The sequence below is a fragment of the Bradyrhizobium sp. USDA 3315 genome (assembly GCF_054056795.1).
Genome location: NZ_JBSRYP010000001.1, coordinates 3,917,088 through 4,032,430, shown reverse-complemented (window position 1 = coordinate 4,032,430; position 115,343 = coordinate 3,917,088). Strand labels below are relative to the sequence as shown.

Annotated in this window: 95 protein-coding genes and 1 pseudogene (2 of these 96 cut by a window edge); 41 read left to right on the top strand and 55 right to left on the bottom strand. The window is 64.6% G+C overall.

Features of this window, described 5'->3' with window-relative positions:
* From ACVIYL_RS18525 to ACVIYL_RS18495, 7 genes are all read right to left on the bottom strand, one after another.
* Positions 1-2,222, bottom strand: the 5' portion of a protein-coding gene (locus ACVIYL_RS18525) for a xanthine dehydrogenase family protein molybdopterin-binding subunit (RefSeq protein ID WP_456779399.1). 106 nt of this gene lie to the left of the window's left edge; the window shows 2,222 of its 2,328 coding nt (coding positions 1-2,222); the start codon lies at positions 2,220-2,222; the stop codon falls past the left edge of the window.
* Positions 2,223-2,381: 159 nt separating this feature from the next.
* Positions 2,382-3,470, bottom strand: a complete 1,089-nt coding sequence (locus tag ACVIYL_RS18520; RefSeq protein WP_456779398.1) for a S1C family serine protease — start codon at positions 3,468-3,470, stop codon at positions 2,382-2,384.
* A gap of 98 nt (positions 3,471-3,568) precedes the next feature.
* The gene (locus ACVIYL_RS18515) at positions 3,569-4,444 is read right to left on the bottom strand and encodes a dihydrodipicolinate synthase family protein (RefSeq protein ID WP_168855765.1); all 876 of its coding nucleotides are present in this window, start codon (positions 4,442-4,444) and stop codon (positions 3,569-3,571) included.
* Positions 4,437-5,393: an NAD-dependent epimerase/dehydratase family protein gene (locus tag ACVIYL_RS18510; RefSeq protein WP_456779397.1), complete on the bottom strand. Its 957-nt coding sequence runs from the start codon at positions 5,391-5,393 to the stop codon at positions 4,437-4,439. The genes ACVIYL_RS18515 and ACVIYL_RS18510 overlap by 8 nt, the downstream gene beginning before the upstream one ends.
* 23 nt (positions 5,394-5,416) lie before the next feature.
* Positions 5,417-7,057, bottom strand: coding sequence for a phosphoglucomutase (alpha-D-glucose-1,6-bisphosphate-dependent) (gene pgm / locus ACVIYL_RS18505; RefSeq protein ID WP_456779396.1), 1,641 nt, complete (start codon positions 7,055-7,057; stop codon positions 5,417-5,419).
* Positions 7,058-7,288: 231 nt separating this feature from the next.
* The gene (locus ACVIYL_RS18500; protein WP_456779395.1) at positions 7,289-8,941 is read right to left on the bottom strand and encodes an acetolactate synthase large subunit; all 1,653 of its coding nucleotides are present in this window, start codon (positions 8,939-8,941) and stop codon (positions 7,289-7,291) included.
* Positions 8,942-9,019: 78 nt separating this feature from the next.
* The gene (locus tag ACVIYL_RS18495) at positions 9,020-11,686 is read right to left on the bottom strand and encodes a M1 family metallopeptidase (RefSeq protein WP_456779394.1); all 2,667 of its coding nucleotides are present in this window, start codon (positions 11,684-11,686) and stop codon (positions 9,020-9,022) included.
* Positions 11,687-11,935: 249 nt separating this feature from the next.
* On the opposite strand from ACVIYL_RS18495, the gene ACVIYL_RS18490 reads away from it, so the two are divergent.
* The gene (locus ACVIYL_RS18490) at positions 11,936-13,390 is read left to right on the top strand and encodes a GH1 family beta-glucosidase (RefSeq protein ID WP_456779393.1); all 1,455 of its coding nucleotides are present in this window, start codon (positions 11,936-11,938) and stop codon (positions 13,388-13,390) included.
* Here the strand turns inward: ACVIYL_RS18490 and ACVIYL_RS18485 are convergent, their stop codons facing one another.
* On the bottom strand, positions 13,391-14,458 hold the full coding sequence (locus ACVIYL_RS18485; RefSeq protein WP_456779392.1) for a maleylacetate reductase: 1,068 nt from the start codon (positions 14,456-14,458) through the stop codon (positions 13,391-13,393).
* 20 nt (positions 14,459-14,478) lie between these two features.
* Positions 14,479-15,459, bottom strand: a complete 981-nt coding sequence (locus tag ACVIYL_RS18480) for a helix-turn-helix domain-containing protein (RefSeq protein ID WP_456779391.1) — start codon at positions 15,457-15,459, stop codon at positions 14,479-14,481.
* Positions 15,460-15,600: 141 nt separating this feature from the next.
* Between ACVIYL_RS18480 and ACVIYL_RS18475 the strand changes: the two genes are divergently transcribed.
* Together ACVIYL_RS18475 and ACVIYL_RS18470 are read left to right on the top strand one after the other, a co-directional pair.
* Positions 15,601-16,326, top strand: a complete 726-nt coding sequence (locus ACVIYL_RS18475) for an alpha/beta fold hydrolase (RefSeq protein WP_438078026.1) — start codon at positions 15,601-15,603, stop codon at positions 16,324-16,326.
* Positions 16,327-16,456: 130 nt separating this feature from the next.
* A complete protein-coding gene (locus tag ACVIYL_RS18470) occupies positions 16,457-17,620 on the top strand; it encodes an IS4 family transposase (protein WP_057015126.1) in 1,164 nt (387 codons plus the stop codon).
* Positions 17,621-17,814: 194 nt separating this feature from the next.
* On the opposite strand, the gene ACVIYL_RS18465 is transcribed toward ACVIYL_RS18470, so the two are convergent.
* Together ACVIYL_RS18465 and ACVIYL_RS18460 are read right to left on the bottom strand one after the other, a co-directional pair.
* The gene (locus tag ACVIYL_RS18465; RefSeq protein ID WP_456779390.1) at positions 17,815-19,308 is read right to left on the bottom strand and encodes a flavin-containing monooxygenase; all 1,494 of its coding nucleotides are present in this window, start codon (positions 19,306-19,308) and stop codon (positions 17,815-17,817) included.
* Between the two features lie 121 nt (positions 19,309-19,429).
* Positions 19,430-19,879, bottom strand: a complete 450-nt coding sequence (locus tag ACVIYL_RS18460; protein ID WP_057019245.1) for a cupin domain-containing protein — start codon at positions 19,877-19,879, stop codon at positions 19,430-19,432.
* A gap of 263 nt (positions 19,880-20,142) precedes the next feature.
* Between ACVIYL_RS18460 and ACVIYL_RS18455 the strand changes: the two genes are divergently transcribed.
* The 4 genes from ACVIYL_RS18455 to ACVIYL_RS18440 all read left to right on the top strand — a co-directional run bounded on the left by ACVIYL_RS18455 (position 20,143) and on the right by ACVIYL_RS18440 (position 23,112).
* Entirely contained in the window at positions 20,143-21,171 is a 1,029-nt protein-coding gene (locus ACVIYL_RS18455; RefSeq protein ID WP_456779389.1) for an AraC family transcriptional regulator, read from the top strand.
* Positions 21,172-21,268: 97 nt separating this feature from the next.
* Positions 21,269-22,135 carry a S1C family serine protease gene (locus ACVIYL_RS18450; RefSeq protein WP_253625652.1) on the top strand — a complete coding sequence of 289 codons (867 nt, stop codon included), beginning with the start codon at positions 21,269-21,271 and terminating at the stop codon, positions 22,133-22,135.
* Positions 22,132-22,506, top strand: a complete 375-nt coding sequence (locus tag ACVIYL_RS18445) for a response regulator transcription factor (protein WP_028342536.1) — start codon at positions 22,132-22,134, stop codon at positions 22,504-22,506. The genes ACVIYL_RS18450 and ACVIYL_RS18445 overlap by 4 nt, the downstream gene beginning before the upstream one ends.
* Before the next feature lie 393 nt (positions 22,507-22,899).
* Positions 22,900-23,112 carry a hypothetical protein gene (locus ACVIYL_RS18440; protein WP_456779388.1) on the top strand — a complete coding sequence of 71 codons (213 nt, stop codon included), beginning with the start codon at positions 22,900-22,902 and terminating at the stop codon, positions 23,110-23,112.
* A gap of 139 nt (positions 23,113-23,251) precedes the next feature.
* Here ACVIYL_RS18440 and ACVIYL_RS18435 read toward each other — a convergent pair whose 3' ends face one another.
* Positions 23,252-23,602, bottom strand: a complete 351-nt coding sequence (locus tag ACVIYL_RS18435; RefSeq protein ID WP_057019241.1) for a hypothetical protein — start codon at positions 23,600-23,602, stop codon at positions 23,252-23,254.
* 168 nt (positions 23,603-23,770) lie between these two features.
* Positions 23,771-25,129: a metallophosphoesterase family protein gene (locus ACVIYL_RS18430; protein WP_456779387.1), complete on the bottom strand. Its 1,359-nt coding sequence runs from the start codon at positions 25,127-25,129 to the stop codon at positions 23,771-23,773.
* Between the two features lie 149 nt (positions 25,130-25,278).
* On the opposite strand from ACVIYL_RS18430, the gene ACVIYL_RS18425 reads away from it, so the two are divergent.
* The 7 genes from ACVIYL_RS18425 (at position 25,279) to ACVIYL_RS18395 (ending at position 34,311) form a co-directional block, all read left to right on the top strand.
* Positions 25,279-26,373: a mandelate racemase/muconate lactonizing enzyme family protein gene (locus ACVIYL_RS18425; protein WP_456779386.1), complete on the top strand. Its 1,095-nt coding sequence runs from the start codon at positions 25,279-25,281 to the stop codon at positions 26,371-26,373.
* A 219-nt stretch (positions 26,374-26,592) separates the two neighbouring features.
* A complete protein-coding gene (locus ACVIYL_RS18420; RefSeq protein WP_456779385.1) occupies positions 26,593-28,011 on the top strand; it encodes a M20 family metallopeptidase in 1,419 nt (472 codons plus the stop codon).
* 447 nt (positions 28,012-28,458) lie between these two features.
* Positions 28,459-30,249 carry a peptide ABC transporter substrate-binding protein gene (locus ACVIYL_RS18415; protein ID WP_456779384.1) on the top strand — a complete coding sequence of 597 codons (1,791 nt, stop codon included), beginning with the start codon at positions 28,459-28,461 and terminating at the stop codon, positions 30,247-30,249.
* A 280-nt stretch (positions 30,250-30,529) separates the two neighbouring features.
* On the top strand, positions 30,530-31,486 hold the full coding sequence (locus ACVIYL_RS18410) for an ABC transporter permease (RefSeq protein WP_016842735.1): 957 nt from the start codon (positions 30,530-30,532) through the stop codon (positions 31,484-31,486).
* Positions 31,452-32,369 (top strand): ABC transporter permease, encoded by a 918-nt coding sequence (locus ACVIYL_RS18405; RefSeq protein ID WP_028334911.1) that lies wholly within the window; start codon positions 31,452-31,454, stop codon positions 32,367-32,369. Before ACVIYL_RS18410 ends, ACVIYL_RS18405 begins: the two co-directional genes overlap by 35 nt.
* The gene (locus ACVIYL_RS18400) at positions 32,366-33,346 is read left to right on the top strand and encodes an ABC transporter ATP-binding protein (protein WP_141340051.1); all 981 of its coding nucleotides are present in this window, start codon (positions 32,366-32,368) and stop codon (positions 33,344-33,346) included. The genes ACVIYL_RS18405 and ACVIYL_RS18400 overlap by 4 nt, the downstream gene beginning before the upstream one ends.
* Positions 33,343-34,311, top strand: a complete 969-nt coding sequence (locus ACVIYL_RS18395; RefSeq protein WP_057019236.1) for an ABC transporter ATP-binding protein — start codon at positions 33,343-33,345, stop codon at positions 34,309-34,311. Before ACVIYL_RS18400 ends, ACVIYL_RS18395 begins: the two co-directional genes overlap by 4 nt.
* Positions 34,312-34,514: 203 nt before the next feature.
* Here the strand turns inward: ACVIYL_RS18395 and ACVIYL_RS18390 are convergent, their stop codons facing one another.
* On the bottom strand, positions 34,515-35,477 hold the full coding sequence (locus tag ACVIYL_RS18390) for a LysR substrate-binding domain-containing protein (protein ID WP_456779383.1): 963 nt from the start codon (positions 35,475-35,477) through the stop codon (positions 34,515-34,517).
* Between the two features lie 100 nt (positions 35,478-35,577).
* On the opposite strand from ACVIYL_RS18390, the gene bla reads away from it, so the two are divergent.
* On the top strand, positions 35,578-36,477 hold the full coding sequence (gene bla / locus ACVIYL_RS18385; RefSeq protein WP_456779382.1) for a class A beta-lactamase: 900 nt from the start codon (positions 35,578-35,580) through the stop codon (positions 36,475-36,477).
* 34 nt (positions 36,478-36,511) lie between these two features.
* Here the strand turns inward: bla and ACVIYL_RS18380 are convergent, their stop codons facing one another.
* Entirely contained in the window at positions 36,512-37,933 is a 1,422-nt protein-coding gene (locus ACVIYL_RS18380) for an amidase (protein ID WP_456779381.1), read from the bottom strand.
* Positions 37,934-38,013: 80 nt separating this feature from the next.
* Here ACVIYL_RS18380 and ACVIYL_RS18375 point away from each other — a divergent pair, with 80 nt between their 5' ends.
* Positions 38,014-39,075: an ankyrin repeat domain-containing protein gene (locus ACVIYL_RS18375; protein ID WP_456779380.1), complete on the top strand. Its 1,062-nt coding sequence runs from the start codon at positions 38,014-38,016 to the stop codon at positions 39,073-39,075.
* Positions 39,076-39,188: 113 nt separating this feature from the next.
* Here ACVIYL_RS18375 and ACVIYL_RS18370 read toward each other — a convergent pair whose 3' ends face one another.
* From ACVIYL_RS18370 to ACVIYL_RS18320, 11 genes are all read right to left on the bottom strand, one after another.
* Positions 39,189-39,755 carry a c-type cytochrome gene (locus ACVIYL_RS18370; protein WP_253607238.1) on the bottom strand — a complete coding sequence of 189 codons (567 nt, stop codon included), beginning with the start codon at positions 39,753-39,755 and terminating at the stop codon, positions 39,189-39,191.
* 247 nt (positions 39,756-40,002) lie between these two features.
* The gene (locus ACVIYL_RS18365) at positions 40,003-41,712 is read right to left on the bottom strand and encodes a pyrroloquinoline quinone-dependent dehydrogenase (RefSeq protein WP_168855785.1); all 1,710 of its coding nucleotides are present in this window, start codon (positions 41,710-41,712) and stop codon (positions 40,003-40,005) included.
* A gap of 405 nt (positions 41,713-42,117) precedes the next feature.
* Positions 42,118-43,056, bottom strand: a complete 939-nt coding sequence (locus ACVIYL_RS18360) for a carbohydrate kinase family protein (RefSeq protein ID WP_456779379.1) — start codon at positions 43,054-43,056, stop codon at positions 42,118-42,120.
* A 10-nt stretch (positions 43,057-43,066) separates the two neighbouring features.
* Entirely contained in the window at positions 43,067-44,719 is a 1,653-nt protein-coding gene (locus ACVIYL_RS18355; RefSeq protein ID WP_456779378.1) for an FGGY-family carbohydrate kinase, read from the bottom strand.
* Positions 44,720-44,761: 42 nt separating this feature from the next.
* Positions 44,762-45,535 carry an SDR family NAD(P)-dependent oxidoreductase gene (locus ACVIYL_RS18350; RefSeq protein ID WP_057019317.1) on the bottom strand — a complete coding sequence of 258 codons (774 nt, stop codon included), beginning with the start codon at positions 45,533-45,535 and terminating at the stop codon, positions 44,762-44,764.
* A gap of 93 nt (positions 45,536-45,628) precedes the next feature.
* Entirely contained in the window at positions 45,629-46,636 is a 1,008-nt protein-coding gene (locus ACVIYL_RS18345) for an ABC transporter ATP-binding protein (protein WP_092081652.1), read from the bottom strand.
* Between the two features lie 16 nt (positions 46,637-46,652).
* A complete protein-coding gene (locus ACVIYL_RS18340) occupies positions 46,653-47,483 on the bottom strand; it encodes a carbohydrate ABC transporter permease (protein ID WP_069279505.1) in 831 nt (276 codons plus the stop codon).
* A gap of 4 nt (positions 47,484-47,487) precedes the next feature.
* A complete protein-coding gene (locus tag ACVIYL_RS18335) occupies positions 47,488-48,360 on the bottom strand; it encodes a carbohydrate ABC transporter permease (RefSeq protein ID WP_024583852.1) in 873 nt (290 codons plus the stop codon).
* A gap of 136 nt (positions 48,361-48,496) precedes the next feature.
* Entirely contained in the window at positions 48,497-49,810 is a 1,314-nt protein-coding gene (locus ACVIYL_RS18330) for an ABC transporter substrate-binding protein (RefSeq protein ID WP_456779377.1), read from the bottom strand.
* Between the two features lie 368 nt (positions 49,811-50,178).
* On the bottom strand, positions 50,179-51,132 hold the full coding sequence (locus ACVIYL_RS18325) for a sugar-binding transcriptional regulator (protein ID WP_310880215.1): 954 nt from the start codon (positions 51,130-51,132) through the stop codon (positions 50,179-50,181).
* 9 nt (positions 51,133-51,141) lie between these two features.
* On the bottom strand, positions 51,142-51,807 hold the full coding sequence (locus ACVIYL_RS18320; RefSeq protein WP_456779376.1) for an HAD family hydrolase: 666 nt from the start codon (positions 51,805-51,807) through the stop codon (positions 51,142-51,144).
* 114 nt (positions 51,808-51,921) lie between these two features.
* Here ACVIYL_RS18320 and ybaL point away from each other — a divergent pair, with 114 nt between their 5' ends.
* Both ybaL and ACVIYL_RS18310 read left to right on the top strand, forming a co-directional pair.
* The gene (gene ybaL, locus ACVIYL_RS18315; RefSeq protein WP_456779375.1) at positions 51,922-53,643 is read left to right on the top strand and encodes a YbaL family putative K(+) efflux transporter; all 1,722 of its coding nucleotides are present in this window, start codon (positions 51,922-51,924) and stop codon (positions 53,641-53,643) included.
* A 61-nt stretch (positions 53,644-53,704) separates the two neighbouring features.
* Complete coding sequence (locus ACVIYL_RS18310; protein ID WP_028343292.1) at positions 53,705-53,938, top strand: hypothetical protein; 234 nt, start codon at positions 53,705-53,707, stop codon at positions 53,936-53,938.
* 99 nt (positions 53,939-54,037) lie between these two features.
* Here ACVIYL_RS18310 and ACVIYL_RS18305 read toward each other — a convergent pair whose 3' ends face one another.
* The 5 genes from ACVIYL_RS18305 to ACVIYL_RS18285 form a co-directional block, all read right to left on the bottom strand.
* The gene (locus ACVIYL_RS18305) at positions 54,038-54,262 is read right to left on the bottom strand and encodes a hypothetical protein (protein ID WP_016843345.1); all 225 of its coding nucleotides are present in this window, start codon (positions 54,260-54,262) and stop codon (positions 54,038-54,040) included.
* A gap of 64 nt (positions 54,263-54,326) precedes the next feature.
* Positions 54,327-54,602, bottom strand: coding sequence for a chaperone modulator CbpM (locus ACVIYL_RS18300; RefSeq protein WP_092081643.1), 276 nt, complete (start codon positions 54,600-54,602; stop codon positions 54,327-54,329).
* Complete coding sequence (locus ACVIYL_RS18295) at positions 54,599-55,501, bottom strand: DnaJ C-terminal domain-containing protein (RefSeq protein ID WP_456779374.1); 903 nt, start codon at positions 55,499-55,501, stop codon at positions 54,599-54,601. Before ACVIYL_RS18295 ends, ACVIYL_RS18300 begins: the two co-directional genes overlap by 4 nt.
* Before the next feature lie 125 nt (positions 55,502-55,626).
* Positions 55,627-55,809, bottom strand: coding sequence for a hypothetical protein (locus ACVIYL_RS18290; protein ID WP_028343296.1), 183 nt, complete (start codon positions 55,807-55,809; stop codon positions 55,627-55,629).
* An 83-nt stretch (positions 55,810-55,892) separates the two neighbouring features.
* The gene (locus ACVIYL_RS18285) at positions 55,893-57,305 is read right to left on the bottom strand and encodes a hypothetical protein (RefSeq protein ID WP_456779373.1); all 1,413 of its coding nucleotides are present in this window, start codon (positions 57,303-57,305) and stop codon (positions 55,893-55,895) included.
* Positions 57,306-57,972: 667 nt separating this feature from the next.
* Between ACVIYL_RS18285 and clpB the strand changes: the two are divergent.
* The 5 genes and pseudogenes from clpB (at position 57,973) to ACVIYL_RS18260 (ending at position 63,232) form a co-directional block, all read left to right on the top strand.
* Positions 57,973-60,586, top strand: a pseudogene (clpB, locus tag ACVIYL_RS18280) (ATP-dependent chaperone ClpB).
* Between the two features lie 100 nt (positions 60,587-60,686).
* On the top strand, positions 60,687-60,941 hold the full coding sequence (locus tag ACVIYL_RS18275; protein WP_456779372.1) for a DUF2171 domain-containing protein: 255 nt from the start codon (positions 60,687-60,689) through the stop codon (positions 60,939-60,941).
* Positions 60,942-61,088: 147 nt separating this feature from the next.
* A complete protein-coding gene (locus ACVIYL_RS18270; RefSeq protein ID WP_456779371.1) occupies positions 61,089-62,150 on the top strand; it encodes a Dyp-type peroxidase in 1,062 nt (353 codons plus the stop codon).
* Positions 62,143-62,958, top strand: coding sequence for a family 1 encapsulin nanocompartment shell protein (locus tag ACVIYL_RS18265; protein WP_456779370.1), 816 nt, complete (start codon positions 62,143-62,145; stop codon positions 62,956-62,958). Before ACVIYL_RS18270 ends, ACVIYL_RS18265 begins: the two co-directional genes overlap by 8 nt.
* A gap of 82 nt (positions 62,959-63,040) precedes the next feature.
* Entirely contained in the window at positions 63,041-63,232 is a 192-nt protein-coding gene (locus ACVIYL_RS18260; RefSeq protein WP_057019217.1) for a hypothetical protein, read from the top strand.
* Between the two features lie 15 nt (positions 63,233-63,247).
* Here ACVIYL_RS18260 and ACVIYL_RS18255 read toward each other — a convergent pair whose 3' ends face one another.
* Entirely contained in the window at positions 63,248-64,537 is a 1,290-nt protein-coding gene (locus ACVIYL_RS18255; protein WP_456779369.1) for an MFS transporter, read from the bottom strand.
* 140 nt (positions 64,538-64,677) lie between these two features.
* Between ACVIYL_RS18255 and ACVIYL_RS18250 the strand changes: the two genes are divergently transcribed.
* Positions 64,678-65,889: an amidohydrolase family protein gene (locus ACVIYL_RS18250; protein ID WP_456779368.1), complete on the top strand. Its 1,212-nt coding sequence runs from the start codon at positions 64,678-64,680 to the stop codon at positions 65,887-65,889.
* Positions 65,890-65,916: 27 nt separating this feature from the next.
* Here ACVIYL_RS18250 and ACVIYL_RS18245 read toward each other — a convergent pair whose 3' ends face one another.
* From ACVIYL_RS18245 to ACVIYL_RS18235, 3 genes are all read right to left on the bottom strand, one after another.
* A complete protein-coding gene (locus tag ACVIYL_RS18245) occupies positions 65,917-66,942 on the bottom strand; it encodes a glycoside hydrolase family 5 protein (RefSeq protein ID WP_456779367.1) in 1,026 nt (341 codons plus the stop codon).
* A complete protein-coding gene (locus tag ACVIYL_RS18240; protein WP_456779366.1) occupies positions 66,939-68,228 on the bottom strand; it encodes an O-antigen ligase family protein in 1,290 nt (429 codons plus the stop codon). Before ACVIYL_RS18240 ends, ACVIYL_RS18245 begins: the two co-directional genes overlap by 4 nt.
* Before the next feature lie 75 nt (positions 68,229-68,303).
* Positions 68,304-69,158, bottom strand: a complete 855-nt coding sequence (locus tag ACVIYL_RS18235) for a WecB/TagA/CpsF family glycosyltransferase (protein ID WP_456781852.1) — start codon at positions 69,156-69,158, stop codon at positions 68,304-68,306.
* Between the two features lie 463 nt (positions 69,159-69,621).
* Here ACVIYL_RS18235 and ACVIYL_RS18230 point away from each other — a divergent pair, with 463 nt between their 5' ends.
* A complete protein-coding gene (locus ACVIYL_RS18230; RefSeq protein WP_456779365.1) occupies positions 69,622-70,752 on the top strand; it encodes a GNAT family N-acetyltransferase in 1,131 nt (376 codons plus the stop codon).
* 24 nt (positions 70,753-70,776) lie between these two features.
* Here ACVIYL_RS18230 and ACVIYL_RS18225 read toward each other — a convergent pair whose 3' ends face one another.
* Positions 70,777-71,997: an FAD-dependent oxidoreductase gene (locus ACVIYL_RS18225; protein WP_456779364.1), complete on the bottom strand. Its 1,221-nt coding sequence runs from the start codon at positions 71,995-71,997 to the stop codon at positions 70,777-70,779.
* A gap of 617 nt (positions 71,998-72,614) precedes the next feature.
* Here ACVIYL_RS18225 and ACVIYL_RS18220 point away from each other — a divergent pair.
* Positions 72,615-73,940, top strand: coding sequence for a lipopolysaccharide biosynthesis protein (locus ACVIYL_RS18220; RefSeq protein WP_456781851.1), 1,326 nt, complete (start codon positions 72,615-72,617; stop codon positions 73,938-73,940).
* 119 nt (positions 73,941-74,059) lie between these two features.
* On the opposite strand, the gene ACVIYL_RS18215 is transcribed toward ACVIYL_RS18220, so the two are convergent.
* Complete coding sequence (locus ACVIYL_RS18215) at positions 74,060-76,168, bottom strand: GumC family protein (protein WP_456779363.1); 2,109 nt, start codon at positions 76,166-76,168, stop codon at positions 74,060-74,062.
* Positions 76,169-76,447: 279 nt separating this feature from the next.
* On the opposite strand from ACVIYL_RS18215, the gene ACVIYL_RS18210 reads away from it, so the two are divergent.
* Both ACVIYL_RS18210 and ACVIYL_RS18205 read left to right on the top strand, forming a co-directional pair.
* Entirely contained in the window at positions 76,448-77,638 is a 1,191-nt protein-coding gene (locus ACVIYL_RS18210) for a glycosyltransferase family 4 protein (protein WP_456781850.1), read from the top strand.
* A 15-nt stretch (positions 77,639-77,653) separates the two neighbouring features.
* Positions 77,654-79,207, top strand: a complete 1,554-nt coding sequence (locus tag ACVIYL_RS18205; RefSeq protein ID WP_456779362.1) for a glucosamine inositolphosphorylceramide transferase family protein — start codon at positions 77,654-77,656, stop codon at positions 79,205-79,207.
* A gap of 16 nt (positions 79,208-79,223) precedes the next feature.
* On the opposite strand, the gene ACVIYL_RS18200 is transcribed toward ACVIYL_RS18205, so the two are convergent.
* From ACVIYL_RS18200 to ACVIYL_RS18145, 12 genes are read right to left on the bottom strand one after another with little or no spacing between them, the layout of a single operon-like run.
* Positions 79,224-80,426: an ABC transporter substrate-binding protein gene (locus tag ACVIYL_RS18200; protein ID WP_456779361.1), complete on the bottom strand. Its 1,203-nt coding sequence runs from the start codon at positions 80,424-80,426 to the stop codon at positions 79,224-79,226.
* A 55-nt stretch (positions 80,427-80,481) separates the two neighbouring features.
* Complete coding sequence (locus tag ACVIYL_RS18195; protein ID WP_456779360.1) at positions 80,482-81,183, bottom strand: SDR family NAD(P)-dependent oxidoreductase; 702 nt, start codon at positions 81,181-81,183, stop codon at positions 80,482-80,484.
* Between the two features lie 33 nt (positions 81,184-81,216).
* Entirely contained in the window at positions 81,217-82,029 is an 813-nt protein-coding gene (locus ACVIYL_RS18190; RefSeq protein WP_456779359.1) for a glutathione S-transferase, read from the bottom strand.
* 24 nt (positions 82,030-82,053) lie between these two features.
* A complete protein-coding gene (locus ACVIYL_RS18185; protein WP_456779358.1) occupies positions 82,054-83,214 on the bottom strand; it encodes an iron-containing alcohol dehydrogenase in 1,161 nt (386 codons plus the stop codon).
* A gap of 40 nt (positions 83,215-83,254) precedes the next feature.
* A complete protein-coding gene (locus tag ACVIYL_RS18180) occupies positions 83,255-84,028 on the bottom strand; it encodes an enoyl-CoA hydratase-related protein (protein ID WP_456779357.1) in 774 nt (257 codons plus the stop codon).
* A gap of 12 nt (positions 84,029-84,040) precedes the next feature.
* The gene (locus ACVIYL_RS18175) at positions 84,041-85,051 is read right to left on the bottom strand and encodes an NAD(P)H-dependent flavin oxidoreductase (protein WP_057019203.1); all 1,011 of its coding nucleotides are present in this window, start codon (positions 85,049-85,051) and stop codon (positions 84,041-84,043) included.
* 21 nt (positions 85,052-85,072) lie between these two features.
* The gene (locus ACVIYL_RS18170; protein ID WP_456779356.1) at positions 85,073-86,260 is read right to left on the bottom strand and encodes an acetyl-CoA C-acyltransferase; all 1,188 of its coding nucleotides are present in this window, start codon (positions 86,258-86,260) and stop codon (positions 85,073-85,075) included.
* Positions 86,261-86,275: 15 nt separating this feature from the next.
* Complete coding sequence (locus tag ACVIYL_RS18165) at positions 86,276-87,406, bottom strand: acyl-CoA dehydrogenase family protein (RefSeq protein WP_456779355.1); 1,131 nt, start codon at positions 87,404-87,406, stop codon at positions 86,276-86,278.
* Between the two features lie 20 nt (positions 87,407-87,426).
* Entirely contained in the window at positions 87,427-88,608 is a 1,182-nt protein-coding gene (locus tag ACVIYL_RS18160) for an acyl-CoA dehydrogenase family protein (protein ID WP_456779354.1), read from the bottom strand.
* A gap of 12 nt (positions 88,609-88,620) precedes the next feature.
* Positions 88,621-89,358, bottom strand: a complete 738-nt coding sequence (locus tag ACVIYL_RS18155; protein ID WP_016845326.1) for an SDR family oxidoreductase — start codon at positions 89,356-89,358, stop codon at positions 88,621-88,623.
* Positions 89,359-89,409: 51 nt separating this feature from the next.
* Positions 89,410-90,954: a class I adenylate-forming enzyme family protein gene (locus ACVIYL_RS18150; protein ID WP_456779353.1), complete on the bottom strand. Its 1,545-nt coding sequence runs from the start codon at positions 90,952-90,954 to the stop codon at positions 89,410-89,412.
* A 59-nt stretch (positions 90,955-91,013) separates the two neighbouring features.
* On the bottom strand, positions 91,014-91,652 hold the full coding sequence (locus ACVIYL_RS18145) for a DsbA family protein (protein WP_456779352.1): 639 nt from the start codon (positions 91,650-91,652) through the stop codon (positions 91,014-91,016).
* A 205-nt stretch (positions 91,653-91,857) separates the two neighbouring features.
* Between ACVIYL_RS18145 and ACVIYL_RS18140 the strand changes: the two genes are divergently transcribed.
* Positions 91,858-92,364, top strand: a complete 507-nt coding sequence (locus tag ACVIYL_RS18140) for a winged helix-turn-helix transcriptional regulator (RefSeq protein ID WP_026193238.1) — start codon at positions 91,858-91,860, stop codon at positions 92,362-92,364.
* Between the two features lie 45 nt (positions 92,365-92,409).
* Here ACVIYL_RS18140 and ACVIYL_RS18135 read toward each other — a convergent pair whose 3' ends face one another.
* The 3 genes from ACVIYL_RS18135 to ACVIYL_RS18125 form a co-directional block, all read right to left on the bottom strand.
* Positions 92,410-93,285: a PhzF family phenazine biosynthesis protein gene (locus ACVIYL_RS18135; protein ID WP_456779351.1), complete on the bottom strand. Its 876-nt coding sequence runs from the start codon at positions 93,283-93,285 to the stop codon at positions 92,410-92,412.
* Between the two features lie 26 nt (positions 93,286-93,311).
* Positions 93,312-94,355 (bottom strand): alpha/beta fold hydrolase, encoded by a 1,044-nt coding sequence (locus tag ACVIYL_RS18130; protein ID WP_456779350.1) that lies wholly within the window; start codon positions 94,353-94,355, stop codon positions 93,312-93,314.
* A 102-nt stretch (positions 94,356-94,457) separates the two neighbouring features.
* The gene (locus tag ACVIYL_RS18125; RefSeq protein ID WP_456779349.1) at positions 94,458-96,779 is read right to left on the bottom strand and encodes a molybdopterin guanine dinucleotide-containing S/N-oxide reductase; all 2,322 of its coding nucleotides are present in this window, start codon (positions 96,777-96,779) and stop codon (positions 94,458-94,460) included.
* 497 nt (positions 96,780-97,276) lie between these two features.
* Between ACVIYL_RS18125 and ACVIYL_RS18120 the strand changes: the two genes are divergently transcribed.
* From ACVIYL_RS18120 to fabF, 10 genes are all read left to right on the top strand, one after another.
* Positions 97,277-98,167: an HGGxSTG domain-containing protein gene (locus ACVIYL_RS18120; RefSeq protein ID WP_456779348.1), complete on the top strand. Its 891-nt coding sequence runs from the start codon at positions 97,277-97,279 to the stop codon at positions 98,165-98,167.
* A gap of 706 nt (positions 98,168-98,873) precedes the next feature.
* Positions 98,874-99,023 (top strand): hypothetical protein, encoded by a 150-nt coding sequence (locus tag ACVIYL_RS18115; protein ID WP_456779347.1) that lies wholly within the window; start codon positions 98,874-98,876, stop codon positions 99,021-99,023.
* Positions 99,020-99,286, top strand: a complete 267-nt coding sequence (locus ACVIYL_RS18110) for an HGGxSTG domain-containing protein (protein ID WP_456779346.1) — start codon at positions 99,020-99,022, stop codon at positions 99,284-99,286. The genes ACVIYL_RS18115 and ACVIYL_RS18110 overlap by 4 nt, the downstream gene beginning before the upstream one ends.
* A 211-nt stretch (positions 99,287-99,497) precedes the next feature.
* Positions 99,498-100,154: a HipA family kinase gene (locus tag ACVIYL_RS18105; RefSeq protein ID WP_456779345.1), complete on the top strand. Its 657-nt coding sequence runs from the start codon at positions 99,498-99,500 to the stop codon at positions 100,152-100,154.
* 130 nt (positions 100,155-100,284) lie between these two features.
* On the top strand, positions 100,285-101,154 hold the full coding sequence (locus tag ACVIYL_RS18100; protein ID WP_456779344.1) for a DUF3037 domain-containing protein: 870 nt from the start codon (positions 100,285-100,287) through the stop codon (positions 101,152-101,154).
* Between the two features lie 461 nt (positions 101,155-101,615).
* Entirely contained in the window at positions 101,616-101,933 is a 318-nt protein-coding gene (locus ACVIYL_RS18095; protein ID WP_456779343.1) for a hypothetical protein, read from the top strand.
* Between the two features lie 119 nt (positions 101,934-102,052).
* The gene (locus ACVIYL_RS18090; RefSeq protein ID WP_456779342.1) at positions 102,053-102,853 is read left to right on the top strand and encodes a hypothetical protein; all 801 of its coding nucleotides are present in this window, start codon (positions 102,053-102,055) and stop codon (positions 102,851-102,853) included.
* Between the two features lie 204 nt (positions 102,854-103,057).
* The gene (locus ACVIYL_RS18085; RefSeq protein WP_456779341.1) at positions 103,058-104,176 is read left to right on the top strand and encodes a hypothetical protein; all 1,119 of its coding nucleotides are present in this window, start codon (positions 103,058-103,060) and stop codon (positions 104,174-104,176) included.
* A 289-nt stretch (positions 104,177-104,465) separates the two neighbouring features.
* The gene (locus ACVIYL_RS18080; RefSeq protein ID WP_456779340.1) at positions 104,466-106,769 is read left to right on the top strand and encodes a tetratricopeptide repeat protein; all 2,304 of its coding nucleotides are present in this window, start codon (positions 104,466-104,468) and stop codon (positions 106,767-106,769) included.
* A 342-nt stretch (positions 106,770-107,111) separates the two neighbouring features.
* Positions 107,112-108,374: a beta-ketoacyl-ACP synthase II gene (fabF, locus tag ACVIYL_RS18075; RefSeq protein WP_456779339.1), complete on the top strand. Its 1,263-nt coding sequence runs from the start codon at positions 107,112-107,114 to the stop codon at positions 108,372-108,374.
* A gap of 50 nt (positions 108,375-108,424) precedes the next feature.
* Here fabF and ACVIYL_RS18070 read toward each other — a convergent pair whose 3' ends face one another.
* From ACVIYL_RS18070 to ACVIYL_RS18060, 3 genes are all read right to left on the bottom strand, one after another.
* Positions 108,425-109,606 (bottom strand): radical SAM protein, encoded by a 1,182-nt coding sequence (locus tag ACVIYL_RS18070; RefSeq protein WP_253625614.1) that lies wholly within the window; start codon positions 109,604-109,606, stop codon positions 108,425-108,427.
* Between the two features lie 127 nt (positions 109,607-109,733).
* Positions 109,734-110,129 (bottom strand): hypothetical protein, encoded by a 396-nt coding sequence (locus tag ACVIYL_RS18065; RefSeq protein ID WP_456779338.1) that lies wholly within the window; start codon positions 110,127-110,129, stop codon positions 109,734-109,736.
* A gap of 528 nt (positions 110,130-110,657) precedes the next feature.
* Positions 110,658-113,441 carry a UPF0182 family membrane protein gene (locus ACVIYL_RS18060; protein WP_456779337.1) on the bottom strand — a complete coding sequence of 928 codons (2,784 nt, stop codon included), beginning with the start codon at positions 113,439-113,441 and terminating at the stop codon, positions 110,658-110,660.
* Between the two features lie 848 nt (positions 113,442-114,289).
* Here ACVIYL_RS18060 and ACVIYL_RS18055 point away from each other — a divergent pair.
* Entirely contained in the window at positions 114,290-114,568 is a 279-nt protein-coding gene (locus ACVIYL_RS18055; RefSeq protein WP_456779336.1) for a hypothetical protein, read from the top strand.
* Positions 114,569-114,637: 69 nt separating this feature from the next.
* Positions 114,638-115,343 carry the 5' portion of an IS701 family transposase gene (locus tag ACVIYL_RS18050; protein WP_456779335.1) on the top strand. It continues 644 nt past the right edge of the window, so 706 of the gene's 1,350 nt are visible here — the first part of the coding sequence; it begins with the start codon at positions 114,638-114,640; the stop codon falls past the right edge of the window.

The following is a 115,343-nucleotide window of genomic DNA, read 5'->3' as shown; positions in this document are numbered from 1 at the left end:
CCGTTGGTGATGCAGGGCGGCCCGCCGATCGCGCCGGACTCGCCGCAGCCCTTGGCGCCCAGCAGATTGGTCTTGCACGGCGCGGAGCCATCGAGCGTCACCGTGATCGGCGGAATGTCGTCCGCGCGCGGGATGCAATAGTCCTGATAGCTCGCGGTCAGCAGCTGGCCTTCCTCGCTATAGGCCACGCCTTCGTACAACGCCTGGCCGATGCCCTGGACAACGCCGCCATGCACCTGCCCCGTCACCAGCATCGGATTGACCGCGACGCCGACGTCGTCGACCGTGGTGTAGCGCACCACCCGCGTGACGCCGGTCTCCGGATCGATCTCGACCTCGCAGATATGTGTGCCGTTCGGCCAGCTCGGTCCGTCGACATTGCCCTCGCTCTCGACCGAGAGCTTTGCGCCGTTCTCCTTGGCCGCGATCTCGAACAGGCTGATGCGCCTGTCGGTACCGACCACGGTGAGGAAGCCGTCGCGATACTCGATGTCCTCGACCGAGGCTTCCAGCAAATTGGAGGCCTTGTCGCGCGCCTTGTTGATCATGTCGTTCGAGGAGACCGCAACCGCGGTGCCGCCGACGAACAGCGAACGCGAGCCGACGCTGCCGAAGCCGGTGGCGAGGTCCGTGTCGCCCTGGATCACGTCGATCTTGTCCATGGCAATGCCGAGCGTATCGGCGATCATCTGGGTGTAGGTGGTGGCGAGGCCCTGCCCCATCGCCATCGTGCCGGAATGCAGGATGACGCGGCCTTCGGCGGTCGCATGCAGGGAGACGTTCTCGGTGTGGGCGCGGCCGCCGGTCCACTCGATGTAGCTGGTCAGGCCGCGGCCGTAGAGCAGGCCCTTCTTCTTCGCCGCCTTCTTGCGCGCGGCAAAGCCGTTCCAGTCCGCCAAATCAGACGCGCGCTCCAGCATGTGCGCGAAGGCACCGGAATCGTACACCTGCCCGACCGCGTTGGTGTAGGGCAGCTGCGCCGGCTTGATGTAGTTGACCTTGCGGATGGTGCGCGGGTCCATGCCGATCTGGCGCGCGGCGGCGTCGAACAGCCGCTCGACGATGAACACCGCCTCGGGCCTGCCGGCGCCGCGATAGGCGCCGACCGGCGCGGTGTGGGTCATCACCGACTTCACCTCGAAATGCACCAGCGGCAGGTCGTAGACGCCGGTCTGCACGAACGGTCCGAGCACCAGCGGGATGATGTTGGCGGTGCCCGACGAATAGGCGCCGGTGCCGCCGATCGAGCGCACCCGGTAGGCCAGCACGCGGCCCTTGGCGTCGAGCGCGAACTCGCCGGTCGAGGTCAGATCGCGGCCATGGGTGCCGCCGACGAACTCGTCGGTGCGGTCGCCGCGCCAGCGGATCTTCTCGTTCAGCTTCGTCGCGGCATAGGCGACGATGCCGTCTTCCGGATAGAGGCTGGTCTTCTGGCCGAAGCCGCCGCCGATGTCGCCGACCAGCACGCGCACGCTGTCCTTCGGCCGCTTCAGGATCGATTCCGCCAGCAGGTCGCGGGTCGAACCCGGAGTCTGCGACTGCACGTGCAGAATCAGCCGGCCGGTCTTCTTCTCGATCTCGGCAATGGTCGAGCGCGGCTCCATCGCCGACGGCACCAGGCGCTGGCTGACCAGGTCGAGCGACACCTTGTGCGCGGCATTGGCGAAGGCTTCCTCGACCTTGGCGGCATCGCCATAGCTCATCGCGGCCACGATGTTGTCGGGCGCCTCCGGCCAGACCGCCGGCGCGCCCGGCTTGATCGCCTCGACCGGATCGACCACCGAGGGCAGCACCTCGTAATCGATCTCGATCGCCTCGGCCGCGGTCTGCGCCAGCACCCGCGAGGTCGCGACCACGGCCGCGACGCCCTCGCCCGCGTAACGCACCACATCATGCGCCAGCAGGCGCCGTGGCGGCACGGTCATCGGCGAGCCGTCGGGCCGCTTGAAGATCGCAAGCGTCGGCAGCGTGCCGATATCGTCCTTGACGAGGTCGGCGCCGGTATAGACGGCCTTGACGCCCGGCATCTCCAGCGCCGCCTTGGCGTCGATCGACTTGATGTTGGCATGGGCGTGCGGCGAGCGCAGCACGTGCAGCCAGAGCGCGCCGTCCTGCGGCTTGTCGTCGATGAAATACCCCTTCCCGGTGACCAGCCGCTGGTCTTCCAGACGCTTGACTGGCTGGCCCGCACCAAAACGCATATTGCCGGGAAGAATGTTCATCAGAGGGTCCTTCGAGCTTCCAAGAATTTCCAGAGAATTTGGCGGGGGTTTTAGCGGATTTTGGCGGCCTGACAACCACGCGCCGGCCGAAGGACAGGCATCTCGTCGCGCGGCGCGCGGAAGCACAATCCGGCGGCACGCGTCAGGCCAGTGACGACATCATTGCGCCCGGCCGATATCGACGATGGCGACCTCGACATCGCGCGCCGAGCCGTCGCGGTTCACGCTGAGCCGCACCTTCTTGCCAACCCCGATCTGCTCGAGCTGGTCGGCCAGATCGGAGAGCCGGTGGACCGGCTTGCCGTCGACCGCGGTGATCACGTCGCCGAGCTCACCGGTCGACATATCGACCCCGCGTATCCCGGCGCGCTCGGCCGGCGACCCCGGTGTCGTGCGCACCACGATCAATCCTTCGGCACCGATACGCGTGGCGACCGCCTCATTCGCGGTCACGATGCCGATCCCCGGCGTCGGCACGCGACCGTTGCGGATCAGCTCGGGCACCACGCGATTGACGATGTCGACCGGGATCGCGAAGCCGATGCCGGCATTCGAGCCCGACGGCGACAGGATCGCCGTGGTCACGCCGATCAGCCGCCCGGCAGAATCGAGCAACGGGCCGCCCGAATTGCCCGGATTGATCGCGGTGTCGGTCTGGATCACGTTGGAGATCTCGCGGCCGCTCGAGGTCGGCAGCCGGCGCTTGAGCGCGCTGATGATGCCGCTGGACATCGATTGATCGAGCCCGAACGGATTGCCGATCGCATAGGCAAACTGGCCGACCTTGAGATCGGCGGAGCTGCCGAGCGCCAAGGGCGGCGGCAGATTGCGCGCGCTGCGGATGCGCAGCACGGCCAGATCGTAGTTCGGCGCCGTGCCGACGATTTCGGCGCGTACCGCTTCGCCGGAGGCAAAGCGGATGGCGACCTGGCTTGCGTTCTGCACCACGTGGTTGTTGGTGACGACGTGGCCGTCATTGTCCCAGACAATGCCGGTGCCCGACGCCGCGCCGCCCTCCTGCTCCTCGCTCAGCGGATTGGCGGCGGTTTGCGTCACCACCTGCACGACCGACGGCGAGACCTTCTCGAAGATCTCGACATTGGCCTTTTCGGCATCCGACAGCGCGCCGCGCTCGGTGACCGCGCGGGCAGCCGGGCCGCTCCACGGCGCCTGACGGATGCTGCCGGCCGCGAAGATCAGCAGAATGGCCGCGATCACGGCCAGGACAAGGACGGTACGCCGATTCATTGCTGTGCTCCACGCAACAAACGCGCTGACCAAGCGGAGGTTTCCGGCATGGCCAAGGCGGATTGCCCGGCATTTTGCCGCGCAGCCCCCCGACGGCCTCAGCCCAGATCGCGCAACGCCGCCTCGACCACCTTGCGCTGCTCGGCCGTGAGCGGCGCCTGCGGCGGCACGGGATCGCCGACGTCGTAGCCCTGGCTCGCGAGCCCGGCCTTGATGCAGGCGGCGAGGTTGAAGCGGGCAAACGCCTCGTTGATGCGCCACAGCTTGCGCTGCAGGGCCATCGCCTCATCCCAGCGGGTGCGGCGGCACAGATTGTAGAGCTCGACACTCTGCCGCGGGATGATGCAGGCCGGGCCCGCCATCCAGCCGTGGCCGCCGATCAGCATCACCGCGGCCGGAATATGGGCGGAGGCCGAGAACACTTTCAGGCTGTCGCCGCAACGGTTCATGATCGACAGCAGCCGCCCGGTGTTGGTCGACGCGTCCTTGATGTAACCGATGCGCGGATGCCCGGCGAGCCGCGCGATGACGTCAAGCGTGAGGTCGGAGCGCTGGAAATTCGGATTGGTATAGATCACGACCGGAATGTCGACGGCGTCGGCGATGGCGCGGAAATAGGCTTCCACCTGCGCATCACCGACCGGAAAATACGCCTCCATGATCGCGAGAATGCCGGTCGCGCCGCGCTTCTGGTAGGCCTTGGCCTGCGCCACCGCATCCGCCGTCGAGGTCGAGGCGACGCCGGCGACCACCGGCACGCGGCCCTGCGCGGCCTCGATCGTGGTCGCCACCACCTGCATGCGCTGCGCATTGTTGAGATAGGCGAACTCGCCGGTCGAACCGAGCGGCGTCAGGCCGTGGACGCCGGCCTTGACCAGATCGTCGCAGAGCCGGCCCAGCACCTCGGTGCGGACATGGCCGGCAGGGTCGACCGGGGACACCAGGTACGGAAAGACGCCGTGGAAATCAGCCATTTGCGAGCCTCGTTGACGGCGAGACATAATCGGGATCGTGCGCAAAGGGAAGCGGCGCGCCGCTGCGCAAGGCGCCGAGCACCGCTGCGAAATCCGTACCGGCGCGGAAGCCGAGCAACCGTTCGGTCTTGCTTGCGTCGTAGATCCGGCCGATCGATTTCGGCAGGCGCCAGCCACGCCGCGCGAACAGCGCCGGCGCATCGGGGAAGGTGCGCGCGATCACCCCGGCCGCGTCGGTCTTCAGGTCGGCGACATCGCTGCGCGCAAACGGCGTCGGCGCGCTGATCACGAAGACCTCGAAGCCGCGGATCTTGTCCAGCGCCACGACATGGGCATCGGCGGCGTCCTCGACGGTGAGGCGGCGGTACAGCAGCTCGGTCGCCTTCAGGTTCTCGCCATGGATGTCACGGATGGTGTCGTCATCCTCGGGGAAGAAGCGGCTGGTGCGCAGCACCGCGCAGTTCAGCCCGTGCTCGCGGCTGTACAGACGGCACAGCCCTTCAGCGGCAAGTTTTGTCACTCCGTAAATGTTGCGCGGCTCAAGCGGTCCTGTCGTCTCGTCGAGCCATACCGCAGCATGGCCTTCCTCGTCGCGGATCGCCTGCGAGATCATCAACGAGGTCGTCGAGGTGAAGACGAAACGGTCGTGGCCGGCAGCCACTGCTGCCTGCAGCAAATTGAGCGTGCCTGTGACGTTGACGTCGACAAAGGCCTGCGGCGCGAACCGCGCGATGTCGGGCTTGTGCAGCGCGCCGCCATGGATCACGGCCTCGATGCCGTAATCCGCGAACACACGCTCGACCACCGATCGTTCGGCTACCGAGCCTGTGACATCGGTCGCCTCGCCCGGGACGACGTCGAGACCGACCACATCATGGCCGGCCTGTCGAAGCCGCGGCGCGAGGAAACGGCCGAGCCAGCCGGAGGAGCCGGTCAACAATATTCGCATGACGTCCGCCCGGCCCGCGCCTTTCAGAACACCTTGGCGATCGCGGCCTGCGCGTCGCCCTGGATCTGCTTCAGATGATCCGGCCCGCGGAAGCTTTCGGCGTAGATCTTGTAGACATCCTCGGTGCCGGAGGGACGCGCGGCGAACCAGCCCGCCTCGCTCTCGACCTTGATGCCGCCGAACGGCTGGTCGTTGCCCGGCGCCTTGGTCCTGACCGCACGGACGGCATCGCCGGCGAGCTGCGTCATGTTGAGCTGCTCGGGTCCGAGCGCCTTCAGCGCGTTCTTCTGCTTCGGCGTCGCCGCCACATCGATGCGCTCGTAATAGGGAACGCCGAGCTCGGCGGTCAGCTCGCCGAACAATTCGCTCGGATCGCGGCCGGTCTTGGCGATGATCTCGGCCGCCAGGAGGCCGAGAATGATGCCGTCCTTGTCGGTGGTCCACACCGAGCCGTCGCGCTTCAGGAACGATGCGCCAGCGCTCTCCTCACCGGCAAAGCCGAACCCGCCGCTGCCGAGCCCGTCGACGAACCATTTGAAGCCGACCGGCGTCTCGACCGGCTTGCGGCCAAGCTTCTTCGCCACGCGATCGATGATCGAGCTCGACACGATGGTCTTGCCGATCGCGGCGTCCTTGCTCCATTGCGGCCGGTGCGCGAACAGATAGGCGATCGCGGTGGCAAGGAAGTGGTTCGGGTTCATCAGCCCGTTCGAGCGGGTCACGATGCCGTGGCGGTCGGCGTCGGTGTCGTTGGCGAAAGCGACGTCGAAACGGTCGCGCATCCCGATCAGGCTCGCCATCGCATAAGGCGACGAGCAGTCCATCCGGATCTTGCCGTCCCAGTCCGCGGTCATGAAGCGGAAGGTCGGATCGACCGCCTCGTTGACGACTGACGCGTTGATGCCGTAGCGCGCGATGATCGGCTGCCAGTAGTGCACCGCCGCGCCGCCGAGCGGGTCGATGCCGATCTTGACGCCGGCAGACTTGATCAGCGCGAGATCGACGGTGTTGCCGAGATCGGCGACATAGGGCGTGATATAATCGTGCAGATGCGTGGTCGCCGCCTTGCGCGCGCGATCATAGGACAGCCGCGCGACGCCCTTGAGGCCGGCCTCGATGTAGCGGTTGGCGTTCTTCTCGACCACGGCGGTGACGTCGGTGTCGGCCGGACCACCATGCGGTGGATTGTACTTGTAGCCGCCGTCCTCCGGCGGGTTGTGTGACGGCGTGATGACGACGCCGTCGGCGAGGCCCGCGCTACGGCCCTTGTTGTAGCTCAGAATCGCATGCGAGATCACCGGCGTCGGGGTGTAGCCGCCCTGCGCGTCGATCATGATCTCGACGCCGTTGGCCGCGAACACCTCGACCGCGCTGGCCAGCGCCGGCTCAGCCAGCGCATGGGTGTCGATGCCGATGAACAGCGGCCCGGTGAGACCCTTCTCGCGCCGGTAATCGCAGATCGCCTGCGTGGTGGCGAGGATATGGTCCTCGTTGAAGGAATTCTTCAGCGACGAGCCGCGATGGCCCGAGGTGCCGAACGCAACCCGCTGAGCGGGATCGCCAGCGTCGGGCTTGCCGGCAAAATAGGCCGTGACCAGCCGCGGCACATTGGCGAGCTGGGCGGGATCGATGGGTTTGCCGGCGGCAGGATTTGGTGCAGTCACGTGACCTCTCAGATCTGGTATCGCCGACCATCTGCGCAATGGTGATGCAGTGGCGTGCTACCATGGCGGCTTACGTTCAATCAAGCCGAGGGCTTTTCGTTCCTTGGCCACCGCAGCAATGCTTCAGCTTCTTGTTTGAGCATGATCTCCGCGCAAACGCTTTGCGTTTGTCGCGAGGGAAAACCGCTTCGCACTTTGCGCTAACGCGGCCCTTCGGGTCCGGATCATGCTCTACGACACATCGATCTGCTGCACCTTCTCGCGCAATTCGTCGACCAGCACCCGCTTGTTCTCGGTATAGTCGATCGGCACCACGACAAGATGCACGCCGCCGCCGGAAAACGCCCGTTCCAGGGTCGGAACGATCGCATCCGTGCTCGCGATCCGCGAACCCTTGGCGCCGTAGCTTTCGGCGAATTTGACGAAATCCGGATTGCCGAAGGTCAGGCCGAAATCCGGGAAATTGTCGACCGCCTGCTTCCAGCGGATCATGCCGTAGGCAGAATCCTCCAGGATCAGGATTACCAGATTGAGCTTGAGGCGGACCGCGGTCTCGAGCTCCTGCGAGTTCATCATGAAGCCGCCATCGCCACAGACCGCGAGCACGCGGTTGTTCGGATACAGCATCGCCGCCATCATCGCCGACGGCAGGCCGGCGCCCATGGTCGCGAGCGCGTTGTCGAGCAGCAGCGAGTTCGCGAGCAGCGTGCGGTAATTGCGTGCGAACCAGATCTTGTACATGCCGTTGTCGAGCGCGACGATGCCGTCCTCCGGAATGACCTGCCGCACATCGTGCACGATGCGCTGCGGTGTCGGCGGCCAGCGGCCCTCGGTGGCGCGATCGGTGATCTTGGCCAGAATGCTCTGGCGCAGGCTGAGCAGCGCGCTGGCATGCGGCAGCTTCCCCTCGACCCGATCGGCCAGCAATTCGAGGCTCGGCCCGACATCGCCGATCACCTCGCATTGCGGGAAATAGACCTGCTCGACCGTTGCCGGCATGTAGCTGACATGGATCACCTGCGGCCCCTTCGGGCCCATGATGAAAGGCGGCTTCTCGACCGTGTCGTGACCGATCGCGATGATGAGGTCGGCGCGGTCGATCGCCTCGTGCACATAGTCGCGCTCGCTCAGCGCGGCGGTCCCCATATACTGATTGGTGCCGCCCGATACCGTGCCCTTGCCCATCTGCGTGGTAATGAACGGGATTTTCGTGCGCCGCACGAAGTCACCGATCCCGGCAGTCGAACGCGGACGCGATGCCGCAGCACCAAGCATGATCAGCGGGCGCTGCGCCTTCAGGATCATGTCGGCGGCGCGGTCGAGCGCAGCCGCGTGCGCGATCGGAATTTCGATCGGATGCGGCGGTATCATTTCGACCGGCGCAATCTCCTCGCCTGCGATATCCTCCGGCAGTTCGAGCAGCACCGGCCCCGGCCGTTCCTGCGTCGCAATTCGGAAGGCGTCGCGGACCAGGGTCGGAATGGTCGCGCCGCTGACGATCTGCAGCGACAGCTTGGTCAGCGGACGGAACGTGTTGACGATGTCGACGATCTGGAACTTGGCCTGCCGGCTGCTCAAAATGCCCTTCTGGCCGGTCAGCATCACCATCGGCATCGCGCCGAGCAGCGCGTAGGCCGCACCCGTGGTGAGGTTGAGCGCGCCGGGGCCAAGCGTCGTCATGCAGACGCCGGGCCTTCCGGTCAGCCGGCCATAGGTCGCCGCCATGAACGCCGCCGCCTGCTCGTGGCGCGTGACGATCAGCTTGATCGAGGATTTGCGCAGGCTCTCGACGACGTCGAGATTCTCCTCGCCGGGGACGCCGAACACCCGCTCCACGCCCTCATTCTCGAGGGCAGCGACCAGCAAATCGGAACCTTTGACCATCTCAGCCTCGCATCGTTGATTGCATGCCGCGCCCGAAGCATAGCCGCATCGCGCGCCGCCGGAAACTGCTTCGCGAGCTCACGGCTTGTGCGCCCTGATCCAGGCGTCGGCGGCGGGCAACACGCGCGCGGCAAGATCGGCCGAGATTGCGATCGCCTGCACCGATCGCGCCACCATCACCCGTCCGCCGGTGGTTGATTGCGACGGAGCAAACGCGGCCAGTTCCGCCGCGTGCGCCTCATCGGTAAAATTGGCCATGAAGTTCGGCACGAACTGGTCGCGGAAGTTCGGCCCCTGCCTTGCCAGCAACGTATCGAAATTGGTCCGGACGAAGTCCCAGGCGAGCTGCGGCTGCTCGCCTGAGGACGCAACCGCGTTGATCATCCCCGTCACGATCGTGTCGGGCAATTCGTTGGTCAGCGTCAACGCCAGCGTTGCCCGCGCCAATTCGGCATCGCGGGCGCTTGCCGCCGCGAGATAATAGCGCAGCCGTTCATTGGTCGCCGTGCTGTTGCGCGCGAGCGCCAGCAGCTGGTCGTAGGTCGCCCGATCGGCGGTCACACCGACAACATGCGCGACGGCATCGCGCAATGAGGTCGGAAGCGAATTGGGATCATCGACGAATGCCGCAAAGCGCCGCTTCGATTCCGCCACAATAGCTGCATCCCCGAGATCGCCAAGCGTCGAGATCAGGCTTGCACGCAACAACGCAGTGTCATCGTCGCCTGAACCGGCGCTGTCCCATCCGACCCGATCGAACACCGGGCGCAGCTTGGCGCGGGCATAGGCCCGAATCACCGGCCGCTCGGTGCGGCCGCGCGACAGCCGGTTCAGCGCCGCGAATGTCGAGATCACCTGGTCCCACACCGCGCGATGGTCACCGGCATCGAGCGCATCGAGCAGCGCGAGATAGGACGGCGCCTCCGCGCGGCCCGCCTGCACCAGCGCCCAGCTGTCGGTAACGACATTGAGACGGTCGGCGACCTGCATTTGCGGGAATGCGTTCAGCAACGCCGCACGGTTCTTCGGGCCGTACTCGACCCTGAAGTAGCCGACGTCGCCGAGGTTGACCTTGATCGCATCGCCGCAGGCGCCGGCCGGGATATCGGTGCTCCCCTTCAACAATATCTCGTCAAACGGCTTGCCATGCGCCGGTCCGACCGCAACGGGGATCTGCCAGTTGCGGGCCGGCAGCAGCGGATTGTTGGCCGGCGCGATCACGAAGCGATCCTGCCGCAAGGTCAGGCGCTGCGCGGCGCCATCACAGTCCGTCTCGGCCACGACCAGCGGCACGCCGTCCTGCGCGGTGAAGGAGGCGGCGATACCGGTGATGGTCTTGCCGCCGCTACTCTCGAGCGCCTGCCAGAGATCAGCGGTTGTCGCGTTGCTGTAGGCATGCGCAGCCATGTATTTGCGGATGCCGTCACGGAACGCCGGTTCGCCGAGATAGTTCTCGAGCATACGGATCAGCGCCTGCCCCTTGTTGTAGGTGATGGCGTCGAACGCCGTCACCGCTTCGCTGTGATCGGCAATCGGCTGCTGCACGGGATGCGAGGTGCGCCGCGCATCGAGCGCCATGGCGAACTGCTTCGCGCCGTAGCCGTTCAGCCAGCCCTGCCATTGCGGATAGAACTGCTCCGAGGCCTTGGTTGCCATCCAGCTGGCAAAGCCCTCGTTGAGCCAGAGATTGTCCCACCACGCCATGGTGACGAGATCGCCGAACCACATATGCGCCATCTCGTGCGCGATGATGGCGAAGATGCCGCGCCGCGCGGTCTCGGCGGACGTCGCGGGATCGAACAGCAGCCGGCTCTCGAAGAAGGTGATGCCGCCCCAATTCTCCATCGCGCCGCCGAACCCGCCGGGTACGGCGATCAGGTCGAGCTTCGGCAACGGATATTTGACGCCGAAATAGTCGTTGTAATAGGCGAGCAGCTTCACCGCGCTGTCGAGCGCGAACCGGCCCTGGCCGCCCTTGCCCTCCGTCGTCACCACGCCGACCGTGACGCCGCCGGCATCCGCTGTGACGTGCTCGAGCTCGCCGACCGTGAGCACGAACAGATAGCTCGACATCTTCGGCGTCGGCGCGAACGCAACCTTCTTGAGATCGCCGGCGACCGGCTCTTCGCTGGTCACGGGCATGTTGCCGACCGCGAGCAGATTGCGCGGAATGACGACGGTCAGCGCAAAGCTCGCCTTGAACGACGGCTCGTCCCAGCACGGGAAGATCCGCCTTGCATCGGCCGGCTCCAGCTTGCTGGAGATCATCCGCTTGACCCCGGTCCTGGTCGGGTAGTCGACCGAGAACAGGCCGGTGCCGAATTTGTTGATCTGCGCCGTGAAGGCGATGCGCAGCTTGTGGCGGCCGGCCGCAAGCGGCCTGGCGAAAGTCAGCGTTGCGGTCTGCGCGGCGGCATCGGTCGCGACCTCCGCGCGCTGGGCGCCGTCATCGATCGTAACCTCTGCGAATGTCGTGTTGACCGCGTTCAGCGTCAGCTGCGCGGTCGCCTCGCGCACCTCGATGTCGACGGTTTCGACGCCTGGCAGAGCGAGGCCCGTGATATCAGGTGTCAGCTCGATCGCGTAATGCAACGGGACGACCGTCTTCGGTAGCTTTCCGGGCGTGCGGTCGAACGAAAATGTTTGCTCGGCCTGCGCGCTTGCGGCCATCGCCAAAGCCAAGCCGATCGCAGTGGCAAGACGACGCAGCAGCGCCCTTCGGACATGGGTTGCAGGCTTGTTCATCGCGCGAAGCTCACGGGAATCTCGGGGATATTCGGATGTCATTGCGGAAGGACGTAGCAGGCAATCTAGTAGAGAAAATGTCGCCACAAAACTGACAACTCCGCGACATTGACATCACAATGGTTCGCACTGATTGGTGCGCCGCTCGCCACGGCGCTTGGGCCCGCCGACCCTTGTTGCTCAACGGCGGGATGGAAGGTTAACCTACGGCCCGCATTCCAGCGGCAACGTCCGCGACGGGAGACAACAATGTTCGGAAAGTTCTCGCGCCGGCAGTTTGCGGGCCTTGCAGGCCTCTCGGCGCTCGGTTTGACCGGCCCTGCCGAGGCTGCAAACCGTGCGTCGCGGCCGGACGGCACGAACTTTCCCACGGGCTTCGTCTGGGGCACCGCAACCTCGTCCTACCAGGTCGAGGGCGCGGTCAATGAGGACGGCCGCGGCCCATCGATCTGGGACACTTTCACCCACACATCGGGCAAGATCGAGGACGGCTCGACCGGCGACCGCGCCAACGACCACTATCACCGCTACAAGGAGGACGTTCGCCTCATCAAGGATCTCGGCGCCAAGGCGTATCGGTTTTCGATCGCCTGGCCTCGGGTATTTCCCGACGGCACCGGCACGCCGAACCCGAAGGGCCTCGACTTCTACAACCGTCTGGTCGACGAGCTGCTTGCGAACGGCATCGAGCCCTACGCCACGCTCTATCACTGGGACCTGCCGCAGGCGTTGCAGGACCGCGTCGGCGGCTGGCGCTCGCGCGACACCTCGAAGGCGTTCGGCGACTATGCCGGCTATGTGGCGCAGCGACTGACCGACCGCGTGAAGAACGTCTTCACCCTCAACGAGGTCGGACGTTTCCTCCCCTTCGGTTATGCGCTCGGCGTCGACGCCCCGGGGCTGAAGCTGCCGGCGGGCGAGGTGAACCAGGCGCGCCATCATGTGGCGCTGGCGCATGGCCTTGCGGTGCTGGCGATTCGCGCCAAAGGCCGTGCCGGCACGCGGGTCGGGCCGGCCGAGAACATCACCGCCTGCGTGCCCGCCTTCAACACGCCGGAGAACATCCGCGCCACCGAAACCGCGACTCGCGAGCTCAACGCAGGTTTTCTCGGAGTCGTCCTCGAAGGCAGGTACACCGAAGGCTTCCTGCAATATGCCGGCGCGGACGCGCCCAAATTCACCGCGGATGAGCTGAAGATCATCTCGCAGCCCAATGATTTCGTCGGGCTGAACATCTACGCGCCGCAATGCTACATCCTTGCCACCGACCATGCCCCCGGCTGGAAGCCGCTGCCGATGCCGGCTTCCTTCCCGCACATGAGCTCGGAATGGCTGCGGATCGCGCCGGAGACGATCTATTGGGCGCCGCGGATCGCCGCCAAGCTGTGGAACATCAAGAGCATCTATATCAGCGAGAACGGCACGTCCGGTGAGGACAAGGTGCATCCGGACGGGCAGATCTACGATCTCGACCGCATCATGTTCCTGCGCAACTATCTCGCCCAATTGCAGCGCGCGACCGCCGACGGCGTCCCGGTCCACGGCTATTTCCTGTGGAGCCTGATGGACAATTTCGAATGGATCTTCGGCTACGAGAAGCGCTTCGGCCTCTACCGGGTGGATTTCGAGACCCAGGCCCGGGTGCCGAAATTGAGCGCGGCGTTCTACCGTGACGTGATCGCGCGCAACGCGATCGGGGTCTGATCATCCGGCTTGCGGCCGCGCGCCGGACCACGCGCGCTTCAGCAGGTCGCGGATGCCGCTCTCCTCGATCGGTCGCGGATTCCAGTAAGGATTTTTGGTGGCGAGCGCGGCCGCCTTTGCGATGCCGTCCTCGGGCATGCCGATCTCGGCGAGCGAGCGCGGCGCGCCGAGCCTTGCCGACAGATCGAACAGGCCATCGGCGGCGCTGGCCGCCCCAAGCGCGTTCGCCGCACGGCCGATCGCCTCGCGTGCGGCCGGCGTGTTGTAGGCGATGGTATGCGGCAGCAGCACCGCATGGGTCTCGGCATGCGGCAGGTCGAACAGCGCGCCGACGGTGTGGCAGAGCTTGTGATGCAGCGCCATGCCCACGGTGCCGAGACAGACGGCGCACAGCCACGCACCATAGAGCGCGTCCCCGCGCGCATCGAGATCGCGCGGCTGCGCAATCACATCCGGCAGAGACGAGGCAAGCTTCGCAATCGCCTCTTCCGCCATCAGCGAGGTGATCGGGTTGCCGTCCCGCGCGTACAGCGCCTCGGCCGCATGCGCGATCGCGTTGAGGCCGGAGATCGCCGAGAATTTGGCCGGCATCGAGACGGTCAGGTTGACGTCGTAGATCACGGCCTCGGGCAGGATCTTCGGCGATGATTGCGTGGTCTTGACGCCGTCGACGGTCTCGCCGAGTACCGGCGTCATCTCGGAGCCGGCATAGCTGGTCGGCACGATCAGTTGCGGCAGGTCGGTGCGCAGCGCAATCGCCTTACTGAGGCCGGTCGCGGCGCCGGCGCCGATCGCAACCACACCGTCGGGCCTGAGCTCGCGGACGATCTCCATCGCACGTTCGGTCACCGCGACCGGCGTGTGCACCACCGCGCCGTCGAACGATCCGGCCACACGGCCGCCGGTCAGGTCGGCGAGATCGCCGAGTTCGGCCTGCTGCCGTCGGCTCGCCAGCACCAGCGCGCGGTTGATGCCGAGCCGGTCGAGCTCGGCCGCCAGCTGTGCGACCGTGCCGACCCCGAACACGACCCGCATCGGGCTGACCTGGTAGGTGAACGGCTGCGCCATGGTGATTTCCGAAGCGTTGGTCAGCCGCGTCGCCAGTCGCGCGGCGTGCAGCCGAAGCGGTGCCTGAAGCGCCGCGTGAAATGCGACAGGTCGGAGAAGCCCCAGTCGAACGCGATGTCGCCGATCGCGCGCCCGGCGATCGCGGGGTCTCTCAGATCGCGCGCGGCGCCGTCGAGGCGGCGGTCCATCACATGGCTGGCGAATGTCGTGCCGGCGCGCTCGAACAGTTTGTGGACATAGCGCTCGCTGATGCCGATCGCAGCCGCAATGGCGGCAACGCCGAGCCCGGGCTCGCGCAGCCTGCCGTCCACGGCGCGGCGCAGCGCAAGCCACGTCGCATCGGCAAGGCCGGCACTCTCGGCGACGCCGGCGCGGCCGCTGCGCGACAGGCTGAGCGCGACCAGATCGAGCAGCACGCTGAACAGCCGCGCGTTGTCCGCATCCGAAGCACGGAGGGCGGATGTGTTCAGAACCTGCGCCGTCTCGGTGATGAGATGGCCGACGAAGGGATCATCCGAGACCCGCGCCGGCGCGACCTCGGGCGCCGTCGGCAGCCGTTCATCCAGCGCCTCGGCCGGCACCCACAACGAGGCGACCTGCAGCGCCGGGCCGCGGTCGTGCAGCAGCGCGAAGCGCTGGCCGCTGTCGAAGATTCCGACCTGCCCCGGCGACAGGCTGATCTCGCGTCCCGCCTGCTGGATGCGGCAGCGGCCGGCAAGCTTCAGATTGAGGTAGTAGCAGCGCCGGCTGGACGCGGCGATGTCGGCAGCGGAGCGCCGCACGACATGCTCCGGGAAGCTGACCCGGTTGACCGCGCCATCGCCGAGCCCAACTGTCTCGACGCGGGCGAGGAAGCCGGGCGTCGCCGGCGGCTCCGGTGTCAGGTTCATGAAGGCCTGGCAGATCGCCTCGCGGTAATACGCGAACTGCTCGCCGGGCCTGGTGTCCGCAGTATTCCAGCTCAGCCTGCGCGAGCGATCCGCGGCGGCGATTTGCGGCATCAGTTCACTCCGAGCCCAGTCCGGTTCGCTCACAGCCAAGCGCGTTCCGCGGGTCAAGGTCAATATCCATCAGGAAGCGGATGAAACCTGCGCGTATCCCGGGGTCGTCCGGACGCGGCAATCCAGACAGGGAGGTACAACATGTCGACCTATGTTCTCGTCCATGGCGCCTGGCATACCGGCGCCGAGTTTGAGCCGGTTGCGGCCGCCATCCGCAAGGCCGGCCATGTCGTCCACACCCCGACCATCAGGGGTAACCGCCCCGGCGACCGGAAGGATTCCGGCCTCGCCGAGGCGATCCAGTCGATCGTGGATTATCTCACCGAGCATGACCTCAAGGACATCGTCCTGGTCGGCCACAGCTATGGCGGCATGGTCATCACCGGCGTCGCCGACGCCGCCGCGAACCGCATCCGCCGCCTCGTCTACTGGAACGCCTTTGTCCCGAACAATGGCGAATGCCTCAACGACATGGTGCCGCCGCACTATCGCGGCCTGTTCGACGCCATTCATGCCGAGCGGGGCGACGGCTCGGTGGTGCTGCCGTTCCCGATCTGGCGCGAGGCCTTCATCAACGACGCCGATCTCGAGACGGCGCAGCGCGCCTATGACAAGCTCAACCCGCACCCGTTGAAGACCTTCCAGGACAAGATCGCGCTGCGCACCAATCCCGCCGAGATGCCAATCGCGAAATCCTACGTGAACTGCACCGAGGACACCGCGATGCCGCACAGCCTGCCCTGGCATCCACGGTTGTCGGAGAAGCTCGGACTGTTCCGCCTGGTCCAGGTGCCGGGCAGCCACGAGCTGTGCTTCTCCAACCCCGAGCGGCTGGCGCAGGCCTTCCTCGACGCCGGCCGCGATTAGCGGCCTCCGTTTCACCTCGCCCCGCGTGCGGCAGGGGTGTCCGGGGAATGATTCACTGTGTCGCGGTGCATGCTCGGCAGGACCGAGGCAAATCGGTCTTTTCTGGTTGTCGAGACACAGAGGGCCGAGCATGCGATATCGCGGTAGCATTTTTGGAAGGCTGCTTGAACCGATCAATCGACGGCAGTTTCAGACGGTTGTGGATCGTCTGGACGGGGATGCCTACGACAAGTCGTTCAGGAGCTGGGATCATCTGGTGGCGCTGATCTATGCCCAGCTTAGCGGCAACAGCAGTCTGCGCGGGGTGGTGACTGGCTTCAACGCCAATTCGCAGCATCACTATCACTTGGGAACCGGCAAGCTGTCGCGCTCGACGTTGTCCGATGCCAATGCCCGCCGTCCGATCGGCATTTTCGCGCAAACCTTTGCGGCGCTGTCGGCGATGGCGCGTCGCCAGCTGCGGAGTGAAGGCATGGAGATGGTGCGTCTGATCGACGCCAGTCCGATCCCGCTCGGCAAGGTCTGCAGTTGGGCGACGTGGAACGGCCGCATCCGCGGCATGAAGCTGCATGTCGTCTACGACCCAAGGAGCGATGTCCCGACCTGCGTCGAGATGACGGCCGCGAACGTCAATGACATCGAGATCGGCCGACAGACCCCAATCCAGCCCGCCACCACCTATGTGTTTGACAAGGGCTATTGCCGTTTCGACTGGTGGCAGAAGATCAATGATAGCAAGGCTTTCTTCGTTACCCGGGCGAAGACGAGCATCCGTCTTCGCTCGCTCAGGCATCGCGCCATCCGCAAGCGTAACGGGGATGGCTTCGAAATCCTTGCCGATGACGAGGTGAAGCTCACCAGCAAGGGCGATTCGCGCCTTCCAATCCCGCTCCGCCGCATCAAGATCAGACGCGAGAAAGGCGGCAAGATCACACTCCTGACCAACGACCTTGCCCGTAGCGCCGTCGAGATCGCCGCCCTCTACAAGAGCCGATGGCAAATCGAGCTGCTGTTCCGCTGGATCAAGCAGCATCTCGATATTCGCAAGTTCCTCGGCGCCAACGACAACGCGATCCGCCTTCAGGTGCTCGCTGCGATGATTGCCTACCTGCTGCTGCGCATCGCCGCTCACACCAACTGCATCAAAATGCTCCCGCTCAGGTTCGCCGAACTCGTCGGCCAGCTCCTGCTCACGCGTCGATCCCTCGCTGCCATCGACAAACCTCCGCCCATCAACCCCAGCCGTCGGAAATCAACCATCTCACCTGACCAGATGGAGCTCCGCTATGCCTGAATTTCCCCGGACACCCCTGCGCGTGCGGGGAGGGGTCGGAACGCATCATTAGATGCGTTCCGGGTGAGGGGGAGTCTCCACAAACGCAGCTATCACCGCAGATGCGGGGACGGCCCCTCACCCCAACCCTCTCCCCGTAAGAACCGGGAGAGGGAGCGCAGCGCCCTTGCTGCTCGCCCCAATCCCGTGATGCTCTACGCCACCGCTCTGTATGCTGGCGCAGTCGCGAGGAAGCGGGCATAGGCGTCGGCGTCCGGCGGCGTGAACTTTTCGACGAGCGGGTTGCGGCGCGACGCCTTGGTGCCGATGTCCGCCAACAGTTCGTCGAAATGCTTGAAGTGGTACGGGGCGACGCACAGCCCGCCATAGACGCCCGCTGCCGGACGCTCGACGCGCTTGAAGTTCAGCATCATCGCGATGTTGTCGTGCATCTCGGCCGCGCTCGGCTGCCGCGCCAGCTGGCCGTCGGCGTAGCGCACCAGCCAGTTCGCGGCGAGATCGGCGCACAGCACGGTGCAGAAGCTCGAATTGAAGCCGACAAAGCCCATGTCGGGCAGATCGGGATTGGCGATCAGCCGGTACAGCCGGTACTGCCCGTCGGGCTCGACCAGCTTGTTCTGATACTCCTCGGGCAGGAACGGCACGCCCAGCTTGTAGCCGATCGCCAGCACCGCGACATCGGCCGCGACGCGCTGGCCGCCGCTCATCACGATGGTCTTGCCGTCGTAATGGTCGAAGGTGCCACGCACCGCCCTGATCCGGCCGTCGGCGACCATCGGATAGAAGCCGGGGGTTGCGATCGGCACCGAGCAGTTGACGCCATCCTCGATCCGCTCCTTCGGCACCATGCCGCATTGCTTCAGCTTGAGCTGCATTTTCAGCATGCTTTCGAGCCCGCGCCAGTTCGCCCACACGAACGGCTTTGCCACGACATGCGCAAGGCGCGCCATCGGCCCGATGCCCCAGCTGGCAAACATCTGCTCCTGCGCGCGGATGTAGAGGATGCGCTTGAAGTTGACGAGGCCGCCGACGAAATAGGGAATCCGCCAGACCGGCTCGCGAAACACGATGGTGACTTCGCTGGCGCCGGAATTGACCGCATTCACCGCGATGTCGGTCGCCGATTTGGAGCCGCCGAGCACCACCACCTTGCGGCCCTTGGCAAGCGTTGGATCGCCGTATTGCGATGAATGCAGAATCTGCCCGCCCTGCGCCTTGAAGCCGTCCTCGCCCGCCAGCGGCAAGGCCTGCGGCTCGTTGAATTGCCCGGTGCAGACCGCGACGAAGTCGAAATCCTCGTGGCCGGTGGCGCCGTCGGTCGAGCGCAGCGCCAGCGTCCAGCCCGGCCTGCCGTCAGTGCGGCGCGTCATGCCTTCGACCTTGGTGTCGAACCGCATCGCGCCGTCGAGCCCGTGGCTGCGGGCATAGTCGCGCAAGTAGGCATGGACCTGCGGACCCTTCGGCCATTCCGGATAGGACTCCGGCATCGCCTTGTCGGTGTAGCGATAGAGCTCCTTCGGGCTCTGGGTCTGCACGTCGGGATAGGAGCGCGCCGGCTCCCAAACGCCGCCGAGATCGCCGCTGCGCTCGATGATGGTCACCTTGTGGCCGCGACCGGCAAAGGCCTTGCCGGCAGCAAGGCCGGAAATGCCGGCGCCGATGACGCACACATGCTTCTGCTTGACCATGAAACCGCTCCGAATTGAATGAACAGGTCCAATTTCGTTAAGCGCACGCGTCCCCGTCATCGCCGGAGTCCAGCTCCGGCGATTGCCGCCTCGTGTGCGTATTGTCTGTTTGACCGCCGGGCTAGTCGTTGGCTTCCGGCGGCAGGAAGTCCACCTCGTGCTCGGCGGAGATACGCACCACCTCGGCGGGGTCCTGCAGATTGTGCAGCTTCTCGAACAGCGCCTCGAGCTTCTGCATCGGCGACACCCAGAACAGCGCCCGCGCCGGCTTGTCCGACTTGTTGAAATAGCCGTGCGGGATGCCGCGCGGCATGCGCACGAGGTCGCCGGCCTTGGCCTGCACCCAGACGCCGTCGAGCTTGAGGTCGAGCACGCCTTCCTGCACCAGGATGAACTCGTCCTGGGTCGGGTGGATGTGCACCGGCACGAACTGGCCGGGATCGCTGTTGGTTTCGAACGCGAAGGTCGAGTCGGTGACCGCCTTCGGATAGTAGATTTGGCCCAGGATATTCCAGGTCTTGCCGCCGTAGCCGGTGCCGGTCCGGGTAATGCCTTTTTCGAGCGTGCCCATGTCAGCCTCTCCAGTTTTGATGCGCAGTGCCGGTACGGAGCCTGTCGCCGGCCGGTGAGGCTGTCTAGCCGATAAACGAATCCACACCCGGCACCTTCATGCTGCAATGCGGGAGCATTGCGCCGGCCGGCTGCTGCCCAATGCCGTCGCATCGTCCTGACCGCCGATCGGGCAGATTGCACGACGAAACGGCGTTCCCCTTTGCCGCGGGATGCTCTAGGCTGCCTGATGTTTTAGACCTCAAACAACTCCGGACGGCCGGCGTGACTGCTGTTGGCAACGAGGTTTCGGCAAGCGCAAATCCGGCAAGCGCAAGGCTCAAGGATTTCGCACGCGTCGCGACGGCGCGCGTCGATGACGCGGCGGAAGCGATCGGCCGCATCTTCTGTCCGCACGATCTGACGCCGGTCGATCATTCCGCGAGCGATTTCTCCGCGCATCACAATTGCGCCGACTTCGACGGCTTCTCCGTCAACTATGTCGCCTATGGCGGATCGGTCGCGATCAATCCCGGCTGCCTCGACCGCTTCTTCCTGCTGCAGATGCCGCTGTCCGGCTCGGCCGCGGTGCGGACCGCCGCGCGCGAGCTCACCACCGGACCACGGCACACGGCCTCGCTGCTGTCGCCGACCATTCCGACCGAGATGACCTGGCGCGGCGACTGCGCTCAGCTGATCTTGCTGCTCGACCGCAAGCTGGTCGAGCATCGCGCCGCGGCGCTTGGCGGCGTGGCGGTGAGGCCGGTCGAGTTCGATCCGGCCGTCGCGCTGAGCGGGCCGCTCGGGCAGACGCTCTCGGCCAGGATCGAGCATCTTGTCACGGCCGCCGAGCAGCTCGGGCCGCGCAAGGCTTTGTCGGCGGTCGCGGCGGCCGATTGGCGCGAGTCGTTTCTCAACGTCCTGCTCAACGGGCAGCGGCACAGCCTGAGTTCGGCGATCGATGTCTTCAACGGCCGCACCGAGGCCCAGCCGGCCGCCTTGAAACGCGTGCGCGCCTATCTGGAGAGCCGGGCAACCGAGCCGCTGGACCTCGCCGAGCTCGCGGAGATCGCGGGCACCGGCATCCGCGCGCTGCAACTCGGCTTCCGCCGTCACTTCGGCACCACCGTGTCCGAGATGCTGCTCGACATCCGCCTCGCCCATCTCAACGCCCGCCTCAAGACGGCGCGGCCGGGCGAGCGCATCGTCGATATTGCATTCGACCTCGGCTTTACCCATCTGAGCCGGATGGCGAGCGCCTACCGCGCCAAGTTCGGCGAGAGCCCGAAGGCGACCCTGCAGCGGCTGAGCTGAGCGGCAGTTCCGGGCGGCCCGGCCACGCCCTGCCCATCCGGCCAGTATCGCCGTCAGCCGCGACATCCCAGATTGAGGGAAGCCAACGGAGTTTCCCATGACCGAACCGAATATCCTGTCATCGCTGTCATCCGCCCTTGCGGAGACCATTGCACGCGCTGCGCCCGCCATCGTCTCCGTGCATTCGCATCGCGCGCGCGCCTCCGGCTTTGTCTGGAAGGTAGGCCTCGTCGTCACCGCCGACGAAGCGCTGGCCGACGAGGGCGAGATCGAAATCCAGTTCGCCGACGGCAGCCGCAGGCCGGCGACCGTCGTCGGACGCGACCACACCACCGACGTCGCGCTGCTGCGCGTCGAAGGCGACGTTGCCCCCGTCAAGCTCTCGACCGAGAACCCCGCGCTGGGATCGCTCGCGGTGATCGTCGCCGCCGACCGCGGCGCTCCGACCGCGCGGCTCGGCATGGTCGCACTGTCCGGCCCGGCCTGGCGCAGCCTGCGCGGCGGCGAAATCGATGCACGGATTGAGCTCGACGTCCGGCTGCGGCACAGCCAGCAGGGTGGCCTCGCGCTGAACGCCGCGGGCGAGCCGTTCGGCATGGCCGTGCTCGGCCCGCGCCGCGTGCTGACGATCCCGGCTACGACCATCGAGCGGGTCGCAGGCCAGCTCGAGAAGAGCGGCCGCATCGCGCGCGGATATCTTGGCGTCGGATTGCAGCCGGTCCGTCTCGACGACGGCCTCGGCGCGATGGTGATGAACGTCGACAAGGCCGGCCCCTCGGCCGCCGCCGGCATCCGGCAAGGCGACGTGATCATTGCCGTGAATGGCGAGAAGCTGTCCGGCGTGCGCGCGCTGTCGCGCGGCCTCGGACCGCAGAGCGTCGGCACGGTGGTCGAGCTCACCGTGCATCGCGGCGGCGAACCGCTGAAGTTCAAGGTGACAGTCGGCGAGAGGCCCGAGACGTGAGCGGTGAGCCGGCCAACGACATCGTCATCGCGCTCGAGGTCGACGACGCCGTCCTCGCCGACCGGCTGGCGACCCTGCTCGGCAGCGTCGCCGGCCTGCGGCTCGCCGCGCCGGGCGAACAGGCCACGGCGGCGGTCGTCGCACGCAACCGCGAGGCCGCGGGCGCCGGCGACTTCGAGCTGACGCCGCGCGAGCTCGACGTGCTGGCGCTGCTGGCGGAAGGCGCGTCCAACAAGATGATCGCACAGCGGCTCGGGATTTCCGTCCACACCGCCAAGTTTCATGTCGGTTCGCTGCTCGACAAGCTCGATGCCACCGGCCGCACCGACGCCGTCGCCCATGCCGCGCGGCGCGGGGTGATCAATTTGTGATGGGTGGGATGACTGTTGTAGTGACGCTGAGCTGAGATCTCCCGTCGTCCCTGCGAAAGCAGGGACCCATACGCCGCGGTGGATATTGCAGGCGGGACTCGTCGTTGTCGTCCTGGCGAAAGCCGGGACTTTAACCACCGCATTTGACGGTGAACGAGATCGTGGCCCTAGCGTCGCGCAACAGTGCGCACTTGGGGTAATGGGTCCTGGCCTTCGCCAGGACGACTGCGAATCTTTCGTGCGCACTCGTCTGCTTCACGCAGCCACTGCACAGCAACCCCAAAACAGCGATTTGGAAAATTCCGCCCTGCGGACACCCGACTCAGTATTCGACCGGATACAGACGCTTTCACGATCTGGCTATGCAATCTTCAGCCAACAAGAAGAAACGGCATGAAGAAGCTGATCGGTCGTCATCGGGACATTCAATACACACTCACCAACATCGAACCCGACCTCTGGGCCTGGTCGTTCGACATCAACGGCAAGACCAAGCAAGGCACCACGCGCGCGCGGCTCGACCTGCTGGCGCGGCGGCGCGTCTGCACGCTGGTTGATCGCGAGTTGAAACGCGCGGAACGTACCAGGCCCAACGAGCCCGACTGATCGCTCTCCCCGGTGAAGGTCCATTGGACGGGCCGCGCCTATCAGAAATGAAAACTCCCGCAGCGCCGGCTGCGGGAGTTGTTGGCATCGGTGACCGCGGGGAGGTCCAACCACCGATACCGACATTCGCTGACAGTGGTCAGGCTGTTTTGGCGAACATCGTCAGCACGCCATCGGCGATGTTGATAGCGACGACCTGCGACGAAGTCAGGCCCTTGGCCTTGAGCGCGGAGACCGCCTGCGGTGTCGCGTCAATCGACTTCCGAAGCGACTGGATGTCGTCCTCCTTGGTCTTTGCCATCGCATCCTCGATCTTCGATCGCATCTCGGGCTTGAGGTCCTTGATGTCGACGACCTGTATGCTCCGGATGACAGTGGACTGATCAGATGATTGCGGCGGCGCATTGGGTTGCGTGCCTTGCGCTTGCACCAAGGCGGGCGTTCCGAGGACGAGCGCGGCAACAGTGACGAATGCTGTGAGATTGCGCATGGTCGATTCCTTTTCGAGGTCAGCAAGCGATAAAACCTACGCGCGAAGTTTGGCTGGCATCTGATTTTTCCATGGCCATTCATTGGAGCCAATGCGACCGCAATGCGGGCATCGGAGCCCACTCAGCCGCAGCGCCGACGTCCAGCGCGTCGGCCCGGGCGCGACTGACTACAATGCGATGACGGAAATAGCGATCTCGAGCCGTGGTCCGGCATAGCGCTTGTCATCCGGCCCACCCTCGCCGCACCCGACGTTCCAGACCGCCGGCCATGCGAACCGCTCCAGCCCCGTTGCCGATATCGCCGCGCACGACGTCCAGCGCGTGTCACCGCTGCGTCGCCACAGCACGCCGCCCGGTCCCATGTCCGGATAGAAGGCGATGTCGAGGTCGAAATCGCTGTCGGCACCGAGATCGGGACCGATCCAGTAATAGGGACTGCGTCCACGCTCGCGTCCAAGGATCAAGGTGAGCGTCTGATTCGGCCCGCGCAAGCCAAGCCAGAGCGGTGCGATCACGCCGGGCGCGGGCGTGCAGAGCAGCGTTTGTGGCGCGGCGGTTCCCGCGGCGGTGCGGCCCGCCAGTTTCAGCGCGATGACCGTCGCGGGCGCCAATGTCCCCGACAGCGGTGCAGGGCTGGTCCCGCGCGGCAGCGGCGACCACGCGGCCTGGTCCAGCGATGGCAGCGGCCATGCGAGCTGCTCGCGCACCACACCTTCGGTATCGAGCACCTGATAGCGGAACCCATCCTGATCGAGCGCGGCCTGCACGCAATGCAGATACTCGACGCCCTCGGGCATCCGGTGCGCGGTGCCGGCGCCCGCCGTGCAGACCTGCAGCACACCACGATGAACCTGGACGTCGAATGCAAGGATATGGCTGCACAGATAGCCGGCGACATCGGCGCGGACGAGGATATCCCAGAACCGCTCGCGGTATTCGTGGCCGATCTCGCGCTGATAGCTGCCGCTGTAGCCGTTGATGGCGTACACGGGATGATGGCCCAGCACCAGCTTGTGCCTGGCGTGCTTGTGCTGTGCGAGGACCGCTTGCAGCCAGTCGGTCTCGACATGCCCCTCGCCGCCGAGGCCGCTCCAGAGCGTGTGCACGAACACCATCAGGAGATCGCCGCGGCGAACCCAGTAGGACAGCCCCTCCTGACCGGGCGGGCCGTTGCGCGGCAGCTGCAGCACCTCGCGGAACACCGCCTCGCTCAACTCGTCATAGGTGGTGTGGTTGCCGGTCGTGTGCCACAGCGGCACCGCGCGCCGGTCGAGCCAGGACATCTCGACCTCGAACCAATGCCGCCATTGCGCGCGCAGCGCGTCGGCATCGGCGGTGAGGCCGATGATCTCGTCCCCGGGGAACAGAATGAATTCAGGCGCAGGATGCAGCCGGCGCACCACGTCGTTCACCGACGCGAAGGTGCGCTCATGCAGCGCACCCGGAACGCCCGAGCAGGCATCGGCATAGATCACGAACTGGTGGCCCGAATTTCTCGGTAACAGAGACGGAATTGCATCATCCATGGTCGGACCACGTCCTCGCGAGCCACATCATAGAGGAAGGCAGACTAATCGCTCAAGGCAGACATTCGCAGGCGCAAGGTTGCAGGCAGCCGGGGCTTTTGAGATCGTGTCTCACGCATTGCATTCGTCCCATGACAAGGAGTTCCGGCGTGGCCATCCTCAAGGACCTCAGCATCGGATTCTACAAGATCCCGCTTCCGGTGGTGCTGAGCGACAGCACGCATGGCGAGATCAAGGCGTTCGAGCTCGTCACGATCCGCGCCCGCGATGCCGACGGCGCCGAAGGCACCGGCTACACCTACACGGTCGGCCGCAATGGCGGCGCCATCGCCGATATCCTGGGCCGCGAAATCACCGAGATCGCGCGCGGGATGGAGGCCGACGACACCGAGCAGCTTTGGCACAAGGTGTGGTGGGCGCTGCATTATGGCGGCCGCGGCGGCCCGGCGGTGCTGGCGCTGTCCGCGCTCGACATCGCGTTGTGGGACCTCAAGGCGCGGCGGGCATCGCTGCCGCTGTGGCGGCTGCTCGGCGGCTTCGACCGCCGGGTGCCCTGCTATGCGGGCGGCATCGATCTCGATCTGCCGCTCGATGGCCTGCTCAAGCAGACCGACGACAATCTTGCCAAGGGCTTTCGCGCCATCAAGATGAAGGTCGGCCGGTCGAGCCTTGCATCCGATGTGGCGCGCGTGAAGGCGATGCGCGGCCATCTCGGCGACGAGTTTCCGCTGATGGCCGACGCCAACATGAAATGGACCGTCGAGGAAGCGATCCGCGCCGCGCGCGCCCTGCAACCCTTCGACCTCACCTGGCTCGAGGAGCCGACGATTCCGGACGACGTCGCGGGACACGCTCGCATCGTGCAGGCCGGCGGCGTGCCGATCGCGGCCGGCGAGAACCTGCGCAGCCTGTGGGAGTTCAAGCCGTATATCGCCGGCGGCGCGCTGTCCTATGCCGAGCCCGACGTCACCAATTGCGGCGGTGTGACCAGCTTCATGAAGGTCGCCCGGCTCGCCGAGGCCTTCAATATTCCCGTCACCAGCCATGGCGCGCATGACATCACCGTGCATCTGCTGGCTGCGTGCCCGAACCGGTCGTATCTCGAGGCGCACGGCTTCGGCCTCGACCGCTATATCGAGCACCCGCTGGTTCTGGAGCAGGGCATGGCGATCGCGCCCGATCATCGCCCGGGGCACGGCATCGCCTTCGACTGGAAAGGCCTTGAGCGGCTCAGCGTCGCCTGACGCAGAAACATTTCTGCACACCAAGACGTGACATTCGGAAATGCAGGTCTGCCGGCGCGCGCTAGGCGGCGTCGCGACAAGCTGCTAGCGTTTCGCGCTTCAGATTGCCCAAAGCGCGATGAGATCATCGCGCTTCGGCTCATTGTCTGAGCATGATCTTTTCGGAAAACCGCTTCACACTTTTCCGGATCATGCTCTAGCGTTAAGGGATCGGAGCAAATGGACAACCGTAGTGATGTTTGGCGCGGCGTCGACGCGATCAAGCCGCGTTTCATCGAATTGAGCGACCGGGTCTGGGCGATGCCCGAGGTCTGCTACACCGAGGCGCGCTCATCCGCCGAACATCTGGCCGAACTGCGCCATCAGGGTTTTCGCATCACCGAGAACGTCGCCGACATCCCGACCGCGGTGATGGGCGAATGGGGCGAAGGCGGCCCGGTGATTGCCTTCCTCGGCGAGTATGACGCCCTGCCCGGTCTCAGCCAGGAGGCCGGAATCGCCGAGCATCGCCCGGTCGAGAGCGGCGGCCACGGCCATGGCTGCGGACATAATCTGCTCGGCTCCTCCGCGCTGCTCGCCGCGACCGCGGTGAAGGACTGGCTTGCGGCCAACAAGGTGCCGGGCCGCGTGCGCTATTACGGATGTCCTGCCGAGGAAGGCGGCGCGGCAAAGGCCTTCATGGTGCGCTGTGGCGCGTTCGAGGACGCCGACATCGCCATCACCTGGCATCCGCACAGCTTCTGGGAGGTGGCGGTGACGCCGTCGCTCGCCAACACCCGCGCCGATTTCATCTTCACCGGGCGCACCTCGCATGCGGCAGCCTCGCCTCATCTTGGCCGCAGCGCGCTCGATGCGGTGGAATTGATGAATGTCGGCGTCAACTACATGCGCGAGCACATGCCGAGCGACGCGCGGGTGCACTACGCGCTGCTCGACACCGGCGGCATCGCGCCCAACGTGGTGCAGGCCCATGCCCGGGTGCGCTATTCGATCCGCGCCCGCGACCTGCCCGGCATGAACGAGTTGGTCGAGCGCGTGCACAAGATCGCGCAGGGCGCGGCGCTGATGACCGAGACCAAGGTGGATATGAAGATCATCTCCGCGGTCTCCAACATCCTGCCCAACACGCCGCTTGAACAGACGCTACACGGGATCATGGAAGAGCTCGGCCCGCCGCATTTCGACGATGCAGACAAGGATTTCGCCGGCAAGATCCGCGCGACCCTGACCGACAAGGACATCGCTTCGGTCTATTACGCGATCGGCATGGAGCCGACCGACCGGCCGCTCGCCGATTTCCTAGTGCCGATCGACGCCAAGCGCAATCCGCTGATCGGCTCGACCGACGTCGGCGACGTCAGCTGGGTGGTGCCGACCGTGCAGGTCCATGCACCGACGGTTGCAGTCGGCACGCCGTTCCACACCTGGCAGGTTGTGGCGCAGGGCAAGACGCCGGCCGCGCACAAGGCGATGGTGCAGGCCGCCAAGGCGATGGCCGGCCTCGGCGTCAAGGCGCTGATGGAGCCGGAGCTGATCGCGGCCGCCAAGGCCGACCTCAAGAAGCGGACCACAAGAACGCCCTATGTCAGTCCGCTGCCGGCGAATGTTGCACCGCCGTTGGACATGTCGATCGCCTGAGAGCAGCGTGTGCGGGCCGGACCTGCTCTCAGGGATCAAGCAATCGCATACCCGCATCGTCATGGCCGGGCTTGTCCCAGCCATCCACGTCTTTCTCACGCGGAAGCGGAGACGTGGATGCCCGGCACAAGGCCGGGCATGACGAGTTTGTGGACGGATCGCTTCAAACGCGAACTCCGGCCTGCGTGGCAAAAAAGCATCTCGGAACAAAGGATAACGAACAAATTTTCCGCACTGCGAGGCGCGCAAGGGCGCGCTTTTAGCGCGGATCTGCTGAACCGGTGTGCGGCAAGGGGAGGTTCTGCACAAGCGATAGCCAAAAGACCTAGGCGCTGAAGGGCGGGAGGCGTTGACCTTCGCGGTCATTCGGTGTGCCATCCTGCCGCCAACACGGCGGCCGGTTCCACGGCCCGCCGCAATAACCAATTGAGCCGGACCGAGGGGACAATGTTCGACAGGAATCTGCGTGGCATGATCGACGACGTGAAGGACGGGCGGATGGATCGCCGCGCCTTCGTCAAGCGAATGATTGCCGTCGGCCTCACCGCGCCGATGGCCAACCAGATCCTTGCGACCGGCGGCGTCGCGATGGCGCAGAGCCCGAATCCCTACAAGCCGACCAAGCGCGGCGGCGGCGGTCCGCTGAAGCTGTTGTGGTGGCAGGGCCCCACCCTGCTCAATCCGCACTTCGCCACCGGCACCAAGGACCAGGACGGCTCGCGACTGTTCTACGAACCGCTCGCAAGCTGGGACGTCGACGGCCATCTCAACCCGATCCTCGCCGCCGAAATCCCCTCGATCCAGAACGGCGGGCTTTCCAAAGACGCCAAGTCGGTGGTCTGGAAACTCAAGCCCGGCGTCAAATGGCATGACGGCAAACCCTTCACCGCCGACGACGTCGTGTTCAACTGGGAATATGCCACCGACCCCGCGACCGCAGCCGTCTCGAGCGGGACCTATTCCGGCATGACCGTGGAGAAGGTCGACGACCTCACGGTCCGCATCAAGTTCAAGGATCCGACGCCGTTCTGGGCCAATGCGTTCGTCGGCGCCTATGGCTGCATCATCCCAAAACATCTCTTCGCGGAGTACAAGGGCAGCAAGTCGCGCGAGGCGCCGAACAATCTGAAGCCGGTCGGCACCAGCCCCTACAAGTTCGTCGAGTTCAAGCCGGGCGATCTGGTGCGCGGCGAGATTAATCCCGATTACCACATGCCGAACCGGCCCTATTTCGACACGATCGAGATGAAGGGCGGCGGCGATGCGGTGTCGGCGGCGCGCGCGGTGATCCAGACCGGCGAATATGACTTCGCCTGGAACATCCAGGTCGAGGACGAGGTGCTGCTGCGGCTGGAAAAGGGCGGCAAGGGCAAGACGCTCTATGCCGTCGGCGGCGACATCGAATTCATCGCCATCAACTTCACCGACCCGAACACCGAGGTCGACGGCGAACGCTCGTCGATCAAGACCAAGCATCCGATCCTGTCGGATCCGGCGGTGCGCAAGGCGCTGGCTCTGCTGGTCGACCGCGACTCCGTCAAGAAGGTGATCTACGGCCGCGCCGGCCGCGCCACCGCCAATTATCTCAACGGCCCCGAGGAGTTCGTTTCCAAGAACACCAAATGGGAGTTCTCGGTCGAGAAGGCGAGCGCGCTGCTCGAACAGGCCGGCTGGAAGGTCGGCCCCGACGGCATCCGCGAGAAGGACGGCAAGAAGCTGAAGCTGCTGTACCAGACCTCGATCAACGGCCCGCGGCAGAAGACCCAGGCGATCGTCAAGCAGGCCTGCCAGAAGGCCGGCATCGACGTCGAGTTGAAGTCGGTGGTGGCCTCGGTGTTCTTCTCCTCCGACGTCGCCAACCCCGACACCTATTCCAAGTTCTACGCCGACATCGAGATGTTCCAGATCCCGATGACGCAACCCGACCCGGGCTTGCACATGCGCCGCTATCTGTCGCGCAATGTCGCGACCAAGGAGAACAAGTGGCAAGGGCAGAACTTCCCGCGCTGGGTCAACAAGGATTTCGACGCCGCGATCGAGGCGGCCGATACCGAGACCGATCCGATCAAGCGGGCCGAGCTCTACATCAAGTGCAACGATCTGATGTGGCAGGACACGGTGGTGATCCCGGTGATGCACCGCCTCGCGGTGGAAGCCTGCTCCAACACGGTGCGGCCCGCGCTCTCCGGCTGGGCCAACCAGACCGACAATCTGCAAGACTGGTATCGTGAAACCTGAGACACGGGGACAGGTTCGGAGTTTGAGTAGGTGCATCTTCTCCCTCTCCCCGTTCTTACGGGGTCGAGACGAGCGGAGCTCGCTCTTGGAGGGTTGGGGTGAGGGGCTTTCGCAGCAAACACCGTGAAAGATGAGTTCGTGGAGACTCCCCCTCACCCGGAATTCAAGCCGTGCTTGAATTCCGACCTCTCCCCGCACGCGGGGCGAGGTGAAGCTCGCCTTTCGACTGGAAGCAAGATCAACGTGCTCAAGGTGCGAGCGTTAGTTAGATGATCTCTCGATGAGTCAATATATCCTGCGTCGCCTGATGATCGCGATCCCGAGCCTGCTCGGGATCTCGCTCGTGCTGTTCGTCGTGCTGGCGCTCGCGCCGGGCGATCCGTTCAGCGAGCTCGCGACCAATCCGAACGTGCCGCCCGAGGTGCAGGCCGCGCTGCGCGCCAAGTTCGGCCTCGACGACCCGATCTATCTTCGCTACCTGCACTGGCTCGCGGCGATGGCGCAAGGCGACTGGGGCTTTTCCTTTGTCAGCCGGATCAATGTCGACACGCTGATCCTGCAGCGGCTGCCGACCACGCTCTACGTGATCGGCTCGGCGCAGCTGCTGGCGCTGTTGATCGCGATCCCGGTCGGCGTCTATGCCGCCACCCGGCCCTACTCGATCTTCGACCAACTCGCCAACACCTTCGCCTTCATCGGCTTCTCGCTGCCGACCTTCTTCACCGGCATCCTGTTCATCCTGGTGTTCTCGGTGAAGCTGGACTGGCTGCCCTTCGTCTACACCGACGTGCCGGGCAGCGGCATTCCCTGGCTGCTGGAGATGATCCGGCAGGCGATCATGCCGGTGATGGTGCTCGGCCTGTTCCAGGCGGCGTCGATGACCCGCTTCGTGCGCTCGGCAATGCTCGACGTGATCCGGCTCGACTATGTCACCACCGCCCGCGCCAAGGGGCTCGGGCAAGCCAAGGTGATCGTCAAGCACGTGATGCGCAACGCGATGATCCCGGTCGTCACGCTCATTGCGCTGCAAATGCCTGCCGTGTTCGGCGGCGCCATCGTCACCGAGCAGATCTTCCGGATTCCCGGCATCGGCTCGCTGCTGATTTCCTCCATCCTCGCCAATGACACGCCGGTCGTGATGGCCGTGACCTTCGTCTTCGCGTGTCTCGTGGTGCTGTTCAACCTGATCGCAGATGTCCTCTATGGCTGGCTTGACCCTCGCATCTCCTTCCGCTGAGCGGCGCGGCTATTCGCCCTGGCGCGAAACCTGGCGGCGCTACCGCCGGCACCGTCCGGCCGTGGTCAGCGCCGTGCTGCTGCTGCTGCTGATCGCAGCCGTCGTGATCGGCCCGTTCGTCTGGCGCGTCTCGATCAGCGACATGGACGTCGTGGCCGGCCTGCAGGGCCCCTCGCTGGCACATCCGTTCGGCACCGACGATCTCGGCCAGGACCTGCTCGCCCGCATGATCTATGGCGGGCGCATCTCGCTCGCGGTCGGCCTCGCCGCGATGCTGGTCTCGGTGTTCGTCGGCACGCTGATCGGCGCGCTCGCCGGCATGTCGCGCGGCGCGCTCGGCTACGCGCTGATGTGGCTGACCGATCTGTTCCTGTCGCTGCCGCAGCTGCCGCTGCTGTTGATGCTGATCTATCTGTTCCGCGACGGGCTGAAGGCGATGTTCGGTCCCGAGGGCGGCATCTTCATCCTGATCGTGCTGGTGATCGGCGGCTTGCGCTGGATGCCGGTCGCGCGCCTGGTGCGCGCCCAGTTCCTGTCGCTGCGCGAGAAGGAATTCGTCGAGGCGGCGCGCGCGCTCGGCGCGAGTCCGGTGCGCCAGGTGGTGCGCCACATCCTGCCCAACGCGCTGGGACCCGTGATCATCGCCGGCACGATCGACGTCGCCGCCGCCATCATCGCCGAATCGACGCTGTCGTTCCTCGGCCTCGGCTTCCCGCCGGATACGCCGACCTGGGGCCGCATCCTCTATGACGCCAAGGACTTTCTCGACATCGGCCCGCATTGGGCGCTGTTTCCGGGCGGCGCGATCTTCATCGCGGTGGTCGCCATCAACTTCATCGGCGACGGGCTGCGCGACGCGCTCGACGCGCGCAAGGTGATCTGATGGCGCTGCTCGACATCAAGGGCCTGAAAACCCATTTCACCACCGACGACGGCATCCTGCAGGCGGTCGACGGCGTCGACATCAGCATCAACCGCGGCGAGACGCTGTGCGTGGTCGGCGAATCCGGCTGCGGCAAGACCGTCACCGCGATGTCGATCCTGAAGCTGATCGCCATGCCGCCGGGCAAGATCGTCGAAGGCGAGATCATCTTCGAGGGCCGCGACCTGGTGCCGCTGACCAGCCACCAGCTCGACGACATCAGGGCCAAGGAGATCGGCTTCATCTTCCAGGAGCCGATGACCTCGCTCAATCCGGTGCTGACCATCGGCGAGCAGATCGCCGAGAGCCTGCGCCGCCACGAGGCGGTGACCAAGAAGCAGGCGCTCGAGCGCACCATCGAGATGCTGAAGCTGGTGCAGATCCCCAACGCCGCGGGCCGCGTGCATCATTATCCGCACCAGTTCTCCGGCGGCATGCGCCAGCGCGTGATGATCGCGATGGCGCTGGCCTGCCGGCCCAAGCTTGTGATCGCGGACGAGCCGACCACCGCGCTCGACGTCACCATCCAGGCGCAGATCCTCGACTTGTTGCAGGACATGAAGGAACGCTTCGGCATGGCGGTGATGCTGATCACGCACGCGATGGGCGTGGTCGCCGAGACCGCGCAGCGCGTCGTCGTGATGTACGCCGGCAAGGTGGTGGAGGAGGCGCCGGTCGACGAACTGTTCGGCAATCCCGGCCATCCCTACACTCAGGGCCTGATCCGCTCGATCCCGCGCATCGATCTCGACGCCGCGCACAAGACGCGGCTGGAGGCGATCGGCGGCTCAGTGCCGATCCTGATCAACCCGCCGCCCGGCTGCCGCTTTGCCGCCCGCTGCAAATACGCCATGAGCATCTGCACCGAAAAGGAGCCGCGGCTGCGCGAGATCGCGCCCGGCCACCGCATGGCCTGCCACCTCGGAGACGCGTCATGAGCGAACCGCTGCTGCGCGTTTCCAATCTGAAGAAGCACTTTCCGGTGCTGGGCGGCCTGCTCTCGCGCGAGGTCGGCCAGGTCTATGCGGTCGACGGCGTGTCGTTCTCGGTCAATCGCGGCGAGACGCTCGGCCTCGTCGGCGAATCCGGCTGCGGCAAGTCGACCACCGGCCGCTGCGTGCTGCGCCTGATCGAGCCGACCTCGGGCGAGGTCGTGTTCGACGGCCGGAGCGTCACCGGCCTCGGCGGCGGCGACCTGCGCGCCATGCGGCGCAACATGCAGCTCGTGTTCCAGGATCCGTTCGCCTCGCTCAATCCCCGCATGACGGTCGGCGCGATCCTCGGCGAGCCCTTCATCATCCATAACCTCGTGAGCTCGGCCAGCGAGCGGGAGGACCGCGTCGCGAGCCTCCTGGTCAAGGTTGGGCTGAAGGCCGAGCACATGCGGCGCTACCCGCACGAATTCTCCGGCGGCCAGCGCCAGCGCATCGCGATCGCCCGCGCGCTGACGCTGGAGCCGAAGCTGATCGTGTGCGACGAGCCGGTCTCCGCGCTCGACGTCTCGATCCAGGCCCAGGTCATCAACCTGCTCGAGGATCTGCAGGCCGAGCTGAACCTCACCTATCTGTTCGTCGCCCACGATCTCTCGGTCGTGGAGCACATCTCCGACCGAGTCGCGGTGATGTATCTCGGCCGCATCGTCGAGCTCGCCAAGGCCAGCGATCTCTACCGCAACCCGCAGCACCCCTACACCAAGGCACTGCTCTCGGCGGTGCCGGTGCCGGATCCCAAGGCGAAGCGCGACCGCATCCGCCTGAAGGGCGACGTGCCGAGCCCGATGAATCCGCCCAAGGGCTGCCACTTCCACACGAGATGTCCAATCGCCGAGGAGCGCTGCCGGCAGAGCGCGCCGGAGTTGCTGGAAGGCAGGAATGGGCATTCCGTGGCGTGCCATCTGGCGTAGGTCGCGCGCCAGATGCGATAGCCAGCCGGCGCGGGAGCGCACCGCCTAAAATATCGAAAACAACCCCATGCAAAGTAGCCGGCGGCTGCGGGCGTCCGACACGGCAGCGTCCGACACGGCACTTGACATGTCGGGCAAATCAGCGGCATCATTCGATAATTCAGAAATAATGGCGACGATAGTTGAAGTCACGTCGTCAGACGTTAACGCCGCTTGGTGTTGGTCCGCGGCTTCGGTCTGGCCTTTGTCTTGATCTTCCGCCGCGGTGCGGGCGCGACGGCGTCCTCCACCTCATTCACCTCCGTCCGCAGCGTCTCGAGCAGCCAGTCGCGAAACGCGCGCATGCCCGGCGTCACCTCGCGCGACTTCAGCCAGGTCAGCCAATAGGATCCCGCCGGGACCTCGGCCGCGAACGGACGCAGCAGCCGGCCGGAGACCAGCTCATTTTCGAACATCGCGATCGGCACCAGCCCGACGCCGACGCCGCGCGCGGCGGCCTCGGCCATCGCGACCGAACTGTCGAAGATCGGCCCCTGGATTTTCGGACACGGCGCGCCGGCGACCGCAAACCATAGCGGCCATTCCTCGGCGCGGTAGGACCGCAGCAGGAATTGCTGCGCGAGATCGGACGGCTTGCGCAGCCGGTCCGCCGCGTCGGGGCAGCACACCGGCGAGAGCGGTGCGGACAACAGATGGATCGCCTCGGTGCCGTGCCACGAGCCGTCGCCGAAGCGCAGCGCGAGATCGAGCCCGTCGCCTGCGATGTCGACGCGGTTGTTGTTGGTGAGCAGACGCAAATCGATATAGGGATGCGCGCGCTTGAAGCGGTCGACCCTTTGCAAGAGCCATCCGGTCGCGAACGTCGTGACGCAGCCGACGGTCACGACCTCGCGCGTGCCCTTGGCCTCGATGCGGTCGATCGCGGCGCCGATCCGGTCGAGCGCGTCTGACAGCACCGGCAGCAGCGCCAGCCCCTCGTCGGTGAGCACCAGCCCGCGCGGCAGGCGGCGGAACAGGCTCGTGCCCAGGAGATCCTCGAGCTGCTTGACCTGATGGCTGATCGCGGTCTGCGTCACGCGCAGCTCCAGCCCGGCGCGGGTGAAGCTGAGCAGCCGCGCGGAGGCCTCGAAGGCGCGCAGCGCGTTCAGCGGGAGATGCCGGCGCACGGCGTCATGACCAAGTTTTCCTCATGTCTCGCTGTATAAATGATTGTTTGTGCGCCGTCACGCCGCCCGGCAGGTTCGCGCCGCCAACGGGAGATTCGACATGCTGACGAGACGGACATTTGGATTGCGCGCGCTGGGCCTTGCGGTGTCCTGCACTTTGCCGCGGCAAGGCGCAGCGGCAGGACCAGGCGAGCCGGCGCAGCGGCTGCAGCAGGAGTTTGCGCGCATCGAGCTGGCAACCAGCGGCCGGCTCGGCGTCGCCGCGCTCGACATGGAGACGGGATTGCGCGCGAGCCGGCGCGGCGACGAGCGGTTCCCGATGTGCAGCACCTTCAAGGCGTTGGCCTCGGCCGCGGTGCTGCACCGGGTCGACCGCGGCGAATCCAGCCTCGATCAGCGCGTGCAAATCGAGGCCAAGGATATCTTGGCCTACGCGCCGGTCACCAAGGCGCACGTCGGATCGGCCATGACTCTGTCCGAACTCTGCGCGGCCGCCATCACGCTCAGCGACAACACCGCCGCCAACCTGCTGCTGCGGGAGATCGGCGGGCCCGCCGGCTTTACCAGCTTCTTCCGCACCATCGGCGACAATGTCAGCCGGCTCGACCGCTGGGAGGTGGAGCTGAACGAAGCCGTGCCCGGCGACCCACGCGACACCACGAGTCCTGTCGCGATGCTGAAGGATTTGCAGCGCGTGCTGCTCGGCGATGTCCTGTCCGCGGCCTCGCGCCAGAAACTGATCGACTGGATGGTTGCCAACAAAACCGGCGACGCAAGGCTGCGTGCCGGCGTGCCCCGCGACTGGCGGATTGCCGACAAGACCGGCACCGGCGAGCGCGGCACCTACAACGACATCGGCGTGTTCTGGCCGCCCGGCCGCAAGCCAATCGTGGTGACGGCTTACCTGACCGGGGCAAGTGCTCCCATCGAGAAGTGCAACGAGGTGATCGCCAATGTCGCGCGCGCCGTCGCCAATGCGAGCACCGGGCAGACCGGCTAAACCGGCGACGCCGCGACCGGCGGCGCCGACAACATCAGGCCGGCCAGCGACCAAGCAAGTCGCTCGCCGCCTCGAACAACGCTGCAACGCGCAACAGTTCGGCATCGGCCCGGAAGCGGCCGACCAGGTGCAGTCCGATCGGCAGGCCGTCGCGGCCGAAACCTGCGGGGATGCTGACGGCGGGATGCCCGGTCATGTTGAACAGCATGGTCCAGGGAAACCAGTGCGGCCGCACGCTGTCGAAACTCCGGCCGTCGATCTCGATCGTGCCGAACAGGTCCTGGTCGATCGGCAGCGCCGACCGGGTCAAGGTCGGCATCGCCAGGAGATCGCCGCGCGCGAACAGCGACTGCACCCGGCGGAACAGCGCGGTGCGCTCGAACATCGCCCGCTGGTAGTCGACACCGCTGACCTGGGCCGCCAGCGCGAGCTGCTTCAGGAAGGTTGCGCTGAGATCATCCGGATGATCGGCCGCGAGCTTCTCGAAGCGGGTGCGCCAGACGGTGTGATTGATCGCACGCCAGATCGGCTCGATGTCAAAGCCGTCGCCGGAAAACTCTTCGAGCGCGGCGCCGAGGCTCGCCAGACGGTCGAGGCTTGCCTTGAACGACGCGGCCACATCGGATGCGACCGGACGCCCCGGCGGCGACAGGCAGAACAGCACCCGCCGGCCCTTGAGGTCGCCGCGCGGCGCGGCAAGCCCGAGATAGTCGGGCACCGGCACCCCGATCGACCAGGGGTCCGACAGATCCTCTCCCGCCATCGCCTGCATCATCAGCGCCGTATCGGCAACGGTGCGCGTGGTCGGTGTGACACAGGTCTGGTTGCCGAAAGCGTCCTGCACCTGGCTATGCGGGATCACCCCGTTGCTCTGCTTGATTCCGACCACACCGTTGCAGGCGGCGGGAATCCGGGTGGAGCCGCCGCCATCGGTCGCAACCGCCAGCGGCGCGATGCCGCTCGCGACGGCCACCGCCGCGCCGCCGCTGGAGCCGCCACTGGACCGCTCGGCACTCCATGCATTGCGGGTCCGCCCGAACAGCGGCGAGTCGGTCAGGCACTTGCTGCCGAACTCCGGCGTCGTGGTCTTGCCGATCAATATGCCGCCCTGGGCACGGAGGCGGGCCACCGCGACGGCGTCATTGTCGGGCACGTTGTCCCGGTACGGCACCGCGCCGAAGGTCGTCCGGACGTCTTTGGTGTTGACGATGTCCTTCACGGTGAAGGGGATGCCGTGGAGCAGACCGGCCGGCTCGCCAGCCGTGATTTGCCGCTCGGCAGCTTTCGCCTGCGCCATCGCCGCGTCACCGCACAGCGTGATGAAGCAGTTCAATTCGGGTTGCAGCCGCTCGGCACGGGCGAGCACCGCGCGCGTAACCTCGACAGGCGAAACCTCCTTGCGGGCGATGCGCCCACGAAGCTCAACGGCAGACAGCAGACACAGATCGTCGCTCATTTGGGCAAGGACTCGCGTCAGATAGGGTCGACGCCCGCATCGTGCCGCGCTGCAAGCGGCAAGTCCATCGGCTCGGACGCATGGCGAAAGGCCACGGAGCCGCGACGGCGCATGGCCTGCCGGGCCGGCGCGGCGGGCCCTTCCCGGCCGCGCGGCTTGGCAGCGACGGAGGATCATGCGACGCTCGACCGAATGGCGCTGCTGTCAGCATGACGGAGGACCACGCCTTGTATCGCCGCATCGCCCTCGCCGCGCTGATCGTTGCCGGCAGCGTGCACGGCAGCCTCGCGGCGCCCGATCCGGCGCGATGCCGCGAGCTGATCCGCAAATACGAAACCGACAAGGCCCAGCTCAGCGCGATCGAGATCTCGCTGTCGCTATTTGCGGCCGCCAATGCCGATTGCATCAACCTTGCCACCGAGCTGCTCGATCACGGCGCCTCGGTCGACGCGCGGGACCGGCTGGGCGCAAGGCCGCTGAGCCACGCCGCCCGCTCCAGCCATCTTGCCATGGTCGACCTGCTGCTGGCACGCGGCGCGCCGCTCGATGCGCGCAACCTCGCGGGATCGACCGCGCTGTATTTTGCCGCCGAGCGCGGCCATGTCGCGATCGTGCAGCGCCTGATCGACCGCGGCGCCGACGTCAATCTCACCGGACGCAGCGGCGCCTCCCCGGTCGCGGCCGCCGCCTATGCCGGCAGGGACATGGTGGTGCGCATGCTGCTGGCGCACGGCGCCGACGGCCGCAAGGCAGACGACACCGGCAAGCCGCCGGTCGTCTACGCCGCGGCGGGCGGCCAGCTCGGCATCGTCAAGCAGTTGCTCGCGCGCGAGATCGACATCAACGCGCGCTACGCCAACGATCTGACGCTCCTGATGTGGGCCGCCGGGCCGGACGAGACCGTGCCGGAGGCGCAAGCACTGGAGGTCGTCTCGTATCTGCTGGACGCCGGCGCCAAGGTCGACGACCGCGATGCGCGCGGCCGCACCGCGCTGATGATCGCCGCCGAAGGCAATCATCCGGCGATTGCCAGGACACTGCTGGCGCACGGCGCCGACCCTGCGCTGGCCGACAAGGCCGGCAAGCACGCCGCCGATCTCACCATCCTGTCGGCGCTGCGCGAGGAGCTGACGCCGCGTTGAAGCAACTTGCTCGGTGTCATGGCCGGGCTTGTCCCGGCCATCCACGTCTTCTTTTGCCTGGATATCAAGACGTGGATGCCCGGGACAAGCCCGGGCATGACGAGTGTCCGCAGCTATAGCCCCGCCAGATAGTCCACCAGTGCGGCAAGGTCGTCGGGCGACGTTGCCAGCATCAGGTCGGACATGCCGGGATTGTTGCCGCGCGCGCGGGTGCGGAAATCGGCGATGGTCTTGGCGAGGTAATCCCGTCCCATGCCGGCAAGCCGCGGCACCGTGCCGTCGCCCTGGAAGCGATCGAGATGGCAGGCCGGGCAGCCGACCGAGCGGCTGGCGCTGACCGCCTTCTCCGCCACGTCCTTGGGCGCGCGCGGCTGGCCGAGGTCAGGCCACGGCTTCTGCGAAAAATATTCCGCAATCGCCAGCATGTCGTCGCGCTCGAACTGCGCCGCGATCGGCTGCATGATCTCGCTCTTGCGATCGCCGCGCTTGAAATCGCGCAGCTGGATGTAGAGATAGCCGGCCTGCTGGCCCCAAATCGTCGGAATGGTCTTGTCGACGGGCTTGCCGCTCTCGCCGTGGCAGCCGGCGCAGACTTGCGCCTTCTCTTCGATCGTCTCCGCGCGCGCCTGTGACGCAACCAGCAACAGCGCGGCGCCGCAAATCATCAATCTACCGAACATTGGCTCATCCTGAGGCGCAGTATCGGTCCACCTCCGTCATTGCGAGGAGCTCGCGACAAAATTGCAAAGCAATTTTGCGCTGGAGCGACGAAGCAATCCATGCTTCCACAAACGCGGCACAATGGATTGCTTCGCTTCGCTCGCAATGACGTGGCTGGACCTTTTATCCGTAGAAAACAGAAGCGGGACCGAACCGGTCCCGCCTCGCCGTCAATGTTTGCACGCGTGATGATGCATCAGGCCCGGCTCAGTCGAGCGTGAAGGCGATGATGTTGTTGCCACGCTTGTAGTCGAGCTGGGTGTTACCGCCCGCGCCGACCACGATATATTGCTTGCCGCCGACCATGTAGCTCGACGGCGGCGCGTTGACGCCGGCGCCGGCGCGGAAGCTCCACAGCTCCTTGCCGTTCGACGAATTGTAGGCCGCGAACTTGCCGTTGCCTTCGCCGGTGAAGACCAGGCCGCCGGCGGTGGCGAGGATGCCGCCGATCATCGGCTCGGGCGTGTTGACCTGCCATTTGATCTTGCCGTTGTTGTAGTTCACCGCGGTGATGTTGCCTGCCTGCTTCTCGCCCGGGATCACCTTGAAGGCGCCGCCCAGCCAAAGCTTACCGTTCGGATAGGCCGAGCTTTCGACGTGGTAGGTCATCGGCTGGTGCAGATTGATCGCGTAGGCCAGCTCCTGTCCCGGATCGGTTGCGATCGGCGACCATTCGACGCCGCCATTGGCGCCGGGCAGCATGCGCGCGCCTTCCTTGGTCGGCAGCACCCACATGTTCTCCTGCGGCACCATCGCCTCGGAGAAGCGGATCAGGCTGCAATCCTTGCGATCGTGCACATAGATGTGCCCGGTCTTGCCGGCATGGATGACGCCGGGAATCGTCTTGCCGCTCTTGTCCTTGACGTTGACCAGCACCGTCGGGCTGACCGCGTCGAGGTCCCAGACGTCATGGGCGATGTACTGGAAGTGGCAGACATACTTGCCGGTGTCGAGATCGAGCGAGACCAGCGAATTGGTGTAGAGGTTGTCGCCGGGCCGGTTCGACCCGTCGAGGTCGGGCGACGGGTTGCCGACGACGAAGTAGATCCGGTTGGTCGCGAGATCGACCGACGGGTTCTGCCACACGCCGCCACCGAGCTTGGCATAGGGATCGCCGATCTTGGCGAGCATGTCCTTCTCGGCCTGGATATTGCGATGCATGTCACGGCCGGTGGCATCCTTGGTCGCCCAGACACCGACGGAGTTCTCCGGAATGGTGTGGAAATTCCAGAGCTGCTTGCCGGTCTTGGCGTCATAGGCGCGCACGAAGCCGCGGATGCCGTATTCGCCGCCATTGGTTCCGATCAGCACCTTGTCCTTAACCACGGTCGGCGCCATCGTCTCGCTGTAGCCGAGCTCGGGATCGGCGATGTTGGTGGTCCAGACCACCTCGCCGGTCTTGGCATTCAGCGCCATCAGCTTGGAATCAAGCGTCGCCAGATAGACCCGGTCGCCGAGCACCTGGACGCCGCGATTGTTGGGACCGCAGCAATAAACCGTGATCGGGCCCATCTTGTGGGCGTAGTGCCAGAGCTGCTGACCGGTCTTGGCGTCGAGCGCATAGACATGGCTGAACGACGTCGTGACAAACATCACGCCATCGACGACGATCGGAGATGTCTCAAGCGATTCCTTGACGTCGGTCTGGAAGATCCATGCGACGTGCAGGTCCTTCACATTGTCCCGGCTGATCTGCTTGCCCGGATAGAATCGCGTCTGGGCATAGTTGCCGTTGGTGAGCAGGAAATCCCTGCTGTTCTTGTCGGCGGCGTTGAGCTGCTCCTGGGTCACCGGAGAAACATTGGCGTTGCCGAGGACCGACTGCTTCTCCTGCTTGACTTCCTGCGCGATGGCGGCGCCCGACAACAGGCCAACGCCGAGCGCGGCGGCGAATGCCGCAATCCCTCTCACATACATATCTTCCCCCGTTATTTCTTGGTTGCAATATTAGGGATGCGTGTCTGCTACTTCCCTTCGAGGCCCGGTCGCCCTGGCGAGCCCGCAACCCGTTGCATGGCCTGGTTGCGCTGCAATAGACGATCAAAAAAGACGACGACAGGTATCGATGGATGGGTTCCATGTTAGCGCGGTCTTTCACAAAGACAACCGATGCGCTCAATGCGAAGCCGAAGCAGCATGACTTCGCACGATCGAAATGCAGCGATCGCGGGTTGGCATCAAATCCGAGCGATATCGGGTGCTTCGGACGCCTTCACGCATCGCCGGGCAGATTTGCCTTCGCAGGCGCAGCACGCAAAATGAGACTAAGCGTCAAGCGACGGCATCGCGCGGGACGCCGCGCCGGCTGAGGCCCTGCATGGCTTACCAATGGTCGGCCGGCAACTCCCGGCTGCGCGGCGGATCGGCGCCGGGCCGCGTGCAGGTGAAAGCGGCGCATTTGCAGGCAAAGGACAACGCACGGGTCAGCTCGGCTGCGGAGACGTCGCGCAACTGCGGCTGCGCGATCCGGTCCAACCGATGCAACGCGGCGAGCAGCGCCGCCTGAAAGCTGTCGCCGGCGCCGATCGTATCGACGACGTTGACCACCGGCGCTTCGGCCGCGATCGGTCCTGCCTTGCGATGCCAGGCGCAAGCGCCATCATTGCCGCGCGTAATGACGACGAGCGATGCGCCGCCCGACAGCAGCGTCTCGGCCCGCGCAGCATGGGCCTCGTCACCGAACAGATAGGCGAAGTCGACGTCGGACATCTTTACGATGTCGGCCTTGCCGCAGAACGCCAGCATGCGCGCGCGATAGGCGTCCTTGTCCTTGACGAGGTTCGGTCGGCAGTTCGGATCGAGCGAGATCGTCACGTTCGGCCGCGCATCCTCGATCAAGGCCAGCGTCTCCGCCGCACCCTTGTCATGGACCAGCGTGGTCGAGCCGGTATGCACGCAGGTGACGCCGTCAAGCGCGACCGCATCGCGCCGATAGGTCCAGTTCCGCGACGCGGTGTCGGCGTCATAGAAGGCGTATTGCGTCTCGGTGCCGGTGACGCGCGCAAAGGCCAGCGTGGCCTGGCGATTGCTCCGCGTGGCGCGACGAAGATCGACGCCGGACGCCGCGGCATGATCGGCGATCATCCTGCCGAAGGTGTCGGTCGAGATGCCGCCGACAAAGCCGGTGGGAACATCGAGCCGGGCGCTGCCGATCGCGATGTTGAGGCAGGAGCCGCCGACGGCGGGCGTCAAGGCCTCACGTCCATCCGCCGTCTTCGACGGAAGGAAATCGATCAGCGCATCTCCGCAACTCAGCAGCATGGGGCAAACCTTACGTCGGCGCTTCGCCGGGCGCCCGCCTCATCGCCTCGCGGCTGTCGCGGTCAAGCTCTCGCAGCATCTTGTGCACGCCGCGCTTCTTGCGGTGGAACTCGGCGAGCTCCGGCCTGGTCGGCTCGCTCAACCGCCCGAGCGCCGACATGCCGGCCATCGCCGCATTGATCGAGTTGTGCGCACCGCTGGCGACCGCGCCCAGCATCGCGGCGCCGAGCAAGACGGGTTCTTGGGTCTGCGGCAGCGCCACCGTGTAGCCGGTCGTGTCGGCCATGATCTGGCGCACCAGGGGGCTGCGGCTCGCGCCGCCGCCGATCACGATGGTCTTGCCGTTGACGCCATGCGCCTGCAAGGCGTCGATGACGTCGGCAAGGCCATAGGCCAGCCCGCACAGGCCGGCAATGAACAGCCGCTCCAGCGCCGACGCGTCGGTGTCGAGATCGAGCCCTGCGATCACCGCGCGCGAGCCGGGATCGGCATAGGGCGAACGGTTGCCGAGGAACTCCGGCAGAACGTGAACGTTGCGCGCGAGCAACGCCGCAGCACCGGCATTGCCGCTGCGCGCCAGGATGCGCCTCTCGAGATATTCGATGACGTCGACGCCGTCGGTCTTCGCCTCGAGCGCAACCTCGGCATGCGCCGGATGCGACTTGAGCAGGTGATCGATCGCAGCGCCGGCCGCGGATTGGCCGCCCTCGTTCAGCCAGAAGCCCGGCACCATGCCTTCGAAATACGGACCCCAGACGCCGGGCACGAAGCAGGGATCGACCGTCGTCGCCATGATGCAGGCCGACGTTCCCATGATGTAGGCGAGCCGTTGGCAGACATCGACCTCGGCGCCGGAGCCATCGCGGCCGCCGATCGCGCCGACGCCGCCGGCATGGGCATCGATCAGGGAGGCACCGACCGCGGTTCCCGGCAGCAGGCCGAGATCGCGCGCGGCATCCTCGGACAGCCCGCGACCGAGCGGCGAGCCGGGCGGCACGATCTCGCTGCCGATCCGCCCAAAACGGTCGGCCGCGAGCGCCTCGAGCCCGACCCGCTTGAAAAAGGATTCGCTCCAGCCGCCCTCGCCGGCGACATAGGTCCATTTGCAGGTGACCGTGCAGGTCGAGCGCGCCAGCGAGCCGGACGCGCGGAATGAGAGATAGTCGGCAAGATCGAAGAAATGCCCGGCGGCCTCGAAGGTCGCGGGCAGATGCCGCTTCAGCCAGAGGATCTTCGGGATCTCCATCTCCGGCGAGATGGCGCCGCCGACATAGCGCAGCACCTTGTCGCCGGTCGCGTTGACGAATTCGGTTTCATCCATCGCGCGGTGATCCATCCAGACCACGACATTGCGCGCGGGATCGCCGGACGGGCTGACGGTGAGCGGCCGGCCCGCTCTGTCGAGCACGACCAGCGAACAGGTCGCGTCGAAGCCGATGCCCTTGACGTGCTCGGCGGCAACCGCAGCCTCCCGCATCGCACCGCGCACGGAGGCGACGCAGGCCGCCCAGATGTCATCGGACGATTGCTCGACGATATCGCCGGGCTCGTGCCAGACCCGGATCGGATGCCGGGCCGACCCGAGCAGCTTCCCCGACTCGTCGAACACGCCCGCCCGGGCGCTGGTGCTGCCGACGTCCACCCCGATATAGGCTTGCCGCATGACCGCTCTATCTTCCGTTGAGCACGATCCCCGGGCGCAAGCCTACCAGCAAGTGTAGCCGCCATCGACCAGAACGATGCTTCCGGTCATAAGGCTGGCCGCCTCGGACGCCAGGAACAGCACCACGGAGGCGATCTCGTCAACCTGCCCCATCCGCGCCATCGGGGTTCCACCGATCCAGGCGTCGTACATTCTGGGGCTGTTCTTCACGAAGGCGTTCAGCGGCGTCTCGATATAGGTCGGCGCCACGGCGTTGACGCGAACCCCGCGCGCGCCCCATTCGGCGGCGAGCGATTTCGTCAGGTGATGCACCGCGGCCTTGGAGGCGTTGTAGAAGCACTGTTCCTGCGGCTTGTTGACGATGAAGCCGGACATCGAGCCGACATTGACGATGGTGCCGGATTTCGCCTTCAGCATGTGATTGCCGAAGGCGCGACAGCACCAGAAAGTGCCGTTCAGGTTGACGTCGATGACGTTGAGCCAGTGCTCGTCGGTCACGGTTTCCGCCGGCGTCTCGCTGCGGGCGATGCCGGCATTGTTGACGAGAATGTCGACCTTACCGTACTTGCCGACCAGTTCGTCGGCGACCGCGGCGACGCGACCGGAATCCGTCACGTCCATCAGCGCGATGTCGGCGTCAAAGCCCTTGGCCTTCAGCGCCGCCTGCGCGTCATTGGCAACCTTGGCGTCGCGATCGCCGATGATGACCTTGGCGCCGGCTTCGGCGAGCGCCTCGGCGCAAGCGAGCCCGATGCCCTGACCCGCGCCGGTGATGATGGCGGTCTTGCCGCCGAGCCTGAATTTTTCGAGGTACATTTTCTTCTTCCTTAGCTTCTTTTTGAGCATGATCCGTTCGGAAAACCGCTTCACGCTTTGCGCTAACGCGGCCCTCCGGGTCCGGATCATGCTCTACGCGTGAATCGATTTTCCGCTGTCGTCGAAACGGTGGATGCGCGCCGGATCCGGGATCAGCGACACCCGGTCGCCGGGATGCAGATCAAGCTCGCCGACATAGCGCGCGGTCAGCATTCCCAGCGGTCCGGCGTCGACATAGAGGAAGGTGTCGCTGCCGAGATGCTCGGCGACCGAGACGGTGCCGTGCCAGCCGCCCTGCCCGTCGCGCTCGACCCTCAAATGCTCGGGCCGTACCCCGATGGTCGCGGCGCCCTGCTGCTTCGCGATCTCACCGGTGACGAAATTCATCTTCGGCGAGCCGATGAAGCCGGCGACGAACAGGTTGGCAGGCTTCTCATAGAGCTCGAGCGGCGAACCGTATTGCTCGATCTTGCCGCCGTTCAGCACCACGATCTTGTCGGCCATGGTCATGGCCTCGACCTGGTCGTGGGTGACGTAGATCGCCGTGGTGCCGAGCTGCTTCTGCAACCGCGTCACTTCGAGCCGCATCTGCACCCGCAGCGCGGCGTCGAGATTGGACAGCGGCTCGTCGAACAGGAACGCCTTCGGCTCGCGCACGATGGCGCGCCCGATCGCGACGCGCTGGCGCTGGCCGCCGGAGAGCTCGCGCGGCTTGCGGTCGAGATAGGGTGTCAGGTTGAGCGTCGCCGCGGCCGCCTCGACCTTGCGGTTGATCTCGCCCTTGGCGATGCCGGCCATCTTCAGGCCGAACGCGATGTTGCCGCGCACGCTCATATGCGGATAGAGCGCGTAGGACTGGAACACCATCGACAGCCCGCGCTTGGCCGGCGGCACGTCGACGACATTGCGTCCGTCGATCAGGATAGCGCCGCCGGTGACATCCTCGAGCCCCGCGATCAGCCGCAGCAGCGTGGTCTTGCCGCAGCCGGATGGGCCGACGAACACAACGAAGGAGCCGTCGGCGATGTCGAGATCGGCGCCCTTGATGATGTGGACCGGCCCGAACGATTTTTGCACACCCTGCAGCGTAATCTGACCCATGGCAAAAGCCTTTCTGCTACTTGACCGCGCCGAAGGTCAGTCCGCGGACGAGCTGCCGCTGACTGAACCAGCCGAGCACGAGAATGGGCGCGATCGCGAGCGTCGACGCCGCCGACAATTTCGCCCAGAACAATCCTTCCGGGCTGGAATAGGACGCGATGAAGACGGTGAGCGGCGCCGCCTCGAGCGTCGACAGATTGAGGGTCCAGAACGCCTCGTTCCACGCCAGGATCAGATTGAGCAGCAACGTCGAGGCCAGCCCCGGCACCGCCATCGGCGTCAGCACATAGATCAGCTCGCGCCCGATCGTGGCGCCGTCCATCCGCGCCGCCTCGAGGATGTCCTTGGGGATCTCCTTGAAATAGGTGAACAGCATCCAGATCACGATCGGCAGATTGCCGAGGCACAGGATGAAGATCAGGCCGGAGCGAGTGTCGAGCAGGCCGAAGGTGCGGTAGATCAGATAGATCGGCACCAGCACGCCGACCGGCGGCATCATCTTGGTGGAGAGCATCCAGAGCAGCACGTCCTTGGTCCGCTTGGTCGGCGAGAACGCCATCGACCACGCCGCCGGGATCGCGATCAGCATCGCGATCAAGGTCGAGCCGCCGGCGATAATGATCGAGTTGAGCGCGTGATGGAAATAGTCGCTGCGCTCCTGCACCGTGGCGTAGTTCTCGGTGGTCCAATGGAAGAACAGGAACGAAGGCGGGATCGCGAACGCTTCGAGCTCGGTCTTGAAGCTCGCCAGCACCATCCAGAGGATCGGGAAGAAGATCAGGAAGCCGACCAGCCAGGCCGCCACCGTCGAGATCACCTTGCGCCGTGTCGTGACCATCCGCGCCATGACGTTACGCCTCCAGATTCCGGCCGACGATACGAACGAGGAAGAAGGCGACGATGTTGGCGAGCACCACCGCGACCAGGCCGCCCGCCGAGGCGCTGCCGACGTCGTACTGGATCAGCGCCTGCGAATAGATCAGGAAGGCGATGTTGGTGGTCTGCAGGCCGGGGCCGCCGCCGGTGGTGACGAAGATCTCCGCGAACACCGTGAGCAGGAAGATGGTTTCGATCAGGATCACCACGGTGATCGGGCGCGCCAAATGCGGCAGCGTGATGTAGATGAAGGTCGAGATCGCGCTCGCGCCGTCCATCTCGGCCGCCTCCTTCTGCTCCTCGTCGAGCGATTGCAGCGCGGTGAGCAGGATCAGGGTTGCGAACGGCAGCCATTGCCAGGAGATGATCAGGATCACCGAGAACAGCGGCGCGTCGTTGAACCAGTCGATCGCCGGCAGCCCGAACAGATGCGCGATCCAGGCGAACAGGCCCGACACCGGATGCATCAACAGGTTCTTCCAGACCAGCGCGCTCACCGTCGGCATCACGAAGAACGGCGCGATCACCATCAGCCGGACGATCGATAGCCCGACCACCTGCTGGTCGAGCAGCAGCGCCAGCGGCACGCCGAGGATGATCGTGATCGCGAGCACCGAGCCGACCAGCACCAACGTGTTCTGCAACGAGGCGAGGAAGGCCGGATCGGTCAGGAAGTAGCGGAAATTCTCCAGCCCAACGAATGATTCAGAGCCGGGATCGAGCAGATTGTAATGCAGGGTCGCGAAATAGATCGTGAGCGCCAGCGGCACGATCATCCAGATGAACAGCAGCGCCACCGCGGGCGTGAGCAGCGTGCGTGCAAGCAGTTGGGTCTGCTGGGTCGCCATCCCCGCCTCCTTCTCAAGGAAAGGAGCGACCATCCCGCTGCGGGACAGGATGGTCGCAAGTGGCCCAGCTCGGGAGGTCTAAGCTGGTCGGGCGGCCAAGGCGTTCGACGCGCCCTGGCTTTGGTTCCGGCGTGCTCTACTTGATATAACCCGCGCGCTTCATTTCGCGCTCGGTCACGGACTGCGCAGCGGTGAGCGCCGCATCGACGGTGGTCGCGCCGGACAGCGCCGCGGAGAACTGCTGGCCCACCTGGGTGCCGATGCCCTGGAATTCAGGGATCGCCGCGTACTGCACGCCGACGTAAGGCACCGGCTTCACCGTCGGCTTGTTCGGATCGGCGGCGTCGATCGAGGCCAAGGTCAGCTTGGCGAAGGGGGCGACCTTCAGATAGTCGGGGTTGTTGTACAGCGAGGTGCGCGTGCCCGGCGGCACGTTGGCCCAGCCTTCCTTCGCGGCGACGAGCTTGGTGTAGTCCTTGCTGGTCGCCCAGGCGATGAACTTCTCGGCCGCCTCGACCTTCTTCGAGCCGGCGGGGACCGCGAGACTCCACGCCCACAGCCAATTGGCGTTCTTGCCGAGCCCGGTGTTCGGCGCCAGCGCAAAGCCGACCTTGTCGGCGACCGTGGATTCCTTCGGATTGCTGACGAACGACGCCGCCACGGTGGCATCGATCCACATCGCGCATTTGCCGGCGTTGAACAGCGCGAGGTTCTCGTTGAAACCGTTGGAAGAGGCGCCGGGAGGGCCGGCCTGCTTCATCAGGTCGACATAGGTCGTCAGCGTCTTCCTCCATTCCGGCGAATTGAACTGCGGCTCCCACTTCTCGTCGAACCAGCGCGCACCAAAGGAATTCGCCATCGCGGTCAGGAACGCCATGTTCTCGCCCCAGCCGGCCTTGCCGCGCAGGCAGATGCCGTAGACGCCGGCGGACTTGTCGGTCAGCTTCTTGGCGGCGTCGACCACGAAGTCCCAGGTCGGGCTCTCCGGCATCTTCAGGCCGGCCTTGTCGAACAGGTCGGTGCGATACATCACCATCGAGCTCTCGCCGTAGAACGGCGCGGCATAGAGCTTGCCGTCGACCGAGACCGCATCCTTGATCTTGGGCAGGAGGTCGCCGACGTCGTAATCGGCGCCGAGCTTGTCGAGCGGCACCAGCCAGTTCTTCTTGGCCCAGATCGGCACCTCATAGGTGCCGATGGTGAGCACGTCGAACTGGCCGCCCTTGGTGGCGATGTCGGTGGTCACGCGCTGGCGCAGCACGTTCTCCTCGAGCGTCACCCATTTGACGGTGATGTCGGGATTCTTCGCGGTGAATTCGCTGGTGAGCCCCTGCATGCGGATCATGTCGCCATTGTTGACGGTCGCCACCGTCAGCGTGGTCTGGGCGATCGAGGGGGCAGAGATCAAAACAGCAGCCGCGCCCGCAACGGCGCAAAGGACGTTTTTCAAGGTGACCTCCCTTATGTCACGTTGAGCATATGCCCACGTGTTGAGCGTATGTTCACTCCATCGCCAAACTTTGTCAAGCACGCGGGAGCGCCGTCCCGCGCGTTTGCGGGGTTCCACTGCACGCTGGAATGGAGGTGTCTGCGGAGATGAAGAAGGGCGCTGAGACCCAGAAGGCAACTTGATTTGCGGCCACAGCGGGACTGCGCTCCCTCGCCCCGTTCTTACGGGGAGAGGGTTGGGGTGAGGGGCTCTTTCCGCGCATACGAAGCGGACGAATGCGCGGAGACTCCCCCTCACCCGGATCGCATCTCCGATGCGATCCGACCTCTCCCCGCAAGCGGGGCGAGGTGAAGTACGACTCGTGGCGCCTAACGATCCAGCACCGCGCGCGCGGTGGCCTCATCGGTGATGAGGCCGTTGATCACCCGGCCCGCCAATGCGGCCTTGATCGAGGGCACCTTGGCGCCGCCGACCGCCGCGGCGATCGTGGTCGCTTCCGCTGGGATCTGCGGCGGAATGCTGGTCAGCCGCTTGTTGGTGCCGCCCTTGATCAGACGGCCCTTGGCGTCATAGGCCCAGCCGGTCACCTCGCCGACCGCGCCGAGCCGCATCATCTCCAGCAGTTCCTCGCGGGTGACGAAGCCGTCGACATGGACCTGGGCCTTCTGGTCCATCTGGCCGATGCCGATCAGCCGCAGATCGGCCTTGGCGGCGACCGCCCTCACCCGCGCGATCGGGTCGATGCGCACCATGCGGTTGCGCTCGTCCTCGCTCGACATCAGGAACGGCAGCGGCATCGGGTAATGGCGCGCGCCGGTGCGGTCGGCGAGCCGTCCCACCGTGTCGTAGAAGCTCGCCGAGCCGTCGGCGGAGATGTTGCCGACCAGCGAGACGATCTGGTGATCGGGCCGCTCGATCGGCGAGACCCGCTCGACCGCGGCGCGCACCGCGCGGCCGGTGCCGAGCGCGACGATGACAGGCGTCTCCGCGCGCAGCGTCGTCTCCAGCAGATTGGCGCTGCGCTCGGCGATCCCTGCATTGGACAGCGGCGCCGCCGGATCGGTCGGCACGACGTCGCAATGCACCAGATCAAACCGCGCCTTCAGCCGGGAGGCCAGCTCCATGCAGGCCGCGATGGGATGTTCGAGGCGAAACGTGATCAGCCGCTCCGCCAGGCACAGCGACACCAGGCGCTGCGCCGAGGCGCGCGACACCTGCAGCATTTTCGCAATCTCATCCTGGGTGTGGCCCGCGATGAAATACAGCCAGCCGGCGCGCGCCGCATCGTCGAGGCGAGACTTTTCGTTGTCGGGCGCAGCCATCGTCTTGCGTCAGCCTTCCATCCAGAAATCCGTCATCGCGGCGAAGATTCGATCCGCCCCCGCTTGCCGCAGCAGAGCACTGCCATCCGCCAACCGATAGTGGGCGCCGCCGACAAATCCCCACACTTTCATGCCCGCCGCCTTCGCGGCCATCACGCCGCTGACGCTGTCTTCGATCACGAGCGTGCGGCGCGGCGCGGCGCCCATGGCGCTTGCCGCATGCAGGAACAGATCAGGGGCCGGCTTGCCGTGCCTGACCATCTGCGCGGTGTAGAGCCGCGGCCCGAAGCTGGCAGCGAGGCCGGTCAGCTCCAGCGAAAACTTCACCCGCTCGAGATCGCTCGATGAGGCGACACAATATGGCAGCCGCAATTCCTCGAGCACCGCCGCGATGCCGGCGATCGGCTTCAGCCGGGAGCGGAAGGTCTCACGAACCTGCAGCGCGAGGTCAGGCAGAAACGTCTCGGGCAACGGCTTTCCGACGCCCCGGCAGTAGTCGACCACGGCCGCGGTGCTGCGGCCGAGAAAGAGTTCGAGCGCCCGCTCGGTGCTCATCCCGATGCCGGCCTGGACCATTGCCTCGGCGAGACAGCGGCAGCTCAATTCCTCGCTGTCGACGAGCACGCCGTCGCAGTCGAAGATGACGAGATCGGTCTCGGGAAGCCGCGGATCCATCCCGACATGAGATCATATGCTCACGCCATGAGCAATAGATCACGGTTTCCGCGCGGAATGCCGCGCCTCAAATGGTCGCGGTGCACCGCCAGGGATGCTGTGCGACAAGGCGAAATGCCGCATGACACACCTCTGATCGCGACCGTCGTCGCGGGCCTCGGCCTCGCTTTTGTCTTCGGAACCATCGCCCAGCGCTTTCGGGTTCCGCCACTGGTCGGTTATCTGCTCGCGGGCGTGGCCGTCGGTCCCTTCACACCCGGCTTTGTTGCCGATCAGGCGCTGGCAACCGAGCTCGCGGAGCTCGGTATCATTCTCCTGATGTTTGGCGTCGGCCTGCATTTCTCGCTGAACGATCTGTTGTCGGTGCGCGCGATCGCGGTGCCCGGCGCGATAGCGCAGATTGCAGTCGCCACATTGATGGGCCTCGGCCTCGCGCTCTTGATGGGCTGGACCGTCGGCGCGGGTCTCGTGTTCGGCCTCGCGCTGTCGGTCGCAAGTACCGTCGTGCTGTTGCGCGCACTGCAGGAGCGCCGCCTGATGGACACCGAACGCGGCAAGATCGCGGTCGGCTGGCTGATCGTCGAAGACCTCGCCATGGTGCTGGCGCTGGTGCTGTTCCCGGCGGTGGCGAGCTTGCAGGGCGGCGATGGCACAGCGCTTACCTCCGACCCGCTCGCGGCCCGCTTCGGTCTCGGGCTCACCAGCGTACTGGTGCTGACGCTGATCAAGATCGCCGTGTTCATCGCGCTCATGCTGGTGGTCGGGCGTCGGCTGATCCCGTGGGTCCTGCACTACATCGCGCATACCGGCTCGCGCGAGCTGTTCCGGCTGACCGTACTCGCGATCGCGCTCTGCATCGCGTTCGGCGCGACCAAGCTGTTCGGCGTCTCGCTGGCGCTCGGCGCCTTCTTCGCCGGAATGATGCTGCGGGAATCGCCGCTCAGCCAGCGCGCGGCCCAGGAGACCCTGCCGCTGCGCGATGCGTTCGCGGTGCTGTTCTTCGTCTCCGTCGGCATGCTGTTCGATCCACTCAGCGTGGTTCGCGAGCCCTGGCCGTTCGCAGCGACGCTGTTCGTCATCGTGGTCGGCAAGTCGATCGCCGCCCTTCTGATCGTCGTGCTGTTCCGTCATCCGATGGCAACCGCCCTGATGATCTCGGCGAGTCTCGCCCAGATCGGCGAATTCTCCTTCATCCTGGCCGAACTCGGCGTTGCGCTCGATCTGCTGCCGAAGGCCGGTCGCGACCTGATCCTGGCGGGCGCGATCTTCTCGATCATGCTCAACCCGCTGGTGTTCGCGGTGGTCGACTGGCTGACGTCGCGGCTCGAGAAGCCGCAGGCTTCCTCGCCAACTGCCGCAGCTTCTGAACCAATCCCGGTCACCGAATTGCAGGATCACACCATCCTGGTCGGCTACGGCCGGGTCGGCAGCATCGTCGGCGATGCGCTGCATCAACGCAGCGCGCCGTTCCTCGCGGTCGAGGCGTCCGACGACATGGTCGCCAAGCTCAAGGAGCGCGGCATCGAAGCCCTGATGGGCAACGCCGCGCGCGCCAGCGTGCTGCGCGCGACCAATCCGGCCGGCGCGCGATCGCTGGTCATCGCCATTCCCGAAGCCTTCGAGGCCGGCCAGATCGTCGAGCAGGCGCGCGCCGCGAATGCCGATATCCAGATCATCGCCCGTGCGCATTCCGACGCCGAGGTCGATCATCTCAAGGCACTAGGCGCCGACATCGTGATCATGGGCGAGCGCGAGATCGCCCGCGGCATGATCGAGGAGCTCGACAGGGCGCATCCGGCTGCTATGCGAACGGCCGAGCAAAATTCGGCAGCTTGAGATAGACTGCACCCATCGTACCGATGCGCGCCGCGCGTCACGCGATGAGGGAGATCGAGCGATGGCCTTCAAGAGCCCGCACGTATCGCTGGTGTCGTTCTCGGTCGAGATCGGCGCCGCGGACACGACAAACGTCATGCAGATCGAGACCGACTTGCATCTGAACACCCGTCATCCGAGCTATGACGCGGCCGCAGTGGAGCGGCTGGTGCGTGACGCACAAGCCTATCTCGCCGGCAATGCCGGCCAAGTCACCCGGATCCGGCTGGTCTCCACCCGCGGCGGCCAGACCTGAAGCCTCATTATTTGAGCTCTTTGTTTGAGCGTGATCTCCGCGCAAACGCTTTGCGTCTGTCGCGAGGGAAAACCGGCTTCCACTTTTCCGGATCATGCGCTAGCCGCCAAGGAATGCCGGCGCCAGATCCTCCTGCACGATGATGTTGGCGGCTTCCGTCGTCAGTTCGCTGCCGACCAGGTCAAGATTCTTGGCGGCCTCGAACAGCATCGACCGGACGTCGTCCGGCGTCAGCACGCCTTTCGCGATCAGCTTGCGCACCAGCGCCTGCAGGATAAGAACGTCGATCTCGCCATGCGCCAGCGGCGTCGGCTTGTCCGTCATGATCGTCTCCCAGGCTGATCCCAAGGCTGAGTCCCAAGGCTGAGGTTCATCGCAAGTGAGGCGCCTAGCGCGGTGGTGACGCGATGTCCTTGTGCAATTGTTCGAACGCGCGGCGCAGGCCGTGCAGCTGATCGACCAGATGAAGGATGACGTCGATGCCCTCGTCGTTGACGCCGAAGTCGCCCTTCAGGTCGCGGATCAGATGCGCGCGCGCCACGTCGGTGTCGGAGAAGCTGATCTCGCTGGCGGTCTCGTCCGGCACGAGCCATTGCTGCTCGATCCAGAACTCCAGGGTCTGCACCTCCAGACCCGCATCGATGAGGAACTGCTGCTTGTTCATGATGCACCATCCTCGCGCGGATCGAATGCCTTTCGATCCCAGTTCGAAACAAACGCCTCGAGCTCGGGATCGGGTCCCTTGGGCAGGACCACCTTGAGCTTGACGAGCTCGTCGCCATGGCCTCCGCCGACGCGGGGCGCACCCTTGCCGCGCAACCGCATGGTCGTGCCGGTGTTCGATCCCTTCGGAACCGTCATGGTCACGGCACCGGTCGGCGTCGGAACGCGGACTTTTCCGCCGAGCACCGCCTCGGACAGCGAGATCGGCAGTTCCAGCGTAATGTCGTCACCCTCGCGGGTGAAGCGCGGGTCGGGGCGAACTTCCACCTCGATCAGCGCATCGCCGGGACCGCCCTTGCCGCTGCCGGGCATGCCCTTGCCGCGCAGACGAATGATCTGGCCATCGACGAGCCCCGGTGGGATCGTCACGTCGAGCGTACCACCGTCGGGAAGCGTCAGCCGCTTGCTCGCACCGGTGATCGATTCCGCGAAGTCGATCGCGAGAGCGTAATGCAAATCGCGGCCACGCCGGTTGGCGCGCGCCTGCTCGCTGCGCCGGAGCAATTCGGCGAAGGCGTCGTCCTGGTCCATGTAGTCGGCATAGCCGGAGCTGTCGGCATAGGAATGCCCCGCATCCGCGGTGGCGAAATCCCGGTAGTAGCGATGCTGCGGCCGCTCGGCGCCATCAGCATCGATCTCGCCGGCGTCGAAGCGCTTGCGCTTCTCGGCATCCGAGAGCAGATCGTTCGCAGCAGCGACTTCCTTGAATTTGTCTTCGGCCGCCTTGTCACCCGGATTGAGGTCCGGGTGCAGCTTCTTCGCCAGCTTTCGATAGGCCTTCTGGATATCGGCCGCAGACGCCGTCGGGGCAACGCCAAGAACCTCGTACGGATTTCTCACAACCTGCTCCGCAACACCGTGAGTGCACCTGCAATCATGAGGGCGCAAAAGCAGGCGATTTGCAAGTGCGCAGGCGCGCCGCCCGGAAGCGGCCGACGCAGCATGCGCTCACCTCACATGACAAGTTAAGATGTATGTCCGGGGTCCAGATAGTTCGGCATGTTCTTTTGCTGCTGCGGCGTCATCTTGGCGGTATCCGCCTTGCCTGGCACGCCCCGCGGACCGAGCAGGGCGCGCTGCATATCGTCCTCGCTCAAACGCGGCTTGCCATCGTCGAGCTGTCCATCGCCACCGTGACTCTGTGCCATGACCAACCTCCCGTGATGATCGCTTGCACAGGCGGAACAATACCGCGCTCCGCCGGAACGAGCCAGCGGAGCGCGGACGTGCCTTAGTGTTGCTCCTGCCGCTTCTCCTCTGCGGGATGACCTGCCGCAGGCGCAGCATGCGGAGCGGCGTGCGGCTCCGGCCGTGCCGCCGGCTGGGGATGGGCGGCCTGCGGCTGCGGATGCGGCTCAGGGCGCGCCATCGTCTCCGGGTGCGCTTGCGGCTTTGCTGCTGGCTCCGGTCGCGCTTCGGGCCTCGCTGGCTCAGGCCGCGCGACGGGCTTCGCTGCAGGCTCGGGACGCGGCTCTTCCTTGCGCACCTCTTCGGGCCGCTTCTCCTGCACGGCAGGCCGCGCCGCTTCTGCAGGATGCGGCTCAAGCTTAGGCTCGGCGGCAGGCGCTGCGCGCTTCTCTTCGACCGCGGGCCTGTTCACTTCGGCGGGCGGATGCGCCGCAACGCCCTTCTCGGGAACCGGAAGCGCGTGGGATCCGGCAGGCGCCGGCGCGGCAGGATGCGGCTCGGCCTTGGTCTCGGGAGCAGGTGCCACGCGCTTCTCCTCGGCCGCGGGCTTGTTCGCCTCGACGGGCGGATGCGCCGCCGGAAGCTCCTTTCCCGGGACCGGGAGCGCATGGGAGGCAGCCGGTGCTGTTGCGGGTGCGGGTGCGGCTCCCGGGTGCCCCGGCTCCCCGGCCGCCGGCCGTGCGGCGTTGGCCGGCACTGCCTCGCCGGCCGGCCGCGCGCGAACCACGCCCGGTCCCTTCAATTCGCCGGGACGCGCCGTTGCGGCAACAGCGGGCACGCCATTGTTGGTCCGCTTGAACAGGCTCGGATCCTGGCTTGCGGTCTCGACCTGCTTGCGTTGCAACGGCGTCGCCGCGAAGTGCTGCTCCTTGGCGACCGCGCGCTCGGCCGGCGTCGGCCGCACCTCGATGCCGCCGCGGCCGCCATTGTAGCTGACGTTGTTGACGGTGGTCTGATTGATCGTGACGTTCTTCTCGTAGACGTTGGTGATCCGCGCACCCTGCAGATTGTTCACGGTGCGATTGTAGAAGAAGTTGCCGTGATCCCAGCGGCCGCCTTCATAGCCCGACCCGCCGTAGCCGAAGCCGTAATTGATGCCACCGTAGAAGCCGACGCGATCACCCCAGTAGCCCTGATGGAAAATGAAGCCGCCGCCGAACGCGCCCCAATAACCAGGTGTCCACAGCAGCCCGACCCGCGGCGGCTGCACCCAGGTGCCCGGCACCCAGTAGTAATCGCCGCGATCCTCGTCCCACGACCAATTGCCCGGCGACCACATATAGCCGGGACCAGGCACCGGCGGCTGATCGTAGGTCGGCAACGGCGGCGGCGCGGTCTCGACGGCAGAGACCGGCGCGCATGCCGCATCCTGCGCGATTGCGGGCACCGCAGTCGCATAGAACAGCGCCGTGGTAATCGCTGCACACGACACGGTCGAAAGGAGACGAGTTGTCATTGGGAGCCTCTTCGATGAGCACGTTCAACGTGAGACGGAACAAAAGTTCCGTGCGTCGGCAATGCACCGACACACTTCATCGCTAGCGCCTTGACCTTACACCAGCCTGAAACGCATCGACGCAAACGGAAACGCGCTCATCCGGCTATTCACGGTCGGTTCAGAGCGCGCCGTGATGCAACGTTGCGCGATTCAGTGGAACATCGCGCGTTGCTTCTCTGTATCAGCGAGCGAGCGACACGAAACGCGACGCGATCGATTCCGAAAACGTGTCCCGATCATGACCTGGGCCTTTGTACGATCACAGCGGTCGATGCTCATCCAACACTCGCTTCGCGAGCCCGGCGATCCATCGAACCGTAATCAGCGCGATGCGTGCACCCGGCTTGCCGGCGCGGCCGTAGCAGTGCCTCCCGATGAGTGCCAGCGACGAACATCAGCCCTCGCAACGGCTTAACCGCAGCATCCCAGCGAGCGCGCTCCGCGATTGACACTCTCCTGAAAGGACCACACGATGCGAGATGCGGCAGCCTTTGGCCCGCGGTTTTCCGCCGGCGCAATTGCACGGGGCTGTTGCATGATGGATGTCATCGTTCCGCCATCTGTCGCCGACGGAACTGCGTGGCATAATGGATCTCGACGAGCCTGCGTTGCTTGAGGTGCCACGATGAACATAGAAAAATATACTGATCGCGTTCGCGGCTTCATTCAGTCGGCGCAATCGCTCGCGATGCGCGAGGGGCATCAGCAGTTCTCGACGCTGCACATCCTGAAGGTGCTGCTCGACGACAATGAGGGCCTCGCGGCCGGGCCTGATCGACCGCGCCGGCGGCAATTCGCGCGCGATCCTCAAGGCGACCGAAGACGCGCTGGCGAAGGTACCGAAGGTCAGCGGCGCCGGCTCGGGACAGATTTATCTCGCGCCCGAGACCGCGCGCGCCTTCGCCGCGGCGGAACAGGCCGCTGACAAGGCCGGCGACAGTTTCGTCTCGGTCGAGCGCCTGCTGCAGGCGCTCGCAGCCGACAAGGACAGCGAGGCCGGCAAGCTGCTCGCCAAGGGCGGTGTCAATCCGCAGAACCTGAATGCGGCCATCAACGCGCTGCGCAAGGGCCGCACCGCCGACAGCGCATCGGCCGAGAACGCCTATGACGCGCTGAAGAAATATGCCCGCGACCTCACCCAGGCCGCGCGCGACGGCAAGCTCGACCCGGTGATCGGCCGCGACGAGGAGATCCGCCGCACCATCCAGGTGCTGTCGCGGCGGACCAAGAACAATCCCGTGCTGATCGGTGAGCCCGGTGTCGGCAAGACCGCGATCGTCGAGGGCCTCGCGCTGCGCATCGTCAACGGCGACGTGCCGGAAAGCCTGCAGGACAAGGCGCTGCTCGGGCTCGATCTCGGCGCGCTGATCGCCGGCGCAAAGTATCGCGGCGAGTTCGAGGAACGGCTCAAGGCGGTGCTGCAGGAAGTGACCTCGGCCGAAGGCGGCATCATCCTGTTCATCGACGAGATGCACACGCTGATCGGCGCCGGCAAGGGCGACGGTGCGATGGACGCATCCAACCTGTTGAAGCCTGCGCTCGCCCGTGGCGAACTGCATTGCATCGGCGCCACCACGCTCGACGAATACCGCAAGCATGTCGAGAAGGATGCAGCGCTGGCGCGGCGCTTCCAGCCGGTGTTCGTCTCCGAGCCGACGGTCGAGGACACCATCTCGATCCTGCGCGGCTTGAAGGACAAATACGAGCAACATCACGGCGTGCGCATCGCGGATTCGGCGCTGGTCGCCGCTGCCACGCTGTCGAACCGCTACATCACCGACCGCTTCCTGCCCGACAAGGCCATCGACCTGATGGACGAGGCCGCGGCGCGACTGAAGATGCAGGTCGATTCCAAGCCGGAAGAACTCGATTCGCTCGACCGCGAGATCATCCGGCTCAAGATCGAGCAGGAAGCGCTGAAGAAGGAGACCGATCTCGGCTCCAAGAGTCGCCTGCAGACGCTCGAGAAGGATCTCACCGACCTGGAAAAGAAATCGGCGGATATGACTTCGAAATGGCGGTCGGAAAAGAGCAAGCTCTCCGATGCGCAGAAGATGAAGGGCGAACTCGAACAGTTGCGTACCGAGCTCGCCAATGCGCAGCGCAAGGGAGAATTCCAGAAGGCGGGCGAGCTGGCCTATGGCCGCATTCCCGAGCTCGAGAAGAAGCTCGCGGCGGTCGAGGCCAGCGAGACCTCGTCCACCAGCGAGACCGTGACCGCCGACAATATCGCGCAGGTGGTGTCGCGCTGGACCGGCGTGCCGGTCGACAAGATGCTGGAGGGTGAGAAGGACAAGCTGCTGCGCATGGAGGAGATGCTCGGCAAGCGCGTCGTCGGCCAGGCCGAGGCCGTCCGCGCGGTGTCGACCGCGGTGCGCCGCGCCCGCGCCGGCCTGCAGGACCCCAACCGGCCGATCGGCTCGTTCATGTTCTTAGGTCCCACCGGCGTCGGCAAGACCGAGCTCGCGAAAGCGCTTGCCGAATATCTGTTCGATGACGAGACCGCGATGATCCGCCTCGACATGTCCGAATACATGGAGAAGCACTCGGTCTCGCGGCTGATCGGCGCGCCGCCCGGCTATGTCGGCTATGATGAGGGTGGTGCCCTGACCGAAGCGGTGCGGCGGCGGCCATATCAGGTGGTGCTGTTCGACGAGATCGAGAAGGCGCATCCCGACGTCTTCAACGTACTGCTGCAGGTGCTCGACGACGGCCGCCTGACCGACGGCCAGGGCCGCACCGTCGATTTCCGCAACACGCTGATCATCATGACCTCGAACATCGGCGCCGAATATCTGGTCAACCAGCCAGAAGGTCAGAGCACGAGCGCGGTGCGCGAGCAGGTGATGAACATGGTACGGGCGCACTTCCGGCCCGAATTCCTCAACCGGATCGACGAGATCATCCTGTTCCACCGGCTGCAGAAGAGCGACATGGGCCGCATCGTCGAGATCCAGTTCTCGCGGCTGCGCAAGCTGCTCGAGGATCGCAAGATCGAGCTGGAGCTCGACCCGAAGGCGCGCGACTGGCTCGCCGAGAAGGGTTGGGATCCGGCTTACGGCGCCCGCCCGCTGAAGCGGGTGATCCAGCGCAGCGTACAGGATCCGCTGGCGGAGATGATCCTTTCCGGCGACGTGCGCGACGGCTCAGAGGTGAAGCTCTCGGCCACCAGGGCCGGCCTCACCTTCAACGGTAAGAAGCCGGAAAACGCAGCGGCGGACGAATTCGAACCGGTGTGAGACAGGCCGGATTGCCCACGACGCGCTGTCATCGCCGCGTCGTCTGCCGGCATCATATGCAAGCCGAATATACAAGCTGACCTGCAACCAGGAGAGCGCCATGACGCAGCACAAGATCAAGGACAACATGGAGGTCATCGGCGCCGATGGCGTGCATGTCGGCACCGTCGATCACGTCGAGGGCAACCGCATCAAGCTCAAGAAAAGCGAGAGCGACGGCTTCCACAGGGGCCATCACCACTTCATCGAGCTCGGCTTCGTGGCGGGTGTCGAAGGCTCCAAGGTTCGGCTCTCGGCCAACGCCGCGATCGCGGTGACCCTCGAGGAAGAGAAGTCCGGCAAGCCCGTCGATTGAGGCAGGCACCTCTGCAAGAGCGTGAGCCATTCGAGCCCTTGTAAAGGTTCCAGTGGCATGCTCCTCTGCCCCTGTCTGGACGCCGATCCGGCGTCCAGCGCCTGCCTTTTGTCCTCGTGGAAGTGCCGTTTAGTCAAGGAGACATGCGTGCCATCAGCCGTTCCGCAACCGGTCGCTGCGAAGCTGACGCGCGCGGCCATCTTCCTTGCGGTCACGATCAAGCCCAATCCGGAATATGACGCGGTGGTGCGGTCGCTGTGCGCTGACCTGGGCGCGCTGCTGCGTGCGGTGGGCTTCCGCGATCTCGAGGGCCGGCTGTCATGCGTCATGGGCATCGGCTCCGACGCATGGGACCGGCTGTTCGGTGCGCCGAAGCCGAAAGGCCTGCATCCGTTCCGCGAGATCAACGGCGTCCACCACGCCGTCGCAACGCCGGGCGACCTGCTGTTTCACATCCGCGCCGTGCCGATGGATCTGTGCTTCGAGCTGGCGACCCAGATCGTGACGCGGCTCGGCGATGCGGTTGCGACCTCCGACGAGGTGCACGGCTTCAAATATTTCGACGAACGCGACCTGCTCGGCTTCGTCGACGGCACGGAGAATCCGGAGGACCAGGCGGCCACCGACGCCACCATCATCGGCGACGAGGACACGGCGTTCGCCGGCGGCAGCTATGTGATCGTGCAAAAATACCTGCACGACCTGAAGAAGTGGAACGAGCTGCCGGTCGAGATGCAGGAAAAGATCATCGGCCGAACCAAGCTGTCCGACATCGAGCTCGACGATGCGGTGAAGCCGAGCTACGCGCACAACGCCCTGACCACGATCGTCGAGAATGGCGAGGAGCTCGATATCGTCCGCGACAACATGCCGTTCGGCAATATCAGCAAGGGCGAGTTCGGAACCTATTTCATCGGCTATGCCAAGTCGCCGCAGCGGATCGAGCAAATGCTCGAGAACATGTTCGTCGGCAAGCCACCGGGCAACTACGACCGCCTGCTCGACTTCAGCCGCGCCGTCACCGGCATGCTGTTCTTCGTCCCGTCGGCGACCTTTCTGGAGGATGTCGCGAGCGAGGCGCCGGCACCTTCGCCCGCCGAGCCGTCTCCGGATGACGCCGGGGCTCGCGACACACCTGCACCAGGAATACCGCCGTCCGACGGCTCGCTCGGGATCGGCTCACTGAAAGGAGAGGCTGGACATGAATAATCTTCATCGGGGACTCGCCCCTATCTCGGACGCGGCATGGGCCCAGATCGAAGAGGAGGCCTCACGCACGTTGAAGCGCCATCTGGCGGCGCGCCGTGTCGTCGACGTCGACGGTCCGAAGGGAACGGATTTCTCCGCGGTCGGCACCGGTCATCTCAAGAAGATTGCAGCGTCGGGCGACGGGGTCGAGGCGACGCAACGCGACGTTCGCGCGCTGGTCGAACTGCGCGTGCCGTTCGAGCTCTCGCGCCAGGCGATCGACGATGTCGAGCGCGGCGCGAATGATTCCGACTGGGATCCGCTCAAGGAAGCTGCGCGCAAGATTGCCTTCGCCGAGGATCGCGCGGTGTTCGACGGCTACGCGGCCGCCGGCATTGAGGGTATCCGTCAGGGCACCAGCAACCCGGTGCTGACGCTGCCGTCGAGCGTCAAGAACTATCCCGCCGTGGTCGCGCAGGCGGTCAGCCAGTTGCGGCTTGCCGGCGTCAACGGTCCCTATACGCTGCTGCTCGGCACCGAGCCCTATACCGCGATCGGTGGGGCGACCGACGACGGCTATCCGGTGCTGCAGCACATCCAGCGCCTGATCGACGGCAAGATCATCTGGGCGCCCGCGATCGAGGGTGGCGTCCTGCTGACCACCCGCGGCGGCGATTTCCAGCTCTCGATCGGCCAGGATCTTTCGATCGGCTATCTCAGCCACTCGGCGAAATCGGTTCAGCTGTATTTCCAGGAGACCATCACCTTCCTGATGCTGACGAGCGAAGCGTCGGTGGTGCTTGCGCCGGAGGCGAAGAAACCCGCCTAGTCTTGCCGGCGTTGACCTATCCGGGAAGTCTCCGGCCGTTGCCGGAGCTTCCGCCAAACGTGAAACGGAGAGGAGGCGCGCAATGGACTACGATCTCTACATCAATCCGAAGAAGGCATCGGTCGGTCTCTACGTCCGCAAGGGCGCCGGCCTTCCCGACCTTGCCGACGCCAAGGACTGGGTGTTCGACGGCACCTCGGCGCAGGCCAATCTGCCGCCGCAGCTCGTGAAGGAAATCGAGGCCAACGGCCACGCCTTTCGCGACATGGATTGAGCGCGTCTGCCGGCGTTATTTCTCGCCGACCTTCACCGGGGCGGTCTCGGGCATCAGGCTCATGGCCACGATGCCGACCGCCGCCGCGAGCAGAAGATACCAGGACGGCGCCAGCGGATCGCCTGACACGTGCAGCAGCCACGTGACCACGAGTTGCGCGGTGCCGCCGAACGTCGCGATGGCGACCGCGTAGATCGTGGCGAACACGCCGCCGCGAATGCTCTGCGGCAGCGCTTCGGTGAAGGCGGCATAGAACGCGGTGAACGGCAGCGATCCGATGAACGACAGGATGCCGAAGCCGAACAGCAGCGACCACGCGCCGGGGTCCTGGACGATCCACAGGAAGGCCGGATAGGTCAGCACCAGCACGACCAGCTGCGGCCAGATCATGATCGGCTTGCGGCCGAGCCGGTCGGCAAGCCAGCCGCCCAGCACCGCGCCGATGATCTGCAGTCCGTTGCTGACCAGCGATACCGTGAACGCCAGCGACGGCGACACATGCAGCGTATTCTTGGCGTAGGTCGTCATGTATTGCGTCACATAGGTCGAGATCGTGCCGCTGGCCAGGATCATCACCGCCAGCACGATGACGCGAAGATGCCGCCGCGCCAGCGCGACATGGCTCGAGCGTTCGACCTGCCCACCGACGTGCTCGCCATGCGAGACGGTTTCCGGCAGCGTGCGGCGCATCCAGATGCCGAACGGCAGACAAACCGCCCCGAGCAGGAACGCGACGCGCCATCCATAGGTCTGCAGCATGTCGGGCGCCATCGTGCTGCTCAGGATGACACCGACAAGCGCGCCCACCGTCGCCGCGATCTCCTGGCTGGCAGGCTGCCAGGCGACCACGAGGCCGCGGTTCCTCGGTGCAGCGATCTCGATCAGATAGGCCGTGGTCGGCCCGACCTCGCCGCCCAGCGCAAATCCTTGCACCATCCGCGCAAGGATCACGATGATCGGCGCCACAATGCCGATCGCGGCATAGGACGGCGTCAGCGCGATGGTCAGGATCGCGCCGCCCATCAGCGCGAAACTCAGCAGCATCGCCGGCCGCCGTCCGACCCGGTCGGAGAAGATGCCGAGCACGATGCCGCCGATCGGCCGCGTCAGGAAACCGGCGCCGAACGTCGCAAGCGACAGCATGAGGCTGCCGTATTCGCTGTGCGCGGGGAAGAAGGTGCGGCCGATCTCGGTCGCAAAGAAGCTGTAGGTGATGAAGTCGTAGAACTCCAGCATGTTGCCGATGGTCGCGGCAAAGGCTGCGCGCTTGACATCGAACTGTTCCCCGCTTGCAATCTCCGGCAACGCTCTCGGTTCCTTGTCTGCTTGTGCGAGGTTCCTTGTCTGCTTGTGCGAGCGGAGTATTATTCCTCTGACCATGTTAGGCAAGGCATGGAGAGCCGCGCGATCTGCATGCGACGCAAGCGACAAGAGGAACAGATCCGATGCCAGCCGACAAACTCTTCATCAACGCCCGGTTCGGTGACGGCGCCAGCCGCGATATGCTGGTCCGTGGCGGCCGCATCGTTGCGATTGAGGCGAAAGGCGAACGCCCGAGCGGAGTCGAGATCGTCGATCTCGGCAACGCGCTGGTCGTGCCCGGCTTCGTCGAAGGCCACATCCATCTCGACACCAGTTTTTACGGCGATACCTGGCGGCCGCACCGTCCCTGCACCGACGGATTCGACGTCCATGAGCGGGTGGCGTTTCAGGCCGAGAACCTTGCCGCGGCCGCTCCGATGGACGTGCGCGCGCGGAACCAGCTCGACCTCTGCATCGGGCATGGCACGACGCAGATGCGCAGTCACGTCATGGTCGACGGTTCGGTGGGGCTGAAGTCGCTGGAGACCATCCTCGGGGTTCGCGAGGAATACAGGGACTTGATCGATATCCAGCTCGTGGCGTTTCCACAGAACGGCATCCTCACCAGCCCCGGCACGCCGCAACTGCTCGACGAGGCGATCAAGCTCGGCGCCAATGCCGTCGGCGGGCTCGATCCCGCAAGCTTCGACCGGGATGTCGAGGGCCATCTCGACGTCGTGTTTGGCGTTGCGCAAAAGCACGGCGTCGATGTCGATATCCATCTTCATGACGGCGGCATGCTCGGTGCCTTCGAGGTCGAGCAGATCGCGGCGCGAACGCGCGCGCTCGGCATGGCGGGCCGCGTCACCGTCAGCCACGCTTACGGGCTCGGCGACATTCCCGCCGATGTACTGAAGAAGACCGCCGACAGTCTGGCGCGTTCGGGCGTGGCAATTATGACGAATGCGCCGGGCAGCCGGCCGTTCCCTCCGGTCGCCCTGTTGAGGAAGGCCGGCGTCACGGTGTTCAGCGGCAACGACAACATCCGCGACTCCTGGTGGCCCTATGGCGACGGCGACATGCTGGGCCGTGCCATGATGATCGGATACCGCTCGGGCTTCTACACCGATGAGGAGCTCGCGATCGCGTTCGACATGATCACCGCGGCCGGCGCCAAGGCGCTCAGGCTCGAGGACTACGGCCTGCATGTGGGGGCCAAGGCCGATTTCGTGACCTTGAACGCCGTGCATATCCAGGAGGCCGTGGTGGCGCGGCCGTCCGGGCGTTCAGTCTACAAGGGTGGCGTGCTCGTTGCGCGGGACAATCGCGTCGTCAAGGCCGCCGGCCAATCCTGAATCGGACGCTGCGTCCAATCGAACGGCTTAGCGGACCGGGGGAATGATCGCGCGGAGGATGTCCGCCTTCCAGCGTTGCCGGGCGCCGTCGAAGGCCGCAAAATCGTGGTCGAACTGCCAGTAAGCCCACGCCCAGCCATTGCGTTCCGCGGTTCTCGCCATGAACGACAGATACTTCGCGCGGCTCTCCGCGGGCGCGCGCTCATAGACGCCGACCTCGCCAAGATAGATCGGGCGCTGCTCCCTCTCGGACCAGGATCGGATCTTGTCGAAATCGGCCGCGGCCGTGGCCAAGTCTTCCGCAGAGCCCCAGCTCAACGGACCGATCTTCGAGAAGGTCGGCGACCACGGCGCGCCCTGATGGGTGAATTGCAGCGGCAGGTAATAGTGGAATGTGACGATCAGGTTTCGGTCGCCGGCAGGCAGCACCAGCTGATCGATCGGCAGCTCCTCGGTGTTCAGGATCGCGACCACGACAGTGCGCTTCGGGTTGGTATCCCGGATGATGGCAAGACAATCGCCGAGCAGCGCATTCCATTCGGCCGAGGTCATGTTGCCGCCGGGCTCGTTCAGGATCTCGAACACCAGTGCCGGGTATTTCCCCGCATAGCGCGATGCGACCTGGCGCCAGAATGCCTTGAGCTTCACGCCGCATTCGGCCACGTCGCGCTGGCAGAGATCGGTGTCATGCTCATCGAGGATCGGAACGAGCCTATTCGCCAGCACCTGCTCGATCACGGCATCGAGCCGCCGCAGGACGGCGTCATCGAGGATGTTGCCGGAGTCCATATGCCTGAAGCCGAAGAAGTTGATCCGGACATGGGAAAAGCCGGCCCTGCGAATCGCGGCGAGGTTTTCCAGGCGGAACGGCGCGTTCCGGTAGCCTTCCCAGATGCCATCATAGCCGAGAATATTGATGCCGCGCCCCAATGCCGCGGCGACCGGCGATGCCCCCTGCCCCGCAGCGTTCGCCGGCGCGATCAGCGGGAGAGCAAGTGCCGCCGCCGCCAGCATGACGAAGGCTCTTTGCAGAAGCAATCGGAACGCGGTCATGGCTGCTCCAACTCGCGCGGCTGCGCCCGCGATGACGGCACCGGCCGGCAGATGGCGAGGAAGAATGCGATCAGCAGCACCGACGTGAACATCGTCGAGCGAAGGAAGACCGTCTCGGTGAAATTGGTCTGGCAGTTGAGGAAGACGAATCCGATGATCAACGCGCAGTGCAGACGGTCGATCGCCCGCCCTGCGATCAGGCAGAGCACCTTGTAGGAAAACAGGAAGACGCTCGCCGTGAACAGGAAATAGCCCAGGAATCCGGTCTCGACGAGAATGGCGATATAGCCGTTGTGATAATTGTCGAGCACCCAGCCGTGGTTCTGGTTGAAATAGTCGTAGATCGCCGGATTGGTCCAGAATCCGTTGATGCCAAATCCGAACAGCGGCGCGTCATCGAAATGGCTGATGGCGTACTGCCAGATGAAGGTTCGCTCGGTGAAGTCGATCGTCGTGTCGAAGGCATGAATCGAATCGTATCCGGTCGTGTAGAAATACAGGATCAATAGCGCTGCCGCGACGCACATGACACATGGCAGGATCGCGTAGACCTGCATGCACCGGACCGACCACAGGGAGGTGAGCAGCAGCGCGCAGGCAACCAGCGACAGGGCGCCGGCGCCGCGCGACTCCGAAAGCATGACGCAGGTGGAGGCCAGCACGAACGTCACGAGGAACGGCAGCCATCCTTGTCCCGCTATCTTTCGATAGCAGGCGAAGAACATGAGATAAGCGCCAGCGAAGCCGAGGGTTTGCTTCGACTCGAAGACACCCTGCCACTGCCCCTTGTGCATCCAGGTCTGATCGACCCCAATGTCCGGGAGGACGACCGCACAAAGCGCAGAGGCCGCGATCAACGCGAACAGGCCGCGGGTGGCCGATGTCACGATGTCGTCGATATCGACGCGGGTGATCATGCAGAACGCGCCAAGCGTCGTGATTGCGAGCGCCGCGGCCTTCATCAGGGCCGCCACGCCGAGATTGGTCCACAGCACGGAAACAGTGGCGAACGCATAGAACGCGACGATCACGAGCGTGTCGAGATTGAGGGCCAGCCGCAGGCAGGGACGGATGAACAGGCTTGCGTAGATCAGGACGCCCCACATCAGCAGGGCGACGGCTTGCTGTACCAGGGTCAATTCAGTCGGAAGCAGCGCGGCGTGGAAGGTCCCCATCGACATGATCACATTGATGGTGATCGACCAACTGACGACGGTCCTGGCGAAATTTTCCGCCCCGACGCCGGGTGCCTGCCAGATCGAACTGTCGATCGCACGTCCGTCCATTCGGTTGTACTCCGCTCATGGAATGAGCTTGCTGCTCCGGTGGATCGGAGCAGCACATTGCACTCGTGAGAGGCGTCAGTCTTTCGTTGACGAGGATCGGGTCCGGTTGAACAGCAGATAGAGCGCGTGCGGGTTGGTCGTCAGGTAGCGCCAGAACAGCCGCCGCGGCTCGAGCCACAGGCGCCAGGCCCATTCGAGGCCGACGATCTGCATCCATCTCGGCGCACGCGGCCGCGAGCCGGACAGGAAGTTGAACAGCCCGCCCGAAGTCTTGATGACGCCGACATTGCCGAGCCGAGGCATGAATTCGTCGACGAAAGCCTGCTCATAGGGCACGCCGAGCGCGACCCAGAGAAAATCCGGCGCCAGGGCGTTGATCTCGTCCACCTTGGCCCGCAGCGCGTCACCGCGCAGATAACCGTGCGAATGGCCGACGATCTTGAGTGCCGGATAGGCCCGGCGGACATTGGCGATGGCAGCCTTGTTCTCGGCTTCGTTGGCGCCGAACAGATAGAAGGTCAGCCCGAGTTCTTCCGCCTTGCGCGCGACGTCGTGAAACAGATCCGTGGTCGCGACGCGCTCGGGAAGCGGATTCGGCGACCGAAGCTTGGACACCATGACCAGCGGTTGCCCGTCGGCGTTGATCAAGTCAGCGGTACGGAACAGCCGGTCCGTCATCGGCTCGGTCGAGCAGCGCGACAGCACCTCGCCATTGGCGGAGGTCAGATACAGCGGACGATTGGCGCGCCGGCTCGGATGCACCGCCTCGACCATGAACTCGGCGGTCTGCTCGCGATCGAGCACGGCGAGCCGCAGCCCGCCGATGGTCGCCCGGGGGACACCGGCCGTCGCAGCCCTGCCGACAGGATTGATACGCCGCTCCGGCGCGCCGTGTGGCAATGATCCGATCTCCGCCGGCGCCGGGGACATCCGCTCGGCCCGCGACGTGTCGCAAATCCGGACAGGCGGAGCAGCCATGTCCGAATTGAGACGCCGAGGCGGCTTGCGGTCGGCTTGCGGGGACGAAATTGCGTAGAAAGCGCGGGTTTTTTGGCTGTGACTCAGCATTTCGGCGGAACTCCAGGACTTGCGAGCCCTTAACTGCAATATCCGGTCCAGACCGGGCGCGATATCTCACCACGGCGCGATTGAACGCATCCTTAAGGGATTGTTAACGATGCTGATCCCTCGGACGCGGCCACGTTGAGATGACAGCCGATCGCAGTCGATGCGATGAAGGCAATGGCTCGACCTAGCAACAATGTGCAAAGGTCGAGGCATTGCATTAATACAAATCGTATTCTGCCGCTGCCCGAGCCGATCGACCTTTGCTATAACGGCCGCGTGCCGGATACAATCGGCGCTTTGAAACTGTCGTTTTGTTTGGTCTCACATGAACAAGAATGATGACGCGTTCGATGTCAGCATCGACGACGCATTCGACTTCCTGTCTGAAGAGTACGTCAAGTTATTTGAAGGCTCGGACGCGACCGCCTTCCAGCATCCGCTGTGGCTGGACAGCCTTTATCGCAAGCTCGCTCCCGCCGCGTCGGCCAAGCCGCTGGTCGTCGCCATCCGCCATCGTGCGAACAAGTCGCTTGCGGCCGTGCTGCCGATGCTGCGCGTGCGGCGCGGCCCGATGCGCACCATCGAATTCGCCGATCTCCGCGTGTCCGACTATTTGTCGCCGGTGTGCAGCATCGCGACATTCACCGACCTGCTGCAAGACCAGCGTGCCTGCGAACGGCTTCGACAGCTGCTGCGGCCGTTCGACCTGCTGCGCATACCCAAGCTGCTCGATGCGAGGATGCCGATCGAGAATCTGCTCGGAGCGCCCCACCGCAGCCTGATGGATACCAATGCTTACGCGACGGTCCTGGTCGCGCCGTTCGAGCAGTGGCAGATCAATGCAATGGGAAAGTCGTACCAGAAGGAGCTGGCAAAGAAATGGCGCCAGATCCACAAGAAAGGCACGCTCACTTTCTCATGCTGCGACGATAGCGCCTCCGTCGGCGAAGCCATGGAGACGATGAGAAAGTTTCGCGGACCGCGGTTTCACGAACAGGGTGATGGCGACCTGTTGCAGCGACCGGAGTATTTCGATTTCTACTCGAGCGTGGCGCTTCGCGGCATGGGCTCGTTTGCCCGGCTCTACGCCATGAAGATGGACGGCAACGTCATCGCCACCGCGCTTGGGCTGGTCCACCGCGGCAGCGTCCTCGTCGTCATGACGGCGTTCGATGTCGACGGGTACAAGAGCCAATCGATCGGCGCGCTGACATTCGAGGGCGTCGCCAGGGATTGCATCGAGCGCGGCGACCGGGTGCTCGATTTCACCATCGGTGACGAACCATACAAGATGCAGTTCGGCGGTCAGCCGACGCCGATGTCGGCCGTGACGCAGGCCGGGAGCGCAGCCGGCTCGCTCGCGCTGTTTGCCTTGAAGCAGGCGCCCTGGATCAAGCAGGCCGCCAAGCGTGTGACCGATTTCAGGCCGGTCCGCACTTCGACCGGCACGCGCTAGCGCCGCCCGGCGCTGGCAGCCCGATCAGCGGAGCGCGCCGCGGACGCGCATCACCCATCCCGGATGAATCCGGTCCACCCGGTGCGTGATCATGCGGCGCAGGAAGTGCAGCTTCCGCCGCAAGTTCCAGCGCACACCGGTGTTCGACGTCAGGGCCTGGCGGAAGTTCGCCAATTGCAGCGAGTGCTGATCGGCGGCGAGCTTGTCCCGATCGGAATAGAACTGCGCAATCTTGTCCACGCCCATACCGGCGGTCTCCAGCCAGCGCGGCACATAGTCCGTGCAAAGACGTTCGACATCCACCAAGAGGCGGCCCACGCCGGTTCCGGCCGCGGGACAATTGGTCTGAAACGCATCGCCGATCAACACGACGCCGGGCTGCAGATGGCCCGCGGTCACGGTCAGATCCATGACCCAGTTCTGCACCTGGCCGACCACCTCGAAATCGCCGAGATAGGGCTGCAATCCCGGCATCAGGCGAAGCAGCGTCCGTCTGGTGTCGCGGCGCAGCTCGCGCATGATCGGATCGGTCGGATCGCGGAACATGAACAGGTTCGCCCGCATGCCGCCCGACATCGGAAACAGGCTGAGATAGTCGACACCGTCAGCCGCCTCCTCGCCGTAGCAGGTCAGCGCATCGAAATCGAACGGCGCGTTGTCCGGCCGTGCGATCGTGAAGCCGAACGAGACAGAGTGGCGCGCAGCAAGCATCTGCCGGCGCATTCCGAGACTGTGGCCGAGCACGTTCGCCATGCCGGTCGCCAGAACGACCAGACGCGAGACGACGCGTTTTCCCGAGGCCAGCGTCAACTGCTGACGTTCCTCGCTGCAGCTGACATTGGTCACCTGGTCGAGCAGCAAGCTCGACGCATCAGGCGTCAGGCCGCGTGCCATGTTGACGAGGTTGGCATAGGAAATCCCGTAGGACCGGCCGACGCCGATATCGACCAGCTTGCCGCTCCTGATGTTGAGCACCCGGTCATAGGGCGCGGCAATGGCCTCGACGTCGTCGATGAAGCCGAGGCGGCGCAGGATATCGATCTGCCGTCCGGCGATTTTTTCGACCCGGAATTCGTCCGGCGGGATCGAACGCTTGTCGATCAGGACGACGCGGTATCCGGCTCGGGCGAGCACAGCCCTTGCAAGCGAGCCTGCCAGACCGGCTCCGACAATTGCGACGTCCGCTTCGATGACCTCGGTCTCGCAGGCCACGATCGGCTTGGTCGCACTTTTCTCGGCAATCATGATGGTCCGCTCCGACGGCTAGAGCGTTTTCGAGCGAAGTGGATACCGGTTCGCGTGAAGAAAACGCGTCAAAACAAGAATCTAGAGCCCCGTTCCGATTCCATCGGAACGGGAAAAGCTCTAGTGGCCGCAGAACTGCAATTTCCTTGCCTGCGGTGTCACCTTGCCGATCGAGCACGGCGAGTTCCAGAATCGAGGTTAATGACAACGTCCGGACCACGATCAGCGGTCTCTCGGCACATGGCTTGCACGACGGTCGGCCATGAAACCGATCCTTTGCAGGCTCCGCAGCGGGATGGCGAGGCGATTGCCAGGCCATCGAGCAGCGACAAATGGCGTTGACGCGCAAGCGCGGTCTCTTCCGGCTAGATCCGCGCCACTGGGCCCGGCGCTGGAGACAAATCCAACCTGCGCCGTTTGGAGACAGGGCAGACGGCGCCGTTCCAGAATGGAGCAACGCGACCTGGTCCTGTTCACAACTGCGTTGGGCCCGGCAGCCCTTCGAAAGGAACGGAATCTTAGCAAGAGAACATTAACACTCCAGGCTTCACCGATTGCTGCGGTCAACAGCCCGACTGGATATTGAGACGTCTCTGGTGATTGCCTCCGTGCTCCAATTGTTACAGCGCGACGTTACGCGCGGCGTTGCCGGGACCATCCTGCTCAAGGTTGGTAGCGGCGGGCTCGCATTCGCGTTGTTCTCGCTCGCCGCGCGGGCGATGACGCCCGACGCGTTTGGAGACTTCGCAACCCTGCTCTCCGTCGCCCAGATCGCCTCGGTGGTGGGCTTGGTCGGCCAGGAACTGCTCCTGGTTCGGTTTCTCAACGAGTATGAGGTGCGCGGCGAGGCCGAGTTCACCAAGGGTGTGCTGCTGTCGAGCCTGAAGAACTCCGCCATCGGGATGCTGATTTCGATCGCCGCGATCGCCGCGGTGGCAGGCATTCGCGGCGAGTGGTGGCTGTTGATCCTGTCGGTCTCGGCGTTCACCGCGATCAATGCAGGGCTGATGCTCGGCAGCCAGATCGCGCGATCGCTGGTCAGTATCCTGATGGGTGAAGGCAATCGAGAGTTCTTCTGGCGCGTCGCCGTCGTCCTGTTCCTGATCGCGGTGCTGTTCGGCCACCGGCAGCTCACCCCCGCCGAGCTGTTTAGCGCGATGTCGGCCGCCATGGCCCTCGGGCTCGTCGTGCAGATCGTATCGATCGTGCGGGTGCTGCCGAACCTGCGGTCGGTCACGGCGCGCTTCGAGGCCTCACGCTGGAACAAAAGCGCATTCCGGTTCTGGCTCGCCTCCATTCTCGAGGCGGCAAACCAGTATTTCGACGTCATCCTGGTCTACTGGATGCTGGATCCGGCCACCGCCGGCGTCTATTTCGCCGCCTCGCGGCTGGCGAACATCTTCGCGATGCTGTCGGCTGCGCTCTACACGTTCGGGGCGCGCCGGCTGCCCTCGCTGTATTTCAGCAAGAACCACGGCGAGCTCGAACATACCCTGAAACTGATGGCCGAGGTGACCGCGCTCTGCGTGCTCAGCGGGCTCGTCATTGTCTGGTTGGGCGCCCCTTATCTGCTCGGCCTGTTCGGACCGCATTTTGCCGCGCAGCAGTGGGTGTTGATCGTGCTCGCGATCGGAACGGCCTTCCAGGCGGCAGGCGGGCCCTCTGCTGCTGTTCTGCAGCTGACAGGCCATGAGCGTGATTATGTTCCCGTCGTCGCAGCCAACGTGGCGCTACGGCTGCTGGGATTTGTCGTGCTGATCCCTTGGCTCGGCGTGCTCGGCGCCGCGATCTCGGCGACGGCTTCGCTGGTCCTCGCCACCATCGCGCTCAACATGCTGTGCCGGCGGCGGACCGGCGTCGACCCATCCATTCTAGTGCTGTCGCGTCTGTGGCCGTCGAAAGGTGACGCCTACGCGGTCCGCGTTGCGGACAGCAACGACTAGATCGCTTTCGAGCGAAGTCGATACCGGTTCGCCTGAAGAAAACGCGTCAAGACAAGAATCCAGAGCCGCGTTCCGATACTATCCGAACGGAAAAGGCTCTGGCTTCAGCTGAACCGCCTTCAACTCGCCAAGCCGAGCGCCTCGCCCTGGCGACCGCGAACGGCGGCATTGATCGCCACGCGATTGACGACCAGCGCGGTCGGGACTGAACCATAGCCGGATAGATCCGTCTGCGCCTTGCCGATCGCGGCCGAGTTGGCGGCCCCTTCGCGAACCACGAGGATCACCAGGTCAGCATGGGCAGCCAGCGCCACCGCGGCCGGCTGCAGGGCAAACGACGATGCGTCGACGACGATCAGACCGAAATCGGCGCGAATATCGTCCGGCGGATAGGGCGGCGCCTTGCTGCTGGCACCCAGCAGTTCGACGACGGACGGCAGATCGGCCTTGATGATCCCCGATCCTTGCGGCGGCGCGGCCTCGGCGCGCCTGGATTCCATCTCGATCAGGACGCTGAGCATTCCGTTCTTGACGGCGGATCGGTTCAGCGACCGTGCAACGGTGCTGCCGCCGGCACCGGCCTCGACCGACAGCAGCAGCGCCACCTTGCCGTGCTCTCCCGGAAGCTGCTCGATGTTCTCGATCAGCAGCTGAAGATGCGGACTGAGATCGGGTTCGGCCGTCGACGAGATCGGGGTCTGCCAGACGCTTCTGACGACGTCCGGCGACGCGATGTTGGGAATGCGGGCCAGCACCGGCAATCCCGGCGGCGGCGCGGGTTGCGGCGCGGCGGGCGCCGGCGGTGCGGGCGCCTCGGCCCGACGCAGCGGCGGAATGGCCTTGATCGGGAGCTGCTTCAGATTCAGGCCGGGAACGGCGACGATCGCCGTCGACGTCAACAGCGAGACGATCGCGAGCGCGACCAGCAACAGCGGAAGCGGCGGCAGCGTCGAGCGCACCGGCGGCGTCGCAGGCGATGCGACCTTGGTCTGCGAGCTCTGCAGCAGCCGCTGCTCGTCGGTGGTCTTGTAGCGCGAGAGGAATTGCTCGTAGATATTCTTGTTGGCATCGGCGTCGCGCTGCAATCCCTGCAGCTTGACGAGCGCCTGACCGTCGACCAGGATTTGCTGTTCGACCGCCTTCTGCTGATCCTCGAGCGCTTTCTGCTGATCGCGCTGCGCCTCATATTCCGACTTCGCGGTGTCGATGTTCTTCTTCCGCTCGATCTCGATCTGTCGGTTGAGATCGCTGAGCTGGCTGAGGGCCATCACGAGGTCTGGATGACGGTCGCCCAGCACCCCGCGCTTCTGTGCGATCTGGTCGTTGAGCGCGGAGCGCTGGGCGCGCAGCGCACTCAGCAGGTCCTGCTTGACGGGGCCGTCGACATTGGCCTTCAGGTCGCGCTGCAGTTGCTCATAGCGGACCTTGGCCTCCTCGGTGCGAGCGCGCGCGGCGGCGACCTGCTGGGTCAGATCGGTGACGCGCAATTGTTGCGTCGTCGATTCCTTGCCGGCGTTGACGATCCGGTGCTCGAGCTTGAACTTCGCAACGGCATCTTCCGAAGACCGCAAGCGGTCGTCCAATGTCTTGAGCCGGCTCTTCAGCCAGTCGGCGGCTTCGTCGGTCGCCACGCTGCGCGTGCCACGCTGGCTGGCGACGAACGCCTCAGCCACCGCATTGGCGTAGTAGGCCGCACGCTGCGGGTTGTTGGACGTGAACTTGATGGCGATGACATAGGTCAATCCGCGCCGGGAGATGTCGAGCCGGTTGCGAAACCGGTCGAGCAGGCGCGTCGGGTCGGTTCTGCCGCCGGAGATGTCGCTGTCCTCGGCGACCTTGAGTAGCTCGATCAGCGGCCCGAGAAATCCGTCGGATTTGGCGATCTCGACATAGCTCTGCAGTGCTGCGGCATCCTGACCGATCCCCGGCAGGACGTCCTGATCGGTGGTCACGCGCTGCTCGCGCGGGTCGACCACGACGAGCGCGGTCGCGGCATAGCGCGCCGGAATCAACATCAGCAGAATGACGCCGACCGCGAAGATCACCGCGGCGAGCATCAGAATGCGTTGACCGTTCTCGCGGAAAAAAGCCACCACGCCGGGAATGCTAAGCACGCCCTTGGTGGTTTCCGCAGAGGATCGGCTGGTCGGCACGCCGGCAGCTTCCCACGACGCGGCGGGTTCCGTGGGTTCGGAACGTCTCGGGCCTACGCGGCTACCGAACTTCATGGGGCTGTTACTCGAATTCAACTGACAGTACAGCTCCAATGTAAATATCTATGGTTAATCCACGGTTACCCCCTCCTCATGCGGACGTAACCAATTAGTTAACGAGCCGGCTGTACCCTATGTGTGAAACAATGGCTCTCGATTGCTGGCAATGTCTGATCGCACTAAATGAGCAGTAACCTCAACACGCGCTACTCGATCTACGAGCGCGCTTCGCGTGATAAGTACGCGCGCAATAGCGAGGGAGACGATTTCTCTCCTTCGACGGGTGAGGAAGCCGTGCTTCATTACAGGCCAAGCACAGAATTGCGCGAGGCATCGACCGCATCACGCAATCAATCGAACGAGAGCAAGCCAAAGCTGCGTGTCGTCCTGGTACAGACCCAGGCCGAGAACGCCGGCGCGCAGGAGATATCGCGGCTGCTCGGCGCGGGCCTCTCCGCGCGCGGCTATGACGTCGCCAACCTGTTCTTCTTCCGCAAATCGGATTCCTTCGACGAGCCGCCCAATACTTTCTATTGCGCGCCGAGCCGTCCAGGAAACCCGCTGGCGCTGCTGCGGATGCTGTGGACGCTCGCCGGTCATCTCAGGACCATCAGGCCCGATGTCGTGCTGACCTTCCAGCACTTCGGCAATGTGATCGGCGGAGGCGTGTCGCGGCTCGTCAGCCGAGCCCCGGTGATCGCCAATCAGGTGTCCTCGGCGATGTCGATGAGCATGCCGGTGCGCGCCGCCGACATCTTCATGGGCACGACCGGCTTCTTCCAGTGCATCACGCTGAATTCGCGCGACATGGAGCGTGAATACGCCCACTACCCCGCGCCCTATCGCGCGCGCATGACGCACGTCCCGCATGGCTTCGACGACAAGTCGCGCAGCCTGCCGAAGGACGTCGCGCGGCAGCAGTTCAGGCTGCCGCCGGATCGCACGCTGCTCGGCTGCGCGGCGAGGCTGCATCCGCACAAGCGGCTCGATGCGGCAATTCGCCTGCTGGCTTCCGACCAATCCTGGCATCTTGCCCTCGCCGGACAAGGCGCGGACGAGGAACGGCTGCGAGCCCTGGCAAACGAGCTGAAGGTCGCGGACCGGCTGCACTTCATCGGCGAGATTCCACCGCGCCAGATGGCCGAATTCCTGGCGTGCCTCGACGTCTTTGTATTTCCGACGCAGGCCGAAACCTTCGGCCTCGCCGCGGTGGAAGCCGCGAGCGCCGGCATTCCCTGCGTCGTCAACGATCTGCCCGTGCTGCGCGAGGTACTGTCCTACCAGGGACAGCCCGCGGCGGTGTTCGTTGACGCGGCTAACGAGGCGGAGTTTTCGGCCGCCGTGTCGAAAGTCCTGACCGATCGTTTGTTGAGCGACCAGCTGCGGCAAAGTGCCGTGGGCCTGAAGTCGCGTTATTCGTTGGATGCCATGATAGAGGAATACGTCCGCATTCTCGGCAATGCCGTGGGAGTGGACGCGCACTAGGAAATTGGGCTGGACATGATTATCGAGTTTCGCTGCGATCGCGCGCAGGCGCGGCTCTGGATGCGCCGCGAGACGCTGCGCGTCAGCGATCAGGATATTCCCGTTCAAATCGCCTGGACGACGACGCCGGGGCCGAGGCCAGCCGGCCTCGACATGCTGTTCGAGCTCGAACGCATCGTGCTGCGCAAGGGCAAGGCCGGCGACGTCGACAGGCTGAAGGCGATTGCGGAACGGCCGCGCATGGGCAACCCCGATGTGGTGGTCGACTTCACCACCGCCGCGCGGGACCCGAACTGCTCCGCCAGGCTCTATCTCCGTCCACACTTCAACGGACAGGCGGGCGAAGCCTCCGCACTGGCCGCCATTCTCGCCGGCGACCTGCCGGTGATTGAAATCGTCAACGAGCTCGACGGCACGGTGATGGACCGCGGCCATCCCTCGGCGGAAATCGCCGCCGGCCTGAGCGGCGGGCTCGAAACGGTGATGGCGCGCACCTTGTCCATGCTGCCGCCGATATTGTCGGGGGCTCCACGACTGGTGCCGCAACTGGCTGTGCCGGCGGCCAGCGCGCCGCGAAATCCCGCACCCTTTGTCCTGCGCGGCGTCGCGACCTCGATCGCGAAGGAAATCTACCGTCTCTGCTGCTATGCGCCGCATTGGCATGTCGGTTGGCGCTACGCCGACAACGCGGATGTCTGGCGGACCGGTGGCCTGTCGGGGCCTGCCTGGAACGTGCTCGGCGATCCCGGCAATCACTTCTATGCCGATCCCGTCCCGGTGAAGTGGCAGGGCAGGACCTTCGTGTTCTTCGAGGACCTCGACCACCGCACCGGCAAGGGCATCATCTCCGCGATCGAATTCGACGGCAAGGGTCCGGTCGGCACCGTGCTGCCGGTGCTCGAAGAGCCGTGGCACCTGTCCTACCCGTTCCTGATCGAGAACAACGGCGAACTGTGGATGATCCCGGAAAGCACCGCGCACCGGGATGTCCCGATCTACAAATGCGTTCGCTTTCCCGACAAGTGGGAACGGCAGGGCACGCTGCTGTCCGGGCTCGAACTCGCCGACGCGACCATCACGCAGCATGACGGCCTCTACTACATGTTCGGAGCCTGGCGCGACGGCACCGGCGGATATTCCGACACGCTGGCGATCTATTACGCCGAGCAGCTGTTCGGGCCGTGGCGGCCGCATGCAAGCAATCCGATCCTGATGGATCGCGCGACGACGCGGCCGGCCGGCAATTTCGTGACCATCAACGGCAAGCTGTGGCGGCCGGTGCAGGACTGCAGCAACGGATACGGCGCGGCGCTCGGACTTGCGGAAGTGCTCGAACTGTCGCCGACGACCTACCGGCAGGCCGTGCGCCATCTGCTCAAACCCGGGCCGCTGTGGACCGGACGCAAGCTGCACACGCTCAACCGCTGCGGCCGGCTCGAGGTGATCGACGGCTCGCGGGTCCAGCCGAAGACCACCGCCTTGCTGAACAGCCTGCGGTCAAGCGACCGACCAGCGCAGCGGGAGTGGCAAGGCACGCTGGCGAAGCCGATCGCGCGACGGCTCCACTAGCCTCGGTCGACCCGGTTCAGTTCAGGTCGGCACTCAGCACGCCGCCGAACTGCTCCCATGAGCTTCCGGTCCAGCGTTGCAGCTGAAGCTGCGTATAGGCCATGCTGTTGTCGGGGCCTGTGTTGATGGCGATGCCCGGCATCAGCGTCGGCAGCACGAGCCCTCTGATGTTGCGCGCCTGCTTCACGATGTTCTCGCGCGACAGGTCGTCACCGCACTGCTTCAGCACCTGCTCCAGGATCTGGCCCTGCTGGGTGCCGAACAGATAGTTGTTGTCGCCGATATCGGCGCCTGGGAGATATTTCTCGAAATGGGCGCGATACCATTTCATGCCGGGATCGTCGGCCCACTTCCTGTCGTTCGGATCCTTGGTGACGGTCGCCACGACAACGCCCACCGCCTTGTCCGCGCCCGCCGGCACGATGGTCGCGGACACCGAGCTCGACACATAGTTGACGATGGTCAGCGGCGACCAGCCGATCTCGTTCGCCTTCTTGATCGCCTGGGCCACAAATTTCGGTGTGCCGGCGATCAGGAACGCCTGCGCACCCGACGCCTTCAACGTCACCACGCGGGATTCGATGGTCGGCTCGGTGACCTCATAGGGAGACGTCACCACCTTCTTGTCGAAATCGGCCTTCAACACCTCCTTGAACGCGGCGACGAAATCGCGGCCGAGATCGTCGTTCTGGTAGAGGATCGCGATCTTCGCATCGGGCGCCGTCTGCGTAATGTATCTTGCGTAGATCTTGCCTTCGGTGTTGTAGCTCGGCAGTCCCGTGGTGGTCAGCGGAAATTCCGCGAAATTCGTAAACTTGGTCGCGCCGCTGACGACGAACAGATGCGGCATCTTCTTCGCGGTGACGTATTTGATGGTCGCGCCGATGCCGGGCGTGCCGAGCGGGCTGAACAGGAACGCCACCTCGTCGCTCTCGATCAGCTTGCGGGTCTGCTCCACGGCCTTGGGCGGCGTGTAGGCATCGTCATAGGTGATGAGGTTGATCTTGCGGCCGTTGATGCCGCCGCGGTCATTGACGGAATGGACGTAGGCGATCAGGCCCTTGCCGGTGTTGCTGAGCGGCGACGCCGGCCCGCTGAACGGGAACGTCGCCCCGACCTTGATCTCCGATTCCGATACCCCCGGCGTTTCGGCGCGGACTGGAGCCGCGGCAAGCGCCGCGAGCATCGCAACGGACACGGCAAACGTCTTCAACAACATGAAATTCCTCCTGAGCTTTTATGAATTGACCAACTCTTGCGACCGGCGCGCGGCGCTACCAAGCTTCGCCGAACGGCCTGATCTCGAAATTGAACGACCACGCGCTGCGATCCTGATGGGCGACGTGCCAGACCTCGTCGGCGATCGCTTTCGGCTTGATGAAGAAGTCGTCCGGCCGATCCGGCCAGCGCTTCCGCGTCCACTCCAGATCGATCACGGCATCGATCACGAGATAGGCGACGTGAACACCTTGCGGCCCCAGATCGCGGGCCATCGCCTCGGCGAGAATCCGCTGTGCCGCCTTGGTCGGCGCGAACCCCGCGAAGCCGGCCTTGCCGCGCAACGCCGACGTATTGCCGGTCGCGACGATGGCGCCCTTGCCGGCAGCGATCATCGCCGGGGCAAATCGCCGTGCCAGGTACAGCAATCCCATCGTGTTGACCTGGAAGTTGCGATTGAGAATCTCCGGATCGATCTCGCGGAAGGTGCCGAACGCCCCGCCGACGGCGTTATGAATGACCACGGCGGGATTGCCGAGATCGCGCTCCACGGCGGAGGCCACCGCCTCGACCTGCGCGGGATCGGACACGTCGCACCGATAGGCCTTTGCGCCCGGCAGCTGCTTTTCGAGCGCGGCGAGGCGCGCCTCGTTCCTGGCGAGAAGCGCGACGCGATAGCCGCCCTCAGTGAATCTCCTGGCGAGCGCCGAACCGGTGCCGGGCCCAACGCCGGATATCAGACAGACAGGTGCGGTCACGCGATCAACCCTCCGCGTTGCGGCCCATGGCCTTCATGGTCTGGCGGCCGCCTTCGACAGCAGCTTCTCGACATAAGGCTTGAGATCCAGCCCGACGTGCTCATGCGCGATCAGGCGATCAAAGTGAGCGAACATCAGCGGATACTCATCCTGCACGCCCGAATGCAGGATTTTCGCCAATCCTTGCTTTTTCAGCTGCTCGGTCCGCGCATGTTCATTCATGAACAGCGCGAGTTCGGCGGCAAAGCAGATGTCGGCAATCGAGATACCGTTCCCGACCAGCGCCTCCCGCCGCGGCGACAGCGCCTGCTCGATGCCGGACGCATAGATCGCGAACGCATCCTTGGCGCGCGCATGAATGGCCGCATCGACGGTGCCGCCCGAGAGCGCCAGCAGATAGATTTGCGAGTCCCGCGCGAACACCAGGCTTACATCGAGAAAACTGTCGATCCGCGACGCCTCAAAGGCGTCGCGCCCGTAGAGCGGGAACTTCGCCTCGCCGAGCCGCGCCACCGTGCGCATGATGCTGTTCGATTCGAAGATTCCGACCTTGCCGTCGGCGCCGAACGCGGCCGGCACATTACCGAACGGCTGCGCCGCCATGAACGCATCGGTCTTGAACAGTTGCGCCCCGGTCAGTCCGACCCGCCCGGTCCGTGCCAGCGACGACAGCGAGGCGCGCTCATGCTCCGCCAGCGGGCGGGCATCATAGTCCCACAACCAGTCCCGCAACTCCTTGCCGGACGCGCCCCTGACCTCGACGTCGACGCCGCAGAACCGCGCCGCGATGGTCGCCTTCCAGACCCGTGGGTTCGGCAGATAGGAGAAGATGCGCAAGGCGGCCATGGCGGCTGCTCCGGTGCTGATGCCTCAGGCGGCCAGCTTCAGGATCTTGACGACGTCGCCGGGCTCGCGGATCGGCTGCGGGTTGGCCCGGGTGAAGATCGACAGCATGGCGTTCCGGCCGATCAGCTCAAACCGATCTTCGCCGACGCCGACATCGGCAAGCCGCCGCGGCAAGCCGAGCTCCGCGATGAACGCCGCAAACGCCTCGCCGGCATCGCGCCCCGGCGCGCCGAGCGCAGCGGCGATCGATCGCTGGGCGGCTTCCGTCGCCGGGCGGTTATAGCGGAGCACGCTCGGCATCATCACCGCCGTGCAGAAATAATGCGGCACGTCGCAGGTGCCGCCGAGCACATGGCCGATGGCGTGGCTGGCGCCCATCGGCACTCGCGACTGCAATCCGAACGCCGACAGCCAGGAGCCGAGCTGGCAGCTTAACCGCGCCGGCTCGTCGTCGGGGTGGGCCTTGGTGCGCAGCAGACCGTCGTGCAGATAGCGCAGCCCCTGCTGGCACACCGCATCGACCAGCACGTTGGGACGGCTGGAGCAGATCGCCTCGATGCCGTGATCCATCGCCCGCGTCCCGGAGCCGAGCCAGAGCTTCTCCGGCGTATTTTTCGTGATCGCGGGATCGAGGATGATGCTGCGCGGCATCATCATCGGGTGGTTGAATATCTGCTTCAGCTTACGGCTGGTATCGGTGACCAGCGCGCCGGAATTGTATTCGCCGCCGGACAGCGTGCTGGGGATCGCGATCATCCGGACCTTCGGCGAGCGGAACGGCCCGAAGCGGCGGTCCGGCGTGGTCTCGAAGCCGTCGAGGCCATCAGGCTCGTAGATTTCGTGCTCCATGCACATCAGCACGATCTTCGCCGCATCGACCACGGAGCCGCCGCCGATCGCGACGACGAGGTCCGCCTTGGCCTCGCCGGCCTGCCGCGCGATCTGCGTCACCACGTCCCGCGTCGTGTGCTGCGGTACGCCGTCGAAGGTCGCGGCATGGCGGTCGCCGAGGGCGTCACGGATTTTCTCGATCTCGTCGCTCGTGGTGTTCAACGTCCGGCTGACGATCAGGTAGACGCGTTTGGCGCCCAGCCGCTCGGCCTCCTCGCGCAGCGCTTCGGCCGCCGGCCTGCCGTAGATCACGGATTCCATGGTCGGGTATTGATGGCTGCCGGTGACGCGCATGCTTTCACTCCCTCGATGCGTCCGTGAGCTACGCCGCCGGTCAGGCCGACAGCTTGGTAAAATCGGGCTGACGGCGTTCGGCGAAGGCGGCAAAGGCTTCGCGCGCCTCGGGCGTCGTCAGCCGCTCCTTAAACAGCACGCCTTCCTCGGCGATCTGCGCCGCGATCCGTTGCTGCTCGCGCATCAGCTTCTTGGTCATGCTGAGCGACCCTGCCGGCCGCCTGGTCAGCGCAATCGCCGCGTCATGCGCCCTCTTGCGCAGATCGGCCTGCGGCACCACGGCATTGGCGAGGCCCGATGCCAGCGCGCCCTGCGCGTCCATCGGCTCGCCGAGCGCGAACATCGCATAGGCGCGCGCGTGCCCGATCCTGAGCGGCAGCAGCCAGCTCGACGCCGCCTCCGGAACCAGCGCGAGATTGACGAACGGCGTGATCAGCCGCGCATTCTCGGCAAGATAGACCAGGTCGCAATGCAGCAGCATGGTGGTGCCGACGCCGACCGCATTGCCCTGCACGGCGGCGACCAGCGGCTTGCCGACCTTGCTGATGGTCTCGATGAAGCGATGCGCGGGACTATCGACTGCGCTTTCGCCGCGTGCCTGGCTCGCGAAGTCGGCGAGGTCGTTGCCCGCGGTGAAGCTGTCGCCGTCGCCCTGGAACAGGATGACGCGGACGGCCGGATCGGTCTCGGCCTCTTTCAGAGCATGCGACATGGCGTCATACATGGCGCCGGTCAGCGCATTCTTCTTCTCGGGCCGCTGCAAGGTCAGCGTCATGACGCCGGCGGCGATCTCAACCTTGACATGCTCGGTCATGGCACTTTCCCGTCAGGCGACCGCGCGGGCCGGCATGGTTTCGAACTTACCGTCGAGGAAGCCGGTCAACCGCTGCCGGATGATCGCTTCGGCTTCGGCCATGATGCGGTCGATCAGCTCCTTGACGGTCGGGATGTCGTTGATCAGGCCGACCACCATGCCGCAGCTCCAGGCGCCGGCGTCCATCTCGCCGTCGATCATCACCTTCGGGTAGACCCCGGCGACCTGCTCATGAATGTCCTCGATCTTCAGCCTGGCGCCCTTCTCGCGCTCGATCTCGAGCAGCTCGTCGACGCCCTTGTTCTTCAGCACGCGCTCGGTGTTGCGCAGCGCGCGCATCACGAGGCGGGTGTCGAGCTCGTCGGCGTCGAGCAGCGCCTGCTTCACATTGGGATGAACCGGTGCCTCCTTGGTCGCGATAAAGCGCGTGCCCATGTTCATGCCGGCAGCGCCCATCGACAGCGCCGCGACAAGGCTGCGCGCGTCCGCCATGCCGCCCGAGGCGACGAACGGGATCTTCAATTCGTCCGCTGCGCGCGGCAGCAGGATCATGTTCGGGATGTCGTCCTCGCCGGGATGGCCACCGCACTCGAAACCGTCGACGCTGACCGCGTCGCAGCCGATCTTCTCGGCCTTCAGCGAATGCCGCACCGAGGTGCATTTGTGGATCACCTTGATGCCGGCCGCCTTCAGCGCCGGCATGTACTGCTCCGGGCTGCGGCCCGCGGTTTCCACCGCCTTGACGCCGCCCTCGCGGATCGCCGCGATGTATTCGGGATAGGGCGGCGCGGTGAAGCTCGGCAGGAAGGTCAGGTTCACGCCGATCGGCTTGTCGGTCATGTCGCGGCAGCGCGCGATCTCCTTCGCCAGCAGCTCCGGCGTCTTCTGGGTCAGGCCGGTGATGATGCCGAGGCCGCCGGCGTTGGACACCGCGGCCGCCATCTCGGCGAAGCCGACAAAATGCATGCCGCCCTGGATGATCGGATGCTGGATGCCGAACAGTTCAGTGATTGCTGTCTTCACAAGTCTCTCCCGCGTTTCCGCTCAGTGGACGATTTCGAACAGGCCCGCCGCGCCCATGCCGCCGCCGATGCACATGGTCACCACGCCGTATTTCGCCTTGCGCCGCCGGCCCTCGATCAAGAGGTGACCGGTGAGCCGCGCCCCGGTCATGCCGTAGGGATGGCCGATCGCGATCGAGCCGCCATTGACGTTCAGCTTGTCCGGATCGATGCCGAGCTTGTCGCGGCAATAGATCACCTGCACCGCATAGGCCTCGTTGAGTTCCCAGAGATCGATGTCGTCGATCTTGAGGTTGTGCCGCTTGAGGAGCCGCGGGATCGCGGCAACCGGGCCGACGCCCATCTCGTCCGGCTCGACGCCGGCGGCGACGAAGCCGCGGAAGATGCCGAGCGGCTTCAGGCCCTTCTGCGCGGCAACCTTGTCGCTCATGATCACGCAGGCCGAGGCGCCGTCCGAGAGTTGGCTGGCATTGCCGGCGCTGATGGTCTTGCCCTCGAACACCGGCTTGATCTTGGCGAGCCCGTCCGCCGTGGTATCCGGCCGCGGGCCCTCATCCTTCGCCAGCGTCACCTGCTGAAAGCTGACTTCCTTGGTGTCCTTGTTGACCACGGCCATTTTGGTCGTGATCGGCATGATCTCGTCGTTGAAGCAGCCGCCCTGCAACGCGGCGCCGACGCGGCGCTGGCATTCGAGGCTGTATTCGTCCTGCTTGTCGCGGCCGATCCCGTAGCGCTCGGCGACGACTTCCGCCGTCTCCAGCATCGACATGTACATCTCGGGCTTCATCGCCATCAGCTCGTCGTCGACGGCGTGGAACCTGTTCATGTGCTCGTTCTGCACCAGGCTGATCGACTCGATGCCGCCGCCGATCGCGATCTCGACGCCGTCGAGCATGACAGAGCGGGCGGCGACCGCGATCGCCTGCAGGCCGGAGGCGCATTGCCGATCGATGGTGGTGCCGGCGACCGTCACCGGCAGCCCGGCGCGGATGGCACCCTTGCGCGCGACGTTCATCACCATGGTACCCTGCTGCATCGCGCAGCCCATCACCACGTCCTCGACCTCGCCGGGCGCGATGCCGGCACGCTTCACCGCTTCGGCCATCACATGGCCGGCCAAAGTCGGGCCGTCGGTGTTGTTCAGCGCGCCGCGATAGGCCTTGCCGACGCCGGTGCGCGCGGTGGAAACGATGACTGCATCCTGTGACATGCTTGCCTCTCTGAATCAGGCGACCGCGTCGAGCTGCGCATAGCGCAGCACGTGATAGGCGGGATCGCCGAACTGGATGTTGATGGAGGAAATCCGCTTGAAGTAGTGGCCGACATTGAGCTCGTCAGTCATGCCCATGCCGCCGTGCAGCTGCACCGCCTGATCGGCGACGAACTTGCCGGCATAGCCGATCTTCGACTTGGCACCCGAGGCGAGCCGAGACACGCCGGCCTCATCGTCATTGAGACTGAGGCTGAGATGCTGCATCAGCGACAACGCCTCCTGATGCGCGATGAACATGTCGACCATCCGGTGCTGCAGCACCTGGAAGCTGCCGATCGTGACGCCGAACTGCTTTCGCGTCTTGGAATAGTCCAGGGTCGCAGCGTTCAGTTCGCCGATCGCGCCGACCGCCTCGGCGCAGAGCGCGCCGATGGCGCGGTTGCGGCAGGCCTCCAACGCGGCGACGCCCTCGCCTTCACTGCCCAGCAATTGCGCGCGCACGCCGCGCAGGCTGACCTCGGCCGCTCTGCGGCCATCGATCGTCTTGAAGCTTTGCAGGTCGAGATTGGCCGCCCGGCGATCGACCACGAACAGGCTGACGCCGCCACGATCGTGGCGATGGCCCGAGGTGCGCGCGGAGACGATCAGATAATCCGCCCACGGCGCGGCGGTCACCGTCGTCTTCTCGCCGGTGAGCACATAATCGTTGCCCTCGCGGCGCGCCGTGGTGGTGACGGTGGCGAGATCGAAGCGCGAGCCCTTCTCGGTCCAGGCCAGCGCCCAGAGTTTCGTGCCAGCGATGATGTCGGCGATGAACGCCTGCCTCTGCGCGTCGGAACCTGCCTGCTCGATCAAGCCACCCGCGACGACGACCGTCTCGACGAAGGGCTCCACGACAAGATGGCGGCCGAACTCCTGCATGATGATCATGGTCGACAACGGCCCGCCGCCGAGCCCTCCGACCGCTTCCGAGAACGGCGCGGCGAGCAGGCCGAGCTCGGCGAATTCAGCCCATTGCTTGCGGCCAAAACCCTCCTCGCTCGCGACGATCTTGCGGCGGGCGTCAAAGTCATACTGGTCGCGCAGCAGCCGCTGGACGCTGGACCGCAACAATTCCTGCTCTTCCGTGAACTGGATATCCATCCGATCCTCGTTGCTTGTGGCTAGAGTCCAAGCACCGCCTTGGCGATGATGTTGCGCTGGATCTCGTTAGACCCGCCGTAGATCGAGAGCTTGCGCGAGTTCAGATATTTCTCAGACGCCGTGTGGCCGTAGTCGGGGCCCGGCATGAAGTGGTTGGCGCTGACCGGATGCTCGCGGATCGCAAGCCCGTAATTGCCGATCGCCCGATGCGTCAGCTCGGTGATATCCTGGAAGATTTCGGTGCCGCGAATCTTGAACAACGAGGCGGCCGGTCCCGGGTCGATGCCGCGCGCCATCTGGGCGACGACGCGAAGCTCGGTCGCCTCCAGCGCCAGCACGTCGAGCTCGACGCGGGCGATGTCCCGGATGAATTCCAGATGCGCCGGATCGTCTTTGGGGATTTCCGCCTTCACGATCTTCTTCAGCCGCGCGATGTAGCGCGTCGAGCGGCCGATGCCGGCCATGCTGGTGCGCTCATTGCCGAGCAGGAATTTGGCGTAGGTCCAGCCCTTGTTTTCCTCGCCGATCAGGTTCTCGGCGGGGACACGCACGTTCTCCAGGAAGACGTCGTTGACCTCGTGCGAGCCGTCGATGGTGATGATCGGGCGCACGGTGACGCCGGGCGACTTCATGTCGATCAAGAGAAACGAGATGCCGGACTGCGGCTTGGCCGTGGGATCGGTACGCACCAGGCAGAAGATCCAGTCGGCATGCTGCGCCAGCGTGGTCCAGGTCTTGTGGCCGTTGACGATGTAATGATCGCCCTCGCGCACCGCCTTGGTGCGGACGGTCGCGAGGTCGGAGCCGGAGCCCGGCTCTGAATAGCCCTGGCACCACCAATCCTCGCCGGACAAGATGCGCGGCAGGAATTTCTTCTTCTGCGCATCGTTGCCGAAGGTGTAGATCACCGGGCCGACCATGGTGACGCTGAACGCCAGCGGCGGCATCGTGCCGGCGCGCGTCGTCTCCTGCTCGAAGATGAAGCGGCGGGTGATCGACCAGCCGGGCCCGCCATATTCCTTAGGCCAGAGCGGCGCGATCCAGCCCTTCTTGTGCAGGATGCGATGCCACAGCAGCATCTGCTCCTTGGAGAGATCGGTCTCCGGATTGGCGACGCGCATCTCCGCCGGGTAATTGTCCTTGATGAAGGCGCGAACCTCATCGCGGAACGCCGCATCTTCAGGGGATAGCGCGAGCTCCATCTGACCGGCTCCCTACCACTTCTCGCCGAAGGGCCGGATTTCCAGCTCGAAGGTCCAGGCGCTCTTCGGCTGCTGATAGAGCTGCCAATAGGCGCCCGCGACCGATGCCGGCGGCATCAAGAGATCGGGATTGTCGAGCGCGTTCGGGCCGAGCGCCTCGATGCGGCGCTGCCGGACCCATTCGGTATCGACGCCGGAATCGATGATCAGATGCGCGACATGGATGTTCTTCGGCCCCAACTCGCGCGCCATTGCCTGCGCCACGGCGCGCAGACCGAACTTTGCGCTGGCAAACGCCGCATAGCCGCTGCCGCCGCGGAGTGACGCGGTCGCGCCGGTGAAGAAGATGTTGCCCTCGCCGCGCGGCATCATCAGCCGCGCCGCCTCGCGCCCAGCCAGGAAGCCGGAGTAGCAGGCCATCTCCCAGACCTTGCGGAACACGCGCTCGGTGGTTTCCAGGATCGGGAAATTGACGTTGGCGCCGATATTGAAGATGCAAACCTCGAGCGGCGCATGCTTGTCGGCATCGTTGAGGAAGGCCGTGATCTCCTCTTCCTTGCGCGCATCGAGCGAGCGGGCATGGATCTCGCCGCCGGCGGCCTCGATCTCCTTGACCAGCGGCGCCAGCTTGTCGCCGTTGCGGCGGCCGGCGAAGATCGTGAAGCCTTCGGAGGCGAACTTCTTGGCGATCTCGCCGCCGATAAAATCACCGGCACCAATGACGGCCACCGTCCTGTTTCTCTTCTGCATGGTGTTCTCCGGTCTTGTTTGAGTGAACTGGCTTGCGGCGACGGCTCGGCCTCAGCCGCGCAGCGACTCCGCGAGCTTGTGCTTCAGCAACTTGCCCGTCGATGTCGCGGGCAGCGCGTCCATCAGGATAATCTCCGACGGCCGCTTGTACGAGGTGAGTTGCGGGGCAATATGCGCCATCAGGTCCTGTACCGTGGCGGTCGAACCCTTGATCAGCTGCACAAAGGCAACCACCTCTTCGTTGCCCTCGACCGGCCGGCCGACCACGGCGCACTGCACCACGGCGTCGTGCGTGCTCAGCACCGCCTCGATCTCGGCCGGATAGACGTTGAACCCGGAGCGGATGATCATCTCCTTGGTCCGCCCGACGATGTAGAGCGCATCGTTCTCGAAGCGGGCCAGATCCCCGGTGTTGAACCAGCCGTCGGGATCGATCGCCTTGGCGGTCAAATCGGGCGCGCGGTAATAGCCGCGCATCACGTTGGGGCCGCGAACATGCAGCTCGCCGACTTCCCCTGCCGCAACCGGCTTGAGGTCGCGGCCGACCAGTTTTGCCTCGAGGCCCGGCATGACGCTGCCGACCGCATGATCGGCCCGCGGATTGTCGGGCCGGACGCCGGAGATGCCCGGCGAGCATTCGGTGATGCCGTAACCGTTGAGCAGCGGCAGCCCGAGCTCCTGCTCGACCCGTGATTTGAGATCGAGGTCGAGCGGCGCGCCGGCCACCGAGATCACCCGCAACCGGCCGCGATCGAGCTTCGGCAGGCCGGCATTGCGCCGGTATTCGAGCAGACGCTGATAGGTCGCGGGCACGCCGTTCAGGATCGTGATGCCCTCTTCAGTCATCGCCTTGACCAGCGCGGCCGGATCGTATTTCGCCACCAGACGCACGGTGGCGCCGATCATCAGGGTCATGGTCAGCAACGAGATGCCGACGATATGCGAGATCGGCAGCACGCAATACTGCACGTCATCGGCCGCCATCTTTCGGAAGCTTGCCGTCGCCCGGGCGCTGAACAAGAGATTGCGATGGGTCAGCATCACGCCCTTCGGCGTGCCCGTAGTGCCGGAGGTGTAGATGAGAACTGCAACCTGGTTGGCGCCGTCGGCCTCGACCGGCTCCGCCACGGTTGCCAGGTTCAAACCGGTGACGGCGATGCCGCGGAGCGGACCGACATCCTGCACGGCGGCCTCGTAACGCGCGGCATGCGTAGCCGCCTCCTGCGAGACCTCGGCGGTCAGCAGCACGCGGCGGGCGCCGCTGTGATCCCTGATCTGGTCGAGCTCACGCGGCGACAGCCGGGGATTGACCACGATGGACCAAGCATCGAGCCGGCTCGCCGCCAGCAGCAGGCAGGCGAGCGGGATCGAATTCTCGCTCACGATCATCATGCGGTCGCCGGCGCGGATGCCGAGCGCCCGCAGCGCCTCGGCGACGCGACTGACCGCCCGATCGAGCTCGCGGTAGGTCAGCCGCATCTTGTCGTCAATCAGCGCCGGATGATCCGGCGTCGCCCCGACGTGGTGATCGATCACCTCGTGGATGCGGTTCGGCAAGCCTTCCACACTTCCTTCAAACTGGGTCGACGCCTGCACTGAAACCTCCCTGTGACAGCCCTTTGGGCCTGATTTGTTGTCTTGAGGAATTTTCCCGCTCAGGCGGTCTTGCGCCGCCCCGCGGCCAGCTGCGCGACGATCTCGTCCTCGACCTCGCGCAGCTTGTCCTTGCCGAAGAAGATCTCGTCGCCGACGAAGAAGGTCGGTGAGCCGAACGAGCCGCGCGCCACCGCGTTGCTGGTGTTGTCGATCAGCTTCTTCTTCACCTCGTCCTGCTGGGCGCGGGCGATGATGCGGTCGATATCGAGGCCGGAGGACAGGAACGCTTCGCGGAACACCTGCGGATTGTCCATCTTCTTGGGCTCGGACCACATGTGGTGATAGGCGGCGCGAAAGTACGGTTCGAACAGCCCTTCGAAATCGGCAGCGACGACGCCGCGCATCAGCATCAGCGTGTTGACCGGAAAGAACGGGTTGGTCTTGAACGTCGTGATGTTGTAGCGGCGCAGGAAGCGCTCGGTCTCGAGCGCGTTGTATTCGGGCTTGTTCTTGATGCCGCGCAGCGACTCGCCGGGCGACATGTTGCCGGTCGCCTTGTAGACGCCGCCGAGCAGCACCGGGATGTAGTCGAACTTCACGCCGGTGCGCTTCTCGATTTCGGGCAGCGCCTGCTCCGCCAGATAGGCGTTCGGACTTCCAAAATCGAAATGGAATTCGACCTTGAGCGGAGCAACCATGGAACGCCCTTCCCTTTGAGTACCAGCAGCCCTCAGCCGCCGCGTTGATCGAGCCGGGACCTTAAGTTCTATTTTAGAACTGTCAATATGATATTTGTCATCCAATGAATAAGTCACGGCTGCAGGCGAAGCATCCTATTGAAATTGCGTTAGTTCTGTTTTAGAATTTAAAAGGCGATGTCGGCGCAGACCGCAGGAGATGCTGATGAAATGGGATGCCCTCGAGGAGGAGCCGTGCTCGGTGGCCCGCACGGTGGCTGTCATCGGCGACCGCTGGAGCCTGCTGGTCCTGCGCGAATGTTTCCTGCGCATCCGCAGGTTCGATGACTTCCAGGCCTCGCTCGGGATCACGCGGCATCTGCTCGCCGACCGGCTGAAGAAGCTGGTGCGGTTCGGCGTGCTGCGCAAGATCCCCTATCAGGAAGCGCCGAAGCGTTACGAATACATCCTGACGCAGAAGGGCCTCGACCTTTATCCGATCATCATGTCGATCGTGCACTGGGGCAACGTCCACATGGTCGATTCGCGCGGCCGGCCGATGCTGCACGAACACAAGACCTGCAAGAAGATGTTCGATCCCGTCATGGTCTGTTCGGAATGCGGCGAGCCGCTGAGCGCGAAGGCGGTCCACGTGCATCCGGGCCCCGGTGCGCGAAAATCGTCACCGGTGCACGCCAAGGCGCAGGAGCGAGCCAGGCGCGCCGCTGACTAGACCTGGATGCTGTTCGCGAAGCCGGCGCCCCGCGCTCGCGGTTGCTCAGTGTGACGGCGCAGCCATCAGCGCAACATTGCCGCCAAGCAGGCAGCCGACGGCACGGCCGCCGGCGAAGCCGATGCGGACGCGGATCTCGGACAGCCGCCCCATCGCCCTGCCCTGCAGGATTCGAATCTCGCCGTCATCAGGAGCGACCAAGCCGTAGTCGAGCAACCCGAACGCCAGCGCGGCGGCCGCAATGCCGGTTGCGGCATCCTCGCGATAGCCGGAGGAGCGCGGGAATTGCCGCGCCTCGAACAGGCGAGCTTTTCGGTCGATCACGGCGAATGGATAGAGCCCGGTCGATCCGATCCGGCCGCAGACCGCCTCGACTTGCTCGGCCGCGGGATCGAGCGCATTCAGCGCTTCGGGGGAGCGCATCGGAACGAGTGTCTTGATCCGCGATGTGACGGCATTGCACGGTATCGCCGCGTCGATCGCATCGGGCCCGACCGCGAGCGCCCGCAGCACGTCATCGCGTTGCCCCGTGGTCAGCGGAACGGTCTTCCCGGCCGGCTGGGTGATCTCGACACGCGGCTCGCCATGACGATTTCGGCTGATGAAGCCGGTGACCGGACCGCTGCGCGTCGAGATCCGGATGGTGTCGGCCGGCAACTTTCCCTGGCGTGCAAGCAACCAGAGCGCGCCGATGGTCGCGTGGCCGCACATTTCCATTTCGTGATTCGGAACGAAGAAGCGGAACGTGGCGTCGAAATCGTCACTCTGCGCCGGCAACACGAAGCCGGATTCGTGACCATGGCGGCGGGCGACGTCCTGCATCTCGGACGCGCTCATGCCGCTTGCATCCACCACGATCGGACAGGGATTGCCGCCCTGCCCATCCACTGTGAACACGCTGACCAGTTCCGCTGTCGCCATGATGTCGCTCGCCTGTCTCGCCGTCCCTACTTGACCAGCGTCGCGCCGGTCTCCGGATGCTGCAGCCAGCCGAGCAGCGCCTCGTGGAAGCGCGCCGGCGCCTGGATTTGCGGCGAATGGCCGAGGTCGGGGAATTCGATCAGCTGCGCATGCGGAATCCGCTTGGCCGCCTCCTTGCCCAGCACCGGATAATTGCCAAGCGTCTTGCGGATCTCCGGCGGCGCAGTGTCCTTGCCGATCGCGGTGGTGTCCTTGTCGCCGACAAGGAGCAGCGTCGGCGGCTTGATCTGCTCGAATTCGTAGAACACCGGCTGGGTCGCGATCATGTCGTAGAGCCGCGCCGAGCTCGACGCCACGGCAGCGCGGCCCTCTCCGCGATACATGCCGGCCAGCATCTGCACCCACGTCTCGTAGGACGCATCCCAGGTATCGGCGTAATAGGTGGCGCGCTCATAGGCGCGGATGCTGTCCGCGGTGACGCGCGTCTCGCGCTGCATCCAGCCGTCGAGGCTGAGCCACGGCACGCCCTTGGCCTTCCAATCCTCCAGCCCGATCGGATCGACCAGAACCAGATGGTCGGTCGCCTCCGGATACATCAGCGCATAGCGCATCGCCAGCATGCCGCCGGTCGAATGGCCGACCATGATCGAATGCGCGATCCCGAGCGAGGCGAGCAGCGCGCGGCTGTTGCCGGCAAGCTGCTGAAAGGTGAACTGATAGCGCTCCGGCTTGCTGGACTTGCAGAATCCGATCTGGTCCATCGCGATCACGCGATAGCCGGCGCCGCTGAGCGCCTTGATGGTGCCGTCCCAGGTCGCGGCACAGAAATTCTTGCCGTGCAGCAGCACCGCGGTCTGGCCGTTCGGCGTCGCCGGCTTGACGTCGAGATAGGCCATGTCGAGCTCCTGCCCCTGAGAGCTGAAGCGATAATGCTCCACCGGATAGGGATAGTCGAAGCCCTGCAATTCCGGTCCGTAGGCCGGCTCGGCGGCCGATTGCGCCAAGGCGTTGGACGATCCGAGCGCAACGGTCGCAGCGACGGCGATGTGAAACAGGGTTTTCAGAGGCATCTCGGCAAATCCAGAACTCAGGGGCGATCTCGTGATGCCGTAGCCGAACGCGTGAGCGCCATCCAGCGCCCAGCGATGATTTGTTCGTGATCCCGCGCGAAATTACGCCGGATCGAACGCCCGGATCGGCGGCAGATTGCCGTTGAAGCGCTCGACCTCGACGCTGGTGAGCTGGCCGGTGCAGCCCTGCGCGAAGGATGACGTGCCGATGTCACGGGTCAGCACGTTCGGATTGCCGTGCACGCAGAGCGGCGCTTCCTCCTCGGGATCCATCGGATCGTACCAGGCGCCGGTCGGCAGCTGAACCACGCCGGGTGCGATGCCGTCGGTGACATGCACCGCGGCGAGGCAGGCGCCGCGTGCGTTGAAGATGCGGATGATGTCGCCGTCGGCAATACCGCGCGGCTTGGCGTCGCGCGGGTTCATGCGCGCGACCTCGCGGCCGCGATGCTTGGCGTCAAGCGAATGGCCGCCGAAGTCGAGCTGGCTGTGCAGGCGCGTCACCGGCTGGTTGGCGACCAGGAAGCACGGCGCGCCCGGCGTCGGCGTGTCGGTCTTCTCGAGCCAGACCGGATGGCCCGGACAATCCGCATCGCCGTGGCTAGCGATCTTCTGCGAAAAGATCTCGATGCGGCCGCTCGGCGTCGGCAGCGGGCGCGCGAGGGGGTCCTCGCGAAAACGGCGCAGCGAGCCGCCATCGTCGAGATGCTGCGGCACGACCAGGCTGCCGCGCGCCCAGAACTCCTCGAAGCTCGGCGCCTCGAGCCCGCGCGCGGCGAGCGCCTTGCGGGTCGGCTCAAAGAGATGTTCCAGCCATTGCCGCGAGGTGCGCCCTTCGGTGAAGGGCTCGCGGGCCCCTAACCGCTCGGCGAGATCGGCGAAGATCTCGTAGTCGTCGCGCGCAAGACCGAACGGCTCGGCGATCCGGTGCATCGCGACCATCAAGGGATCGTTGCTGGAATAGCCGATGTCCTCGCGCTCCAGCGTCATGGTCGAGGGCAGCACGATGTCGGCGTGGCGGGCGGTGGCGGTCCAGGCCAGCTCATGCACCACCAGCGTGTCGAGCCGCGCAAACGCCTTGCGCAGGCGGTTGAGGTCCTGGTGATGGTGGAACGGATTGCCGCCGGCCCAATAGACCAGGCGGATATCCGGATAGGTCCGCGTCTCGCCATTGTAGCGATAGCTGGTGCCGGGATTGAGCAGCATGTCGGCGATGCGCGCCACCGGAATGAAGTCGGCGACGCCGTTGCGGCCCTGCCCGAGCGTCGGTCCCGGCACCGCATTGACGCGGCGGCCGTAATAGCCGATCGCGCCGAGCGAATAGGCGTAGCCGCCGCCAGGCAGGCCGATCTGGCCGAGCGCCGCCGCCAGCACCATGCCCATCCACACCGGCTGCTCGCCATGCTCGGCGCGCTGCAACGAATGCGACACGGTGATCAGCGCTCTGCGGCCGGCAAGCCGGTGCGCGAGCGTCTTGATGGTGCCGGCGTCGATGCCGCAGATCGCCGCGGCCCATTCGGCGCTCTTGGGCTGACCGTCGCTCTCGCCGGTCAGATAGCGCAAAAACACCGGCCAGCCCTCGGTGTAGCGATCGAGGAAGGCCTGATCGTGCAGGCCTTCGCTGACCAAAGTGTGGACGATGCCGAGCATCAGCGCGGTGTCGGTGCCGGGTGTGGCCGTCAGCCATTCGGCGCCGACCTCGACCGGGAGATCGTCGCGCAGCGGACTGACCAGGATGAATTCGCAGCCGCGCCGGTGCGCGGCTTCCATGGCGCCGCGCTCGACATGCTTGCTGATCGAGCCGCCGGCCACCATCGAGTTCTTCAGCGCCATGCCGCCGAATGCCAGCACGATGTCGGTCTCGGTCGCGATCTGCTCCCAGGTGACGTTGCGCTTGGTGATGTCCTCGTAGCCGGTCAGGATCTGCGGCAGCAGCACCGAGGACGCGCCCGAGGAATAGGTGTTCACCGAGCGGACATAGCCGCCCATGGCGATGTTGAGGAAGCGGTGCACCTGGCTCTGCGCGTGATGGAAGCGGCCCGCGCTGGACCAGCCGTAGGAGCCGCCGAACACCGCACCGGGGCCGATCGTGTCGCGGATCCGCGTCAGCTCGCCGCCGAGCAGGTCGAGCGCCTGCTCCCAGCTCACCGAGACGAACTCGTCGCGGCCGCGGCGATCGTCCGGGCCGGGCCCGCGCTCGAGCCAGCCGCGGCGGATCGCAGGCTGCGCGATGCGGGCCTGATGGCGCAGCGCGCCGGGGAAATTGTTGATGATGCGGTTCGGATCGGGATCGGCGGCATAGGGCCTGACTTCGAGACCCGCCTTGCCGAGCCGCGCCGAGAACACGCCCCAATGCGAGGTGTGCGGCTTGAACCCGTCGGACAAATCGAGGCCGGGATCGGGGTGGCCAATGGTCTCGCTCATCGATGCTCCTTCATCCCAGGCCGGTTCATCCCAGGCCGGCGCCGCGCCAAGTCTGTCGCAACGTTCCGGCCAGTATAATGATCCAATCGGCGCGCGGTACCCGCTAACACGGATCGCACCGCGCCTTGCCGGCATGACTGCGGGCGACGGCGGCGGAACTCCCGCCGGGGCCACGCCGCCAAAATATCGAAAACAACCCCATGCAAAGGCGCCGGGCGGCCGCCGGCGCCCGACAAGGCCACTCGCCCGACAAGGCCCGCCCGACAAGGCCACTTGACGCGTCGGGCAAATCAGGGATACATTTCCAATATTCCGAAATCGTGCAAGTGCCCCCTCGCCCGCAACAGCGGGCGCGACGGATGCACGTGAGACCGAAACCCCTCCCCACAATCGACATCGCGCCGGCTGCCGCAGCGAGCGATCGTCTGCGCGCTTGCCGCGCGCAATCCCAGGGAATACCCGACATGGATACTGCACCCGACATCGCCGTGCCGACGATGGCCGCCGCAACCGCCCAGACCCAGGCTGCCGCAGCCCCGCGGATCAAATTCTCCTCGCACGGCTTCTGCATCGACCATCCTGATCCCGAGCTCGGCGCACGGTTGATGGCGAACGCGCTGGGGGTCGCCGACCGCGACGCGATGGACGGCATCCTGCGGCAACTGGTCAAGGCCAGCGTGAGCGGCGGCAAGCCCTGCGAGGTCAACCTCGCCTTCATGATCTCGATGGTGAGAAGCATCGGTCCGCGGGATTCCGTCGAGGCCATGCTGGTGGCGCAGATGGTGTCGGTTCATGTGATGGCGATGCGATGTGCCCATCACCTCGCGCATGCCAAGGACCTCGCCCAGCACGACAGCGCCGCGCGCATTGGGCCGGCTCGCCCGCACCTTTCCCGCCCAGATCGAGGCGCTGAACCGCCACCGCAGCCACGGCGAGCCCGCCATCACCGTGCAGAACGTCAAGGTCGAGGATGGCGGCAACGCCATCGTCGGCAACGTCACGCAGCATGCGCGCGTGATCGTGTCCGACAACAGCCCGGCATCCGCGGCGCGGAATGCGCCGAACGCCGTGGGCTCGCGGCGACGGCGGAATTCCGCCGATGCCGGGCGGGACGCCCAGGCATGAGCGATCACATCCAAACGACCGGCCCGATGCTGGCGAGCCGGCGTTGCGGCGCCAGGACCCGCTGCGGCGGTTCGTGCCGCGCGCCAGCGGTGCGCGGCAAGACGCGCTGCCGCATGCACGGCGGCGCAACGGGATCCGGCGCGCCTCGGGCGAACCGGAATGCGCGCAAGCACGGCCGGTTCACTCGGGAAGCGATCGCCGAGCGGCGGCAGATCCGGGCGTTGTTGGGAGACGTGCGGAGGATGCTGGTGGGGATGAAGTGATTGCGTTTCGCAAATGGCCGCGCGCCTCAACGACCAATGGGCCGCCGGGCGCGAAATCCCGCTGGCCCATTCCCGCTAAAGCATGATCCGGAAAAGTGCGAAGCGGTTTTCCCTGCGACAAACGCGAAGCGTTTGCGCGGAGATCATGCTCAAACAAAGAGCTAAAGCGCGATGACGATTCAACCTGATCTCATCGCGCTTTAATGGATCATGAGGGCTGCGGCGATGCCGAACGCCGTGAGCGTTGCAACGGCCAAACTCATCAGGGTTATCGCTACAGGCCTCGGCATGACGATTAAACCCGCTGACGCAGTAAAAGATTAACGGTTGCCGGACATTGCCGCGTTCCGCGAAGACGACAACGCACCCCGTAGCGGCCCCGCGAGCAAAGATCCGGATTCCCGGCGGTCAGCGCACGAAGGCCAGGATCAGCGCAATGGTGACCAGCGCGTAAGTGCTGGTGACGGCGATGCCCAAATACAGACGCTCCACTGCGGCCTCCTGACCTCAAGGCGCCGCCCCCGCGCGATCAACTTAGCGCCCGCTCCGGCGCCAGGCAGCTGGAATTCCGGGTCATGGTAAATCTACGGGACCGTCCATCCGGGCTAGCCCCTGTAAGCTGCCGGCGCCAACCCTGTGGGCTCCTTGCGTCCGACTGAGGAAGTACCCCTCTCTTTCCAATTGCCGGCCTGTCGGGCTTATCACCGTGCAGAACGTGAAGGTCGAGGGCGGCGGCAACGCCATCGTCGGCAACGTCACGCAGCATGCGAATGTGGTCGTGTCGGACCAGAAGCCGGCATCCGCGGCGCGGAAGGCGCCGAAGGCCGCGCGCGCCAGGCAGGACGCACAGGCGTGAGCGGTCGCATCCAAAATACCGGCCCGACGCCGGCGAGCCCGCGCTGTGGCGCCAAGACCCGCTGCGGCGGCGCGTGCCGCGCGCCGGCGGTGCACGGCAAGACGCACTGCCGCGTGCACGGCGGCGCGGCGGGATCCGGCGCACCAAGGGCAAACCGGAACGCGCGCAAGCACGGGCTGTTCAGCAGGGATGCGATCGCCGAGCGACGGCAGGTACGGGCGTTGTTGGGAGACGTGCGGAGGATGCTGGAGGGGATCGAGTAATTGGTTCGCAAACGGCGCGCGTCGGCCGCCTAAGATCTCTTCCTCTCATCGGCAAAAACACGTTCTAGAGCGCTTCCCCAACCCCTCTCAAGGGGCAAAACTCGTAGGGCAGCGTTTCTGGGGACGTTAGACGTTCGTACAACCAGTGATCCATCTCGGGTGGACTCCTCCCGTATGTATCGGCCATGATCGCGGCCGGGGGGGATTCTGGATGCTGGGAAGAGTGGTTGCCTTGGAGTACGTGCGTCAAATGGGCGCCGGTCGCACTTGCCCGCTTCTGGTCAATTGCGAGAAGTCGGACGGTTCGATCGTCTCCGTAGTCGCCAAGTTCTCAGACTTCTGTGACCAACGCGAAACTCATCTGGCGCGGGAAATTGTCGGAGCGTGCTTGGCCGGTGACCTCGGCTTGCCAGTGCCGGAACCCGCACTTATCGACATCCCAGCCGGCTGGAGCGACATCATCCCGGACGCGCCGCTACGGGCACGGGTGGCGGCAAGCAGTTCCATAGCCTTCGGCTCTACGTTGATAACGGGCGGCTTTTCGACTTGGACCCCAAATACAAGGGTCAAGGAGGCGATGTACGACACGGCAACCGCCATTTTCGCCTTTGACGCGATTATCCAAAACCCGGATCGCCGTGCCACTAACCCTAATTGCCTTGTTCGGGGTGAGGATATCCGGATTATTGACCATGAACTGGCCTTCGCCCATCGAGTTGTACTAGGGTGGAGACCTCCTTGGGTACCAGGAGGGCTTAACTGGTTGGAGACGAAGGGAAGTCATATTTTCCTAGCCGATTTGAAGCGTTCTGCTTTGGATTTCGTCCCAGTTCGGCAACGTTGGAGTGCCCTGCCGATGATCGGCTGATCGAGTACCGAGCAGCGATTCCACCCGAGTGGGCTCACGTAGCGGCCGACGTAGATTCCGCGCTGACGCTCATTCGAGATGCTCGAGACAACATCGACGCGTGTATAACGGAAATTCGACGGGTATTGTCATGAAGGACAAGCAGCAATACGGCTTCGTAATCCTTCGCTACGTTCATGACGTGCTGACGGCTGAGTTCGTCAACGTCGGTGTTGTCATGTACGTACCCTCCGAAGGTCGGGTCCTCGCGAAGACCAGAAATACGATGGGCCGCCTTCGTGGCGTCTTCCCCGATTTGGACCGTGCAGCATTCAATTCGGCCATGGCCAGCGTCAGACGTGGTTTTCAGAAGATCGCCAAGCGCAAGTCCACAGCGGGTCTATTCAAGTCGCACGATTCCGTGATGGCAATTGCCCAAGAGGCGGTGCCTCACGATGACAGTTCGCTGCAATGGTCCCCCGTCGGAGGCGGCCTTACGGGGAATACTCAGGAGACCTTCGATCGCCTCTACAATCAATTTGTGGCTCGTTATGACCACAAGTCGTCGCACCGCCGGACTGATGACGAAATCTGGCGCCCAGTGCTGGCCAGGCTCGAAGAAAGAAACTTGGCGACAAAACTGCACGAAAAGGTAATCGCGGGCACGCTAGATGACGTGACGTTCAAGCACGCTTGGAAGAACGGGCAATGGCACGTCTATGAGCCAATCTCGTTCGACCTGGCCGAAGCGGATAGCATCAAGGGAAAAGCTCGGGAGTGGCTCGGCCATCTCGCCGCCGTCGTCGCCGATGGGAAGACAGAAGCTTTCAAGCCGCATTTCTTCGTGGGAGCGCCTTCCGATCCTCGTCTGAACGCTGCCTACGAGGTGGCGAAGAAGATACTGAGCCAAGCACCCAACAACCCCGAGGTATTCGAAGAGGCGCAGCTAGACGAATTTGTTGCCCAGATAGAGGATGAAGTTAGGGCTCACGATGCTCAGTCCACGGGACCGAGGCCATAACTTCGGCCCGTCGGCGCCTTTGACGTCGGCAATACAGTGGAAGATGTACGCGGCTGTCGCGAATGGCCGCGTAACAGCTGGTGCGTCTCGAAAAGCCATGCAGTTAATCGAAGTTCTCGTACTGGCAGTCGCACGAGGAAGTTGCGCGCATAGACAACCAATTCAAAGTAGCCCGCATGAGCGCAGCGATATGCGGGGACGGACCATTCCCCGGATGTCGCTGCACTCATCCGGGCTACGCCTGCTGAAGCACGATCGGGCGAGAGCTCTAGCGGCATCCTTAGGAAAGACAGCGTCTTCTGGAGATCAGGAATTTCCCAGATCGTGATCTGCATCGGTGACAGCGCACTACTTTGTCAGAGGGCTTCGTCGACGTTGACGCTCACGAAACCCAAAAGGTCTCTGCGATCCACGAGTAGAGCAGCCGCGGAGAAATTGCATGCTCAAATTACGAGATAGCGATGTCATTGCGTTTTTACGTTTGGCCCGACCAAGGTGATCCTCAACGGCTGCCGCATGCCGCATTCAACAATCGAGGCTGGAAGCGATTCCCGCAATTTGCCAACACTCGGCAAAGGGTGCTGCAAGTCATCTTTGATAATGCTGCCCCAAAGCTCCGCCTAAGCGTGAACGCTCATTACCTTGACTTTGACGGCGACGGCCTTGCCGCGCCAAACGTGCGCGGGGCGATGGAAGCTATGTCAGCACACTACGAACTCGAACAGGCCAAGCTCGACGTAGTACCGCAGCTCACGGCGGTGCGAGGCGCGCAGCAATAGCTGAATAAGCTCAAGGCGGCCCGCCAGTGGGTATTGTCGGCGGCCGATATTGATAGGATCAAACGCGACCTGACGGGCGAGCAGAAGATCCCCGGTGCAAAAGGCATCGAATGCGGCGCATGAAAATTGACCGAGATACCACGGTTGGAGGCCAACCTGCGAAGCTAGTGCGCAATCTCCTGGCCGATGGCACTAACTCCGATGGCTTCTATTCCGATCTGGTGGAGGAGCATCTGCTGAAGGCATGGTGGCGCTCAACAATCGACGCGTTGGTCGAAGAAGGCAAGATCGACCATCACAACCGCGGCCAAGCTCTCCGCAGTTGGAGTTGGGCACGAGATCGCGACAGGATTTTCGGAGTGCGTTTGCCCAAAGCGCCAGATTTCCCGACTCAGACGCGCAAATTGATCGAGGCACTTCTGGCCCACGATCTCATCCGCGAAGACGGTCGGGAGAGCGGCGACAGCCGCATCGTCTATCGAGTTACGGACAAGGGCTACGCGAGCGGGATGAAGACGCTTGTTCCGCGAATGACTCGTGCCGTTGCCGAAGCATTACTCCAGCAGACGCTTGAGCGGATCGCCAAGATCAACGTTGATTCTGAGTTACTCCACTACGTCACTGAGGTTCGGGTATTCGGCTCCTATCTCACCGACACCAAGGACCTCGGTGACCTTGACCTAGCGATCAAACTTGAGCGGAGACGGGTCAAGGGTGAGTGGGTGAAGGCCTGCTACGATCTCGCCGACAAGAGCGGCAAGAGGTTGAGCTTCCTTCAGAGGTTAACCTATCCAGAGACCGAACTACGCCGCCGGATCAAGAGCCGCTCGTCTCGAATCTCTTTGCACGAAACCAGCGAGCTTGACGAGAACCCGGAGATGGGCGGCAAGACTGTGTACATTTTTGCCGTGCCTGAATAGTCTAGCGCAATCAAGAAGACTCTGCAGCGCCGCAACATCGACGGCGAGTGCCACCGGCAATTGAATCCGCCGACGCATCCTGTGCGCCTCAATCGAAGCCCCGCGTCATTTTCAGAAACAAATTTCCGGGCGAAACGGGCGCCCGAGTGTGTCATCACAGCGGAATTGTTTGCTCGATAGACCGGACGACCCAGGATAAATTTCATGATTGCGCGGGGGCTTGTTTTCGTCATCCTCACGCTTTTCCCGGCAGGCGCAATTGCCAGAAGCTGGTTTCTCAATGGCCTCGGGAGCAGCGGCATTTATCACATCTGGGAGTTCGGCGACGACGGCCTGGTGTCGAGCCTGACGCCGGCGCTGTCGCCGCCCGATGGCGTTCTTCATTTGGCGTGGCCATCCGCGATCGCGCCGGATGCGCATACGCGGCGTCTTTATGCGTCGGCCTATACGACGGGCTGGTTTCAGCTGCGGCTCTGGACGTCGACGAACGAAGGAGCCTGGATTCCGCAGGGAATCGCCTTTCAGTCGGACGCGTCCGAGCCCGGCGGGATCGGACCGGCGCAGGTGGTGTATGAGCCCGGAGCAGCCGAGCCGTACATGATCTATTACCTCGACCGCGCGGCGAAGCAGATCAAGCTTGCGACCAGCGTCGACGGCATGACGTTCACGCGCCATGGCGCCGTGATCACGCCCTCACTGCCCGAGGAAGCGTCCGGGCTGTCGATCAGCTATGCCTGTCGGCGCGCGAACGGCGAGTATGTCATCTTCTATCACGGCTACTACAACAACACGCAGAATGCCGTCGCGCTGGTTGCCACGGCAGATAGCCCACACGGCCCGTTCACGAAGAAGACCATCATTGCGCGGCCCGATGGTTTTGCGTCGACGCTTTCCGCCCACCGTCTCAATGCAACCGCCACCGCTGATGTCGCGGTGCCGCTGGGGATTCCGCTGCTGGTCGGCGGCGGCACGGCAAGACAGGAGGCCAACGTCGCAATCAAGCAGGATGAGACGACGATCTGGTTCGAGCGGCCATTCGTGTTCGATCACGTTTCGGATCGTCTGGTTTCGGTCTCGCGAAACAAGGTGGAGCTGTCCTACGCCCAGGAGCAGCCGGACGGCAGCTGGCGCGGAATCTTCTCGCTCTACAATCCAGACCCTGGCGTCGCTTCGGAATATACGACGGAAGGCAGCGCCCGATCCCTGACCGCGCCATGGTCGTATGCGAGAACCGGGTTTCGTTTCAAGCCATGGTATCGCGGCGGGGAGAATTCGACGGAGAACCCGACGCCGCTTCTCAGCAACGACGCGTGCTCGAGCTAGAATGGCAGGCGCATCGTGACTGCGACTTTGATGCTGCAGACGACGCCCCGCTTCCGTCGTGACCGTCCACGGTTCGGCTGCGACCGACGAGGCAGCCGCCGGGCTGACCGGGGACCATCCGCTTCAGCCCGACTATTCGCGGAGCTGTTCCTGGAGGCCGTTGCGCAATCGAGGACGATCTGCCAGTTTTCAACCTTTAATAGGCGAGCGATCCATATCGCGGGCACAGGATGCGACATGTCTGCGAGCGTGAGGCCAGGACCGGACACGGAGCGCGTGAAGACGTCTGATGCCCGAAACAGGTGAATTTCAAGAATCCAGTTCGGCCGCCTTGCAGCGCGCCTTCGCGCAGGCTGTCGCGCTGCATCAGCGGGGCCAGCTGGCGGCCGCAGAAAAGATCTATGAAGACATGCTCCGACAGCAGCCCAACAACTTCGATGCGCTGCATCTGCTGGGCCTGATCTCCGCGCAGACCGGCCGCAGCGAGCGCGGCGTCGACCTGATCCGGCGCGCGATCAGGCTCAACGGCAACGTCGCGGACGCGCACAGCAACCTCGGCAACGCGCTGCGCGCGTTGCGCCGCTTCGACGAAGCGCTCGCGAGCTTCGAGAGAGCGGTCGCGCTCAGGCAAAACCTCGCGCCGGCGCTCTATAATCGCGGAATCACGCTTGCGGACCTCGGGCGCCACGAGGAGGCGCTCGCAAGCTACGATCGCGTGCTCGCGCTCGTGCCCGACCATGCAGACGCCCGTCGAAACAGCGGCGCCGCGCTGAGAAAGCTGCAGCGGCCCGAGGAGGCGCTGGCGAGCCTGGACAGGGCGATTGCGCTCAAGCCCAAAGATGCCGGCGCACACAACGATCGCGGCAACGTGCTCAACGACCTCAAGAGGTTCGATGATGCGCTCGCGAGCTACGACCAGGCCCCGGGTATCGCCGGCGCGTGCTACAATCGCGGCAACGTGCTGATCGAGCTGGATCGTCTCGAAGAGGCAGTTGCAAGTTACGACAAGGCGATCGCGCTGCAGCCCGACTATGCCGAGGCCTACAACAACCGCGGCTCGGCGCTGTTCCGGCTCAGGCATCACGACGCGGCGCTCGCCAGCATCGACAAGGCGATCCAGCACAAGGGCGACGATGCGGCTGCCTACGCCAACCGCGGCAAGGTTCTGTCCACGCTGGCGCGCCACCACGAGGCACTCGCCGCCTATGACAAGGCCGTCGCGCTCAAACCGGACCAGGCGGAGATCGAAGGCTATCGCCTGCACGCCAAATCCCACATGTGCGACTGGACCGACTTTGACGCCGAGCGCGACCGACTTATCGAGTCGATCAGGACTCGGAACGCGACGACGCCGCCATTCCTGTTTTGTAGCGTTCCTTCATCGACCGCCGACCAACTGCTATGCGCCACGCGATGGACCGCGAAGAATCATCCGCCGTCCGCAAGCCAGCGCTGGCGGGGCGAGCGCTACGATCACGATCGAATTCGCATCGGCTATTTCTCGTCGGATTTCTGCAACCACGCGACATCGCTCTTGATGGCAGGGATGTTCGAGTGCCACGACCGGTCGAAATTCGAGACGGTGGCAATCTCATGGTCGCCCAGCGACCCCTCGGAGATGCGTCGACGGCTGGAGGCGTCGTTCGATCGATTTGTCGAGGTCCGGGACATCAACGACGATGAGGTCGCCGACCTGATCAGACGATTGGAGATCGACATCCTGGTTGATCTGAAAGGCTTTACCGGGGGATCCCGCACCAGAGTCCTTGGCCGCCGGCCTGCCCCCATCCAGGTCAATTATCTGGGCTATCCGGGAACACTCGGCGCCCCGTTCATCGACTACATCATCGCCGATCGTACCGTGATCCCGGACCACCATCGCGAATTTTACAGCGAAAAGGTGGTCGCCCTGCCCGACAGCTATCAGGCCAACGACGACAAACGCGTCATTGCCGATCGCGTGTTCACGCGCGGCGACGTCGGGCTGGCGCCGACGGGCTTCGTGTTCTGCTGCTTCAACAACAACTACAAGATCACGCCTGACATGTTCGATCGGTGGATGAGGATTCTCGGCCGCGTCGAGGGCAGCATGTTGTGGCTGCTCGAAGCCAACGCCGACTCTGCCGCAAATTTGCGAAAGGAGGCGGTCGCGCGTGGCGTGGCTGCGGAGCGCCTCGTGTTCGCACCGCGTATGTCGTTGCCCGACCATCTCGCACGCCACCGCCTCGCCGGCCTGTTCCTCGACAGCACGCCCTACAATGCCCACACCAGCGATGCGCTATGGGCCGGCCTGCCGGTGCTGACCATTCTCGGCGACACGTTTGCCAGCCGGGTCGCGGCGAGCTTGCTCCATGCGGTCGGCCTGCCCGAGCTTATCGCGGAATCGCCGGAGGCTTATGAGCGCATGGCGGTCGATCTTGCGACCGATCCTTCGAGGCTCGCGGCGCTCAGAACCAGGCTGGCGGCCAACCGGCTGACGGCGCCGTTGTTCGATACCAAACGTTTCACCCGGCATATCGAGGCCGCCTACACCACGATGTATGCGCGTCACCGGGCGGGCATTGCGCCGGACCATATCGTCGTCCCGGCGTGATCGTTGCTGCCTGACTGCAGTCGCTCATCAGCGTAGTCGAGGTCGACGACCGCGATCCGGATCGAGGGGAGCTGGGATGGGCTCGAAAAGGCGGTATTGGCGATGCGAAACGGCCAGTCCGCGTTCGCAGCTGAGTGCCGGGTGGCGTTCGACCCCCTTGTTCCAGCCTTGAGACGGCCACGTCCCCACCGCCAGGCGAAGGGGAGCGCTGAGAGCGAAGTCAATCCCTTGACGGCCGGCCGGTCGAGACAATAGATGACGTTCATCATATAACGACCCGACGCCCGGGCAGGTTCGAATCCCGGCCATGCCGGTTCGCACCAAGGGCGCGACAGGAGAGCCATGCGTCGAATTGTTGTGACCGGCCAGGGGACGGTGTCGCCGCTGGGCTGTGGCACCGAACTGGTGTGGTCGAGGCTGCTTGCGGGGCATTCAGGGCTAACGGCATTGCCGGAGTGGGCGGCCGCGCTGCCGGCGCGTGTCGCAGGACAGGTTCCTGACAAGGCCGGGGATCCCGAGGGCGGCTTCGATCCTGACCTGGCGGCCCCGCGCAAGGACCAGAAGAAGATGGACCGGTTCATTCTGTTCGCGCTGCTGGCCGCGACTGAGGCCGTGGCGCAGGCCGGCTGGATGCCGGCCGAGGCGCTTGCGCGGGAGCGCACCGCCACCGTGATCGCATCCGGGATCGGCGGATTTCCGGCGATCGCAGACGCCGTGCGCACCGCGGAGAAGAGCGGCCTGCGCCGGCTGTCGCCGTTCACCATTCCCTCCTTCCTGGCCAATCTCGCGGCCGGGCACATCACCATCCGCTACGGCTACAAGGGTCCGATCGGCGCGCCGGTGACCGCCTGCGCCGCCAGCGTTCAGGCGATCGGTGACGGCGCGCGCCTGATCAGATCAGGCGAAGCCGACATTGCGATCTGCGGCGGCGCGGAGGCCTGCATCGATCCGGTGAGCCTCGGCGGCTTTGCGGCGGCGCGGGCGCTCTCGACGTCGTTCAACGACACGCCGGCGCGGGCGTCGCGGCCGTTCGACCGCGACCGCGACGGCTTCGTGATGGGCGAAGGCGCGGGCGTCCTCGTCATCGAGGAGCTCGAACACGCGCTTCGGCGCGGCGCGAAACCGATCGCCGAGCTCATCGGCTACGGCACGACGGCGGACGCCTATCACATCACCGCTGGTCCCGAAGACGGCGACGGCGCCCGGCGCGCGATGGAGGCGGCGCTGCAGCAGGCCGGGCTGCGGCCCGGCGAGGTCCAGCATCTCAACGCGCACTCGACCTCGACGCCGGTCGGCGATCTCTCCGAGTTGGAAGCGATCAAGCGCGTGTTCGGGCGCGCGGGAGGAATTGCCGTCAGCGCCACCAAGTCGGCGACCGGACATCTGCTCGGCGCCGCCGGCGGCATCGAGGCGATCTTCACCATCCTGGCGCTGCGCGATCAGGTCGCGCCGCCCACGCTCAATCTGGAGAACGCCGATTCCGCAGCGCAGGGCATCGACCTCGTCGCCAACGTCGCGCGGCCGATGGCGATCGAACACGCGATCTCGAACGGTTTTGGATTTGGCGGCGTCAACGCCAGCCTGGTTTTTCGACGGTGGTCTTAAGGCGGTCGCGCTTTGCGCGCAATGGAACGATACCGCGCGTGCCGAATTGCCTAACCGCCCGCCGCTGCGTTGCGCACGTCAATCCGTTCCCCGTCCTGCTTGCGGACGTAGAGATGACGTTCCAGCACGGATTGCATGTTCTCGAACATCGAATAGAGATCGTCGCAATAAACCGACGGATTGTCGAAACCGTTCTTCGTGGAGAAGCGGTGCGGAAGGTAGCCTCCGCCGCAGGCGTTCATGAACTTGCATTGCCGGCACTTCTCGCAAAGATTGACTGAAGCATCGCGTGCGGCTTTCCAGCGCGGCTCGGTCCTGACGTCATCGATCGCGTGATCGAAGATGTTGAACCGCGTGTTGGTGAAACCGTCACCCGCAATGCGCAACACGTCGTGGGCCTCCACCGTGCCGTCGGTCATGACCGTGCAAAGCTCGACCGGCTTGTGGCCCACACCTTCGGTCGGCGCGTTGTTGCCGATCAGGGCCGCGACCATGTCGGAAATGATGCGGACATTCGATGTCGGCGTCGTGCGATTGGCTTCCAGCCACAAATCGAAAAGGCCGTTATAGAACGGGGCAATGGGCGACGGCTTCTCGTCCACCGTCGCGTCGGGAATCATGATGTCGTAGTTGGCGATGCCGCACGCCGCGAAAAAATCCGCGTACTCCTGCGGCGCGTAGGCCGGGTTGCAAACCGCGAGGGCGATCACGCCGATGTCGCGCGATACCAGCATGCGGGCGGCGCGTTCCACGGCGGCATGGGTGCCGGTCCCCTGAAACGTCTTGCGGTGAGCGTCGTGAATATGTGCCGGCCCATCGATGCTGATCGCCACCGAAATATTGCGGGCCTCGAAGCAGTCGAGCCATTCATCGTCAATCAGGATGCCGTTGGTCGTCACCGCGATCGGGATCTCGCAGCCGGTCCGGGATGAAATGCCCTCGCAGCCCTCCGCAAAACGGTGAAAATTATCGACACCCCAAAGCAGCGGCTCACCGCCGTGCAGGATCACGGGAAAGTCGACGAGGGAGTATCTGGCGACGTGCTGTTCGAGGCGCAGCAACAGCTGTTGCAGCACCTCCGCACTCATCAGCTTGGGCTTGTCATAGACGGCCGCATCGCGAAACCAGTAGCAATAGGAGCAATCGATGTTGCACCTCGCCGCAACCTTGACCAGCAACTGCGTGATCGGCTGCTCCTGGAACGCGACGGAATTTGAAGCGTCAACCGACATGCGGATACCAGCAAGCTGCGATCGGCCTAGATCATGATGTGTTTCCACGGAACCGCATCATGATCTCATCTGTTTGTTTGAGCATGATCTTTTCGGAAAACCGGTTTCCACTTTTCCGGATCATGCTCTAGTAGCCCCTGACGAAGCCACCTCGTCGGAACGCGCCTGCTCCTGGATAATATCCGCCGGCCCTGCGAAATGCGCCGGCGCCCGGATAGTAGCCGCCGCCCCTGCGAAAGCCGCCCGCATAGGGCCCCCTGGCAAAGGCCCCGCGCCTGAAATAGACCTGAGTTGCCTGAGGCTGTTCGGAAACCACCCCCAGCTGGAAGCCCTGTACGTCTTGAGGGCTCTGTTCTTGCAAGCTCTGTTCTTGAGGGCTCTGTTCCTGAGCGCCCTGTTCCTGAAGGCTCTGCTCGCGCACACCACTCAGCAATGCGTCGATACCCTGATGATCGCTTTCGATTGTCGCACCCGGCCCGTGCAGTTGCAGCAGGCTCGCCAAGACCGTCAGCGTGATCGCCATCGTTGAGCTCCTTTTCGCGATATCACAATCAAACGAAATGTCGGCGCGTGCCTTACGCCGGTCGAGCAACTGAAAGTATAGCAGCGGATTTGCAGTGGAGTCTAGCTATCGCGTCTGCGCCGCTCGGATCACATGGGGTGAACGACCAGGCGCGCTCTCGCGCGAGCCCGTTCCGAAAGACCTGCGCAATCGTTCATGCGGGTGATCGCAGCCCACGGCACCGCAATCTGAATCGGGAGCCGCAGGCATGCGCTCGAAATGGCCGCTTTTGCGTGCCGAAGCGGGTCAGTTCCGGGTTTGCGGATGAGGGCTCAATGGCGCGCCAATCGGAACGAAACTGCGAACTCTTATGTGATTGAAATTGCAATGCGACCTTTAACAATACCCGATTGAGGCGTGCGTCCGCACTCACAATTCCCCGAGACCATTGGAGCGCGATGACTTTTCTTCGAATCGTCATCCCGCTCTGGCCCTTTGATTTGACACGATCTTTTCGGACAACCGCTACACGCTTTTCCGGATCATGCTCTAGTGACCGGCGGAGCGTCGGTTCATTTCCTCAAGGGGCTCGCGCAGGGCATCGAACTGCGTACCGAAACCTTTCCAGTCTCCCGCCTTCAATCGCTCCATCGCCTGATTGTAGTGATCGAGCGCCTGCTGCGCCGGGCTCGCCGTCCCGCCCGCAGGGGACACCGTTTCGGTTGCGTTTGAAACCGCCGGCACCGCACCGGGCTCCGCGAACAACGCGGCCAGGGCGTCAGCGAGCGTCTCCTTCATCACGACGTGCTCACCGTAGGCCGCGATCACGCGTTTCAGCTCCGGCAGGTGTCCAAGCTCGGCGCGCAAATAGAGCGGCGAGACATAAAGGATCGAGTTCTCGATCGGGATCACCAGCAGGTTCGCACCGCGTATCACCCGCGAGCCCATCTGATTCCACAGCGTGAGTTGTTGCGAGATCTCGGTATTCTGATTGATCCGTGCCTCGATCTGAAACGGCCCGTAGACAAGTTTGTCCTTGGGGAACTCGTAGACAATCAGCTTGCCGTAGTCGGGGGCGTCGCAACGCGCCGCGAGCCAAGCGATCATATTGTCGCGACGGCTCGGTACCATGGGAAGCATCAGGAAGAACTCGGCCTGCGGCTCGCCGGGCAGCCGCATGATGATGTAATAGGGGGTCATCACCGAAGTGCCGTCGCCGCCCGGCTGTCGCGGAAACTGCCAGAAGTCCTCGCGGTTGTAGAATATTTCGGCCTGCTCCATGTGGTAGGTCTGATACAGCCGCGCCTGGATCAGGAACAGATTCTCCGGATAGCGGATATGCTTCTGCAAATCCGCCGGCATGGCCATGAACGGCTTGAACAGGTCCGGGAAGATGCGCTGGTAGGTCGCTGCAATGGTGTCGCTTGGGTCGATCAGGTAAAAATCGACCGTCCCGTTATAGGCATCGACGACAATTTTCACCGAATTCCTGATGTAGTTGAGATCGAGCTCCGGCACGGGCTGCGCTGAGGGGAAATAGGAGCTCGTGGTGTAGGCATCCTGCATCCAGAACAGCCGACCGTTGCTGACGACCAGATAGGGATCATGATCGAGCCTGAGGAATGGGGCGATCGTGCGCACCCGTTCCGTAATGTTGCGCCGGATCATGATCCGGCTGTCGGCCGTGATATAGCTTGAGAGGACCAGATTCGCGTCGTTGAAGTAGTAGGCGAACAGCGTTCTCCATCCCAATGCTCCGATCGGCACACCGCCGCTGCCGTCATAGGCCGCATAGACGTTGTCCTTCCCCTTCGGATAATCGAACTCCGGGATGCTGGCCTTGACGATGACGTAGTCGTCGCTCTCTTCGCCGAAATAGATGCGCGGTTCGTCGATCCTGGGGCCACCGTCGGCAACGGGCGGAATATCGCGCAAATAGAAGAACGGCAGTCCTTCCGTGCTCTTGCGGGTGACCGGGCTCATCACTGCGCCGTTGCCGTGCGTAAACAGCACGTGGCGGTTGACCCAGGTCTGGGCGTTCGCCGGCAGCAGGGAGGCCCGGAGTTCGCGGGCCGAGAGCATCACGCTCTGGTAGGAGCCGTCGAGCCAATAGCGATCGACGTCAAGATCGTGGAATTTGTAATAGGTACGGATCTCCTGCAGCTGCGCGTAGGTATTCGACAGCGGCAGCCAGTCCCACAGCCGGATGTTGTCGATGGTCGCCTTGTTCGCTTCCAGCGTCTTGAAGGTCAGCCTCTGTTCAGCGGCAAACGGCTTGGTTGCGATCCGGTCGAGATTGTAGGCCTGCCTGGTGAGCGCAATGTTGCGTTCGATGTAGGGCTTCTCCAGCTCCAACTCCGTCGGCTTGACGACGAAGTGCCGGAAAAGCGAAGGGACGAGGCTCGACAGCATGACAGAGCCGACGCCGACGAGGATGAACGCGGCGGCAAGAAGCCGGTAGGTGCACGCCCGCAAATTGGCCCATGCGATGAGCGCCGCGATGATCGAAAGCCCGATCATCAACCACAGAGCCGGCAGCCCCAGATGGACATCGGTGTAGCTCGCCCCGACCACGACACCATTGTCGCCGTAGAGCAGCAGATAGCGGTCGAGCCCATAGGACCAGGCTTTCACCGCGAACAGAAGGCCAATCAGCGCCGAGCCATGCGCGATCACGGTCGGCGAAATTGAACGGTTGTGAACATCGTATTCGATGTCGCCGCGCACCCAGTAGATCGCTCCGGCAAACAGCGCGCCCAGGATAATTGTCAGCAGCATCCAGTTCTTGATCGCGATATAGGCGGGTAGCGAAAAGAGATAGAACCCGATGTCCTTGTTGTAGAGCGGATCCTGCGCACCGTAGGGCACGTGGTAGAGAAACTGCAGGAAGATGTTCCAATTGCCGACTTCGCCTGCGGCAACCAGCACGGCGAGCACACCCGCACCGAGCGCGACAAACCGCGGCCGGGCTAATTGGTCGCGCAGTTCTACGAACGGATCGGGCGGCGCCGTAAAACCGGCGACCTTCCCCGGGGCGACTCGGTTCTGTAGCGGCTGCTGCATGGCAAACAGCACCGCCAGGACTCCGTTCAGCGAGAGGACGACGGTGGTCACCGCGAAGACGGAGAGAAAGACGATTGCCTTGGCGCCGATCGCCGTCAGGAAAACCTGTAGGTAGCCGATCGATGAAAACCACAGCCAATCGACCAGGAAGTCGCTCGCGAACGAGAGCAGGATCAGGCAAATCGTGATGACGATGGCCGCAACGATCAGCCTGACCACGCCACTTTGCCGTGGTCCTTTCCGGCCGGGTCCGGTAATCCCGATCGTCATGGCTTCATCATAGCGGAAACGAGGGACGCCCGCCGCTTGTTTCGTGGTGGGGATTGCCCGCCAAGGCGCGATGAGGGCTCGAAGATGCGTCACCGGGACCCAAATGAGCACAAGGCGGCAACTGCTCAGGCGGCCGGCGTGATCAATCAGTCGTCGAGCAGGAAAGCTCCCAGCGAATGGAGCCGTATCGTAAAATGTCGTGGAATAGCGAACATTTGGCGCTCCCTAGGGAACTGAAACAAGATAGCGAATTCAAAGCCTTACGGAATTATTTGGGTAGGACACGCCTCATTGTTTTTCAAGGCGTTTCAAAATGACCGCCCAAACTGGAGCATGAGAATCGTAAGATCCCAGCTTACTTTTCCATGACTGTCGAATGGGAAAACTTAAAATATGGGAGCGACACTCGACCAGGTGGCCTTCCGATAGAGCCGCGGATTGGACAATCAGCCTGAGTACAGGAAGATCAATACCCCCTTCCGACAAGCTGTCTCTTATGTTCCGATGGTGTTTGCTCCAAAATCTGCCCTGGTCGGAACGAACGATCGGTAGGGCCCAATCTTTCGGGGTAGGTCGGGGACCCTTCCCCCGAAGATGCGTTTTCACAATCTTTCGAGCCGGACTGGCCGCATGATCAGTTGCATGGTCGGCGTAGTTCATCGCGTCGCGACAGTAACCCAGCAAGGGCTTGGCCAAGTCCTCGCGCGCCATCTGCAGCAGCTCCGCCTCCGGGCGGGAGGTTACGCATCATGGCGTTGATCTGATGCGGGCGCACCATCGCGCCTAGCCTCTATACTGGCTGATCGGAGGCAGCGGATGATTGAAATACGTCATCCAACCACCGCGACGTGCGCCGCGGCGTCCCGCACTTCTCGATGCATCTGATCCGCTCGACGATGGGCGACTGGATTCTCGAGGAGACGCCTCTCCCGCCCGGCACAGCGTCCCTGATGATCGGTCACGAGATCGCCGGCGATCGCAGGAACGAGCTCGACAGGGTCGGACAGACGGGCAAGCACTGGTACTTCCAGGCGCAACGCATCCCGGAAAAGACGGCGGCGATGGCGTTGTGGTCGGAGGCGTTGCTCGAGGCCTTTCGTGCTGCGGGCGGGATCTACCCGGACTAGCTAGCTAGCACTACTTTGGCAGATTGTTGATTTTGCCGCGTTTTATAGGATTCCCGAATCAATTTTTCAATGATTCATGGGTGGTCGGCTCTTGGAGGGCTGACCATGCCGAGATGGGAAGACGAACTCGAACGCTGGCTAATGCCGTTCTTGGACCGGCTGGGTCATAAGACCCGGCAGCGGATGTGTCCTCTGTATGTTGCGGGATTGATCGGTCCGGGCGATCGCAAGAGCGTTCAGCCGATGGCGGAACGCCTTGCCACGAGCAACTACGACCAGTTGCACCATTTCATTGCGGACGGTGTCTGGGATGCGACGCCGCTGGAGACGGAGCTGCTCAACCAGGCGGACCGACTTGTCGGCGGCAGGGATGCGATGCTGGTTATCGATGACACCTCACTTCCCAAGAAGGGTGAGCGATCGGTCGGTGTTGCGGCTCAATACGCGTCGGCTCTCGGTAAAACCGCAAATTGCCAAACGCTGGTGTCTTTAACGCTTGCACGCGGCGAAGTGCCCGTGATGGTCGCGTTACGTCTCTTTCTGCCTGACAGCTGGACAAGCGACATGTCTCGTTTGAAGCGCGCTCGCGTGCCAGTCGAACACCGAACGCCACGGTCCAAGCCGGAGATCGCTTTGGCCGAGATTGACCGCGCGATGGCAGCCAACATGCGCTTTGGATGTGTGCTGGCGGATGCAGGATACGGCCTCAGCGCACCGTTTCGACAAGGGCTAACAGAGCGCGGGCTGACCTGGGCTGTCGGTATCCCTCGGCACC

Coding starts and splice junctions, on each gene's coding strand:
- ACVIYL_RS18440 (WP_456779388.1), top strand. CDS start 22,900: ATGAAGAAGCTGATCGGTCGTCATCGGGACATTCAATACACACTCACC.
- ACVIYL_RS18085 (WP_456779341.1), top strand. CDS start 103,058: ATGATTGCGCGGGGGCTTGTTTTCGTCATCCTCACGCTTTTCCCGGCA.
- ACVIYL_RS18500 (WP_456779395.1), bottom strand. CDS start 8,941: ATGGTCAAAGGTTCCGATTTGCTGGTCGCTGCCCTCGAGAATGAGGGC.
- ACVIYL_RS18475 (WP_438078026.1), top strand. CDS start 15,601: ATGTCGACCTATGTTCTCGTCCATGGCGCCTGGCATACCGGCGCCGAG.
- ACVIYL_RS18250 (WP_456779368.1), top strand. CDS start 64,678: ATGCCAGCCGACAAACTCTTCATCAACGCCCGGTTCGGTGACGGCGCC.
- ACVIYL_RS18160 (WP_456779354.1), bottom strand. CDS start 88,608: ATGGAGCTCGCGCTATCCCCTGAAGATGCGGCGTTCCGCGATGAGGTT.
- ACVIYL_RS18355 (WP_456779378.1), bottom strand. CDS start 44,719: ATGCGGCAAGCCTATATCGGGGTGGACGTCGGCAGCACCAGCGCCCGG.
- bla (WP_456779382.1), top strand. CDS start 35,578: ATGCTGACGAGACGGACATTTGGATTGCGCGCGCTGGGCCTTGCGGTG.
- ACVIYL_RS18410 (WP_016842735.1), top strand. CDS start 30,530: ATGAGTCAATATATCCTGCGTCGCCTGATGATCGCGATCCCGAGCCTG.
- ACVIYL_RS18060 (WP_456779337.1), bottom strand. CDS start 113,441: ATGACGATCGGGATTACCGGACCCGGCCGGAAAGGACCACGGCAAAGT.
- ACVIYL_RS18435 (WP_057019241.1), bottom strand. CDS start 23,602: ATGCGCAATCTCACAGCATTCGTCACTGTTGCCGCGCTCGTCCTCGGA.
- ACVIYL_RS18470 (WP_057015126.1), top strand. CDS start 16,457: ATGCGATATCGCGGTAGCATTTTTGGAAGGCTGCTTGAACCGATCAAT.
- ACVIYL_RS18360 (WP_456779379.1), bottom strand. CDS start 43,056: ATGCTGCTGAGTTGCGGAGATGCGCTGATCGATTTCCTTCCGTCGAAG.
- ACVIYL_RS18300 (WP_092081643.1), bottom strand. CDS start 54,602: ATGAACAAGCAGCAGTTCCTCATCGATGCGGGTCTGGAGGTGCAGACC.
- ACVIYL_RS18365 (WP_168855785.1), bottom strand. CDS start 41,712: ATGTATGTGAGAGGGATTGCGGCATTCGCCGCCGCGCTCGGCGTTGGC.
- ACVIYL_RS18515 (WP_168855765.1), bottom strand. CDS start 4,444: ATGGCTGATTTCCACGGCGTCTTTCCGTACCTGGTGTCCCCGGTCGAC.
- ACVIYL_RS18130 (WP_456779350.1), bottom strand. CDS start 94,355: ATGCCTCTGAAAACCCTGTTTCACATCGCCGTCGCTGCGACCGTTGCG.
- ACVIYL_RS18125 (WP_456779349.1), bottom strand. CDS start 96,779: ATGAGCGAGACCATTGGCCACCCCGATCCCGGCCTCGATTTGTCCGAC.
- ACVIYL_RS18190 (WP_456779359.1), bottom strand. CDS start 82,029: ATGGCCGCCTTGCGCATCTTCTCCTATCTGCCGAACCCACGGGTCTGG.
- ACVIYL_RS18380 (WP_456779381.1), bottom strand. CDS start 37,933: ATGAGCGACGATCTGTGTCTGCTGTCTGCCGTTGAGCTTCGTGGGCGC.
- ACVIYL_RS18415 (WP_456779384.1), top strand. CDS start 28,459: ATGTTCGACAGGAATCTGCGTGGCATGATCGACGACGTGAAGGACGGG.
- ACVIYL_RS18510 (WP_456779397.1), bottom strand. CDS start 5,393: ATGCGAATATTGTTGACCGGCTCCTCCGGCTGGCTCGGCCGTTTCCTC.
- ACVIYL_RS18260 (WP_057019217.1), top strand. CDS start 63,041: ATGGACTACGATCTCTACATCAATCCGAAGAAGGCATCGGTCGGTCTC.
- ACVIYL_RS18405 (WP_028334911.1), top strand. CDS start 31,452: ATGGCTGGCTTGACCCTCGCATCTCCTTCCGCTGAGCGGCGCGGCTAT.
- ACVIYL_RS18290 (WP_028343296.1), bottom strand. CDS start 55,809: ATGGCACAGAGTCACGGTGGCGATGGACAGCTCGACGATGGCAAGCCG.
- ACVIYL_RS18245 (WP_456779367.1), bottom strand. CDS start 66,942: ATGACCGCGTTCCGATTGCTTCTGCAAAGAGCCTTCGTCATGCTGGCG.
- ACVIYL_RS18235 (WP_456781852.1), bottom strand. CDS start 69,158: ATGTCCCCGGCGCCGGCGGAGATCGGATCATTGCCACACGGCGCGCCG.
- ACVIYL_RS18430 (WP_456779387.1), bottom strand. CDS start 25,129: ATGGATGATGCAATTCCGTCTCTGTTACCGAGAAATTCGGGCCACCAG.
- ACVIYL_RS18370 (WP_253607238.1), bottom strand. CDS start 39,755: ATGTTCGGTAGATTGATGATTTGCGGCGCCGCGCTGTTGCTGGTTGCG.
- ACVIYL_RS18465 (WP_456779390.1), bottom strand. CDS start 19,308: ATGGTCAAGCAGAAGCATGTGTGCGTCATCGGCGCCGGCATTTCCGGC.
- ACVIYL_RS18460 (WP_057019245.1), bottom strand. CDS start 19,879: ATGGGCACGCTCGAAAAAGGCATTACCCGGACCGGCACCGGCTACGGC.
- ACVIYL_RS18095 (WP_456779343.1), top strand. CDS start 101,616: ATGTCATTGCGTTTTTACGTTTGGCCCGACCAAGGTGATCCTCAACGG.
- ACVIYL_RS18310 (WP_028343292.1), top strand. CDS start 53,705: ATGGCCTTCAAGAGCCCGCACGTATCGCTGGTGTCGTTCTCGGTCGAG.
- ACVIYL_RS18395 (WP_057019236.1), top strand. CDS start 33,343: ATGAGCGAACCGCTGCTGCGCGTTTCCAATCTGAAGAAGCACTTTCCG.
- ACVIYL_RS18215 (WP_456779363.1), bottom strand. CDS start 76,168: ATGAAGTTCGGTAGCCGCGTAGGCCCGAGACGTTCCGAACCCACGGAA.
- ACVIYL_RS18180 (WP_456779357.1), bottom strand. CDS start 84,028: ATGACCGAGCATGTCAAGGTTGAGATCGCCGCCGGCGTCATGACGCTG.
- ybaL (WP_456779375.1), top strand. CDS start 51,922: ATGCCGCATGACACACCTCTGATCGCGACCGTCGTCGCGGGCCTCGGC.
- ACVIYL_RS18335 (WP_024583852.1), bottom strand. CDS start 48,360: ATGGCGACCCAGCAGACCCAACTGCTTGCACGCACGCTGCTCACGCCC.
- ACVIYL_RS18225 (WP_456779364.1), bottom strand. CDS start 71,997: ATGATTGCCGAGAAAAGTGCGACCAAGCCGATCGTGGCCTGCGAGACC.
- ACVIYL_RS18065 (WP_456779338.1), bottom strand. CDS start 110,129: ATGGCGATCACGCTGACGGTCTTGGCGAGCCTGCTGCAACTGCACGGG.
- ACVIYL_RS18265 (WP_456779370.1), top strand. CDS start 62,143: ATGAATAATCTTCATCGGGGACTCGCCCCTATCTCGGACGCGGCATGG.
- ACVIYL_RS18070 (WP_253625614.1), bottom strand. CDS start 109,606: ATGTCGGTTGACGCTTCAAATTCCGTCGCGTTCCAGGAGCAGCCGATC.
- ACVIYL_RS18080 (WP_456779340.1), top strand. CDS start 104,466: ATGCCCGAAACAGGTGAATTTCAAGAATCCAGTTCGGCCGCCTTGCAG.
- ACVIYL_RS18345 (WP_092081652.1), bottom strand. CDS start 46,636: ATGGGTCAGATTACGCTGCAGGGTGTGCAAAAATCGTTCGGGCCGGTC.
- ACVIYL_RS18320 (WP_456779376.1), bottom strand. CDS start 51,807: ATGGATCCGCGGCTTCCCGAGACCGATCTCGTCATCTTCGACTGCGAC.
- ACVIYL_RS18275 (WP_456779372.1), top strand. CDS start 60,687: ATGACGCAGCACAAGATCAAGGACAACATGGAGGTCATCGGCGCCGAT.
- ACVIYL_RS18495 (WP_456779394.1), bottom strand. CDS start 11,686: ATGAACAAGCCTGCAACCCATGTCCGAAGGGCGCTGCTGCGTCGTCTT.
- ACVIYL_RS18140 (WP_026193238.1), top strand. CDS start 91,858: ATGAAATGGGATGCCCTCGAGGAGGAGCCGTGCTCGGTGGCCCGCACG.
- ACVIYL_RS18155 (WP_016845326.1), bottom strand. CDS start 89,358: ATGCAGAAGAGAAACAGGACGGTGGCCGTCATTGGTGCCGGTGATTTT.
- ACVIYL_RS18170 (WP_456779356.1), bottom strand. CDS start 86,260: ATGTCACAGGATGCAGTCATCGTTTCCACCGCGCGCACCGGCGTCGGC.
- ACVIYL_RS18105 (WP_456779345.1), top strand. CDS start 99,498: ATGCTGGGAAGAGTGGTTGCCTTGGAGTACGTGCGTCAAATGGGCGCC.
- ACVIYL_RS18305 (WP_016843345.1), bottom strand. CDS start 54,262: ATGACGGACAAGCCGACGCCGCTGGCGCATGGCGAGATCGACGTTCTT.
- ACVIYL_RS18090 (WP_456779342.1), top strand. CDS start 102,053: ATGAAAATTGACCGAGATACCACGGTTGGAGGCCAACCTGCGAAGCTA.
- ACVIYL_RS18490 (WP_456779393.1), top strand. CDS start 11,936: ATGTTCGGAAAGTTCTCGCGCCGGCAGTTTGCGGGCCTTGCAGGCCTC.
- ACVIYL_RS18450 (WP_253625652.1), top strand. CDS start 21,269: ATGACCGAACCGAATATCCTGTCATCGCTGTCATCCGCCCTTGCGGAG.
- ACVIYL_RS18375 (WP_456779380.1), top strand. CDS start 38,014: ATGGCGAAAGGCCACGGAGCCGCGACGGCGCATGGCCTGCCGGGCCGG.
- ACVIYL_RS18200 (WP_456779361.1), bottom strand. CDS start 80,426: ATGTTGTTGAAGACGTTTGCCGTGTCCGTTGCGATGCTCGCGGCGCTT.
- ACVIYL_RS18350 (WP_057019317.1), bottom strand. CDS start 45,535: ATGTACCTCGAAAAATTCAGGCTCGGCGGCAAGACCGCCATCATCACC.
- ACVIYL_RS18145 (WP_456779352.1), bottom strand. CDS start 91,652: ATGGTTGCTCCGCTCAAGGTCGAATTCCATTTCGATTTTGGAAGTCCG.
- ACVIYL_RS18240 (WP_456779366.1), bottom strand. CDS start 68,228: ATGGACGGACGTGCGATCGACAGTTCGATCTGGCAGGCACCCGGCGTC.
- ACVIYL_RS18520 (WP_456779398.1), bottom strand. CDS start 3,470: ATGAATCGGCGTACCGTCCTTGTCCTGGCCGTGATCGCGGCCATTCTG.
- ACVIYL_RS18285 (WP_456779373.1), bottom strand. CDS start 57,305: ATGACAACTCGTCTCCTTTCGACCGTGTCGTGTGCAGCGATTACCACG.
- ACVIYL_RS18165 (WP_456779355.1), bottom strand. CDS start 87,406: ATGGATATCCAGTTCACGGAAGAGCAGGAATTGTTGCGGTCCAGCGTC.
- fabF (WP_456779339.1), top strand. CDS start 107,112: ATGCGTCGAATTGTTGTGACCGGCCAGGGGACGGTGTCGCCGCTGGGC.
- ACVIYL_RS18120 (WP_456779348.1), top strand. CDS start 97,277: ATGGCCGCCGCAACCGCCCAGACCCAGGCTGCCGCAGCCCCGCGGATC.
- ACVIYL_RS18230 (WP_456779365.1), top strand. CDS start 69,622: ATGAACAAGAATGATGACGCGTTCGATGTCAGCATCGACGACGCATTC.
- ACVIYL_RS18135 (WP_456779351.1), bottom strand. CDS start 93,285: ATGGCGACAGCGGAACTGGTCAGCGTGTTCACAGTGGATGGGCAGGGC.
- ACVIYL_RS18340 (WP_069279505.1), bottom strand. CDS start 47,483: ATGGCGCGGATGGTCACGACACGGCGCAAGGTGATCTCGACGGTGGCG.
- ACVIYL_RS18100 (WP_456779344.1), top strand. CDS start 100,285: ATGAAGGACAAGCAGCAATACGGCTTCGTAATCCTTCGCTACGTTCAT.
- ACVIYL_RS18480 (WP_456779391.1), bottom strand. CDS start 15,459: ATGCCGCAAATCGCCGCCGCGGATCGCTCGCGCAGGCTGAGCTGGAAT.
- ACVIYL_RS18205 (WP_456779362.1), top strand. CDS start 77,654: ATGATTATCGAGTTTCGCTGCGATCGCGCGCAGGCGCGGCTCTGGATG.
- ACVIYL_RS18420 (WP_456779385.1), top strand. CDS start 26,593: ATGGACAACCGTAGTGATGTTTGGCGCGGCGTCGACGCGATCAAGCCG.
- ACVIYL_RS18185 (WP_456779358.1), bottom strand. CDS start 83,214: ATGCGCGTCACCGGCAGCCATCAATACCCGACCATGGAATCCGTGATC.
- ACVIYL_RS18325 (WP_310880215.1), bottom strand. CDS start 51,132: ATGGCTGCGCCCGACAACGAAAAGTCTCGCCTCGACGATGCGGCGCGC.
- ACVIYL_RS18485 (WP_456779392.1), bottom strand. CDS start 14,458: ATGGCGCAGCCGTTCACCTACCAGGTCAGCCCGATGCGGGTCGTGTTC.